The organism is Microbispora rosea (assembly GCF_900156315.1).
Lineage (GTDB): Bacteria > Actinomycetota > Actinomycetes > Streptosporangiales > Streptosporangiaceae > Microbispora > Microbispora rosea.
In genome coordinates this window covers 1-114,087 of sequence record NZ_FTNI01000011.1, presented here as the reverse complement: position 1 = coordinate 114,087, position 114,087 = coordinate 1, and the positions used below count along the sequence as shown (strand labels likewise).

At 72.1% G+C, this 114,087-nt stretch carries 106 protein-coding genes (1 of these 106 only partly in view); 58 read left to right on the top strand and 48 right to left on the bottom strand.

Translation table 11 applies throughout. The features are described 5' to 3' along the window. Positions 1-122, bottom strand: partial view of an STAS domain-containing protein gene (locus BXA11_RS17600; protein WP_159454799.1) — the 5' portion only. It extends 253 nt beyond the left edge of the window; only the first 122 of its 375 coding nucleotides appear in the window; the start codon lies at positions 120-122; its stop codon lies beyond the left edge, outside the window. Positions 123-264: 142 nt separating this feature from the next. On the opposite strand from BXA11_RS17600, the gene BXA11_RS17595 reads away from it, so the two are divergent. The 3 genes from BXA11_RS17595 to BXA11_RS17585 all read left to right on the top strand — a co-directional run bounded on the left by BXA11_RS17595 (position 265) and on the right by BXA11_RS17585 (position 2,742). Next, entirely contained in the window at positions 265-663 is a 399-nt protein-coding gene (locus BXA11_RS17595; protein ID WP_076435775.1) for a hypothetical protein, read from the top strand. Positions 664-757: 94 nt separating this feature from the next. Further along, positions 758-1,432, top strand: a complete 675-nt coding sequence (locus BXA11_RS17590) for a DUF6766 family protein (protein WP_076435773.1) — start codon at positions 758-760, stop codon at positions 1,430-1,432. Between the two features lie 110 nt (positions 1,433-1,542). Next, positions 1,543-2,742 (top strand): hypothetical protein, encoded by a 1,200-nt coding sequence (locus BXA11_RS17585; RefSeq protein ID WP_076435771.1) that lies wholly within the window; start codon positions 1,543-1,545, stop codon positions 2,740-2,742. 68 nt (positions 2,743-2,810) lie between these two features. Here the strand turns inward: BXA11_RS17585 and BXA11_RS17580 are convergent, their stop codons facing one another. Both BXA11_RS17580 and BXA11_RS17575 read right to left on the bottom strand, forming a co-directional pair. Further along, complete coding sequence (locus BXA11_RS17580) at positions 2,811-3,392, bottom strand: hemerythrin domain-containing protein (RefSeq protein WP_076435769.1); 582 nt, start codon at positions 3,390-3,392, stop codon at positions 2,811-2,813. Positions 3,393-3,518: 126 nt separating this feature from the next. Continuing rightward, positions 3,519-4,868, bottom strand: a complete 1,350-nt coding sequence (locus BXA11_RS17575) for a cellulose-binding domain-containing protein (RefSeq protein ID WP_083744321.1) — start codon at positions 4,866-4,868, stop codon at positions 3,519-3,521. Between the two features lie 505 nt (positions 4,869-5,373). Between BXA11_RS17575 and BXA11_RS17570 the strand changes: the two genes are divergently transcribed. Further along, positions 5,374-6,402 carry an ROK family protein gene (locus BXA11_RS17570; RefSeq protein WP_076435767.1) on the top strand — a complete coding sequence of 343 codons (1,029 nt, stop codon included), beginning with the start codon at positions 5,374-5,376 and terminating at the stop codon, positions 6,400-6,402. Positions 6,403-6,529: 127 nt separating this feature from the next. Further along, the gene (locus BXA11_RS17565; RefSeq protein ID WP_030506602.1) at positions 6,530-6,880 is read left to right on the top strand and encodes an avidin-fold protein; all 351 of its coding nucleotides are present in this window, start codon (positions 6,530-6,532) and stop codon (positions 6,878-6,880) included. A gap of 13 nt (positions 6,881-6,893) precedes the next feature. Here BXA11_RS17565 and BXA11_RS17560 read toward each other — a convergent pair whose 3' ends face one another. Next, positions 6,894-7,583 carry an Lrp/AsnC family transcriptional regulator gene (locus BXA11_RS17560; RefSeq protein ID WP_239105029.1) on the bottom strand — a complete coding sequence of 230 codons (690 nt, stop codon included), beginning with the start codon at positions 7,581-7,583 and terminating at the stop codon, positions 6,894-6,896. Positions 7,584-7,722: 139 nt separating this feature from the next. Between BXA11_RS17560 and BXA11_RS17555 the strand changes: the two genes are divergently transcribed. Genes BXA11_RS17555 through BXA11_RS17530 form a run of 6 tightly spaced genes read left to right on the top strand, consistent with a single transcriptional unit; the run spans position 7,723 to position 13,980 of the window. Continuing rightward, entirely contained in the window at positions 7,723-9,318 is a 1,596-nt protein-coding gene (locus BXA11_RS17555; protein ID WP_030506604.1) for an ABC transporter substrate-binding protein, read from the top strand. A gap of 22 nt (positions 9,319-9,340) precedes the next feature. After that, complete coding sequence (locus tag BXA11_RS17550; protein WP_239105024.1) at positions 9,341-10,366, top strand: ABC transporter permease; 1,026 nt, start codon at positions 9,341-9,343, stop codon at positions 10,364-10,366. Further along, on the top strand, positions 10,363-11,238 hold the full coding sequence (locus BXA11_RS17545) for an ABC transporter permease (protein ID WP_030506606.1): 876 nt from the start codon (positions 10,363-10,365) through the stop codon (positions 11,236-11,238). The genes BXA11_RS17550 and BXA11_RS17545 overlap by 4 nt, the downstream gene beginning before the upstream one ends. Next, positions 11,235-12,038 carry an ABC transporter ATP-binding protein gene (locus tag BXA11_RS17540; protein ID WP_030506607.1) on the top strand — a complete coding sequence of 268 codons (804 nt, stop codon included), beginning with the start codon at positions 11,235-11,237 and terminating at the stop codon, positions 12,036-12,038. Before BXA11_RS17545 ends, BXA11_RS17540 begins: the two co-directional genes overlap by 4 nt. Continuing rightward, a complete protein-coding gene (locus BXA11_RS17535; RefSeq protein WP_076435761.1) occupies positions 12,035-12,982 on the top strand; it encodes an ABC transporter ATP-binding protein in 948 nt (315 codons plus the stop codon). Before BXA11_RS17540 ends, BXA11_RS17535 begins: the two co-directional genes overlap by 4 nt. Continuing rightward, positions 12,979-13,980 carry a M24 family metallopeptidase gene (locus tag BXA11_RS17530; RefSeq protein WP_239105025.1) on the top strand — a complete coding sequence of 334 codons (1,002 nt, stop codon included), beginning with the start codon at positions 12,979-12,981 and terminating at the stop codon, positions 13,978-13,980. The genes BXA11_RS17535 and BXA11_RS17530 overlap by 4 nt, the downstream gene beginning before the upstream one ends. A gap of 95 nt (positions 13,981-14,075) precedes the next feature. Here the strand turns inward: BXA11_RS17530 and BXA11_RS17525 are convergent, their stop codons facing one another. After that, positions 14,076-14,663 carry a TetR/AcrR family transcriptional regulator gene (locus tag BXA11_RS17525; protein ID WP_076435759.1) on the bottom strand — a complete coding sequence of 196 codons (588 nt, stop codon included), beginning with the start codon at positions 14,661-14,663 and terminating at the stop codon, positions 14,076-14,078. A 194-nt stretch (positions 14,664-14,857) separates the two neighbouring features. Between BXA11_RS17525 and BXA11_RS17520 the strand changes: the two genes are divergently transcribed. Continuing rightward, on the top strand, positions 14,858-15,622 hold the full coding sequence (locus BXA11_RS17520; RefSeq protein ID WP_030506611.1) for an SDR family NAD(P)-dependent oxidoreductase: 765 nt from the start codon (positions 14,858-14,860) through the stop codon (positions 15,620-15,622). Between the two features lie 69 nt (positions 15,623-15,691). On the opposite strand, the gene BXA11_RS17515 is transcribed toward BXA11_RS17520, so the two are convergent. Then, the gene (locus tag BXA11_RS17515) at positions 15,692-16,276 is read right to left on the bottom strand and encodes a DJ-1/PfpI family protein (RefSeq protein WP_076435757.1); all 585 of its coding nucleotides are present in this window, start codon (positions 16,274-16,276) and stop codon (positions 15,692-15,694) included. A 177-nt stretch (positions 16,277-16,453) separates the two neighbouring features. Between BXA11_RS17515 and BXA11_RS17510 the strand changes: the two genes are divergently transcribed. Together BXA11_RS17510 and BXA11_RS45375 are read left to right on the top strand one after the other, a co-directional pair. Beyond that, a complete protein-coding gene (locus BXA11_RS17510; RefSeq protein WP_076435755.1) occupies positions 16,454-17,098 on the top strand; it encodes a hypothetical protein in 645 nt (214 codons plus the stop codon). A gap of 488 nt (positions 17,099-17,586) precedes the next feature. After that, complete coding sequence (locus BXA11_RS45375) at positions 17,587-17,712, top strand: hypothetical protein (protein WP_275409709.1); 126 nt, start codon at positions 17,587-17,589, stop codon at positions 17,710-17,712. Between the two features lie 414 nt (positions 17,713-18,126). Here BXA11_RS45375 and BXA11_RS17505 read toward each other — a convergent pair whose 3' ends face one another. Then, positions 18,127-18,321, bottom strand: coding sequence for a CsbD family protein (locus BXA11_RS17505; protein WP_030506614.1), 195 nt, complete (start codon positions 18,319-18,321; stop codon positions 18,127-18,129). Positions 18,322-18,510: 189 nt separating this feature from the next. Between BXA11_RS17505 and BXA11_RS17500 the strand changes: the two genes are divergently transcribed. Next, positions 18,511-18,990 carry an SPW repeat protein gene (locus BXA11_RS17500; RefSeq protein ID WP_076435753.1) on the top strand — a complete coding sequence of 160 codons (480 nt, stop codon included), beginning with the start codon at positions 18,511-18,513 and terminating at the stop codon, positions 18,988-18,990. A gap of 170 nt (positions 18,991-19,160) precedes the next feature. Continuing rightward, positions 19,161-20,123 carry a glutathione S-transferase family protein gene (locus tag BXA11_RS17495; RefSeq protein WP_083744320.1) on the top strand — a complete coding sequence of 321 codons (963 nt, stop codon included), beginning with the start codon at positions 19,161-19,163 and terminating at the stop codon, positions 20,121-20,123. 1 nt (position 20,124) lies between these two features. Here the strand turns inward: BXA11_RS17495 and BXA11_RS17490 are convergent, their stop codons facing one another. Then, the gene (locus tag BXA11_RS17490; RefSeq protein ID WP_239105026.1) at positions 20,125-21,297 is read right to left on the bottom strand and encodes an aminotransferase class V-fold PLP-dependent enzyme; all 1,173 of its coding nucleotides are present in this window, start codon (positions 21,295-21,297) and stop codon (positions 20,125-20,127) included. 182 nt (positions 21,298-21,479) lie between these two features. Between BXA11_RS17490 and BXA11_RS17485 the strand changes: the two genes are divergently transcribed. From BXA11_RS17485 to BXA11_RS17475, 3 genes are all read left to right on the top strand, one after another. Further along, on the top strand, positions 21,480-21,788 hold the full coding sequence (locus tag BXA11_RS17485; protein WP_030506618.1) for a helix-turn-helix transcriptional regulator: 309 nt from the start codon (positions 21,480-21,482) through the stop codon (positions 21,786-21,788). A gap of 166 nt (positions 21,789-21,954) precedes the next feature. After that, complete coding sequence (locus BXA11_RS17480) at positions 21,955-22,923, top strand: TerC family protein (protein WP_076435751.1); 969 nt, start codon at positions 21,955-21,957, stop codon at positions 22,921-22,923. 119 nt (positions 22,924-23,042) lie between these two features. Then, a complete protein-coding gene (locus tag BXA11_RS17475) occupies positions 23,043-23,690 on the top strand; it encodes a 4'-phosphopantetheinyl transferase family protein (protein ID WP_076435749.1) in 648 nt (215 codons plus the stop codon). Positions 23,691-23,781: 91 nt separating this feature from the next. Here BXA11_RS17475 and BXA11_RS17470 read toward each other — a convergent pair whose 3' ends face one another. Next, positions 23,782-24,708 (bottom strand): SDR family oxidoreductase, encoded by a 927-nt coding sequence (locus tag BXA11_RS17470; protein WP_076435968.1) that lies wholly within the window; start codon positions 24,706-24,708, stop codon positions 23,782-23,784. 121 nt (positions 24,709-24,829) lie between these two features. Here BXA11_RS17470 and BXA11_RS17465 point away from each other — a divergent pair, with 121 nt between their 5' ends. Continuing rightward, the gene (locus BXA11_RS17465) at positions 24,830-25,396 is read left to right on the top strand and encodes a TetR/AcrR family transcriptional regulator (RefSeq protein WP_076435747.1); all 567 of its coding nucleotides are present in this window, start codon (positions 24,830-24,832) and stop codon (positions 25,394-25,396) included. Between the two features lie 78 nt (positions 25,397-25,474). On the opposite strand, the gene BXA11_RS17460 is transcribed toward BXA11_RS17465, so the two are convergent. Further along, positions 25,475-26,653, bottom strand: a complete 1,179-nt coding sequence (locus BXA11_RS17460) for an erythromycin esterase family protein (RefSeq protein WP_076435744.1) — start codon at positions 26,651-26,653, stop codon at positions 25,475-25,477. A gap of 90 nt (positions 26,654-26,743) precedes the next feature. Here BXA11_RS17460 and BXA11_RS17455 point away from each other — a divergent pair, with 90 nt between their 5' ends. After that, positions 26,744-27,427 carry a TioE family transcriptional regulator gene (locus tag BXA11_RS17455; protein ID WP_076435741.1) on the top strand — a complete coding sequence of 228 codons (684 nt, stop codon included), beginning with the start codon at positions 26,744-26,746 and terminating at the stop codon, positions 27,425-27,427. An 18-nt stretch (positions 27,428-27,445) separates the two neighbouring features. On the opposite strand, the gene BXA11_RS17450 is transcribed toward BXA11_RS17455, so the two are convergent. Next, positions 27,446-27,778, bottom strand: coding sequence for an ester cyclase (locus BXA11_RS17450; protein ID WP_204053695.1), 333 nt, complete (start codon positions 27,776-27,778; stop codon positions 27,446-27,448). A 382-nt stretch (positions 27,779-28,160) separates the two neighbouring features. On the opposite strand from BXA11_RS17450, the gene BXA11_RS17445 reads away from it, so the two are divergent. The 4 genes from BXA11_RS17445 (at position 28,161) to BXA11_RS17430 (ending at position 33,657) form a co-directional block, all read left to right on the top strand. Continuing rightward, complete coding sequence (locus BXA11_RS17445) at positions 28,161-29,090, top strand: SMP-30/gluconolactonase/LRE family protein (RefSeq protein WP_076435739.1); 930 nt, start codon at positions 28,161-28,163, stop codon at positions 29,088-29,090. Positions 29,091-29,172: 82 nt separating this feature from the next. After that, complete coding sequence (locus tag BXA11_RS17440; protein WP_076435737.1) at positions 29,173-30,186, top strand: zinc-dependent alcohol dehydrogenase; 1,014 nt, start codon at positions 29,173-29,175, stop codon at positions 30,184-30,186. Between the two features lie 38 nt (positions 30,187-30,224). Then, a complete protein-coding gene (locus BXA11_RS17435) occupies positions 30,225-33,068 on the top strand; it encodes an FAD-binding and (Fe-S)-binding domain-containing protein (RefSeq protein ID WP_076435735.1) in 2,844 nt (947 codons plus the stop codon). Positions 33,069-33,234: 166 nt separating this feature from the next. Continuing rightward, a complete protein-coding gene (locus tag BXA11_RS17430) occupies positions 33,235-33,657 on the top strand; it encodes a DoxX family membrane protein (protein ID WP_076435733.1) in 423 nt (140 codons plus the stop codon). Between the two features lie 73 nt (positions 33,658-33,730). Here the strand turns inward: BXA11_RS17430 and BXA11_RS17425 are convergent, their stop codons facing one another. After that, the gene (locus tag BXA11_RS17425; protein WP_030506630.1) at positions 33,731-33,928 is read right to left on the bottom strand and encodes a hypothetical protein; all 198 of its coding nucleotides are present in this window, start codon (positions 33,926-33,928) and stop codon (positions 33,731-33,733) included. Between the two features lie 116 nt (positions 33,929-34,044). Then, positions 34,045-34,587 (bottom strand): MarR family winged helix-turn-helix transcriptional regulator, encoded by a 543-nt coding sequence (locus BXA11_RS17420; protein WP_197042492.1) that lies wholly within the window; start codon positions 34,585-34,587, stop codon positions 34,045-34,047. An 83-nt stretch (positions 34,588-34,670) separates the two neighbouring features. Here BXA11_RS17420 and BXA11_RS43930 point away from each other — a divergent pair, with 83 nt between their 5' ends. From BXA11_RS43930 to BXA11_RS17400, 4 genes are all read left to right on the top strand, one after another. Then, positions 34,671-35,852 carry a flavin-dependent oxidoreductase gene (locus BXA11_RS43930; RefSeq protein ID WP_076435731.1) on the top strand — a complete coding sequence of 394 codons (1,182 nt, stop codon included), beginning with the start codon at positions 34,671-34,673 and terminating at the stop codon, positions 35,850-35,852. Further along, positions 35,849-36,298: a DUF3237 domain-containing protein gene (locus tag BXA11_RS43925; protein WP_076435729.1), complete on the top strand. Its 450-nt coding sequence runs from the start codon at positions 35,849-35,851 to the stop codon at positions 36,296-36,298. Before BXA11_RS43930 ends, BXA11_RS43925 begins: the two co-directional genes overlap by 4 nt. Positions 36,299-36,307: 9 nt before the next feature. Then, a complete protein-coding gene (locus tag BXA11_RS17405; RefSeq protein ID WP_076435727.1) occupies positions 36,308-37,900 on the top strand; it encodes a CocE/NonD family hydrolase in 1,593 nt (530 codons plus the stop codon). Between the two features lie 228 nt (positions 37,901-38,128). Beyond that, positions 38,129-39,061 (top strand): HNH endonuclease, encoded by a 933-nt coding sequence (locus BXA11_RS17400; RefSeq protein WP_076435725.1) that lies wholly within the window; start codon positions 38,129-38,131, stop codon positions 39,059-39,061. Positions 39,062-39,262: 201 nt separating this feature from the next. On the opposite strand, the gene BXA11_RS17395 is transcribed toward BXA11_RS17400, so the two are convergent. From BXA11_RS17395 to BXA11_RS17385, 3 genes are all read right to left on the bottom strand, one after another. Beyond that, positions 39,263-40,144 carry a hypothetical protein gene (locus BXA11_RS17395; RefSeq protein ID WP_076435723.1) on the bottom strand — a complete coding sequence of 294 codons (882 nt, stop codon included), beginning with the start codon at positions 40,142-40,144 and terminating at the stop codon, positions 39,263-39,265. 355 nt (positions 40,145-40,499) lie between these two features. Next, complete coding sequence (locus BXA11_RS17390; RefSeq protein WP_204053697.1) at positions 40,500-42,617, bottom strand: TerD family protein; 2,118 nt, start codon at positions 42,615-42,617, stop codon at positions 40,500-40,502. 100 nt (positions 42,618-42,717) lie between these two features. Then, positions 42,718-43,254: an RNA 2'-phosphotransferase gene (locus BXA11_RS17385; protein WP_076435719.1), complete on the bottom strand. Its 537-nt coding sequence runs from the start codon at positions 43,252-43,254 to the stop codon at positions 42,718-42,720. A 271-nt stretch (positions 43,255-43,525) separates the two neighbouring features. Between BXA11_RS17385 and BXA11_RS17380 the strand changes: the two genes are divergently transcribed. Both BXA11_RS17380 and BXA11_RS17375 read left to right on the top strand, forming a co-directional pair. After that, positions 43,526-44,263 (top strand): helix-turn-helix domain containing protein, encoded by a 738-nt coding sequence (locus BXA11_RS17380; RefSeq protein ID WP_076435717.1) that lies wholly within the window; start codon positions 43,526-43,528, stop codon positions 44,261-44,263. A 99-nt stretch (positions 44,264-44,362) separates the two neighbouring features. Next, on the top strand, positions 44,363-44,740 hold the full coding sequence (locus tag BXA11_RS17375; RefSeq protein WP_083744317.1) for a helix-turn-helix domain-containing protein: 378 nt from the start codon (positions 44,363-44,365) through the stop codon (positions 44,738-44,740). A 3-nt stretch (positions 44,741-44,743) separates the two neighbouring features. On the opposite strand, the gene BXA11_RS17370 is transcribed toward BXA11_RS17375, so the two are convergent. Both BXA11_RS17370 and BXA11_RS17365 read right to left on the bottom strand, forming a co-directional pair. Further along, positions 44,744-45,340, bottom strand: a complete 597-nt coding sequence (locus tag BXA11_RS17370; RefSeq protein WP_030506642.1) for a ClpP family protease — start codon at positions 45,338-45,340, stop codon at positions 44,744-44,746. Beyond that, the gene (locus BXA11_RS17365) at positions 45,337-45,945 is read right to left on the bottom strand and encodes a ClpP family protease (RefSeq protein ID WP_076435715.1); all 609 of its coding nucleotides are present in this window, start codon (positions 45,943-45,945) and stop codon (positions 45,337-45,339) included. The genes BXA11_RS17370 and BXA11_RS17365 overlap by 4 nt, the downstream gene beginning before the upstream one ends. Positions 45,946-46,184: 239 nt before the next feature. Between BXA11_RS17365 and BXA11_RS17360 the strand changes: the two genes are divergently transcribed. The 4 genes from BXA11_RS17360 to BXA11_RS17345 all read left to right on the top strand — a co-directional run bounded on the left by BXA11_RS17360 (position 46,185) and on the right by BXA11_RS17345 (position 49,853). Then, positions 46,185-46,466: a StsA-related sactipeptide RiPP gene (locus BXA11_RS17360; RefSeq protein WP_030506644.1), complete on the top strand. Its 282-nt coding sequence runs from the start codon at positions 46,185-46,187 to the stop codon at positions 46,464-46,466. A gap of 87 nt (positions 46,467-46,553) precedes the next feature. Continuing rightward, positions 46,554-48,014: a StsB family radical SAM/SPASM domain sactipeptide maturase gene (stsB, locus tag BXA11_RS17355; RefSeq protein WP_076435963.1), complete on the top strand. Its 1,461-nt coding sequence runs from the start codon at positions 46,554-46,556 to the stop codon at positions 48,012-48,014. Positions 48,015-48,025: 11 nt separating this feature from the next. Beyond that, positions 48,026-48,337 carry a PqqD family protein gene (locus BXA11_RS43185; RefSeq protein ID WP_030506646.1) on the top strand — a complete coding sequence of 104 codons (312 nt, stop codon included), beginning with the start codon at positions 48,026-48,028 and terminating at the stop codon, positions 48,335-48,337. Positions 48,338-48,419: 82 nt separating this feature from the next. Then, positions 48,420-49,853 carry an NAD(P)/FAD-dependent oxidoreductase gene (locus BXA11_RS17345; RefSeq protein ID WP_143734362.1) on the top strand — a complete coding sequence of 478 codons (1,434 nt, stop codon included), beginning with the start codon at positions 48,420-48,422 and terminating at the stop codon, positions 49,851-49,853. A 174-nt stretch (positions 49,854-50,027) separates the two neighbouring features. Here the strand turns inward: BXA11_RS17345 and BXA11_RS17340 are convergent, their stop codons facing one another. From BXA11_RS17340 to BXA11_RS17310, 7 genes are all read right to left on the bottom strand, one after another. Further along, positions 50,028-50,534: a hypothetical protein gene (locus BXA11_RS17340; protein ID WP_143734360.1), complete on the bottom strand. Its 507-nt coding sequence runs from the start codon at positions 50,532-50,534 to the stop codon at positions 50,028-50,030. Between the two features lie 142 nt (positions 50,535-50,676). Continuing rightward, positions 50,677-51,711 (bottom strand): methyltransferase, encoded by a 1,035-nt coding sequence (locus tag BXA11_RS17335; RefSeq protein WP_076435709.1) that lies wholly within the window; start codon positions 51,709-51,711, stop codon positions 50,677-50,679. Then, positions 51,708-52,970 (bottom strand): cytochrome P450 family protein, encoded by a 1,263-nt coding sequence (locus tag BXA11_RS17330; RefSeq protein ID WP_076435707.1) that lies wholly within the window; start codon positions 52,968-52,970, stop codon positions 51,708-51,710. Before BXA11_RS17330 ends, BXA11_RS17335 begins: the two co-directional genes overlap by 4 nt. Positions 52,971-53,131: 161 nt before the next feature. Continuing rightward, on the bottom strand, positions 53,132-54,487 hold the full coding sequence (locus tag BXA11_RS17325) for a TfuA-like protein (protein ID WP_076435705.1): 1,356 nt from the start codon (positions 54,485-54,487) through the stop codon (positions 53,132-53,134). An 86-nt stretch (positions 54,488-54,573) separates the two neighbouring features. After that, a complete protein-coding gene (locus BXA11_RS17320) occupies positions 54,574-55,737 on the bottom strand; it encodes a YcaO-like family protein (protein ID WP_076435703.1) in 1,164 nt (387 codons plus the stop codon). Positions 55,738-55,841: 104 nt separating this feature from the next. After that, positions 55,842-56,654 (bottom strand): ABC transporter permease, encoded by an 813-nt coding sequence (locus BXA11_RS17315; protein ID WP_076435701.1) that lies wholly within the window; start codon positions 56,652-56,654, stop codon positions 55,842-55,844. A 2-nt stretch (positions 56,655-56,656) separates the two neighbouring features. After that, positions 56,657-57,583, bottom strand: a complete 927-nt coding sequence (locus tag BXA11_RS17310) for an ABC transporter ATP-binding protein (protein ID WP_051761407.1) — start codon at positions 57,581-57,583, stop codon at positions 56,657-56,659. A 299-nt stretch (positions 57,584-57,882) separates the two neighbouring features. Between BXA11_RS17310 and BXA11_RS17305 the strand changes: the two genes are divergently transcribed. Continuing rightward, a complete protein-coding gene (locus tag BXA11_RS17305; RefSeq protein ID WP_076435699.1) occupies positions 57,883-58,134 on the top strand; it encodes a LuxR C-terminal-related transcriptional regulator in 252 nt (83 codons plus the stop codon). Between the two features lie 162 nt (positions 58,135-58,296). Here the strand turns inward: BXA11_RS17305 and BXA11_RS42185 are convergent, their stop codons facing one another. Then, a complete protein-coding gene (locus BXA11_RS42185; protein ID WP_143734359.1) occupies positions 58,297-58,680 on the bottom strand; it encodes a hypothetical protein in 384 nt (127 codons plus the stop codon). Between the two features lie 225 nt (positions 58,681-58,905). Between BXA11_RS42185 and BXA11_RS17295 the strand changes: the two genes are divergently transcribed. Next, positions 58,906-59,895, top strand: a complete 990-nt coding sequence (locus tag BXA11_RS17295; RefSeq protein ID WP_076435695.1) for an alpha/beta hydrolase — start codon at positions 58,906-58,908, stop codon at positions 59,893-59,895. Between the two features lie 18 nt (positions 59,896-59,913). Beyond that, positions 59,914-60,918: a helix-turn-helix domain-containing protein gene (locus tag BXA11_RS17290; protein ID WP_076435693.1), complete on the top strand. Its 1,005-nt coding sequence runs from the start codon at positions 59,914-59,916 to the stop codon at positions 60,916-60,918. Between the two features lie 113 nt (positions 60,919-61,031). On the opposite strand, the gene BXA11_RS17285 is transcribed toward BXA11_RS17290, so the two are convergent. Both BXA11_RS17285 and BXA11_RS17280 read right to left on the bottom strand, forming a co-directional pair. Further along, on the bottom strand, positions 61,032-61,883 hold the full coding sequence (locus tag BXA11_RS17285) for a siderophore-interacting protein (RefSeq protein ID WP_076435691.1): 852 nt from the start codon (positions 61,881-61,883) through the stop codon (positions 61,032-61,034). A 57-nt stretch (positions 61,884-61,940) separates the two neighbouring features. Further along, positions 61,941-64,865, bottom strand: a complete 2,925-nt coding sequence (locus tag BXA11_RS17280) for a CHAT domain-containing protein (RefSeq protein WP_076435689.1) — start codon at positions 64,863-64,865, stop codon at positions 61,941-61,943. A 268-nt stretch (positions 64,866-65,133) separates the two neighbouring features. Here BXA11_RS17280 and BXA11_RS17275 point away from each other — a divergent pair, with 268 nt between their 5' ends. The 8 genes from BXA11_RS17275 (at position 65,134) to BXA11_RS17240 (ending at position 74,788) form a co-directional block, all read left to right on the top strand. After that, positions 65,134-66,390: a S8/S53 family peptidase gene (locus BXA11_RS17275; protein WP_076435687.1), complete on the top strand. Its 1,257-nt coding sequence runs from the start codon at positions 65,134-65,136 to the stop codon at positions 66,388-66,390. 6 nt (positions 66,391-66,396) lie between these two features. Then, positions 66,397-66,957: an RNA polymerase sigma factor gene (locus tag BXA11_RS17270; protein WP_076435685.1), complete on the top strand. Its 561-nt coding sequence runs from the start codon at positions 66,397-66,399 to the stop codon at positions 66,955-66,957. A 9-nt stretch (positions 66,958-66,966) separates the two neighbouring features. Beyond that, positions 66,967-67,464: a hypothetical protein gene (locus tag BXA11_RS17265; RefSeq protein ID WP_143734358.1), complete on the top strand. Its 498-nt coding sequence runs from the start codon at positions 66,967-66,969 to the stop codon at positions 67,462-67,464. A gap of 159 nt (positions 67,465-67,623) precedes the next feature. Next, positions 67,624-68,400, top strand: a complete 777-nt coding sequence (locus BXA11_RS17260) for a hypothetical protein (RefSeq protein ID WP_143734356.1) — start codon at positions 67,624-67,626, stop codon at positions 68,398-68,400. Then, positions 68,397-69,131, top strand: coding sequence for a hypothetical protein (locus BXA11_RS17255; RefSeq protein ID WP_076435680.1), 735 nt, complete (start codon positions 68,397-68,399; stop codon positions 69,129-69,131). Before BXA11_RS17260 ends, BXA11_RS17255 begins: the two co-directional genes overlap by 4 nt. Positions 69,132-69,136: 5 nt before the next feature. Next, complete coding sequence (locus BXA11_RS17250; RefSeq protein ID WP_159454798.1) at positions 69,137-70,393, top strand: hemopexin repeat-containing protein; 1,257 nt, start codon at positions 69,137-69,139, stop codon at positions 70,391-70,393. A 31-nt stretch (positions 70,394-70,424) separates the two neighbouring features. Further along, positions 70,425-72,512: a hypothetical protein gene (locus BXA11_RS17245; protein WP_143734354.1), complete on the top strand. Its 2,088-nt coding sequence runs from the start codon at positions 70,425-70,427 to the stop codon at positions 72,510-72,512. A gap of 5 nt (positions 72,513-72,517) precedes the next feature. Further along, positions 72,518-74,788 carry a hypothetical protein gene (locus tag BXA11_RS17240; protein ID WP_076435674.1) on the top strand — a complete coding sequence of 757 codons (2,271 nt, stop codon included), beginning with the start codon at positions 72,518-72,520 and terminating at the stop codon, positions 74,786-74,788. On the opposite strand, the gene BXA11_RS17235 is transcribed toward BXA11_RS17240, so the two are convergent. After that, positions 74,775-75,605 (bottom strand): helix-turn-helix transcriptional regulator, encoded by an 831-nt coding sequence (locus BXA11_RS17235; RefSeq protein WP_076435672.1) that lies wholly within the window; start codon positions 75,603-75,605, stop codon positions 74,775-74,777. The genes BXA11_RS17240 and BXA11_RS17235 overlap by 14 nt on opposite strands. A gap of 348 nt (positions 75,606-75,953) precedes the next feature. Here BXA11_RS17235 and BXA11_RS17230 point away from each other — a divergent pair, with 348 nt between their 5' ends. After that, positions 75,954-77,162: a sensor histidine kinase gene (locus BXA11_RS17230; RefSeq protein WP_076435670.1), complete on the top strand. Its 1,209-nt coding sequence runs from the start codon at positions 75,954-75,956 to the stop codon at positions 77,160-77,162. Between the two features lie 79 nt (positions 77,163-77,241). On the opposite strand, the gene ligA is transcribed toward BXA11_RS17230, so the two are convergent. The 7 genes from ligA to BXA11_RS45765 all read right to left on the bottom strand — a co-directional run bounded on the left by ligA (position 77,242) and on the right by BXA11_RS45765 (position 86,276). Beyond that, the gene (ligA, locus tag BXA11_RS17225) at positions 77,242-79,329 is read right to left on the bottom strand and encodes an NAD-dependent DNA ligase LigA (RefSeq protein ID WP_076435669.1); all 2,088 of its coding nucleotides are present in this window, start codon (positions 79,327-79,329) and stop codon (positions 77,242-77,244) included. A gap of 182 nt (positions 79,330-79,511) precedes the next feature. Further along, the gene (locus tag BXA11_RS17220; protein ID WP_204053698.1) at positions 79,512-80,534 is read right to left on the bottom strand and encodes a D-alanyl-D-alanine carboxypeptidase family protein; all 1,023 of its coding nucleotides are present in this window, start codon (positions 80,532-80,534) and stop codon (positions 79,512-79,514) included. A gap of 176 nt (positions 80,535-80,710) precedes the next feature. After that, positions 80,711-82,069 (bottom strand): sensor histidine kinase, encoded by a 1,359-nt coding sequence (locus BXA11_RS17215; RefSeq protein WP_239105027.1) that lies wholly within the window; start codon positions 82,067-82,069, stop codon positions 80,711-80,713. A 1-nt stretch (position 82,070) separates the two neighbouring features. After that, positions 82,071-82,868 (bottom strand): response regulator transcription factor, encoded by a 798-nt coding sequence (locus BXA11_RS17210; RefSeq protein WP_275409710.1) that lies wholly within the window; start codon positions 82,866-82,868, stop codon positions 82,071-82,073. Positions 82,869-82,967: 99 nt separating this feature from the next. Continuing rightward, a complete protein-coding gene (locus BXA11_RS17205; RefSeq protein WP_204053699.1) occupies positions 82,968-84,605 on the bottom strand; it encodes a M1 family metallopeptidase in 1,638 nt (545 codons plus the stop codon). Between the two features lie 209 nt (positions 84,606-84,814). Further along, a complete protein-coding gene (locus tag BXA11_RS17200; RefSeq protein ID WP_076435665.1) occupies positions 84,815-86,113 on the bottom strand; it encodes a dicarboxylate/amino acid:cation symporter in 1,299 nt (432 codons plus the stop codon). A gap of 79 nt (positions 86,114-86,192) precedes the next feature. Beyond that, positions 86,193-86,276 carry a putative leader peptide gene (locus BXA11_RS45765; RefSeq protein WP_357326566.1) on the bottom strand — a complete coding sequence of 28 codons (84 nt, stop codon included), beginning with the start codon at positions 86,274-86,276 and terminating at the stop codon, positions 86,193-86,195. Positions 86,277-86,461: 185 nt separating this feature from the next. On the opposite strand from BXA11_RS45765, the gene BXA11_RS17195 reads away from it, so the two are divergent. The 3 genes from BXA11_RS17195 (at position 86,462) to BXA11_RS17185 (ending at position 90,179) form a co-directional block, all read left to right on the top strand. Beyond that, positions 86,462-87,124, top strand: coding sequence for a GntR family transcriptional regulator (locus tag BXA11_RS17195; protein WP_030506689.1), 663 nt, complete (start codon positions 86,462-86,464; stop codon positions 87,122-87,124). 42 nt (positions 87,125-87,166) lie between these two features. Then, the gene (locus BXA11_RS17190; RefSeq protein ID WP_076435663.1) at positions 87,167-88,555 is read left to right on the top strand and encodes an MFS transporter; all 1,389 of its coding nucleotides are present in this window, start codon (positions 87,167-87,169) and stop codon (positions 88,553-88,555) included. Positions 88,556-88,853: 298 nt separating this feature from the next. After that, positions 88,854-90,179 (top strand): glycoside hydrolase family 6 protein, encoded by a 1,326-nt coding sequence (locus BXA11_RS17185; RefSeq protein ID WP_076435661.1) that lies wholly within the window; start codon positions 88,854-88,856, stop codon positions 90,177-90,179. A gap of 283 nt (positions 90,180-90,462) precedes the next feature. Here the strand turns inward: BXA11_RS17185 and BXA11_RS17180 are convergent, their stop codons facing one another. From BXA11_RS17180 to BXA11_RS17155, 6 genes are all read right to left on the bottom strand, one after another. Next, positions 90,463-91,698: an IS701 family transposase gene (locus BXA11_RS17180; RefSeq protein WP_373320587.1), complete on the bottom strand. Its 1,236-nt coding sequence runs from the start codon at positions 91,696-91,698 to the stop codon at positions 90,463-90,465. A 65-nt stretch (positions 91,699-91,763) separates the two neighbouring features. Then, positions 91,764-92,138, bottom strand: coding sequence for an MmcQ/YjbR family DNA-binding protein (locus BXA11_RS17175; protein WP_076435657.1), 375 nt, complete (start codon positions 92,136-92,138; stop codon positions 91,764-91,766). Between the two features lie 27 nt (positions 92,139-92,165). After that, positions 92,166-93,188, bottom strand: coding sequence for a cytochrome d ubiquinol oxidase subunit II (locus tag BXA11_RS17170; RefSeq protein WP_076435655.1), 1,023 nt, complete (start codon positions 93,186-93,188; stop codon positions 92,166-92,168). Continuing rightward, a complete protein-coding gene (locus tag BXA11_RS17165; RefSeq protein WP_076435653.1) occupies positions 93,188-94,555 on the bottom strand; it encodes a cytochrome ubiquinol oxidase subunit I in 1,368 nt (455 codons plus the stop codon). The genes BXA11_RS17170 and BXA11_RS17165 overlap by 1 nt, the downstream gene beginning before the upstream one ends. A 39-nt stretch (positions 94,556-94,594) precedes the next feature. Continuing rightward, positions 94,595-94,894 (bottom strand): hypothetical protein, encoded by a 300-nt coding sequence (locus tag BXA11_RS17160; protein WP_030506694.1) that lies wholly within the window; start codon positions 94,892-94,894, stop codon positions 94,595-94,597. Between the two features lie 186 nt (positions 94,895-95,080). Continuing rightward, positions 95,081-95,596: a hemerythrin domain-containing protein gene (locus BXA11_RS17155; RefSeq protein ID WP_204053700.1), complete on the bottom strand. Its 516-nt coding sequence runs from the start codon at positions 95,594-95,596 to the stop codon at positions 95,081-95,083. Between the two features lie 227 nt (positions 95,597-95,823). On the opposite strand from BXA11_RS17155, the gene BXA11_RS17150 reads away from it, so the two are divergent. Beyond that, on the top strand, positions 95,824-96,261 hold the full coding sequence (locus BXA11_RS17150) for a Fur family transcriptional regulator (protein WP_076435649.1): 438 nt from the start codon (positions 95,824-95,826) through the stop codon (positions 96,259-96,261). A gap of 33 nt (positions 96,262-96,294) precedes the next feature. Further along, positions 96,295-98,526, top strand: a complete 2,232-nt coding sequence (gene katG / locus BXA11_RS17145; RefSeq protein WP_076435647.1) for a catalase/peroxidase HPI — start codon at positions 96,295-96,297, stop codon at positions 98,524-98,526. A 109-nt stretch (positions 98,527-98,635) separates the two neighbouring features. Here katG and BXA11_RS17140 read toward each other — a convergent pair whose 3' ends face one another. The 3 genes from BXA11_RS17140 to BXA11_RS17130 form a co-directional block, all read right to left on the bottom strand. Then, entirely contained in the window at positions 98,636-99,622 is a 987-nt protein-coding gene (locus BXA11_RS17140) for an alpha/beta fold hydrolase (protein ID WP_076435645.1), read from the bottom strand. A gap of 103 nt (positions 99,623-99,725) precedes the next feature. Continuing rightward, complete coding sequence (locus tag BXA11_RS17135) at positions 99,726-101,726, bottom strand: erythromycin esterase family protein (RefSeq protein WP_076435954.1); 2,001 nt, start codon at positions 101,724-101,726, stop codon at positions 99,726-99,728. A gap of 101 nt (positions 101,727-101,827) precedes the next feature. Further along, on the bottom strand, positions 101,828-102,787 hold the full coding sequence (locus BXA11_RS17130) for a helix-turn-helix transcriptional regulator (RefSeq protein WP_076435643.1): 960 nt from the start codon (positions 102,785-102,787) through the stop codon (positions 101,828-101,830). Positions 102,788-102,940: 153 nt separating this feature from the next. On the opposite strand from BXA11_RS17130, the gene BXA11_RS17125 reads away from it, so the two are divergent. The 5 genes from BXA11_RS17125 to BXA11_RS17105 all read left to right on the top strand — a co-directional run bounded on the left by BXA11_RS17125 (position 102,941) and on the right by BXA11_RS17105 (position 106,595). Then, positions 102,941-103,783 carry an NAD(P)H-binding protein gene (locus BXA11_RS17125; protein WP_076435641.1) on the top strand — a complete coding sequence of 281 codons (843 nt, stop codon included), beginning with the start codon at positions 102,941-102,943 and terminating at the stop codon, positions 103,781-103,783. A gap of 62 nt (positions 103,784-103,845) precedes the next feature. Then, positions 103,846-104,934, top strand: coding sequence for a winged helix DNA-binding domain-containing protein (locus BXA11_RS17120; protein ID WP_076435639.1), 1,089 nt, complete (start codon positions 103,846-103,848; stop codon positions 104,932-104,934). Between the two features lie 57 nt (positions 104,935-104,991). After that, positions 104,992-105,591 (top strand): sulfite oxidase-like oxidoreductase, encoded by a 600-nt coding sequence (locus BXA11_RS17115; RefSeq protein ID WP_030506703.1) that lies wholly within the window; start codon positions 104,992-104,994, stop codon positions 105,589-105,591. After that, positions 105,584-106,279, top strand: a complete 696-nt coding sequence (locus BXA11_RS17110; protein WP_076435637.1) for a ferredoxin reductase — start codon at positions 105,584-105,586, stop codon at positions 106,277-106,279. The genes BXA11_RS17115 and BXA11_RS17110 overlap by 8 nt, the downstream gene beginning before the upstream one ends. Position 106,280: 1 nt before the next feature. Continuing rightward, positions 106,281-106,595 carry a DUF6510 family protein gene (locus tag BXA11_RS17105; protein WP_076435635.1) on the top strand — a complete coding sequence of 105 codons (315 nt, stop codon included), beginning with the start codon at positions 106,281-106,283 and terminating at the stop codon, positions 106,593-106,595. Positions 106,596-106,616: 21 nt separating this feature from the next. Here the strand turns inward: BXA11_RS17105 and BXA11_RS44590 are convergent, their stop codons facing one another. Together BXA11_RS44590 and BXA11_RS17095 are read right to left on the bottom strand one after the other, a co-directional pair. Next, on the bottom strand, positions 106,617-108,356 hold the full coding sequence (locus BXA11_RS44590) for a serine/threonine protein kinase (protein ID WP_076435633.1): 1,740 nt from the start codon (positions 108,354-108,356) through the stop codon (positions 106,617-106,619). Between the two features lie 318 nt (positions 108,357-108,674). After that, the gene (locus BXA11_RS17095; RefSeq protein WP_143734353.1) at positions 108,675-111,704 is read right to left on the bottom strand and encodes an MGH1-like glycoside hydrolase domain-containing protein; all 3,030 of its coding nucleotides are present in this window, start codon (positions 111,702-111,704) and stop codon (positions 108,675-108,677) included. A gap of 252 nt (positions 111,705-111,956) precedes the next feature. On the opposite strand from BXA11_RS17095, the gene BXA11_RS17090 reads away from it, so the two are divergent. Continuing rightward, positions 111,957-113,123, top strand: a complete 1,167-nt coding sequence (locus BXA11_RS17090) for a serine hydrolase domain-containing protein (protein WP_076435631.1) — start codon at positions 111,957-111,959, stop codon at positions 113,121-113,123. A 99-nt stretch (positions 113,124-113,222) separates the two neighbouring features. On the opposite strand, the gene BXA11_RS17085 is transcribed toward BXA11_RS17090, so the two are convergent. Beyond that, positions 113,223-114,087, bottom strand: an 865-nt coding sequence (locus BXA11_RS17085; protein ID WP_208865569.1) for an endo-1,4-beta-xylanase, incomplete at its 5' end; no start/stop codon positions are given.

The window sequence follows — 114,087 nt, the reverse complement described above, 5'->3', positions numbered from 1 at the left end:
CGCGCCAGGAGGGGTGCCACCCGCTCACGCAGCCGGGGGACCGTGATCACATCGAGTTCGCCGCTGAGCGTGACGAGGGTGAAGGGAGGTGACTGCGCCACCGACACCTGGAAATCGTGCAAGGATCCCACCTCCGCTGGTGAGATGACCCTACCGGAACAGCTTCCGGAAATACCCATTTTACGCGTAATAGGCGATAAATCCCATATCGCCGACGAGAACTCTGTTCAGGTTTCACCTCCGCCCCTCGGGTAGTCGCGGTTCATGGGCATACGAGCAACGGCGGTCGTCTGCCTCGGGCTGGTCACCGCGCAGGTCACCGCGGGCTGCGCCTCGGCGGAGGACACCTCGGTCGCCGCGACGGCCCAGCGGTTCCTGTCCGCGGCCGGAGACGGCCGGGGCGGACCGGCATGCCTTCTCCTGGCCCCCGAGGCCGCCCGTTCACTGGACGACTGCGAGAAGGACATCGTGTCCGCCGGACTGCGATCGGGCGCGATCCGCGGCGTCGACGTCTGGGGCGACGAGGCGCGCGTGCGGGTGGACGGCGACACGCTCTTCCTGCACCGCTTCCCGGACGGCTGGCGGGTGCGGGCCGCGGGCTGCCGGCCCCGCCCCGATCAGTCATACACAGGGCAGCCGTACGAATGCGAGGTGCGGACGTGAACGGTGCGCGCACGCTCTACGCGGTGCTGCTGGTCACGATCGCGCTGGTCCTCGCGTACGTCATCGTCGTCGGCCTGGCGGGGAGGTAGCGGCGTTGAAGCGTCTGGTCAGGGAAAACGCGCTCGCGCTGTGCTTCCTGCTGCTCTTCCTGGCCACCCTGGCCGGGCAGTCGGTCGCGGGCGCGGCGGCCTTCAACGAGGAGCAGGCGGCCAACGGCGGCTCCCCCGTCACCTGGGCCGGATACGTCACCTCGTCGAGCTTCGCCGTCGACGTCGCGGAGAACTGGCAGTCGGAGTATCTGCAGTTCTTCCTCTACATCCTCATCACCGTCTGGCTGATCCAGCGCGGCTCGCCCGAGTCGAAGAAGGAGGGCGAGGAGGGCCTGGAGTCCGATGCCGAGCAGAAGGTCGGCCCCTACGCCGCCCCCGGCTCCCCCGCCTGGGCCGCGGCGCCCAGCTGGCGGCGGACGGTCTTCAGCCATTCCCTGGGCATCGCGATGGGCCTGCTCTTCCTGCTGTCCTGGCTGGCCCAGTCGGTCGCCGGCCTCGCGGCGTACAACAACGAACAGCTCGCCCAGCTGGAGGACCCGGTCGGCTGGGGCGGCTATGTGACCTCTCCCGACTTCTGGAACCGCACTCTGCAGAACTGGCAGTCGGAGTTCCTGGCGGTCGCCTCCATGGTCCTGCTGGCGATCTTCCTGCGTGAGCGGGGCTCACCGCAGTCGAAGAAGGTCGGCGACCCGCACGCCGAGACGGCGTCCAGCGGCTGACGGACCTCACCCCACCGGATGACAATCTCGGTCAAAGGCTCCGAATGTCCACGTTTGTCGCATTCAACGGTTTGGGTACGCCCAGCGCCAATCGTGGGAGGAGCACCGAGATGACGTTCAATCCGCTGCAGGAGCGGGGGATCCCGCTGGATCGGCAGCTGCGCAACTGGCGCGAGCTGAATGTCGAACCGATCGATCCCGACCGCGCCGACCCCTACACCCGGTGCCGGATCATCACGATGAACGGCATCGAGATCGAAGCGATCATGTTCAGCCACCATTTCGCCAGGCGCTGCCAGGACCTGGAGGTGCGGCAGCGCCTGGCGGAGGTGCGCTACATCGAGGCCCAGCAGCAGAAGGCGGTCAACTGGCTGCTCCCGGGCACGTCCTCGGTGCTGGAGACGACCCTCGCCTACGAGCAGGTGGCGGTGGACCTGACCGCCTGGGTGGCCCGCATGGAGCCCGACCCCTATCTCAAGCAGGCCTACCAGTTCGGCGTGCTGGAGGACTTCGACCACCTGTACCGGTACGCCAACCTGTACGAGATGATCGAGCACCGCAAGGCCGAGAAGATCGTCGACCAGCTGACCGAGGTGATGCCGGGCCGGCCGACGAAGATGCACCACCGCCACCCGGTCGACAACGTCCGCGAGCACTACGACCGGGAGACGGCGCAGGCGATCTCCAAGCTGCACGCGTTGACCGTCATGTCCGCCGAGCAGCAGACGATGAACTTCTACATGAACGTCGGCCCGATGTACATGGAGCCGATCGCGCGGCAGCTCTACCAGGAGATCGGGCTCATCGAGGAGGAGCACGTCACGCACTACGAGTCGCTGCTCGATCCGGGCGAGTCGTGGTGGGAGCAGTGGCTCAACCACGAGTACAACGAGTGCTACCTCTACCACTCGTTCATGCAGACCGAGTCCAACCCGAGGATCAAGGCGATCTGGGAGCTGCATCTGAACATGGAGCTGGAGCACCTGCGGATCGCCGCGGACATGTTCCGCCGGCACGACGGACGCGACCCGGAGCAGGCGGTGGCCCGGGAGCTGCCGAAACCGGTGACGTTCGAGCCGAACAAGGAGTACCTGCGCGAGCTGATCTCCACGCAGATCGACTACACGACCCTGGGCACCGGGTATGTCCAGGAGGCCCACGAGCGGTTCCAGCGCTGGCAGGACCAGATCATGGGCGGGGAGGAACCGCCCAGCGAGCGCGTCATCGACGAGAACCGCGCCAGGTCGGGCGACGAGTACCGCCTCGAGACCGAGGGCACCCACCCCCTCTACAGCCTGCGCACCCACTGAGCACTGAGAACGGGCCCCGGCCCGGGTCCGCGGCGTACGCGTGCGGACCCGGGCCGAGCATCACGCCCTTACCTGCGCAGCGCCTGCCGGATCAGGTCACGCGCGCGATCCATGATCGCCGCCGGCGGGCCCAGCAGCAGGTTCCTCGTCATCGACTCCACCCCCGGCCGCGGACGGGTCGGAGCCATCGCCTCGGCGGCCCGCACGCCGAGCGCCATCGCCCGCCGCTCGGCCGCCGTCGTCTCGGCCCGGAGCCTGGTGAACTCGTAACGCTCCTCGGCCCGCGCGTGCGTGAGCACGGCCAGCCGCAGCCTGTCCAGCTCCGCCATGAAGCCGGGGTGCTCCGGGCCCATCTCGTCCAGCCTGCGGAGCATCTCCTTGGCCTCGCGCTCCTCCTTGAGACGGTCGGCCACCACGCACGCTCCCCCGTCCACCCGCAGCCGGGTGTAGGGGTGGACGATCTCCTCCTCCGCCGTCTCGTGGACGGCCAGCATGCGCACCAGCCGCCGGAACGGCTCGTCGCGCTGTCCTGGCGCGGCGTGCTCCACCTCGTCGAACATGTCCCTGATCAGCGCGTGCTGGTGGACGAGCAGGTCGACGACGTCGCCTTCCTTCATCAGTTCCGGCACCGGGTGCTGCACGTCGGTCATGTCCCTCTCCCCTCGGATACGGCGCCCGGCCTCCCGCGGGAGGCCGGGCGCCGGACGAAACGGGACCACGGTCGAGCCTGACCGCACATGGCGGACACCCGGCTATCTACCCCTGCCGCACGATGATCAGCAGCCGATCGGGCTCGACCCCAGCGCCACGTCGTCGTACCAGATGGTGTCGGAGTCGCTGCCGTAGCTCTCCCAGCCCAGGCGGAACGTCGTGGGCCGGGGCGCGGTGGAGCGGCGCAGCCACTGGGAGTCCACGTCGGTGGTCGGCGTGCCGTCCACCCGCAGGCCGGCGACCTCCTGGTCGTCCAGGTACGTACGCATGGCCTGCTGCGTGGTGTCGATCTGGAAGCGCAGGCAGACCCAGCGGTTGACGGGCAGCGGGGCGCTCAGCGCGACGCCGGACGGGCTCTGCTCGGGAAGCGTGGCGTCGTCGGACTCCCGGTTCCACTGCAGGGCGCCGTTCTGACCGCCGATGCGCAGGTCCTTGCCGCCGTCCCTGGAGTCCGACATCGTGATCATCGCGACGTGGCCCGAGGGGAGCGCGGTGGTGTGGCGCACCCACATGCGGCCGTACACCACGGGCGCGATCCCGCTGACGTTCTTGGTGGTCGAGGCGAAGATGTGGTTGCAGTAGTTGCCGCCGCCGTTGATCCGCAGCGACCTGCCGCCGCTGTGCGCGGTGGCGGTGTCGATCGTTGCGGTACCGGTGCCCGAGCAGTTCGGAGTGGTCACCTGCCACTCACCGGACGGCGTGCCCGACTGGTCCTCGAAGCCGGCGCAGACGACCAGGCCGGTTCCCGAGCAGCCGGACGGCGAGGGCGTCACCGAAGGACTGGGCGAGGGAGACGGCGAGGGCGAGCGGGACGGCGAAGGCGAAGGGGACGGAGACGGAGAGGGAGACGGGGACGGCGAGGGGGACCTCGTCGGCGAGGGTGAGGGGGACGGAGACGGTGACGGTGACGGTGACGGCGAGTGGTCCACCGTCGGCGACGGCGAAGGCGACGGCGAGGAGGAGCCGCCGCACGGCACGCCGTTCAACGACCAGTCGGACGGCGTCGCGAGGCCGCCCGACCAGGTGCCCTGGAACCCGAAGTCGGCGACGCCGCCCGTGGCCAGCGAGCCGTTCCAGGCGACGTTGGCCGCGGTCACGGTCGTGCCCGACTGGCTGACCTGCGCGCTCCAGGCGTTGGTGATCTGCTCGCCGGTGCCCGCCGTCCAGCGCAGCGTCCATCCGCTGACCGCCGCGCCGAGGTTGGTGAGCCGCACCGAGGCGGTGAAGCCGCCCGGCCACTGGTTGGTCGTGTAGTCCACCTTGCAGACGGGAGCCGCGGAGGCGGTGCCGGGCACCAGCACGACCACGAGGCCGGCGACCAGCGCGGCCAGGGCCGCGACCAGGCGCGCCACCGGAGATCCCGGCAGGCCGCGGGCGGCGGGGCGATGCCCTCGGACGGGACGGAACTGCTTCATGCGTACCTCGATTTCTGCGCATCTGCTCGTTCGGCACGCCGCCCCGCTCGCGCGCCGCGCCCCCTCCCCGAGACAGGCGCCGGGCGATGCGCGCGCAGACACGGGCAAGCGCGGGCATGCACGGACAGGCGAAGGTAGGCGCGCTCCCGCTCGGGGCCGCGGCCACTGGGACAGATGGGTCGCGACGCTGCGGCCCCCGGACGCAGATGTTTTCTCCGGGTCGCGGAACCGGTCAACGGACGCCGCCGCTCCCGAGCCGGGCCCGCCCCGGCGCCGGTGACGCCCGCGCAGCTCAGGGGCACGGCATGGGCCGGACACGGCCGGGCGCGGGCGACGGGGCGAACTGAATCTTTCACCGTGCGCGCCCGCGCGTCGTCACGCCCGGGCCCTCTCATGCCCGCCCTGCCGGGGTTGTGCCCCGCCTGTTGCGAGGGGGCCGGTGCCCCGCGCGCCCGACTCTCGTAGTCTTCGCACTGACACGCGCGAACGCAAAGGACAACCCCCAATGGCAGATGCAGGGTCCTGGGTCGTCGTCGGGCTCGACAACGGCGGCACAAGCAACAACGCGACCGTCCTCGACGCCTCCGGGCGGTTCCTCGTGGACCGGTTGGTCGAGACCCCCAGCCTCGTCCGGGAGGGTCCTGAGGTCGCGGTCGAGCAGCTGCTGCTCGCCCTCGACAACGTGCTGGAACTGACCGGCACGCCGCGCTCCACCGTACGCGCGGTGGGCCTGGACACCCCGGGGCCGGCCAGCGCCGACGGCGTGATCTCCTCGAAGGGCGCGACCAACTTCGTCGATCCCGGCTGGTTCGGCTTCGACTTCCGCGGGGCCCTGGAGTCCCGGCTGGGGCTGCCGGTCGTCTACAACAACGACGGCAACGCGGCAGCCCTCTACTCCCACCACGTACGCTTCGGGCCGGACGCCTGGCAGCACTCGTCGGTCTCGGCGATCGTCGGCACCGGGCTCGGCGGCGGCGTCATCCAGTCGGGACACGTGGTGAAGGGCGGGGCCGGGATGGCCGGCGAGCTCGGGCACGTCCACATCCCCCTGCAGGGCCTGCTGGAGGACGGCCAGCCGCTCCCCAAGTGCAACTGCGGCTTCGTCGGGGACGCCGAGAGCGTGGCGTCGCTGACCGGCATCGAGAAGAACCTGCTGCCCTACTGGCTGACCCGCTTCCCGGACCACGAGCTCCACGGGATCGAGCCCGTGGGGAAGGCCGCCAAGCTGCTGCGCGGCTACGCCGAGAACGGCGACCCGCTCGCGCTCAAGGTCTTCGAGCAGCAGGCCATGGCCATCGGCAGGCTGTTCACGATCGCGGCCAACTTCACCGACCCGGACGCGTACTTCCTGGGCGGCGGGGTGGTCGAGGCGGCCCCGCACTTCCGCGAGTGGTTCCTGGAGAAGGTCCGCGAGCACACCCTGCTGCGCGAGGAGCAGCGGCGGGTGGCCTCGGTGACGCTGGTCGAGGACCTCGACATGGCCGGCGCCCGGGGCGCGGCGCTCGCCGCCCTCGCCGAGATCGTCGGCCGCTGACACCTGTTCACGATCGGACCCTGCCGCGGCGGGTGGGCTGGACGGATCACCGGCCCGGCCGGGGTCCGGTGAGCGGAACGTCCAGAGCGGGTTGCGAATCTCGTTCGGTTCGGCACGATGCGGACTCGTGAACGACACAGACCTGCTCAACGGCCGCCGCTTCGTCATGATCAGCTCCACGGCCAGCGCGGTCGACGCCGACGCGCCGACCGAGTTCGCCTACGAGGAGTCGGGCGGCGTCATCTGGGGGCACTACACGGGCGACACCGTGGTCCACGGCCGGTTCGTCGGCACGCGGGACACCGACCGCATCGAGCTGTCCTACGTCCACCTGCTGAAGACCGGCGAGCGCGCGAGCGGCCGCAGCACCAGCCGCATCGAGACGGCCGAGGACGGCCGGCTGCGCCTGGTGGAGGAGTTCCAGTTCGAGGGCGACGACGCCACCCACGTCAGCGTCTGCGCCGAAGTGGTCCCCTGACCGTCCCCTCCGGCTAGGTCGCGTCACGCAGCGCGGCGCGGCCCTCGGCCGCGCCGACGAAGCGCATCTTGCCGAGCGGCAGCCCCTGCCCCTGCCCCTGCCCCTGCCCCTGCCCCTGCGCCTGTCCCTGTTCGGGCTCGGGCGAGACCGAGGGCGCGGGCCGCCGCGAGGCGCCGCGGCCCCGGTCCCGCTCCCGATCGCCCGGCAGCACGTACGGCCGCCTGAGCACCTCGTCGAGGATGAACACGGTCTCGGTGGCCTTGACGGCCGGGATGTTGGCGAGCCGTTCCGTGACCATCGCGTGCACCTCGGCCACGTCGGCCATCCGCACCTGGATCATGGCGTCGTGCTGCCCGGTCGTGATGGCGCAGTACTCCACCTCCGGCATCTGCGCGAGCTGGGCGCGGAACTGCCGCCACATCTGCTGCCGCACGGTCACGAAGATCAGCGCGACGATGCCGAGACCGGCCCGCTGGTGGTCGATCTCGGCCGTGAAGCGCTTGATCACGCCGTCGGCGCGCAGGGCCTCGAACCTCGTGTAGGCGTTGGCCCGGGAGATGCCCACCCGCTCGGCGAGGGCGGACACCGAGATCCGCCCGTTCTCCCTGAGCACCTCGAGGATCTTCAGATGGGTGGCGTCCAGCTCCAGGCCGATGCCGATCCGTCCAGTGGCGCCGCCCCCGGACCCCGAGTTGCTTGACATTTCGGTCACTGGTCGATCCTCCGTGGGAGATACGTCTCGGCTTGGCCGCACGAGCTGGACTTTCTGCCGGACAATCCTGGACGATCGGCGACCAAACGTCCATACGGCCAAGAGTTGGCCTGTTTTCGGAGGACACATAATGACGACCCGTTCGTGGCAGGTGAGGGCCGGCCTGCTGCCGGTTGCGCTCACCGGCGCCCTCGCCCTCGCGGCCTGCTCCGGCGGCGGCTCGTCCAGCAGCACCCAGAGCGGCGCCGCGGGCAAGACGCTCGTGATCGACACCTCGTTCGACCTCAAGACGGCGGACCCGGGGCGGACGTACGAGCCGACCGGCCTGATCGTCGACAAGGCGACCTACGACACGCTTCTCACGTTCGAAGGCTCCGACGTCACCAAGCCGGTGCCGTCGCTCGCCGAGTCGTACGAACTGTCGCCCGACGGCAAGGAGCTCACGCTCAAGCTGCGGCAGGGCGCGAAGTTCGCCGACGGCTCCCCGGTGACGGCCGACGACGTGGTGTTCTCGCTCACCCGCGTGCGCGACATGAAGGGCACGCCGTCGTTCCTGCTCGACGGCGTGGAGATCGCAAAGACCGATGACACGACCATCACGCTGACGTCGAAGACCTCCAACCCGGCGCTTCCGTACATCCTGCCCAACCCGGCCCTCGGCATCCTCAACTCCAAGGCGGCCAAGGAGCACGGCGCGACGAACGACCCGAGCGACAAGGCCGAGCAGTACCTCAACTCCGCTTCGGCCGGCTCGGGGCCGTACACGATCGAGTCGTTCAACGTGAGCAGCCAGGTCGTGCTGAAGGCGAACGCGCAGTACTGGGGCGCGAAGAAGCCGTACTACGACAAGGTGGTCATCCGCAACGTCGAGTCGGCCACGCAGAAGCTCAACGTGCAGCGCGGCGACAGTCAGGTGGCGCTGAACCTGTCCGGCGACCAGGTGGCCGGCATCTCCGGCGGGCTGCAGGTCAAGCGGACCACCTCGGCGTACGTGTTCTTCCTGCTCGCCAACCAGGACTCGGGCGTCAGCAAGGTCACCTCGAACCCCAAGTTCGTCGAGGCGGTGCGCAAGGGCATCGACTACCCGGGGCTGCTGGAGCTGGCCGGTGAGGGCTCGACCCAGGCGTCGGGCATCATCCCGTCGATGTTCCTCGGCGCGCTCCCTGCCGACCAGGCGGCCACGCGCGACGTCGAAGGCGCCAAGGCGGCGCTCGCGGCGAGCGGCGTGACCGACCCCACGGTCAAGCTGGAGTACCCCAGCGAGCTGACCGTGAACGGCCTGTCCTTCCAGCCGCTGGCCGAGCGCATCCAGGCCAACCTCAAGGAGGTCGGCATCACGGTCGAGCTGGCCCCCGCCCCGGTCACCACCGCGCTGGACAACTACCGCAACGGCAAGGAGGAGCTGGGCCTGTGGTACTGGGGCCCCGACTTCCCCGACCCCAGCAACTACCTGTCGTTCGCCCCGGGCAAGCTGGTCGGCCTGCGGGCCGGATGGAAGGCGGGCGCGGACAAGGACGTCGAGTCCGCGGCCGACAAGGCCGGCGCCGCGGTGACCGACGACGACCGCAAGCAGGCGTACACCGACTTCCAGCAGAAGCTCAACGCGACCGGCCCGTTCATGCCGCTGATCCAGCCCGGCCAGAACATCGTGACGGCGGCGTCCGTCACCGGTGTGGAGTACCACCCCGTGTGGACGATCAATGTCGCCGACCTCGGCGCCAAGTAGACGCCGTACGGGGAACCGGGCGGTGCGCAGTCCGCTCGCCCGGTTCCTGGTGCGGCGCATCCTCACGGCTCTGCTGCTGGCGGTCGGGATCACGCTGATCACCTTCGTGCTGACCAACCTGGTGCCGGGCGACCCGGTGGCGGCCAACCTCGGTCAGCGGGCGGTCGGCGACCCGGCGATCGTGGCCCAGTGGCGCGCCGACCACGGCCTCGACCGGCCGCTGCCGCAGCAATACCTCATGCACCTCGAAGGGCTGCTGCACGGCGACCTCGGGACGAGCCAGCAGAGCCACCGCCCGGTGCTGGACGACCTCGCCGAGTCCGTGCCGGCCACGCTGGAGCTGGCCGGGGCCGCGATCCTCGTCTCGCTGATCCTCGGCGTCGGATTCGGCGTGGTCGCGGCGCTGCGCCGCGACCGGCTCTCCGATCACGTGCTGCGGGTGCTCAGCCTGATCGGCATCTCGGTGCCGACGTTCTGGCTCGCGCTTGTGGCGTTCTACGTGTTCTTCTTCCGGTTGCAGGTCACCCCGGGCAGCGGCCGCATCGACCCAGGGATGACCCCGCCGCCGCAGGTCACGGGCCTCTACACGGTCGACGCCCTGCTGTCGGGACGCTGGGACGTGTTCTCCTCGGCCATCGGCCACCTGGCCGCGCCGGCGCTCGTGCTGGCCCTCTACACGATCGGCCTGCTGACGCGGTTCACCCGCTCGGCGGTCCTCGAAGTGCTCGGGCAGGACTACGTGCGCGCCGCCCGCGCCAAGGGCCTGCCCGGCCGCGTGGTGCTGTTCCGGTATGTCCTGCGCCCGGCGCTGGTGCCCGTCATCACCGTCGCCGGCCTGGCGTTCGGCAGCCTGCTGTCCGGCACCGTGCTGGTGGAGGCCGTCTTCGCCTGGCCCGGGGTCGGCCAGTACGCCTACAAGAGCGCCACCACCCTCGACCTGCCCGCCGTCATGGGCGTCGGCCTCGTGGTGGGCGTGGTCTACCTCGTCATCAACCTGGTCGTCGACGTGCTGTACGGCGTCATCGACCCGAGAGTGAGGGTCTCGTGAAGCGCGCCGGCCTGTTCGCGCGCCGCCGCGGGAGCCGGCTCCCGCAGGCGTGGCGGCGGCCGCTGGCGGTCGTCGGCACCGTCGTCGCGCTGGCCTGGATCGTGGTCGCGCTGGCCGCGCCGCTGCTCGCGCCGCACGACCCGCTGGCGCAGGAGCTGCCCAGGCTCGCGCCGCCCGGCCCCGGCCACTGGCTCGGCACCGACCAGCTCGGCCGCGACATCCTCAGCCGGATCATGTACGGCGCGCGGGTGTCCATCCCGCTGACGCTGCTGCTCGTGGCGCTGTCGGTGGTGATCGGCGGCCTGCTCGGCGCCTGCGCGGGCTACTTCGGCCGGTGGGTGGACGAGACGATCATGCGCCTGGCCGACCTCGTGTTCGCCTTCCCCACCGTCATCCTCGCGATGGTCGTCGCCGCCGCCCTCGGCGCGAGCCTCGGCAACGCGGTGCTCGCCGTGCTCGTCGTCGCCTGGCCGGCGTACGCGCGGGTGACCCGCGGCCTCGTGCTCGGTGTGCGGGAGCGGGAGTTCGTGCTGAGCGGCCGGCTGCTGGGCTTCTCCGCCTGGCGGTCGCTGCGCGTGGACGTGCTGCCGAACGTCACCGGGCCGGTCCTGGTGCTCGCCACCCTCGACATCGGCACCGCGCTGCTGCTGCTGTCGGGCCTGTCGTTCCTCGGGCTCGGCGCCAAGCCGCCGTCGCCCGAGTGGGGCGCGATGGTCGCCGGAGGCGTGGAGGTCTTCGACAGCTGGTGGGTCGCGACGTTCCCCGGGCTCGCGATCCTGACGGTCGTCCTCGCGTTCAACTTCCTCGGCGACACGCTGCGCGACGCGCTCGACCCGCGTACCGCCCAGGCGATCAAGGAGCGTGCGCTGTGACGGCCGCACAGAAGACGGCGGCGCTGACGATCGAAGGGCTGCGGGTGTCGATCGGCGGCCACGACGTCCTGCACGGCGTCGACCTGACCCTGGAGGCGGGCCGCGTGCACGGCCTCGCCGGCGAGAGCGGCTCGGGCAAGACCATGACCGGTCTCGCCGTGCTCGGCCTGCTCCCCCACGGCTCCCGCGCGTCGGGACGGATCGCCTTCGGCGGCCGTGACCTGCTGGAGATGCCCGCCCGCGAGCTCAACGAGGTGCGCGGCGCGAAGATCGCCATGGTCTTCCAGGACCCGGCGACCAGCCTGCACCCGATGCTGACGGTGGAGCGGCAGCTCACCGAGCACATGCGCCACCACCTGGGCATCGGCAGGAAGGACGCGCGGGAGCGGGCCGCCGCCCTGCTCGCCAAGGTGCGCATCCCGGGCCCCGAGGAGGCGCTGAAGCGCTACCCGCACCAGTTCTCCGGCGGCATGCGGCAGCGGATCGCCATCGCCGTCGCGCTGGCCTGCGAGCCCGAGGTGCTCATCGCCGACGAGCCGACGACCGCGCTCGACGTCACCGTGCAGGCCGGGATCCTCCGCCTGCTGCGCGGCCTGTGCGACGACCTCGGCCTCGCCGTCCTCCTCGTCACCCACGACCTCGGCGTGATGTCGGCGGTCGCCGACGAGGTGAGCGTGATGAAGGACGGGCTGGTCGTGGAGACCGGCCCGCGCGGCCGGGTGCTGCGCGAGCCGCGCCATCCCTATACCCGCTCGCTGCTCGACGCCCTGCCCGTGCCTCCTGGGGAGAACTCGCCATGACCGTGCCGCAGACAGGGCCCCTGTTGTCCGTGGAGGACCTGGTCGTGGAGCACCGCACGCCGGGCCGCCCGGTCGTGAGAGCGGTGGCCGGGGCCAGCCTGCACGTCGCCGCCGGCGAGGTCGTCGGCCTGGTCGGCGAGTCGGGATGCGGCAAGTCCACCTTGGCCCGGGCGGTGTGCGGGCTGCACGGCGCGGCCTCGGGACGGATCCACGTCGGCGGGCGGCCGGTGACGCCCCTCGGGCTGCGCCGCAGGGACCCCGCGCTCACCGGCGTACAGATGGTGTTCCAGGACCCGTACTCCTCGCTGAACCCGCGCCGCCGCGTGGGCGCGCAGATCGCCGACGGGCTGCGGACCGCGGGCGACACCGCGACCAGCCCCGCCGACCTGCTCGAACGGGTCGGGTTGCCGCGCGCGTTCGCCGGCCGATACCCGCACGAGTTCTCCGGCGGGCAGCGGCAGCGCGTCGCGATCGCGCGGGCGCTCGCCGCCCGGCCGTCGCTGCTGATCGGGGACGAGCCGATCTCGGCGCTGGACGCCTCCGCCCAGGCGCAGGTGGCCCGGCTGATGCGCGACCTCGCCGTGGAGTCCGGCGCGGGCCTGCTGTTCATCAGCCACGACCTGTCCGTCGTACGGCTGATCGCCGACCGGATCGCGGTCATGTACCTCGGCAAGGTGGTGGAGACCGGGCCGACCGCCGAGGTGTGGGCCGACCCCCGGCACCCGTACACGCGGGCGCTGCTCGCCGCGATCCCCTCCCCCGACGGCGCCGGCGTGCTGCCCGCCGAGTTGCCCGGGGACGTGCCCGACCCCGCCGATCCCCCGGCGGGCTGCCGGTTCCACCCCCGCTGCCCGTTCGTCATGGACGTGTGCCGGGAGAAGGAACCGGACTTCGGGCCGGTGGCCTGCTGGCTGCACGCGCCGGAGCCGTCCTCCCTGTCATGATCGACCCGCTCATGCTGGAGGACGTACGCGCGGGGATGACCGGGGCGGGGGTCGACGCCCTCGTGCTGCGGCCCTCCCCGGACTTCCGGTACCTGCGCGCGGCCTCGCCGAAGGGCGCGGGCGGCGAGAGCTATCTCGTGGTGGCGCTCGACGGGCCGCCCGCCCAGGCCGGCGACCTCGCGCAGGCGGCGGCCCTCGTGCCGCCGACGGCCCGGCGCGTGGCGGTGGACCCGCAGATGCACGCCGCCGAGCTGTTCGCGCTGCGCCTCGACGCGGAGCTCGTGCTGGCCTCGTCCGTGCTCGCGCCGCTCCGCCTGCGTAAGCGGGCCGACGAGGTGGCCGCGATGCGCCACTCCGCCGCGGCGGCCGACGCCGTGCTGCTCGCCGCCCGCGAGTTGGCCTGGTTCGGCGCCACCGAGCTGGCGATGGCCCGCAGGCTGCGGGCCATGCTCGCCGAGACGGGCTGCGAAGGGGCGTCCTCCGTGCTCGTCGCGGCGGGCGAGCACTCCGCCGACGCGCGGCACCAGCCGTGCGAGCGGGTGATCAACCCCGGCGACGCGCTGCTCGTCTCGGTCGGCGGGCGCTGGAACAGCTACTGCGCCGAGGTCGCCCGGGTCTTCGCGGTCGCCGAGCCGCCGGAGGACTTCGACGCCATGTACTCGGTCGTCCTCGCCGCGCAGCAGGCCGCCGTCGACCTCGTACGCCCCGGGGTGGCGTGCGCCGAGGCCGCGACGACCGTCCGCGAGGTCATCGACGGCAGCGGCTACGGCGCCTACGCCGCCGCCCGCGCCGGCCGGGGCATCGGACTGAGCCTGGCGGAGGGGCCCTGGCTGGCGGCCGGCGAGAGGTTCGAGGCCGGGATGACCGTCTGCCTGGAGCCCGCCATCTACCTGCCCGACCTCTTCGGCGCCCGGGTGGCCGACGTGGTCGTGTGCGGCGAGGACGGGCCGGAGCTGCTCAGCGCCGGCTCCCGCGCGCTGCACGTCCTCGACCATTAGGTCGTGCCGGACACTCCCTGGCACCGCGCGCCGAATCGGCACCGGCCAGGGCCCCGATCACGGTGGTGCCGCCGACGCCGCGGGCCAGGCGCCGTTCAGCTCGTCACGATGCCGTGCAGGAGCAGGTCGATAAGCCGTGCGGCAAGGCCGGGTTCCTGCTCGGTGCCCGCCATGTAGCTGATGCCGCCGAGCGCCATCAGGAGGTCCTGGGGCCTCACCTGTTCCCGCATGACCTCGTGCCTCCTCCCGGCAGCGAGAAGGCGATCCACTGCTTCGGCGAGGTCGGCGCGGGTCTGCAGCCGCTCGCTGTCGTCGGTCAGCACCACGCGGAGGGCGCCGGCCATGCCGTGCTTGGCGGCCATGAAGTCGATGAAGCGCTCCATCCACGTCCGTAGCGCGTCCACCGGGGGCAGCATGGCCACGAGCTCGGGCGCCGCCTCGCACAGGAGCCGCACTTCCTGCCGGTACATCGCCTCGATCAGCAGTTCCTTGGACGGGAACCGGCGGTAGAGCGTCCCGACACCCACGCCGGCCTCACGGGCGACGTCCTTGACCGAGGCGTCGGCTCCATCGCGGGCGAAGACGGCCGCCGCGGCCTTGAGCAGACGGTCCTCGTTGCGCTGCGCGTCGGCTCGCAGCGGCCTGTGCCGCCGCGCGGCGTCGCCCTTGCCGTTGTCGGCCACTCCCAGTCCCTTCCCTGGCGCTTGAAAGCGGAACCGGTTCCGGTTATGGTTCAAGCGGAACCGGTTCCGGATAAGAGGCTATCGCGGCCACGGGCCTCTCCGCGAGCGGCCGTACTCGGCCGTCGCCGGCGGACGGCATGTGCCGCTTCACACCCCCGCGAAGAAATCGACTGCGACATCTGGAGGAAGACGACATGACCGGACGACTGCGGAACACGGTGGCGCTGGTGACCGGCGCCGGCAGCGGCATCGGCGAGGCGACCGCCCGACGCCTCGCCGCGGAGGGCGCGGCCGTCGCCGTCCTCGGACGGCGACGCGGCAGACTGGAGGATCTCGCGGACAAGGTCCGGGCCGACGGCGGCACCGCCCTCGTCGTGGAGGCCGACCTCACCGACCGGCGGCAGGCCGCGGCGGCGGTGGAAAGCGTGGTGACCGAGCTCGGCCGCCTGGACACGCTCGTCAACAACGCCGGTTTCATGGGCATGGGACAGGCCGCGGAATCCCCGCTCGAGGAGTGGGATCACATGCTCGCGGTCAATGTCCAGGGCCTGCTGTACGTCACCCATGCCGCCCTGCCGCACCTCCTCCGCGCCGCAGAGGACTCCCCGCGAAAGGTGGCGGACCTGGTCAACATCAGTTCCACGGGAGGCCGGGTCGCCCGGCCCGGCATGGCCGTCTACAACCTGACGAAGTTCGGCGTCAACGGGTTCACCGAAGCCCTCCGGCAGGAGGTCCTGCTGAAGGGCCTCCGGGTGAGCGCGGTGGAGCCCGGCACGGTGGACACCGAGCTGAGCTCGCACCTCCGCGACGGCGTGCGGCAGGCCGTGGAGCGCCAGATCGCGACCATGGAGTTGCTGCGTCCGGACGACATCGCCGACGCCGTCTCCTACATCGTCACCCGGGACCGTCGAGTCGCGGTCAACGAGATCCTCGTGCGCGCCGGCGAGCAGACCTGGTGACAGGCGGGCCGCCGGCCCGCGCCTCTGGTGTCCGAGCGGCCTTCTTCAGTGGCATTCCATGCCGGCGGCTCACACGGGGGGCTCGGGGTCGTACTGCATGTGCCGGCGCACATCGCGGGCCCGCCCGGCCCCCGCGAGCCGTGCCACCAGGTGGAGCGCCATGTCGATGCCCGCCGACACCCCCGACGAGGTGACGACGTCGCCGTCGTCGACGAAGCGCTCCGCGCGCCGCACCTCGATGGTCGGGTCGAGCTCGGCGAGCAGGTCGAGGGCGCCCCAGTGCGTGGTCGCGGGGCGGCCCGCCAGAAGCCCGGCCGCTGCGAAGACGAGCGACCCGGTGCAGACGCTGGTCATCAGGGGCACGCGTCCGCGCAGGTCCCGCACCCAGGCGAGGTGGTCCGGGTCCTTCAGCTGGGGGCGGGTCCCCGCCCCACCCGGGTGCAGGAAGACGTCCAGGTGGCCGACGTCGGCCGCCGACATCTCGGCGTGCAGCGTCAGCCCCTTGGACGCCCGTACGGCTCCCGCCCGGGGCGCGAACGCGACGACCTCCGCCTCGTCCGGGCACAGTTTCGCCCACACGCCGAAGACCTCCCAGGGGCCCACCGCGTCCAGTTCCTCCACCTGGTCGAACAGCAAGATCCCGATCCGTGTCATGCCCCCATCCTCGCCCAGGGGCCTCCGGAGACGAAAGCACCGGCAAGAGTGGGCAAATAGTCGCTATCAGCACCAGCAACCACAGGAGGCTCGATAGAGGATGGAAAGGTCATTTTCCCGAAGCTCTCGCGGGTCGGGCAGAGATCCGCGTCGGGGACACGTCATCGGGGAGGATCCATGACCACGACCGAGGCGACGCCGGAAACGACCACGGCAGGCACGACTGCCGGCACGGCCACGACCGGCACGACGACCGCCCGGGGCCGGGCGACCCGCGCCCGGACGACGCCCACACCCACGCCCACCCCGGCTCCGCGCACCGGCCCGGGAATGGAGATGAAGGAGGAGCACCGGCCCCAGCTGGACCTGAACCTGCCGTTCCTGCGCGTCCAGCTGCGGGCGCCCGAAATGCACCTGCCGCACGTCGGCATGCCGCACATCAGCGGCCGCGACGTCGGGCACGCCATGGACGTCGCCCGCACGTTCCTCCCGCCGCCCGAGCGAATCATGTACTACGGCGGTCTCGGCGCGCTGGCCGCGCTCGGCATCCTGGAGTGGCCGGTGGCGGCGGCGATCGGCGCGGGAACCTTGATCGCGCAGCGCGCCAGGGGTCGCGAGCAGCGCTGGTCCCCGTTCGGCGGCCCCCAGAAGGAGACCCGCGGGACGACCACGCCCACGCCGGGGACGGCCGCCACCGGTGCCGGCATGCCGGAGCCGGCGACGCCGGCGGGGCGGGCGGCCGGGAGGAGGAGCACCACGGCCAAGGGCGAGGCGAAGACTCCCGCCACCACCGCCCGGCGCACCAGGGCCGGCGCCAAGTAACGCGGGGCGCTCGCGCGGTCCGCGCCGGCGGCACCGCGCGATCGGCGTACAGATCGGCGTACGGTTCGGCGATCGATCGGGGCGCGTTCAGAGGGCGTTCGAGGCGCGCGTTCGAGGGGTGTTCGGGGCGCGCGTTCGGGGTGCGCCGGGACATACGGGGCATCCGGCGGACGAGCGGTGCCGGCAGATGCGCGGCGTCCGGCACGGCTCGACACGGGCCCACACAGGCTGACACGGTCGAGGCCGACAGGGCCGGCGCGTGAGCCCGCGTGGTCTGGGGCACGCTCAGGGCCGCGCGGGGGCGAATCGCGCCCGGGGACTCGTGATCGAGGACTCGTGATCGGGGGCAACGGCAGGGGACGCATGATCAGGACGTGTATCCGCAACGGCCATCGGCCGTTCACCGAACGGTAACCTTAACTACGCCGTTTCGGGAGGTTCATGCGTCACTCTTCCCTAGAAGCCGATTTGTCCTACCGAGGTGTTAAGTGTCCGAGTTCCTTGCCGCCGTCCTCTCCCGGGCGGCCATCATGGTCCTGGAGGCGCTGCTCGTGCGTCTCTTTCAGGCTCTTGTGACGTCGACCTTCCGCGTCTCGCTGCCACACGCGGCCTGACCGGCGGGCGTCATCACCGTCGCGGGCCGGCGCCGCCGGCCCGGAAGCACCGGTTCTCCCCGGGACGACGACTGTCGCATCAGGCGGCACACCCGGCACACTGCCGGGCACACTGCCGACCACTGTCGCGCTCCCCGCGAACCGTCCGGCTCCGCTCACGTGGAGCCCCTCCGCTATCGCGCCTCCGCCGACCTGTCGTCCCACTGACCTGTCGTACCGGGTGAACAGCCCGGTGAATGCGGAAGCCGGCCCCCTCAGGGAGCCGGCCGCTCTCCACACCATCAAGCGGGGACGGGAGCGCCGGGAGATGGTCCCGGCTCGGCGTCCCCTCGTCCCCCGGCGACGGCCACCGGCCCCTTCGTCCGGGCTCCTGGCAGCCTGTCGCCTCCCGCGGGATCGCCGCCCTCGCGCGGGTCAGTCCTTGAAGGCGTCCTTCACCTTGCCTGCGGCGTCCTTGACCTTCTCGCCGGCCTGCTTCATGTGGCTCTTGGACTGGTCGGCCCGGCCCTCGGCCTCAAGGCTCTCGTCGTCGGTGACCTTGCCGAGCCCCTCCTTGGCCTTGCCGGCGACCTCTTCCGACTTGTTTCGGAACTTGTCCTCCGTGCTCATCCGGACGCTCCTCTCAGTTCCCAGAAGCTGACGAACACCCTCTTTCCCCAGGTGAAGGGGCTAAACGCCGCTCGGCGTGTCGCCGCTCACACCCCGCAAACACAATCCCACCAAAACGGGAAAAAGTGACGAATCGGGCGTACGCTAGGAATAAGGACTACAGCACACACCTGAAGGGTGGTGTGACGTATGACACACGGTGCCGATATCGGGACGCATCCCGACATCATGCAGATGCGGGCTCGTTACGAGGCCGCCGCGGCGAATCCGGCCGCGCAGCTCGCCGACGGTCTCACGCTCCTGAGCGGCCTGTATCTAGCGCTCTCGCCGTGGATCGTCGGGTTCAGCGGCACGCGGACTCCGCTTGCCGTGAACAACCTGATCACGGGCCTCGCCGTGGCGCTCCTGGCGATGGGTTACAGCTCGGCGTTCGGGCGCACCTACGGAATCTCCTGGGTCGCTCCGCTGCTCGGTATCTGGACCATCATCGCCCCTTGGGTGATCCGCGGCGGCATGGCGACGACCGCGACGATCATCAGCAACGTGGTCGTCGGCGCACTCATCCTGCTCTTCGGCCTGGCGACCATGCGGTTCGGCATGATGGAGCGCGGGCGGCCCGGCGGCGGCTTCCGCACGACGGGACCGGCGCACATGGGACCGGCCCACTGACCGGACCCCGGCCTCCGGCGGGCGGCGCCCCGCCCCGCGTCGGCCACTCGGCGCGCAGGCGCGGCACCGCCGTCCCGGAGTCGGCGCATCGGCGCGGCCGACGCCATTGCCGACGTGTCACCGGCTCCCGTTAGTCTCGTCTCGTCGGGAGACGAGAGGACGGTGGCGGCGTGACGACAACGGCCCCCGTCGCGAGTCCGGTGGACTTCGCGGCCTACGGCGACTACGCGATCAAGGCGGCGACCCGGCCGGACGGGTCGTTCGAGCGGCCCCTGTACCGGTTCCGCGACCGCGTGACGGCCGACGGGAGCGGTGCGTATCCCGCCGAGCCCGGGCGGTATCACCTGTACGTGTCGCTGGCCTGTCCGTGGGCCCACCGCTCGGTCATCGTCCGTGCGCTCCTCGGCCTGGAGGACGTCGTGCCGATGTCCGTGGTCGATCCCGTGCGCGACGGGCGCGGCTGGGCGTTCCGCGAGGGCCCGGGCCACGGGCCCGACGAGCTCAACGGATTCACGCTGCTGCGGGAGGCGTACGAGGCGACCGAGCCCGGCTACGACGGCCACGTGTCGGTGCCCGTGCTGTGGGACCGGCGCGCCCGCCGGATCGTCAGCAACAACTTCCCCGACATCAGCCTCGACCTCGGCCGGGCGTTCGCGCGGTGGGCCAGGCCGGGGATCGACCTCTACCCGGAGGACCTCAGGGGCGACATCGACGCGCTCAACGATCGCGTCTACGCCGACGTCAACAACGGCGTGTACAAGTGCGGCTTCGCCGAGAGCCAGGAGGCGTACGACGCGGCCGTGACGGCGCTGTTCGCGGCGCTCGACGAGCTCGACGAGCGCCTGGCCGGCGGCCGCTACCTGTTCGGCGACCGGCTCACCGAGGCCGACGTCCGTCTGTGGGTCACGCTGGCCCGGTTCGACACCGTCTACGTGACCCACTTCAAGGCGAACATCCGCCGCCTCGCCGACTACTCCAACCTCTGGCGCTATGCCCGAGACCTCTACGCGAACCCGGCCTTCGGCGGCACGACGAACTTCGACCACATCAAGCGGCACTACTACGGCACCCACCCGAAGATCAACCCGCTGCGGATCGTGCCCGCGGGGCCGGTCGTCGACTGGAGTTCGTAGCTCAGGCGGAGGGCAGCGCCTCGCACAGCCGGTCCAGCTCCTCCTCGGTGTTGTAGTAGTGCACCGAGGACCGCACGAGCGAGGGCAGCGCGCGGGCCTCGAAGTCCCACCGGGCGGAGGATGCGGCCGACACCGAGACGTTGATCTTCGCGGCCGACAGCCGGGCGGCCACGTCCCCGCTGTCGTGCCCGTCCACGGTGAACGTCACGATGCCGCACCGCCGCCCGCCCCGATCGTGCACGGTGACCCCGGGGATCGCGGCCAGCCGCCCGCGCAGCGTCTCGGCGAGGCCGGTCACCCGCTCCTCGATGGCGTCGAGACCGAGGCTCAGCGCGTAGCCGGCCGCCACGCCGAGACCGATCTTGCCGGCCACGTAGCCCTCCCAGTTCTCGAAGCGCCGAGCGTCGCCGCGCACCTCGTAGGAGCCGGCGGAGGTCCAGGTGGCGGCGTGCAGGTCGAGGAAAGGGGGCTCCAGACGGTCGAGCAGCCGCCGCGAGCAGTACAGGAACCCGGTGCCACGCGGCCCGCGCAGGAACTTGCGGCCGGTCGCCGACAACAGGTCGCAGCCGATCTCGCGCACGTCGACCCGCAACTGCCCGATCGACTGGCAGGCGTCCAGCAGGAACGTCACCCCGGCCTCCCGCGCCACGGCGCCGATCTCTGCCGCCGGGTTGACCAGGCCGCCCTGGGTCGGCACGTGGGTGACGGCGATCAGCTTGACCCGCTCGTCGAGCATGTCCCGCAGCGCCTCGACGGACAGGGCGCCGGTCTCGTCGTCGGGAACCACCTCGACCCGCACGTCGTGCCGCCGGGCGGTCTGCAGGAAGGCGATCGCGTTGCTGGCGTACTCGGCGCGCGAGGTGAGGATGCGGTCGCCCGGCTTCCACGGCAGGGAGTAGAAGGCCATGTCCCAGGCGCGGGTGGCGCTCTCGACGAGGGCGATCTCGTCGCGGTCCGCGCCGACGAGCCCGGCCAGCGCGTCGTAGGTCCGCTCCGACCGGTCGAGGGCGGCGGCGGCCGCCTCGTAGCCGCCGATGCGTTCCTCCAGCCGCAGGTGATCCACCACGGCGCCGGTCACCTGACGCGGCGGCAGGGACGAACCGGCGTTGTTGAGGTGGACGACGTGCTCACATCCCGGCGTGTCCGCCCGTACCTGTCCGACGTCGATGGTCACGTGGATCCTCCCGGAAGCTGCTGAAAGCCCTATTCTGTCGGGTACGTTGGCCCGTCCCCCGTGCGTGATGCTCCTCGACGGGCCGCCCAGCGCCCCGGTACGGCCACGCTCCCGCCCGGGCGGGTGACGCCCCGAGGGTGGCCCGACCTGTGTTTCGCGAATCCGCCATCGCATAATGAGGTATGAGCACCTCCTCCCCGGCGGGCGGCTGGACGTTCCTCACCAACCACGCGCACGTCCTGCTCGCGCTGTCGCGCGACACCGACGCGCGGCTGCGGGACGTCGCCGAGGCGGTCGGGATCACCGAGCGGGCGGCCCAGGCGATCGTCTCCGACCTGGAGGCGGCGGGCTATCTGCGCCGTGAGCGCGTGGGCCGGCGCAACCACTACACGATCAACCCGCTGGCCCCGTTCCGCCACCCGGTCGAGCGGCACCGGCACATCGGCGAGTTCCTCGACCTGTTCGGGGCCACGATTGACACACGAAGCTGATTTCGTGAATACTTGACCATAGTTCGAGGGGGAGTACCCGGCTTCCTCAGCGTCGTCATCACGGCCGCCGACATAGGGCGTCCCGGCGCGAGGGTCACCGCTGGCGGTGGCACGGGGAGACCGTCGTCCTGCCGAGCCCGCCCATGCGGCGGTGAGGAGGTTGACGATGTCTGTGCCCCTGTGGGTCTGGGCCGCGGTTCTGGCGGTCATTCTCGCCATGCTCGCCGTGGACCTGTTCGCCCATCGCCGGGCCCACGTGGTGGGCGTCCGCGAGGCGCTGGGCTGGTCGGGCGTGTGGATCGCGCTGGGCCTCGGATTCGGGGTCGTGGTCTGGCTCGTCTGGGGGCCGGAGGCGGGCGGGGAGTACCTGGCCGGTTACCTCATCGAGAAGTCGCTGGCCGTCGACAACGTCTTCGTGATCGCGCTGCTGTTCTCGTTCTTCGCGGTCCCCCGCGAACTGCAGCATCGCGTGCTGTTCTTCGGCGTGCTCGGCGCGCTGGTCTTCCGCGCAGGGTTCATCGGCGCGGGCGCCGTCCTGCTCGACCGCTTCCACTGGATCCTGTACGTCTTCGGGGCGTTCCTGCTCTACACCGGCGTGAAGATGGCCAGGCATTCGGCGATCGAGGTGCACCCCGACCGCAACCCGGTGCTGCGCGCGATGCGCCGGCTCATCCCCGTGACCGACTCCTACCACGGCCAGCGGTTCCTCGTACGGCAGGACGCCGACGGGCGGACGGGCCGCCGGTGGGCCGCGACGCCACTGCTGGCCGTCCTGGTCGCGGTGGAGACCAGCGACATCGTCTTCGCCGTCGACTCGATTCCGGCGATCTTCGCCGTGACCTCCGAGCCGTTCCTCGTCTTCACCTCCAACGCGTTCGCGATCCTGGGGCTGCGAGCGATGTACTTCCTGCTGGCCGGGGCCATGCACCGGTTCGGCTACCTGCGATACGGCCTGGCGGCGATCCTGGTGTTCGTCGGCGCGAAGATGCTCCTGGCGGACGTGTACAAGATCCCCGTATGGCTCTCGCTCGCGGTCATCTGCGCCTGCCTCGTGGTCGCCGTGGCCGCGAGCGCGTACCGGAACCGCCGCGAGGAGCGCGCGGAGACGAACCTGACCGCCCGGGATCGCCGGTAGCGGGTGCTCCTCCGTCTCGCAGGCGCCTGAATCGATCTTCCGCTGCGGCGCGGCGATCTGTACTCTCCACACATGGCCGCCTCGGTGAAAGGGATGTCCACGGCGCCGGGGACGGCCGCGTGATCGATGCGATCCTGCCCTCGTGGGTGGCGTCGGCCGAGAAGTTCGGCGACGCGCCGGAGGAGACGCTGTTCCCCGAGGAGAGGCCCTTCATCTCGCGGGCCGTCGACCGGCGGCGGCGGGAGTTCGTCACCGGACGCCACTGCGCCCGGCTCGCACTGGCCCGGATTGGCGTCACACCGGCGCCGATTCCGCGCGGCGAGCGGGGCGCGCCCGTCTGGCCCGCCGGCACGGTCGGCAGCATCACGCACTGCTCGGGCTACCGCGCGGCGGCCGTCGCCCCCGCGGACGTCGCACGCGCGGTCGGCATCGACGCGGAACCGCACGAACCCCTCCCCGACGAGGTCCTTCCCACGATCGCCTCTCCCGAGGAGATCGCCGCCCTCCGGGTGATGGGCGAGGCGGACGGCGCGGTCTGCTGGGACAGGATCCTGTTCAGCGCCAAGGAGTCGGTCTACAAGGTGTGGTTCCCGCTGGCCGGCCGCTGGCTCGACTTCTCCGAGGCGGTCGTGGACATCGAGCCCTCCGGCACGTTCCGCGCACGGCTCCTGGTCGCCGACCCCGCCATCGGAACGAACGACCTGCCGGGCCGGTGGACGGTGAGCGACCGGCTCATCGCGACCTCCATCGCCCTCCCCCGGCCTTGACGAACCCATCCTGACGAACCCGCCCTGACGATTCAGTAGCGAGCCGCACCGGCGCGGCGGCCGCTCGCCGGTTCCGGTCAGCGCTCGCCGGTCACGTCGCGCGGAAGTAGTGGCCCTTGTCGAGGTCGTCGACCAGCCCCGGCTGCACCGGCTGCCACCCCAGCAGTTCACGGGTCAGCGCGCTCGACGCCGGGGCGTCGAGCCCGATCATGCCGCCCAGCCAGGAGAAGTGCGCGCCCGCCCCCTCGCTCGGGATCGAGACCGCCGGCAGGCCGAGGTGGCGGCCGATCACCTCGGCGACGGTGCGGATCGGCACCCCCTCGTCGGTGACGGCGTGCAGCACCGATCCCGCCGGGGCCTTCTCCAGCGCGAGGCGGAACAGGTGCGCGGCGTCGAGCCGGTGCACCCCGGGCCAGCGGTTGGACCCGTCGCCGACATAGCCGGAGACGCCCCGGTCGCGGGCGATGCCGACCAGGGCCGCCATGAAGCCGTGGTCGCCCTCGCCGTACACCGTCGGGGGAAGGCGCAGCACCGACGAGCGGACGCCGTGGGAGGCGAGGTCGAGCGTCCTGTGCGCGGTGGCCTGCCGGGCGCGCGGGCCGTCGTCGTGCGACGCGTCGGCGGCCGAATCACGCCCGTCCCGTTCGGTCACCACCCGCCCGGGCGTGAGCCCGAGAATCCCGGAGGCGAGGACGAGCGGGCGGTCGGAGCCCGCCAGCACCTCGCCGAACGTCTCGACGGCGCGGCGATCCGCGTCGGCGGCGCCCTGGAAGTCACCGCTGAAGGCGATGTCGTGCTTGAACGCGAGATGGATCACGCCGTCCGACGCCGCGGCCGCGTCGCGCAGGGTGCCGACATCGTCGAGAGTGCCGCGGCGCACCTGGGCCCCGGCCCTGGCCAGTGCGGCGGCCGAGGCGTCGGACCGCGCCAGGCCGACGACCTCGTGCCCCGCGCCGATGAGTTCGGGGACCACGGCCGAGCCGATCCAGCCGGAGGCCCCGGTGACGAATACACGCATGACGTACTCCAAGCGGTTGGTCGCCCTCCACCCGGGGAACACGCTCCGGGGAGGGCATGTCAGTGACTGCCATCAAGTTAGCACCGATGTCAGTGACTGTCATCCAGGTAGGATCCGAGGCATGGGTCGATGGGAGCCGAACGCGCGCGGCCGTCTCGCGAAGGCGGCGCTGGAGCTCTACGTCGAGCGCGGCTACGAGCAGACCACGGTGGCGGAGATCGCCAAGCGGGCCGGGCTGACCGAGCGCACATTCTTCCGGCACTTCGCGGACAAGCGTGAGGTGTTGTTCTCTGGCTCGGACGAGCTGCGGGAGCACCTCGCGGACGCGGTCGCCGGCGCCCCGGACTCCATGGCGCCCATCGACGCGGTGGCCGCGGCCTTCGAGAAGGTCGGCGTCCTGTTCGAGGAGGGCCGCGAGCGTTCCCTGCAGCGGCAGTCGGTCATCGCCGCCAACGCCGAACTGCGGGAGCGCGAGCTGATCAAGCTCGCCTGGTGGTCCGCGACGCTCGCCGACACGCTCCGGCGGCGCGGCGTCGCGGATCCGGCCGCGAGCCTGGCCGCCGAGGCGGGCGTCGCCGCCTTCAAGGTCGCATTCGAACGCTGGATCAGCGGTCCCGCCGAGCCGGACCTGTCGCAGATCGTCCGGGAGTCGTTCGACGAGCTTAAGGCCGTGACGGCGGGCAGGTGACGTCTCCGCCGGCGCGCGGATCGGCCCGGGACTGACGCGCGCGCGTGTCGATCCGGCCTCAACGCGCGCGCGTTCCGGTCAACCCCGTGTGGCGACCTGCTTGAGGAAGACCACGCCGTCGATCACGCCGAGCCGAGCCGGGTCGAGCGGGAAATAGGCGAAGTCGCGGGAGACGCGGGGGGCGGGCTTCGTGACGGCCTTCGTGACGACCTCGGCCAGGCGGCGGGCGTCGATCAGGCAGTGGTCCCACGGGAGCGTCGACAGGATGCCCTCGACGGTGTCCGGTGGCGGGATGTCGTCGCCGGCGGCGCCGAAGGCCGAGGCCAGGAAGGCGTAGCGGTCGCCCAGGTGCGTCGCGGTGATCGCCCCCGCGCTCCACCACTCCAGCTGCTGGTCGCCGAACGGCATCACGCTCTTGTCGCGCTGCAGGTGGAGATTGCTGGCGAAGACCAGAGCCGGGCCGTTCTCGGCGACGGCGCGCAGGTTGGCGGCCATCATCGCGTCCCGCAAGGCCGACAGCCGGGTCCACCGCGCCGGGGACGCGTCGGCCATCCAGTAGTGGTAGCGGAGCAGGCCGACGGCGGTGCGCGCGTACAGCGCCGCCCGGTCCCCGTCCTCCGCGCTCAGCTGCGGCGCCTGCGTCTCGAGCAGCGCCACCAGGTCGTCGGCGATCAGCCGCAGCCGCCGGGCGTCGGCGGACCGGCCGATCGACTGGGACGGGTCCATGGCCGCGGCCTCGTTCGACCAGCGGTCGTCCGGGCCAAGCAGCGTGTCGAGGGTTTCCCGGCTCACCACAGTGCCGGGAAGCGGGCCGTCGAGGAGGGCGTAGAGGCCGGTAAGCGCCTGGCGCGGGCTCGCCGCCCAGTACTCCAGAGGGCCGTCGAACCCGAAGAACCGGAGTTTCTCGTCGTGCTCCTCGTTGTACGCCCGCATCCAGCGCACGAGCTCGCGGTTGGCCGTCAAGGCGCCGAAGCCGTGACTGAAGCCGCGTTCCATGACGTCGTCGAGCGTGCCCGCGCCCGTCGTGACGTAGTCGTCCACCACGAGGCCCATGAGGCAGTCGCTCTCGATGGCGAACGACCGGTAGCCCTCGTGCTCGACCAGATGCCGGAAGATCTCGTTGCGCACCTCGCCCAGCTCCTCCACGAAGTGCCTGGCCTCGCCCAGGCCGAGCAGCCGCGGGCGGGCGGGAAGCGACCGCAGGAACGCCGAGACTCCCGCGCCGTCGAGCGGCCGGGCCGTGTCCTTGATATCCATACCTTTGACGCTATCGTTGAACCCTCAATGTAAACTTTTGCCCGAAAACCCCGCTCTCATCGCACTGGACCTTCAATCGGTGATGCATCCATGAGGCCGGTGGACCTGGCGCGCGAGCACGGCCTGTCCACCCAGGCGATCCGGAACTACGAGGACGCCGGCATCCTGCCCGCCGCCGGACGCACCGCCCACGGCTACCGCACCTACACGCCGCTGCACGCGCACGCCCTGCGCGCGTTCCTCTCCCTCGTGCCCGGACACGGGCATCAGACGGCCACGTCGATCATGCAGGCGGTCAACCGGGGCGCCGCCGAGGACGCGCTGCGGCTCGTCGACGAGAGTCACGGTCAGCTCCTCGACGACCGCCGCACCCTCCAGGCCGTCGAGGCCGCGCTCCGCGATCTGGCGCCCGTGCCGCAGGAGCGCGGCGACACGTTCATCGGGCCCCTGGCCAGACGGCTCGGCCTCCGGCCCGCCACCCTGCGCAAATGGGAGAAGGCCGGGCTGGTCCGGCCGCGCCGCGATCCGCGGACGGGCTATCGGATCTACGGCGCTGCCGACGTACGCGACGTCCGGCTGGCCCACCAACTCAGGCGGGGCGGCTATCTGCTGGAGCAGATCGCCCCGCTGATCGCGCAGGTCCGCTCCGCCGGAGGCGTCGCCCCGCTGGAGTCGACCCTGCGCGACTGGCAGGCCCGCCTGTCCGCCCGGGGCCGCGCCATGCTCAGGGGCGCCGCCGACTTGGACGCGTACCTCCGCGCCCGCGAATCCTGAGGCCGGGTCCCGAGGGCGTCAGGCGACCGCCTCCGGCAGGCAGAGGCCGAGCTGGCTGAACAGCTCCAGCTGGTCGTAGTAGTCCCGGTCGCTGATGATCAGCCCGTTCTCGATGGTGCACAACCCCGCTGCGCGGACCGCGATGCGATGCCCGGTCGCCTCAAGCGCCGACCCTCCGGGCAGCAGAAGCGGCCCGAGGTGCGTGCCGGTCATGACGTACTCGGAGACGGCCGAGACGGCCGGATCGAACACAGGAACCTTGCACCACGGTGTGAGTTGGAGATCCGGAAAGGCCTGCAGCAGGTGCTCGAAGTACCAGCCGATCTGCTCGTGCCCCTCGGCCGCGCCCACCGGACCGACATTAGACGGCGTCACGCGCGAAACACCGCATGGCTGCTTCGAGATCGTGATCTTCGCTCCCCCGATGCGACCATCACCGGCTCATACGACACCACGGTGACGCGGCGCCTGATGGTGGGCCCATTCCCCCCGGCGCCCGGAAGGTGAGCGACGCGCTCACCGGTGCGGACGAGGCCGAGCCAGGCGGCCCGCGGGCGGAGGCGTGCGGGTCCTCGACGGGGTCGTCCGCCCCGAAGATCCCGAGAGGACCTTTTCTCCCGCCCGAAATCGGCTCTAGTATCCGGAACACGACCGCGCTGCCGCTCGCCCCCCCGCGGGCGGTATCCGGCGGCCTGTCGTCCATCCGTGCGATCAACGCCGGCCAGGAGGTCGTATGACCGGGCAGTTCACCGCCACTCAGGCCTCCGGCGAGGTGTACGCGCTCGGTGAGGGCCCCGTGTGGGATCCCGACAGGCAGCGCCTGCTGTGGGTGGACATCGACGCGGCAGCGGTGCACGAGGGACGGCTCGACCCCGCGACCGGCGCCGTCGCCGCCACCACGGCGCACACCTTCGGCACAGCGGGCAACACGGCGGGCAACACGGCGGGCAACACGGCGGGCAACACGGTGGGCGCGGTCGCCGTCTCCGCCGACGGACAGCTCGTCGTCGCCGAGCGCGAGGTCCTCACCCGGGTCGGCACCGCGGGCCGCCGCACCGAGCTCGCCCGGGTGCTGCCTCCCGGCGCGCCGAGCCGGCTCAACGACGGAGCGGTCGATCCGGCCGGGCGCTTCCTGATCGGCAGCATGGCGCTGGACGACCGGAAGGGCCAGGAGGTGCTTGCCCGCCTCGACGGCACGGCCTGCGTCCGCCTCGACGACGACCTGACCCTGTCGAACGGCCTGGCCTGGAGCCCCGCGGGCGACCGCCTGTACAGCATCGACAGCACGCCGCACGTGGTGTGGGAGCGTGACTACGACCCGGCCACCGGGGAGACCGGGCCGCGGCGGGAGCTGTTCACGCTCACCGACGGCATGCCCGACGGGATGTGCGCCGACATCGAGGGCAACCTGTGGATCGCGATCTTCGGCGGCGGCCGGGTCGAGTGCCGCGACCCCGGCGGTCGCCTGCTCGCCACGGTGGAGGTCGGCGCGCCCAACGTCACCTGCCCAGCCTTCGCCGGACCGGATCTCGACGTGCTCGTCATCACCACGTCCTCCAGTGGCGTCGATCTGGCCGAGCACCCGGGGTCCGGCCACCTGTTCACCGCCCGAGTGGGCGTACGCGGCCTGGCGACGCCCTACTGGGTGCCGCCTCAATGGTGATGAACCCCGATCCCCCTCAAGGAGACACGACCGTGCCCCTCGCCCGCATCGGCGCCGTCGCGCCCGTCCCCTTCTCCCGGTAGTGCGGGCACTGGTCATCACCGGCCCCGGCAGGGCCGAGGTCGTCGACCTCGAACCGCCGGTCGCCGCGCCCGGGCAGGTGGTCGTCGAGGTCGAGCGGGTCGGCGTCTGCGGCACGGACGTGGAGCTGTTCACCGGCGAGATGAGCTACCTGCACTCCGGCCACGCCTGGTATCCGCTGCGTCCCGGCCACGAGTGGTGCGGCGTGGTCACGGCGCTCGGGGACGGCGTCGGCCCCGGCTGGCTGGGCCGCCGGGTCACCGGCGACACCATGCTGGGCTGCGGGCGCTGCCGCTTCTGCGGCGACGGACTGCACCATGTCTGTCCCGACCGGGCGGAGATCGGCATTCGCCGGGGTTTCCCGGGGGCGCTGGCCGAGCGGCTCGCCGTACCGGCGCGGGCGCTGCACGCGCTGCCCGTGACGATCGACGCGACGATGGGCGCGCTGGTCGAACCCGGCGGCAGCGCCCTGCGCGCGGTGCGCGGCGCCGCCCTGCAACCCGGCGACCGGCTGCTGGTGCTGGGCACGGGCACGATCGGCCTGCTCGTCGCGCTGCTCGCACGGGCGCGGGGCGCGGAGGTGCATCTGATTGGCCGCGACGAGCCCACGCTCCGGCTGGCCCGCGGCCTCGGTTTCGCGGGCGCGTGGACGCGGGCGTCACTGCCGTCCCTGCAGTGGGACGCCGTGGTCGACGCGTCCAACGCGGCGGACCTGCCCGCGCTCGCGCTCGACCTGGTCAGGCCCGCGGGCCGGGTAGTCTATGTCGGCCTGGCCGGGTCCCCCAGCCGCATCGACACCCGCGACCTCGCGTTCAAGGACGTCACCGCCGTCGGCGTGCTCAGCGGATCGGCCGGTCTGGCCGGGACCATCGAGGCGTACGCGGACGGGTCGGTCGACGCCCGCCCGCTCGTGGCCGCCACTGTCGGCCTGGACGACGCCGCCGGTGTGCTGGCGGGGAGCCGCCCGGCCGGCGCGGGTCCGGGCCCGAAGATCCACATCGACCCTCGGCGATAAAGGGGCGCAGCGGCGCCTCCGGACGGAAGCCTTCAATCATGAGCCTCATCCACGTGGATCCCCCGCACCGCATCGCCCCGGCGGACCCCGCCGTTCTGGCGGCGGTGGAGGCCGCCGCACCGGGGATCACCCGGTCCCGGGTGAGTGACCGGCTGGGCATGGCGCACGACGCCTCGCACTACCTGCTGACGCCGCAGGCGGTCGTGGTGCCGGAGAACGCCGCACAGGTGGCGGCGCTGATGCGGACCGGGTTGCCGCTGACCTTCCGGTCCGGCGGCACCAGCCTGTCCGGGCAGGGCGTCACCAGCCACCTGCTGGTCGACACCCGCCGCCACTTCAGGGATGTCGAGGTGCTCGACGGCGGTGAGCGGGTGCGGGTGCAGCCCGGGGCCGTGCTGCGGCAGGTCAACGCCCGTCTGGCCGCCTATGGCCGCAGGCTGGGCCCCGACCCGGCCAGCGAGTCGGCGTGCACGATCGGCGGGGTGGTGGCCAACAACTCCAGCGGGATGACCTGCGGCACCCACGCCAACACCTACCGGACTCTGGAGTCGATGGTCGTGGTGCTGCCCAGCGGCACCGTGATCGACACCGGAGCGCCCGACGCCGACGCGCGGCTGCGCGCTCTCGAACCCGCCCTGGCCCAGGGGCTAGAACAGCTGCGCGACCGGATCCGCGGCAATGCCGACTCGGTGCGCCGGATCGCCGGCCAGTTCTCGATCAAGAACACCATGGGCTACGGCCTGAACAGTTTCCTCGATCACGACAGCCCCGCACAGATCCTCGCCCACCTGGTCGTCGGCAGCGAGGGCACTCTCGGTTTCGTCGCCGAGGCGGTGCTGCGCACCGTGCCCGCGCACCGTCTGGCCGCGACCGGCCTGCTGGTCTTCCCGGCCTTGCGGGAGGCGATGGCCGCCACGCCCGAACTGGTCGCGGCAGGGCCCGCCGCCGTCGAGCTGCTCGACGCGGAGTCGCTGCGGGTGGCCCGGCTCGACCCGTACGCCGATGAGGTGCTGCGGACACTGGAGGTGCGCGACCACGCGGCGCTGCTGGTGGAGTGGCAGGAGTCCGACCCGGAGCTGCTCGCGGCACGCGAGCGGGAGGCCGGGCAGGTCTTCGCCGGGATGAGTCTGGCCGCTCCGGCCCGGCTCAGCGGCGACAGCGCCGGCCGCGCGGCCCTGTGGCGCATCCGCAAGAACCTGTACGCCGCGGTCGCCGGCGCCCGGCCGTCCGGCACCACCGCGCTGCTTGAGGACGTGGCCGTCCCGGTGCCCGCGCTGGCCGGCCTGTGCGACGCGCTGACCGGGCTGTTCGACCGCTACCGCTACGAGCGCAGCGTGATCTTCGGGCACGCCAAGGACGGCAACCTGCACTTCATGCTCAACGAGCGCTTCGGCGCCGACCTGCGGCGCTACGCCGACTTCACCGAGGACCTGGTGGACGCCGTGCTGTCGCGGGGGGGCACGCTCAAGGCCGAGCACGGCACCGGCCGGGTCATGGCCCCCTTCGTCCGCCGCCAGTACGGCGAGGAGCTGTTCGAGGTGATGCGGGAGGTCAAGCGGCTGTGCGACCCCGGCGGCACGCTCAACCCCGGCGTCGTGCTCACCGAGGACCCTAAGGCGCACCTGCGCGACCTCAAGACCGTCGCCACGGTCGAGCCCGAGGTCGACCGGTGCGTGGAGTGCGGCTACTGCGAGCCGGTCTGCCCCAGCCGCGACCTGACCACCACCCCGCGCCAGCGCATCGTGCTGCGCCGCGAACTGGCCGCGGCCCAAGCGGCCGGCGACCAGGCGCTCGCCCGGCAGCTCACCGAGGAGTACGGCTACGACGCCGTCGACACCTGCGCCGTGGACGGCATGTGCGCCACCGCCTGCCCCGTCCTGATCAACACCGGCGACCTCACCAAACGGCTGCGCGCCGAACGGCACGGCCGCTCCGCACGGGCGGGCTGGAAGGCCGCCGCGAAGCACTGGGACGGGGTGACCCGGGCCATGGACCTCGCGATGGACGCGGCCGCCGCGTCCCCGGCCCGGCTCGCCGAGGGCGCCAGCCGGGCCGCCCGCGCCGTCGCCGGCCCCGACGCGGTGCCGCAGTGGACCCGCGACCTGCCGCGCGGCGGCACGCCCCGGCACGCGGCGCCGCGTCACGACGCGGACGCCGTGTACGTGCCGTCCTGCCTGAACACCATGTTCGCCCCCGCCGACGGCGGGCCCGGCGTCATGGCCGCGCTGCTGCGGCTGACCGAGCGGGCCGGCCTGCGGCTGCACGTGCCGGAGGGCGTCGCGAGCCTGTGCTGCGGCACCCCGTGGTCCTCGAAGGGCTTCGGCGAGGGCTACGAGGTGATGCGCCGCCGGGTGCGGGAGGCGCTCCTGACCGCGACCGACGGCGGCAGGCTTCCGGTCGTCAGCGACGCCGCCTCCTGCACGGAGGGGTTCGAACGGCTGACCGCGGCGGGGGCCGAACCGCCCACGGGCGCGGCCTCGCCCGTCGTCCGGGTGCTCGACGCCGTGACCTTCGTGGCCGAGCACGTCCTGCCGCGGCTGCCGCAGCCGCCGGAGGACCGCAGGCGGGCCTCGCTCGCCCTGCACCCGACCTGCTCGTCCGCCCGGCTCGGCCTCGACGCCGCCATCGCCCAGGTCGCCGAGGCGGTCGCGAAGGAGGTCGTCGTCCCGGACGGCTGGCAGTGCTGCGCCTTCGCCGGCGACCGGGGGCTGCTGCACCCGGAACTGACCGCCTCCGCCACCCGCGCCGAGGCCGCCTCGGTGGCCGAGGGCGGCTTCGCCGCACACGCGTCGGTCAACCGCACCTGCGAGATCGGCATGACCCGCGCCACCGGGAAGACCTACCACCACCTGCTCGAACTGCTCGACGAGATCACCGCCTGAGGGGCTCCGGGACCTGCTCCGGACCTGCTCCGGAACCTGCTCCGGCGCGACGCCGTCTCGCGCCGCCGCCTCCGCCTCCTCCGACGGCCCCGGACGCCGGTTCCGTCCGCCCGGCGAGTATCGTCGCAGGGCGGACGGCATAGGCCAGAACGGACAGGAGTCGCCCATGAAGTTCCTGAGGGCCCGGGAGGTGCCGGGGCGGGTGGCCACCGGTGCGTACATCCTGCACTCCGGCCTGGAGAAGTGGAACGGCGGCGACGAGCAGGCCGCCGGCCTCCACGGCACGGCCGCCGCCTTCCCGTTCCTCAAGTCCGTCCCGCCGCGCCGGTTCCTCAAGCTGCTGTCCGCGACCGAGATCGCGACGGGCGTGGCGCTCCTGACGCCGTTCGTGCCGGCAGCGGTCGCCGGAGCCGCGCTCACCGGATTCTCCGGCAGCCTGGTCGCGCTCTACCTGCGCACGCCCGCGCTGCGCAAGCCCGGCAGCGTCTGGCCGTCCCCGGCGGGCACCGGCATCAGCAAGGACGTGTGGATGCTGGGCGTCGGGCTCGGCCTGCTCGCCGACGCCGCGACCCGGCGGCGCGACGGCTGACCCTGCCGCCTGCGGGAGGCGCGTCAGCGCCATCTGGCGGGCAGCGTGTCAGCGTGCTCTTCGGGAAGGCGCGTCAGCGCCCTCCCAGCGCGCGCCGCAGACGACGTCCCAATGTGAGGGGCTCGTCCTCCTCCGGCGCGGCGTCGTCGTCCGGCAGGTCGTACCAGTGCGTGTCGCCGGGGAACGGGTCCGGCTCCGCACCGGGCTCGTCCTCGGCTGCGGCGTCGGCGTCCGGTGCCGCGAACGGCGGGAACTGCTCGGAAACGGCCACGGGTGCGGTCCTCACGGTGAAGCGGGCGCGTCCCGCCCCCCGGGGACGCCTGCGAGAACTGTACGCGTAGCTTCTGGGCAGCCACCCCGGTTTGTCCCTGCCGATGTTCGTCCCTGCTACAGAAGATCCGCCGGGCGGGCACGGAGGATGCGGGCCAGCAGGGCGGTCATCTGCTCGCGCTCGACGGGGCCGAGGCAGGCGAACCACTCCCGCTCCCTGCGGGTCTGCTCGGCGAATGCCTCACGCACGGCCGCCTCGCCCGCCTCGGTCAGCGCGACGACCACCGCGCGGCCGTCCTCGGGCACCGGTCGCCGTTCGACCAGGCCGCCGCGTTCGAGGGTGTTGACGGCGTTCGTCACCGCGGACCTCGACATGGCGGAGATCTCGGCGAGCCGTACGGGCTGGGTGGGGCCGAGCAGCCAGAGCTTGAACATCAGCCGGAAACCGGGCAGCGTCAGGCCGCGCGGGCGGTGGATGCGGGTCTCCAGGTCGGTGACCAGCACGTAGGCGAGCTGGAGCAGGTGATAGGCCAGCGCGAACGCCTCCGCGTCGGCCGGAGGCGACATCGCCGCCAGGCGCTCGCGCGCGTAGGCGGCGTACCGCAGGTCCGGTGGCGTGTCCCCGCCGGGATCCGGCCGGGTGCCGGGCTCGCTGTCCATCGGTCAAGTCTTGCGTAGCCGCAGGAGTGCCGTGAATATTGTTACGGCCATAACAACTTCTCCTCATTTCCCCGGAGGCCCTCGTGCGCATCGTCATCGCCGGAGCGGGCATCGGCGGGCTGACCGCCGCACTCAGCCTGCACGCGGCCGGGTTCGAGGACGTGACCGTGCACGAGGCCACCCCCGAGATCCGGCCGCTGGGCGTCGGGATCAACCTCCTCCCCCACGCCGTACGGGAGCTGACCGAGCTGGGGCTGGCCGACCGGCTGGCGGAGATCGGCGTGGCCACGGCCGAACTGGCCTACTTCAACCGCTACGGCGCGCCGATCTGGTCCGAACCCCGGGGAGTCGCCGCCGGCTACGCCTGGCCGCAGTACTCCGTCCATCGTGGGACGCTCCAGATGCTCCTGCTGAAGGCGGTGATCGAGCGGCTGGGCCCGGACTCCGTACGGAGCGGAAGCAGGATCACCGGCCCCGGCGACGAGGACCTGCTCATCGGCGCGGACGGGATCCACTCGGCCGTGCGCGCCCATCTCTACCCCGGCGAGGGCCCGCCGCCGTGGAACGGCCTGGTCCTGTGGCGGGGCGTCACCTACGGCGAGCCGTTCCTCACCGGCCGATCCATGATCATGGCTGGTGACGGCACGCAGAAGTTCGTCGCCTACCCGATCGAGACCGGCGAACGCACGCTGATCAACTGGATCGCGGAGCGGCCGCTGGACGGCGACGCCCCGGATCGGGGGAACTGGAACCGCTCGGCCGACCTGGCCGAGATCGGCAGGCACTTCGCCGACTGGCGCTTCGACTGGCTCGACGTGCCCGGGATCATCGCCGGGGCCGAGGCCGCGTACGAGTACCCGATGGTCGACCGCGACCCCCTGCCCCGATGGACCTTCGACGGCATCACGCTCCTCGGCGACGCGGCGCACGCCATGTATCCGATCGGCTCCAACGGCGCCTCCCAGGCGATCATCGACGCCCGCGTGCTGGCGTACGCCCTCGCCCAGGGCGACCTGGCGGCGTACGAGGAGATGCGCCGGCCGGCCACGACGGCGCTGCAGCTGTCCAATCGGGAGATGGGCCCGGAGGTCGTCATGAAGCTCGCCCACGAGCGCGCGCCCGAAGGTTTCGACGACATCGAGCGGGTCATCCCCCACGAGGAGCGGGCGGAGATCGCCGCCTCCTACAAGCGGACCGCCGGGTTCGACCCGGCCTCGCTCAGCGAACGCCCCTCGTGGAGCGTCGATCGGAGTGCCGTCTCGTGAACCTTGAACCGCTCGCCACCTTCCACGTGGATCTCGACCCCGTGCTCGACCTCGGCGACTCGCAGTGGGGCCACCGCCGTGTGGTCAACATCGTCGGCGGCACGTTCGACGGTCCTCGCCTGTCGGGCGCCGTGCTGCCCGGCGGGGCCGACTGGCAGGTCGTCCACGCCGACGGCATGATCAGCATCGACACGCGTTACACGCTGCGCACCCACGACGGCGCGCACGTCTACATCACCACCAGCGGAGTCAGGCACGGCTCCCCCGAGGTGCTCGGCCGCCTCGGGCGGGGTGAGCACGTGGACCCGTCGGAGTACTACTTCCGGCTGTTCTGCCGCTTCGAGACCGGCGACGATCGATATCTGTGGCTCAACCGCACCCTCGCCGTGGCCTCGGCCGCCCGCGTGGCCGCCGCGGTGCACTACGACGCCTATGCCCTGACCTGAGGAGCCCGCATGCCGAAGCTCGACCGCTCCCCGCTTCCGGTCGCCGTCGAGCACGACGTGCCGATGCCGATGCGGGACGGCACGCTCCTGCGCGGCTCCGTCCACCGGCCGGCCGACGGCGGCCCGTTCCCCGCGCTGCTCATGCGCACACCGTACGGCGAGGACTCGTTCCGGACGGCCCCGGTGACGCCCGCGCTGCGCGCCGGGTTCGCGGTGGTGCTGCAGCACTGCCGGGGACGCGGGAGCAGCGACGGCGAGTTCCGGCCGTGGGCGGACGAGGGCGCCGACGGCCACGACACGATCACCTGGATCACCGCGCAACCCTGGTCGAACGGCGAGGTCGTCATGAGCGGCATGTCCTACCTCGCCGGATGCGCGCTCCAGGCGGCGGCGACCCGCCCGCCGGGGCTCAAGGCCGTCGTCGCCTCGATGACGCCGCACGACTTCCACGACGGCCTCAAGTATCACGGCGGGGCCTTCGCGCTGGGCTCGGCCCTCAACTGGGGTGCCTTTCAGACGATGCTCGGCCTGCTGCACGCCGCCGAGGCGGGCGAGGACGTCGGCGCGGGCTTCGCCGCGATTCTTCCCGTCATGGGCGACCAGGACGCCGTGGCGCGCACCCTGCCGGTCGGCGACATCCCCGGCATCCCGTGGTGGCGCGACTGGACCTCGCACGCCGAACGCGACGCCTACTGGGAGGAGCTAGCGGAGACCCTGCGCCACGACCGCATCGAGGTGCCGGTCATGCACGTGGCGGGCTGGTTCGACCTGTTCCTCGCCGGGACGCTGGAGAACCACCGCCGCCTCGGCGGTCCTCTGGTCATCGGCCCCTGGTCGCACCTCGCGCCGGGCGCCTCAGGCACCGGACGGCTCTTCTTCGGGGCCGCCGCCTCGGGGCAGGCGATCGGGCTGGAGCAACAGGAGCTCGCGTTCCTGCGAGGCGAGGACACCGGCCCCGCCGTGAAGATCTTCGTCATGGGCGACGACGTCTGGCGGGACGAGGAGGCCTGGCCGCTGGACCGCGCCGTCGAGACTTCCTACTACTTGCATTCGGACGGCCTGCTGTCGCCCAGGCCGCCCACGGCGTACGAGCCGGCGACCTTCACCTTCGACCCGCGCGACCCGGTCCCGACCGTCGGCGGCCCGACCCTGCTGCCCGACCCCACCAATGTCGGCCCGCAGGACCAGCGCGACCTGGAGCGGCGGCCCGACGTGCTCTGCTACTCGACCGAGGTGCTCACCTCCGACGTCGAGGTCACCGGCCCGGTGTCGGTGACCCTGCACGCGGAGACCTCGGCCGCCTCGACAGACTGGACGGCGAAACTCGTCGACGTGTATCCCGACGGACGGGCGATGAGCGTGATCGACGGCATCGTCCGCGTCACCGAGCCGTCAGGGATCTTCACCATCGACCTGGTCGCCACCAGCCAGGTCTTCAAGGCCGGTCACCGCGTCCGGGTGCAGATCTCCAGCTCCAACTTCCCCCGTTTCGACCGCAACACGGGCACCGGCCGGAGCGGAGCGACCGAGGCGGACCTGGTCGTCCAGCACCAGAAGGTCTTCCCCGACTCGTCCATCACCCTGCCGATCGTCCCCCGCTGACCCGGTCGTCAGTCGTCCGGTAGCGATCAGCGACTCCGCCGCTTCCGTGGACGTATCCCACGGGAGGGCGCCTGTCCTTCGAACGACGCCGCCACAGGACCAGCACGAAGAGCACGACCGCGCCGATGAACCGTACGGCGCAGGGAGCCACCCTGCTGGTCATGGTTCCCGATCACGCTTCAGCTGCGCTCTGGCAAAGTTGATCACGTACGTGCACAATGACCTTTCGTGAAGGCGTACGTCGGGGTGACCGACGACAGCTGGTACCGCTTTCTGGCCGGACGTCCGGACCTGAGCGAGGTCAACTTCTGGCGGCCCTCCAGCGGTCGCGAGTTCCGCGCAATCGACCATGGCGAGCCGTTCTTCTTCAAGACCCACTACCCGCACAACCGCGTCGTCGGCGGGGGCTTCTTCAGCGGGTTCGCGCCCCTCCGCGTCTCCGAGGCCTGGGAGTTCTTCGGTGAGGGCAACGGCGCCGCGAACCTGGTCGAGCTCCATCGGCAGGTCGGGCGGTACCGCAGCCGGCCGATGGAACCGGGCGAGGACCCGGTCATCGGCTGCGTCATCATCCGCGACGTCTTCTTCTATCCCGGGGACCGCGTCGCCGGCCCGCCGCCCGAATTCGCGTCGAACATCGTCCAGGGCAAGAGCTACGACCTGGCCGCCCACCCGGCCGCCGGCTACTTCTACGACCTGCTGAAGCGGGCCGGGATCGGTGAACACGTCGACCTGTCCGAGCCGTGGCACCGCCATGGGCCCGTCTTCGGCGACCCTCGGCTGACGCCCCGCAGGCTGGGCCAGCGAGCGTTCCAGGCCGTGGTGCTGCACGCGTACGAGCGGAGGTGCGCGATCACCGGCGATCGGATCAGGCCGGTCCTGCAGGCGGCGCACATCCGTCCGGTCACCGCGGGAGGCGAGCACCGGCTGGACAACGGGCTCCTGCTCCGCTCGGACGTGCACACGCTCTTCGACCGCGGCTATCTGGCGGTCGACCCCAGGCACCGATTACTGGTCAGCCCGCGCCTGCGCGAGGAGTTCGGCAACGGCGAGGAGTTCTACCGGCGGGCCGGACAGGAGATAACCGTCCCCGACCGCCCTCGCGACCGGCCGAACCGCGAGGCCCTCGAATGGCATCTCGACGAAGTCTTCCTCCGCGCGTAGGCCAGGAAGTCACGGCGCACAGGTGAAGGCGGTGGATGCGAACCGCCGTGGAACGACGTGAAGGCAGGCTCACGCGAGGGCCGTGGGTGCGAACCGCCAGGGGACGACATCCATAGCGGAGCCTTTCGCCTGCGGACTCGACGAGCAGCCCGGCGGCATTCCGTGACGCCCCCGCGGTGGGGGCCACGTCACGGGACGGTGTCAGGAGATGTCATCGAGCAACGCGTCAGAAGAGTCGACTGTGGCGGCGGCCCGGAGCCAGGCGTCCAGCCGGTCGAGGTCGTGACATTTCCGGATCTTTTCGGAGAGGTCCTCGGACACCTCGATGCCCCGGGCCGACAGAACCGTAAGGATCGCCTCGGACTGTCCCTCCGCCTTGCCCTTGGCAAGGTTCTCGCGGGCCCAGTCGCTGAGGTACTCGTAGGTCTCGCTCTTCAAGTGCTCCTCCAAGTGATCCCAGACCTCTCGAGGCAGCGCCGCACGAACCATGTCAGCGTACATACCCCCCAGGTCTCGGTCGAGATTGTGCAGCGCGGCGAACAGGGCGTTGAGGATCTCGGGGCCCTCCGGCGTGGCGGCGTGGTGAATCGCCGAGAGCACCGCGAGCTCGATGTCCTCGGCCGCCTGCCCGGGGTCGGTGATGACGGGTACCTCGTTCGGGCCGGCGACCAGTGGTTTCAGCACCAGGCCAGGATGACCCAGTTCGATCGGACGGGCGCACCAGCGGGCGACCGACGCCTCGGGACACACGACCAGCAGAATGACCGGGCATTCGAGCCGGGTGCGCAGGCTGACGAGGTACATCGGCCAGGACCACATCTTGCCGGGGTCCTGGCGACGCTGGACCTCGACGATTACAGCGAGAACGGGCTGGGGGTCGGCTTCCGGCCGTTTACGGCGGAACACGATGACCGAGTCGGCACGACGTTCGGTGGGTGTGACCTCGGTGAGATCGGCCGACTCGAGGCCCGCGTAGTCGTAGTCGGGCAGCTGGACTCTGAGAGATCGAGTCAGCAGGTCGGCGGCGAGGTCGGGTCGTTCGCAGAACAGGCGGACGAGGGCTTCGTGTTCGGCTAGTGCCACTGCGTGACCGTATCCACGCCGAGATCGACGATGAGGTCACTATAACAATCTGTTATTGTCTCGTTACTCTTCGTAATTTGCCGACTGCGAGACGGGAGCGGGTCTGTCGCTTGTCTACTGCAGGGACCATTCGCCGGCCGGACGGGTGAGGAGGGCTCGGAAGCTAATATCGCCAGTAGGCCGTTAAGGGCCTACCTGGAATCGAACCAGGATGGAGAAGGAAGCCTCCGAATGGCCTCACCCGCCGGGGTGCAAGGAAGGCGGGAGAGCTAGAACCAGCCCGGCGCCCGTACGGGCAGACCGGGTCCAAAGGGTGAGAAGGAAGCCCTCCCATGGCCTTGCGATCAGGACGATATCAGGCCGGGATCAGCTCGTGCAGCGTGGCCGACGTGTAGATTCGCGCCCCTTCGGGGAGATCGGCGGGCGCCTCAAGCCCGATGTACGTGACCTGCCCGCCCGTTGAGGACGCGGAGGACCTGGCGCGAAGCAGGCCGACCAGGTAACCGACGCTGAGGTAGTGCCGCTCCACGATCGAGCGTACGAGCAGCGACGCGGTGATCCGGTTGCCCTCCACCTGGTTGAACGACGGATGGCCCGACAGGTAGAGGTGCAGCCACTTCACCCGCCAGGCATCGTCGTCCCCCCGCAGGAAGACGAGCGGCAGCGCGATGCGGCCGGATCCACGCAGGTCGGACTTCATCCGCACGGTGCGCGGTTCGAACGGCCTGCCCTCCTGGGCGGCGTCCCTGGTCATGTAGCCGAAAAACGCCTCGGCGGCCTCGTCGAACGGCTCCCCCGCGTAGATGTGGACCTGCGGAATGATGATCGGCTTGGTCGCCCCGGCGAGACGTACGTCGACGAACTCCGACGCCCCGTCGGGGGCCTCGGTGAGGTCGCCCGAGTAGGCCGCGAAGTCGTTGGCGTAGGACGTCCACGAGATGTGGGTCGGGTTGTCATAGGTGGAGTCGAGCATCAGCGCGGACAGGTCGTAGTCGGTGCGCCGCTCGCGCTGCCGCCAGTGGACGAAGAATCGCAGCAGCTCACCCTCCACGAGCGACAGCGAGCCGCGGGGCAGCATCCCGAGCCCGGGCACGACGGCCTTGCCTGACAGGGGCAGCGCCACGTCGAGTACGGCGGGATCGACGATCAACTCGCCCGGGTCGGGCAGGCGGCGGCCGATTTCCTCGTCCAGGATGGCGAGCGTCCGGTGGAGGGCCTCCTCGTCGAGCGGGGCCCGGGTGTCGGATGTCGTCCACGCTCTGCCGTGCCGGTTGGTGAAGACCCGGTCCACGGGAGCGAGCCGGTTCTGCAGGTGCTCGCGCAGGGACAGCAGCACGCGGCCGGAGGCCTGGGCGGCGGCCCGCTCCGCCGCCTCCAGCACGGCGGAGCCGCCACCCGCACGCAACAGGTGGTCGAGGCGGCGCAGCAGTGCGCCGGGCGTGTGCTCCAGCAGCGACACGGCCTCTCCGGTACGGCCCGCGGCCAGCGCGGCCTCGACCCGGCTGCCGAAGCTCGCCGCCTTGCGCACTCCCCTGGCCACGTCGAAGACCTGGGCCACCCGGGGGAACTGCGGGTGCTCGTGGGGGTGCAGCCGCTCGCCGAGCCGCTTCCACTGCTCCCGGTGGCGGAGCACGTCCCCGTGCTTGGCGGCCGGAACGGCGTCCAGGGCGGCCAGCAGGATGCGGCGTTCGGCACGGCGGAAGGAGCGCAGGCGGGTGGGGGTGGCCAGGGTGACGTCGCCGTCGGAGCAGAGCGCGGCCAGCCGAAGCACGTCCGTCACGGTGTCGACGAGCAGCGGCCGCCCGGCGGCCAGCCGTGCTTCGTTGATGACGGCCCGGTTCTCGCGCACCGGAACGCGCTCGGGCTGGTCGTCGGCGTGCAGGTCGGCGCAGAAGGCGGCCAGCGCGCGCAGAGCGGCCAGGTCTTCGGCGGCGAGCGGGACCTCGGACCCGGCCAGCGAGAGGTAGAGGTCTCGTGCTTCGTCCCGCAGGCTTCCGCCCAGCTCCAGCACCGTCACCCGGTCCTCGGCCAGGGGGACCAGCTCGGCGTGCGCCGCCAGCAGGTCGGCGTAGGTGTGCTGGTAACTGCCGTATCGCGGCAGGTCCAGCAGGTTGAGGATGCCCGGCCGGAGCCGGGCGGCGGCGACCGGGTCGAGCATGGCCTCGCGCAGCAGCCCCGCCCAGAACTCCAGGGTGTCCGGGACGTTTCTCGGGAAGTCGACGAAGTAGGCGTTGTGTTCGACGTGGTCGCCGACCAGGCGGCGGACCGCGGCCAGGACGCGCACGCCGAGGTCGATCACCTGCTCACCGGGCAGCCTGGCCAGGCGGTCGAGCAGCGCCGGCGAGCAGGTGAACCCGACGCTGAGCAGCGCCGCGTCGAGCTGGCGGGCGGCCACCTGACCCCAGCCGGAGGTCTCGTCCCCCGCGCCCTCGACGGGAACGCGGAGACGCCGGGCAATGATCAGATCTTCCACGCACGCACGATATAGGGCGGATATGTGCTGTTCGCCACTGAAATAAGCAGCGCATGCCGATGACTTCCCGACGGCAGCGCGACCTCCGTCTGCTGCTCCGTCACCATTCGATGAAGCCGGGCGGGACGTGGTCCACCAGCCAGACGCCGTTGGCGCTCACCCGGAAACGATGCCCCGCCGCATGCATCGCGCCCGCGTCGACCACGAGCACGACCGGCTTCCCTCTGCGTGCGCCGACCCGGGTGGCGGTCTCCCGGTCCGGCGACAGGTGGACGTGATGGCGTGCCATCGGCCGCAACCCCTCCGCGCGGATCGCCTCCGTGTTAAGGGCGACCGTACCGTGGTAGAGGATCGGGGGCGGCTCGACCACCGGCAGGTCGAGGTCGACGGGCACCGAGTGTCCCTGGCTGGCCCGGATGCGATCGCCCTCGATCACGTATCGCCGCTTGTCGTTGCCGGCGACCACCTGGTCCAGCTCGGCGCGCGAGACCGGGAACCCGTGCGAGGCCGCCGCCGTCAGCAGCGCGTCGATATCCACCCAGCCGTGCGCGTCGAGTTCGATGCCGATGCGCTCGGGCTGGTGCCGCAGGTGCTTGGCGAGGTACTTCGAGACCCGCACCAGCCGCTGTTCGTCCACACCTTCCTCCAGTCCCCGGCGCCTCGCCGTCGAGATCACCCTATGGTGCCGGTCATGGACTGGGTCGAGCTCGATCCGAACGAGCAGATCGCTCCCGCCGAGCCGGTCGTGCCGTCCGGTGGCCGAGCGGATGGTCCTCGCCCTGGCAGGCACGCCCGTACGCGATCCCCAGACCGGTCTCGACCCCGTCGGCACGAGCCACATCGAATGGCACCGCAGCCAGGTCTTCCGGACCCGGCGCGTCAGGAATAGCCGATAGGCTTCGGACCTTATGGACAGCTCGATCCTGGAGAAGGTCCGCGAGCTCCGCGGACAGGGCAACTCCCCCAAGCAGATCGCCCGGGCTCTGGGCATGGCGCCGGCCGCGGTCGCGCCGTACATCAGGGCGGTGGCCGAGCAGACGGGCGGGCAGGCCGCCGAACCCGAAGTCGCGGGGTGCTGGATCAACGCGGGCTGGAGCGAGGGACTGGCCGTCCCGGACACGACCGGCTGGGCGGACGACGCCCCGGATGGCCAGGAGACCGCGGGCACGGTGAGCGTCGTGGTGGCGCGCAAGCACGGCTGGGACAAGCTGTCGGTCTGCGCCTATCTCGTCGACGTCTACTGCCTCGGCATCAAGCACGCCCTCGGCCCCGACGTGATGAGCGAGGTGGAGCTGCACCGCTTCCTGCCCAGGTATTTCAGGATCTACCCGCGCGGCTGGCGGGAGGCTCCGCTCGACCTGGCGCGGCACCTCGTCTTCGGCGCGGTCGACTACGCCCGCGATCTCGGCTTCGAGCCGGCGGCGGACTTCGCCGCGACGGCCGGGCATCTCGGCGCGTGGGAGGAGAAGTCGGCCATCACGTTCGGCAGGGACGGCAAGCCCCTCTACCTCGCGGGCCCGAACGACGACGTCAGGCACGTGGTGAAGACGCTGGAGCGGAGGGTCGGCCCGCCGCCCAACTTCGACTTCTTCGCCCCGATGCCGGAGTCGCAGATCTCCCTGGGCGGCCACCGGCTCACCCCTTGACGCCGGAGTGCATGAGGGGCCGGCCATGCCGGTCCGGTTCGCTCATCTGTGCGCGAACAGACGGTCCGCCGCAGGGCCGGGCGTGCCAGACTTCCAGGCATGGCAGTCTCGGGCCGACCAGTGGTCATCGACATCCGGACGCGCCGGGCCGCCGAGGAGCGCGGCCCGGCGATCCCCGACGGCTCGGACCCGTTGCTGCGCACGGTGTACGGAGAGATCCTCCGCGACGAGCGGCTGGACCAGGACCGCACACTCGATGACGTGGCGCGTGCGGTGGGCATGTCGAAGCAGTATCTGTCGGAGGTCGAGCGCGGCCGGAAAGAGCCGTCCTCGGAGATGCTGCATTCGGTGTGCGACGCGCTCGGGTTGCCGATCGAGCACCTGCTCACCCGTGCCGTCCGGCGGATCACGGCGTCGCGGCGGATCGCGACCGGCCGGCCGTCGGGTACGCCACAGGCGCAGCTGCTGGCGGCGTGAGCGCTACGACGGCTCGCGGGTGTTGATCAGCTCGTCGGCCAGGCCGTACTCGACGGCCTCGCGAGCGCTGAACACGCGGTCCCGGTCGGTGTCCTCGCGCAGCCGGGCGACGTCCACCCCGGTGTGGCGGCTGAGGATCTCCTCGGTCTGCGCGCGCACACGCATCACCTCGGCCGCCTGCAGCGTCAGGTCGGAGATGGTGCCCTGCCCCTGCGTGGACGGCTGGTGCAGCAACACGCGGGAGTGGCCGAGCATGAACCGCCGTCCGGGGGCGCCGGCGGCGAACAGCACCGCGGCGGCGGAGGCCGCCTGGCCCATGCAGTACGTCGCGACCTTCGCCCGGATGAACTGCATGGTGTCGTAGATCGCGAGCATCGCGGTCGACGAGCCGCCCGGGGAGTTGATGTACAGGTTGATCTCCTGGTCCGGGCTCTCCGCCTCCAGGTGCAGCAGCTGTGCCATCACGACGTTGGCGACACCGTCGTCGATCTCCGTGCCGAGGAAGATGATCCGCTCGTTGAGCAGCCGGCTGAAGATGTCGAACGACCGCTCCCCCACCGGAGTCTTCTCGACCACGTACGGGATCGTGTACTGGCTCATGACGAGAACCCCATCCGGTTGGGAACGGCGTACGGCGCGATGGTGTGGAAGGAGTCGACGATCGTGTCGATGATCCCGTAGTCGCGGGCCTGCTCCGGGGTGAACCAGCGGTCCCGGTCGCTGTCGGCGGCGATCTCCTCGATCGTGCGTCCCGTCTCCGCGGCGAGGATCTCCTCGGACTGCCGCTTCATGTACTTGAGGTTCTCGGCCTGGATGGAGATGTCGATCGCCGTACCGCCGATGCCGGCCGACGGCTGGTGCATCATGATCCGGCTGTGCGCGAGACTGACCCGCTTGCCGTGCGTGCCGGAGGCCAGCAGCACCTGGCCCATGCTCGCCGCCATCCCCAGGGCGACGGTGACCACGTCGTTGGGCACCAGCTTCATCGTGTCGTAGATCGCCAGCCCGGCCAGCACCGACCCTCCCGGCGAATTGATGTACAGGACGATGTCGCGTTCGGGGTCCGCCGAGGCGAGCAACACCATCTCGGCGCATGCCCGCTCGGCCATCTCGTCGTCGACCTCTCCGGTCAGCAGCAGGGTCCGTTGCTGGAACAGCTTCTCGTTCAGCCGATCCCGGTAACTCGTGCTCGGTGAAACACTCATGGCGCAGTTGTATCCGCCGCACCCCCGCGACCAGTCGATATGTCTGCTGAGGGCAGACCGGTTCGCCCGGCTCCGCCCGGCCGCCAGCGCGGGCGCCCTCCCGGCGCCGGACGCCGCGCCAGGCCGCCCGACGACCGAGCCGATCGCCGCTAGCCCACGTTTGTGGGGTTGTCTCACCCACTTCTCACCAGCACATACTCGACATACACCGCATTCCCGTCAGACAGAGAGGTGAAGGCATGGCCTTCGATCCGAGGGAAGCTCTGCGTGAAGCCGGCATCCTGAACAGCCCGCTGGCCGCCGAAGTCGAGGAGGCGTTCGCCACCTTGACTCGCGAGGAAGTCGCCCTGCTCATCTCGCTCAAGGACAAGCTCCCCACCGCGCTCCCCGGTGTGCTGGCGCACGCCGGCGCCGGTGGCGAGTGGTCGCGGCCCGAGGTGGAGGCCCACACCTATGTGGCGCCGGTCGAGGGCAAGTGCCTGTGCGGAGCCTGGTCGGGCTCCGGGTCCGGAGCGGAGTAGTCAGAACGGTTCGCGGGTGCGGCTCCGGCCGCGCGTCGCCCACAGAGTCTGGGGCCGCACCTGCGGCTGAGAGCGTAAAGGGGAATGATGCCTGGGAAACTGGCCCGGAACCGCTCGTTGATCGACGTACCGGCAGACCTGACCTACTTCGTGCACGACGGGAAGTACCTGGTCCTCAACCCGCAGGTGGGCGGCCGGTACGTCCTCGACGCGCGCGAGTTCGCCGTCCTGGCGGCCCTGGCCCGTCCCTGGGCGGACGGGGAGCCGGCCCCCCTCGACGAGACCGACGAGACCGATCGGATCCTCGCCAGGCTCATCCTGAACTGCATCGTCTACTACAACGGGAACCGTCCGAAGCTCAGCATCAGGGAGCCGGCGCTCCGCCAGGTGTATTACGCGATCACCGACGGATGCAACCTCCGCTGCCCGTACTGCTACGCCTCCTCCGAGAAGTGCCTTCCCGGGGAGCTCACCACCGCCGAGTCGCTCGACCTGGTCTCTCAGGTCGCCGCCATCGGGGCGAAGACGATGATCTTCACCGGCGGCGAGCCCATGCTCCGTAAGGACCTGTTCCGGATCGTGGAGCACGCCAACGACAGCGGGCTCACGTCGAACATCGTCACCAACGCCACGATGATCAGGAAGCCCGAGCAGGCCAAGCGGTTCGCCGAGCTGTTCGGCATGGTCACGGTGAGCGTCGACGGCGGCACGGCCGAGACCCACGACCGCACCCGCGGCGCCGGCTCCTTCGCCCGGACCTACCGCGCCCTGCGGCTGCTCAACGACGCCGGTGTGGTGCCGCGGATCAACCACATCGTCACCTCGGACAACGTGGACGAGCTGGAGGACTTCGCGAAGTTCGCCGAGGGCCTCGAGGTCCACAGCATCCGGCTGATGTACCACAACGACCTGGGCCGGGGCGAGACGGACGAGTACGACTTCGGCTGGGAAGACCACATGCGGATCCAGCGGATCACCTGGACGTCTCCGGCCGCGGGCAAGCTGCTGCCGGACGGCCCGAGGCCGATCACGCCGTGCTCGGTGAAGGCGAACTGCGGGATGGGCGGCAACGAGATCTACGTCAACTCGCTGGGCGACGTGTATCCCTGCAAGCTCGTCACCGGGCGGGCGCACCACGCGGGCAACATACGGCGGCAGCCGCTGTCGGAGATCTTCGCCGGGCCGCTCCTGCGCCAGATGCGCACCAGCACCGTGCTCGGCGGCGACTACCACGCCGACTGCGCGAAGTGCTACATCAAGGCGTCCTGCGGCGGCGGATGCCGGGCCGCGCACATGGCCGAGTCGAGGGACCTGCGGCGCAACAGCCGTCACCAGTGCCGCATCCTGCGGCACGGCATCGCCACGCAGCTGTGGCTGGAGGCCGGTGTCACCCCGTCGGAGCTCGCCGCCGACGACCGCGAGATGACGACACCCCGACTGGTCGTCAGCGGCGACGTCCATCCCGTCTTCGACGACTGGATGACCTACGTTCCCCCCTCGCGCGGCACCGTCAGGGTCGGCGAGTTGCTTCCCATCACGCCGGTATAGAGGAGGTCAGTGTGTCACTGCGGATCAGCGAGGCCGTGATCTGGCAGGAGACCGGGGAGGGTGTCTCGCTCTACCACACCGAGACGGGCGACTTCCACAGCCTGAACGACACCGGCTCCCGGATATGGAAGCTGGTGGCGAGCGACGGCGAGCGGGAGCCGGTCATGTTCAAACTGTCCCGCGAGTTCGCCGGCAGCAACTCCGCGATGAGCAGGCGCATCGTCGCCGACGTCGAGGAGTTCATCGGCACCATGATCGAGCAGGGCTTCATCGAGGAGGTCCCGGCCGAGCAGCCCGCGGTCAAGGAGGAATCGCTGTCGTGACGCGCCCGCCGGCCCCGTGTCCGCCGATGCCGTGTCCGCCCCTGCCGTGTGCACCGGGCGCGCGCCCGCCTGGCCTCGTCCGATGACCAGGGCGGTCGTCCTCGGCGGTGGCCTCGCGGGCGTGCTCGCCGCCACCGTGCTCGCCGGGCACGCGGACGAGGTGGTCCTGGTCGAAGGCGACCGCTATCCGTCCGGTCCGCGCCCCCGGCGGGGGCTGCCGCAGTCGCACCACAGTCACGTGCTCGTGGCCGGCGGCGCGCGAGCGCTGGACGCGTTGCTGCCCGGAACGGTCGACGCCCTCCTCGCGGACGGCGCCCATCTGCGGGATCTTCCCGGCGACGCCCTCATCTACTCCGCCGACGGCTGGTTCCGCCGCCTCCACACCGGCGCCCACCTGATCTCCTGCACCCGCGGACTGCTGGACCAGGTGGTGCGGCGGCGTGCGCTCGGCGGCGGCGACGTCGAGGTCTGGGAGGACACTCGGGCGCTCGGGCTCACCGGAGACGAGGTCCGGGTCACCGGCGTCTCGGTAAGCAGGCAGGGCTCCCCGCCCGAGACCGTACGCGCGGACCTCGTCATCGACGCGACGGGACGCCGGTCGCAGTCGCCTCGATGGCTCGCCGAGATCGGTGCCGCGGACATCGAGGAGGTGTCGGTCGCCACGGGGCTGGCCTACGCGACGCGCCTCTACCGGGCGCCCGTCGACCTGGCCGCCACGATCCCGGCGATCATGCTGCATCCGGGCACGGAGAAGGGACGGCCGGCTCGGGGGGCGACGCTGTTCCCCGTCGAGGACGGCCGGTGGATCGTCACACTGACCGGCACCCGTGGCGGCGAGCCGCCGACGGACGAGCAGGGCTACGCGGCCTTCGCGCGCTCGCTGCGCCACCCGATCGTGGCGGACCTCATGGCGGAGGCCACCCCCCTCGGCGTCGTCCGGCCGTATCGCGACACCGTCAACAGGAGGCGGTTCTTCGAGCGGGCACGCCTGCCCGCCGGTTTCGCGGTCGTCGGCGACGCCGCCGTCGCGGTGAACCCGATCCACTCGCACGGGATGTCGGTCGCCGCGCTCGGCGCGCTCAGGCTGCGCGAGGAGCTGGCGCGGCACGGAATGGGGCCGTCGCTGTTCGCGGGGCTCCAGTCCGCCCTCGCGGAGGAGGCGGAGCGGTCCTGGCGCATGGCAGTCGAGCAGGACACCCAGCGGGCCGGGCAGCAGGCCGGGGACCGCGTCGTGGAGCGAGCCGGCCGCGACGGCGCGCCACGGCGGGAGCCCAACGCGTTCGAACGGGAAATCCGCACCCGCCTGGCCCAGGCGAAGCTGAGCAGCCCGCGGCTCGCCGCCGAGTTCTTCGGTGTCCAGACGTTGATCTCCGCCGGCACCGTGAAGGACAGGTCGGAGATCGCCCGGGTGCTGACCGGGCGGCCGGAGCCCTTGCTCACCGACGAGGAGGCGATCGGGCAGTACCCGGCCCTGGCCGCATGGCGGCGCACCCGCCTCGCCGCCGCCACCGGGTGAACCCCCGCACCCAACTGTGATCGCCACTCCGCCGCAGAAGCCGTATGCCGTTTGGTGGCGATCTCCCGGAATGGCGCGGCGTCTCACTCGCGGACACGCCGGCGACCACGCCCCTGAATCGCCCGATCAACGTTTTCCAATTCGCTCCAGAGGAATCATGGCGGCGTGCCACTGTTACCGAGGGCAGGCGTTCTGCGGGGGGACCGTGTACTTCGGGGGGTCGTCCATATTCCTGCCGTAACCCTGACCCGTCCAGTAGACGCCCAGTACAGCCTTGGGCACACCCGCCGCTAGGACGATCGGAAAATCCGAAACGTACTTCTGGCCATCGAGTGTTCTACCCTGAACCACCAACTGCCACGTCTCTTCGTACGTGTCCGTGGCCGGGAGATGCACCGATTGCTTCACGATGGGTTTGTCTCCAGGCAGCAGGCACTGCCCCAAGGCATTCTTCAGAAGAGTCTCACATGTCCCTGTGCTGCGCGCGAATTTGGAGCAGAAATCGGCGACGCCGTTCTTGCCGATTCCAGCGACGACTTCCGCGAGGACCGACTCCGCCATCTCCCGCGTGAACGCGGCCGCAGAAGGTGGTTTGGATTGCTCCGGCGCAAATGTGCAGCCGGCTGCCGTCAGTGCGGCCACTGCCGTTACCGCGATTCGACTCACGATGATTCGACGCACGATCGGGAGCATATTCCTCTTTCGGGGGATCCCGCACGGCATGCGGCGGCGATAGCCCGCGGGAAACCCGGTTCTCCGAGACCAGGCGCCCGCCGAAAATCACACGCCCGCTGCAGCCACCTGCGCGGTCTCGGGGCAGCGCTCAGGCAGGTTTCGCGACGAGGGCCCTGATCTCCGATCCCCCCAGCGGCGGTGTGACCTCGGTCAGGTCGAAGCCCGCCGCGGCGAGCAGGTCCCGGAACTCGGTCACGCCGCGTTCCCTTCCGCCGGTGTAGACGAGCATGGCGATGTCGCTCATGACGGCTCCCGCCGCCTCCGGCGTGCCGAGGCCGGACGGCATCACCGGCTCCAGCACGAGCAGCCTGCCGTCCGCCGCGATCGACCTGCGGCAACTGCGCAGGATGGCGATGCAGCGCCGGTCGTCCCAGTCGTGCAGGACGCCCTTGACCAGCATCACGTCGCCCTCGGGCACGGCCTCGAAGAAGTCGCCGGCCTCGATGGAGCACCGGTCGGACAGCCCCGCCCGCCGGAGCTCCTCGGCGGCGCCCGCGACCCCGTCAGCGGTGTCGAACAGGACTCCCTTGAGGCCCGGGGTCGCGGCCAGCACCGCGGCGAGCAGCGCGCCGTTCCCGCCGCCGATGTCCACCACGGTGTGGGCGCGGCCGAAGTCGTACGCCCTGGGGAGCGCGGGCGCGATCCGCTCGGTGCCCTCGTGCATCGCCCTGTTGAACACCGCCGACAGCTCCGGGTGGCGGGCGAGGTGGTCGAACAGCGGCCTGCCGTGCGCGTGGTCCCACGCCGCCTCACCGGTCCGCACGCTGTCGGTCAGCGCCCCCCATGCCCGCCAGGTGTCCGGGTCGCCGAGCAGCAGGAGGCTGGAGCGCATCGACCACGGATGGTCCGCGCGCAGCGGCTGCCCCTGCTCGGTCAGCCCGAACCACCCGGGCTCCCCCTCCTCCACCACGCCCAGCACCGCCAGTGCGCGCAGCAACCGGCCCAGCGCGTGCGGGTCGGACCCGGTCGACTCCGCGAGCCGCGTCACCGGCGCGGGCCCCTCGGCCAGCAGGTCCGGCACGCCGAGCCGTACGGCGGCGTAGAGGATCTGCGAGGACTGGTAGCCGAACGCCATCCGGGACAGGGTGGCGTACCCCGCGAGGCCTCGCGGTCGGTCGCTCATGGGCCGGCTCCTTTCGGCGTCCGACAGGTGGTCTCGCGAGCGCGCAGCCGCAGGGGCAGGCGGCGTACGCCGTGCAGGAACAGGTCGGGCGTCCACTCCAGGCCGGCGGGATCGACCGCCAGGTCGATCCCGGGAAAGCGGCGCAGCAGCGCGCCGATGGCCGCCGCGGCCTGCAGCCGCGCCAGCGCCGCGCCGAGGCAGAAGTGGGCGCCGTGACCGAAGCCCAGGTGACGGTTCGGGCTGCGGCCGATGTCGAAGAGGTCCGGCCGGGGAAAGACCGCGGGATCGCGGTTGGCCGCCAGCAGCACCGGCACCACGATGTCCCCGCGCGGGATCACGACGCCGCCGATCTCGACGTCGGCGAGCGCGTACAGCGGCCGGGAGTGCCCGACGGGGCCGTTGTACCGCAGCGCCTCCTCGACCATCGAGCCGATCAGCTCCGGGCACGCGCGCAGCCGTTCCAGCTGGCGAGGGTGCCGCAGCAGCTCCAGCACGCCGTTCCCGATCAGGTTGACCGTCGTCTCGTCCCCGGCGAGCAGCAGCTGGAACACGCTGGAGACCAGTTCGATGCGGCTGATCCCGCCCGCCCGCTCCGCCTCGGCGAGCCGGGACAGCAGGTCGTCCCCCGGGTGCGCCCGCCGCTCTTCGATCCTCTCGTTGGCGTACGCCATGAACTCCATGCCGGCGCGGCGCACCCGTAACGGGTCCCCGCTGCCCACGATCTCGTCGCTCCACCCCCGCAGCCGGGCGCGGTCCTCGAAGGGCAGGCCGAGCAGCTCGGCGACGACCAGGATCGGCAGCGGCAGCGCCAGGTCCCGGATCAGGTCGGCCTCGCCTCCGGCTGCCGCCATGCCGTCCACCAGCTCGCCCGCGACCCGGTTGACGTGCCGCTCCAGCACCGCCACCGTACGGACGCCGAAGGCGGGCGCCATCAGCCGGCGGATGCGCGTGTGGTCGGGCGGGTCGAGATGGAACACGTTGCGCCGCAGCATGGCCAGCGGGTCGCGGCTCTCCGCCCGGCGGTGCGGCGCGGCGAGGTCGGGGGCCAGCCGGTCGAGCTGACGCCCGACGTCCGGGTCGAGCAAGACGCGCTGCACGTCGGCGTACCGCGTCAGATACCACAGCACCCGACCGCTCGCCGGACTCACGTACCCATAGACCGGCGCGTGCCTGCGCATGCGATGGAACAGCGGGTGGGGGTTCGGACGATGCCGCGCGGCCGCCGGGTCGAACGGCTGCTCAAGCGTGATCGCGGTCATGCCCCTCCCCTCACGGAGCGCGCCGGCGGTTCTGGGCACGCCGTCCGCCGGTCGTCCCCCCGGTCCTCGTCAGCGGCTCCCGTGCGCACGGTCGCGCCCCCTCCTCAGTCGTCACGCGGGGGGCCTCGTCCCTCGGCCCACCGCTCCGCTCACTCGCCGGCTCACCGTTCGGGGGCACGCGCGCGTTGGACGTCGAGGGCGAAGAACCTCCTGACGGTGTGTCCCAGGTCCGGCATGCCGGTGAAGCCCCGCCGGGCCAGCTCCACCTCGGCCGAGGTTCCCTTGCGGTGCCAGTGGCGCAGGAAGATCTTCGCGCAGATCTCCGGCGGTGGGACGGCGAGCCTGCCCCGGGTCCGCTCCGCGGCCTCGTCGGCGCGCTCGACGATCTCGGACCACTCGTGCCAGTGCCCCGACTCCCTGACCCGTTCAAGGACGACCGGCCTCCAGTCTTCGGACTGCCAGACCGGCCAGACCCGCACCATGACCAGCCGGAGCTGCTCGGCGACGGGGAGGGCGGCGAGCTCCGTTTCCGTGAGCCACGACGCGAGGACGGGCGGCAGGGCCGCGGGCTCGGCGACCCCGAGCCGGGCGCGGGCGTACGCCTCCAGGTCGAGGCCCTGAGCTGTGGCGAAGTCCGACAGCAGACCGGTCAGCGCCTCCTCGTGCAGGCGGGGGTAGTCGTCGCCGAACAGCCGCCCCGCGTTCACGACGTCCAGGTCGGTCATCCACCTGCCGGGCGCGTACTCGCGCCTCGACCGCCATCGCAGCGCCTCGTAGTGGGTGATCCCCGTCAGCGCCGTGCCGGCCGCCCAGGCCGTTGACCCCTCGCCCGGCCCCTCTCCGAACATTTCGCCGGGCCTCCCGGCGAGGCGCTCGCCGACCGCACGCAGCGCCGCCATCGCGTCCCGCCGCTTGACGTCCCACTCTCCCGTGCCGATCAGCCGTTCCAGCGTCGCGAGATGGTCGCGGTCGCCGGAGTCCACCGCCGCCTCCAGCTCTCGCCAGGTCCGCCGCATGAAGGGCAGCGCCTTCGCGGCCCGCACGATCCGCTCCCCGGCCGCCGCCGGGACCAGCCCCGTGCGCGCCCCCTCGCGGCAGCCGTACCGGATGTTGACCAGCGCCACCGTCCCGGCCGGGTATCCCCGGTCGGCCGGTCCGTGCACCACGGCGACCTCGTCGTCCCCGTCGACCTCCCCGGTCGCGTACATGTCGAACACGGTGCCGGCGCCGCTCATGCCGTACGGGCTCAGCTCCGCCGCGCGCAAGGCGCCCATGCTGGCCGCCCCGATGACGTGCACGCCCTCGTCGAGCAGCCAGAGGATCTCCTTGTGGCCCACCGACAGCCGTTCGCGGTAGTAGCCGTCGATGATGACGGCGGTGTCGTCGGGGCTCCAGGCCTCGGCGAGGAGGTCGCCGCGGGCCACGGGCGGCCGCACCCGCGCGTGCGGCACGACGCCCAGGACCTCGTCGCGGGAGATCGTCGGGCCGGCGTAGACGACCACGTCCGGCGCGCTCATCAGGACACCCCGCTCATCGGAAGACCCCGCCTCATCACGACACCCCGCTCATCAGAAGACCCCGGCTCATCAGAAGACCTCGCTCATCAGAAGACCTCCGCGCAGACGCGGCTCCCCGGCGCCAGCACCCTGACGACCGGGACGCCGACGTCCTCCCTCGTCAGGTCCACGACGAGGGGCGCGTGGGAGAAGGCGACCGTGGCCCGTTTCACCACGTCCTCCAGGTCGTCGACCAGGCTCTCGTGCGCGTGGACGGGCGATATCGGCGCTCCTGCCTCCTCGGCCGGCTCCGGCCGGCGCTTGGCGCCCAGGTCGTCCTGGATGTCGGGCCGCAGGTCGTCACGCGCGCCCGAGACGTAGCCCAGCCTGGCCTGCGCGGCCTCGGTGAGGGCGCGGCTGAGCGCGATCTCCGAGCTCAGGTGGCAGCCGAAGCCCAGGAACGGCGGAGGGTAGTCGTCACAGGTGATCCGGGCGACGAAGCACGGCAGCCCGGTCGGCGAGGTCAGGGACCTCGCTTCCAGGCGGACGCCTGCCCGTTCCATCGTCACGCACAGGTCGTCGACCACCGGCGACCCGAGCGAGCGCGGGTCGATCCGGACGCCCCGGTCGCCGCCGGTGACGAAGGCCGTCACCGCGTCCCGCTCGATCACCTCGTACAAGGCGTGCAGTACGGCCTCCGCCTGGGTGTTCCCGCTGGCCAGGCCGTTGGTCGACGAGAAGAACACCGGCGCGTTCCAGCCCGTCCTGCGGACGAGGGTGAACTCCACCACGTCCCTCGGCACGAGGATCCGCGACCCGTCGACCAGCGACCTGGCGGCGACCCACTCCACCGGCAGGCCGTCGTGCAGCAGGGTCGGCGTGCACAGCGGGAGGGCGCGGACGTCGTAGCCCAGCTCTCGGGCCACGTCGCGGGGGGAGGCCGTCGCGACCGGACGCATCGGCTGCTCCGCGTGCCACAACTCGATGGCCTCCATCATCGCGGACAGCTTCGCCAGGTCGGGTGTGACGCCCTTTCCCTGGGAGACGGCGAGGGTCCGGGCCGTGGGCCTTATCGCCTGGAAGGTAGGGATGCCGAGGGTGTCGAGCATCGTGATGTCCGCGACCCTGGTGACCCCCGCCCTGCGCGCGGCACGGCCGGCCATCTCCAGCGACGCGGCCGGGTCCCGGGCCCGGTCCGTCCCCGGCAACCGGACCTTCGACTCGTCGGAAAGGGAGAGGATCCACGAGTGGGAGGAGGTGTCTGTCCGCATCGTCCCCTTGCCCTGGTCGAGGTGAGGTGCCGAGGTGAGGTGCCGGGTCGGGCCGGCCGGGCCGGCGAGTGCGGGTGCTGGTGCGGGTGCTGGTGCTGGTGCGATCAGATGTTGCCGGCGCGGTTGAGCAGGGCCCGGCCGCCCACGGCGTAGCCGACGACCGCCATGACGGCCAGCACGAGCAGGTCGGCCCATGCCTCGCCGAAACCGAAGACGGCGCCGTCCCGCATGCCGTTGATCGCGTACGTCAGCGGGTTGACCACGGAGACCCACTGCAGCACGGTGGGCATGCTCTCGGTGGTGTACATCGAGGGGGCGCTGAAGACGAGAACGGGCATCGACACGTTCGACAGCACCATGAACGCCTGGTAGTCCGTGATCGTGATCGCGGCCGCCAGGTAGAGCCCGTTGAGCGCCAGGGCCGACAGCGTGAGCGCCGTCAGCAGCGCGAGCCAGTTCTCCGGGCCGAACGGAAGATCGAACATGATCGCGGCGACGACGAGGCCGAGCAGGGTCTGCCCCAGCACGAGCGACACTCCGGCGATCATCTTGCCGAGCAGGAAACGCGACCTGCGCATGGGGTACGACCACAACTGGGTGGCCACCCCGCTCATCTCCTCCTGGAACACCGCCATGGCGGACGTGCCGGCCGCGCTGACGACCGACATCGCCAGCGTCATGGGGAGCAGGAAGACCGCGAACCCCACGCTGACGCCCTTGTAGTCGACGACCCTGACGAGGTTGCTCAGCGAGGTGTTCACCAGCAGCAGGTACACCAGCATCGGCGTCAGGCCGAGGATGAGGTAGACCCGGTTGCGGGCGAGCAGCGCGTACTCCCGGTAGAGCACCGCGGACAGGTCCGCCGCCCTCGCGGTCCTGGCGGGGGGCGCGGTGTGGAAGTGCAGCCCGGCGGCCATCGTCACCCCTCGTTCCCGGTCATCCGGAGGAAGACCTCCTCAAGCGAGTCCACGGCGGTCGACACCCCGGTGATCGCGATCGCGTGGTCCTGGCAGTATCGGGACAGTTCCGGCAGCACGTCGCGCGCGTTCGCGTCGTCGATGCGCACCTCGTCGTCCTCGGCCTTGGCCCGCAACCCGGCGGACTCCGCCCACGCGGCCACGAGGACCCCAGAGGCGGGATCCTCGACGGTCACCAGCAGGTGCGTGGTGCCGAACTCCTCCACGAGCTCGCGCGGCTTGGCGAAGCGCAGCACCTTCCCGCGGTCGACGACCAGGACGCGCTGGCTGTTGCGCTCCAGCTCGTCGATGTGGTGGCTGGTCCACAGCACGGTCACGCCGTGCTCCTCGCGCAGCCAGGTCACGAAGCGCTCGACCTGCCGCCGCCCCGCGACGTCCAGGCCGGCGGAAGGCTCGTCGAGGATGAGCAGCTGCGGAATGGTGAGCAGCGCACGCACCAGTTGCAGCCGCTGCCGCTGACCGCCCGACATCTGGAAGACCAGGCGCTGCATCGCACCGGCGAGGCCGAGGAAGTCCGACACCTCCAACGCCCACGGCCGCACGTCGCGCCACCGCAGCCCGCGGAACCGGGCGGCGATCCGCAGGTTGTCGAGCGCCGGCAGCATCATGTCGAAAGGACCGGTCTGGTGCATCGCCCCGATGCCGCTCTTCGCGAGGACGGGCTGGCGCACCGGATCGGCGTCGAAGACCCGGATCTCACCGGAGGTCGGGGTGGTGACCCCGCAGATCATCTTGATCAGTGTCGTCTTGCCGGCGCCGTTGGGGCCCAGGAGTCCGACGGTCTCCCCCTCGGCGATCCCGAAGGAGACGTCGTCCACGGCCGGTCTCTCGCTGCCCCGATAGCGTTTGGTGACCCCCACGGCCGTCACGACATCTCTCAACTCAGCCTGCCCTTCACTTCGCCCTCCCGCTGTCGGAGTGCTCCTGAGCGATGTGAGCGGCTCTCCGCTCGTCCCCGGCCTGACCGGAACGCGTCGCAGGTCGAGTATGAGCCGGGGACGAGCAGGTAACACAACCCCACAAACGTGGGCTACCGGCGCGGCCGGAAGGGCCATAACCGCGGCCATGGTCGGGCCATACCGATCGTTAAGCGCCCCTTTCTAGGGTCGCCGCAAAGGGAGCCCCACCAGGCTTCCCAGTCGAACGGCGATCCGACCCGGGACTGCACATGGACCTTGCTTCCGACGGCCTGATTAATGATCGCGACAGGTGGCTGATCGTCATGCTGGCGAGGGGCTACACGACGACGAGGATCGCCCGCGAGATGCACCTCAGCCGCTACACGGTGGCGGAGCGCATCAGCAAGCTGCTCGTCCAGTTCGCCTGCAGCAACCGCAGTCAGCTCGTGGCCTACTTCTACGCGCACCGGCTCCTGAACGTCGGCATCTGGCCACCCAGCGTCTCCGGCGTCGTCGGGTAGGCCGGGCCGCCCGTCCGCGTACGGACAGGAGAGGCCGGGCGCGTGCATCCCTGCCGCGCCGCCCGTCCGCGTACGGACAGGAGGAGCCGGGCACGCGCATCCGGGCCCGGCCCCGGCGACTCCCTGCCGGGCCGCCCGGTCACCGTGCCGGGCCGGGCCGCGTCAGGAGCCGGACGCCGTCGCCTTGGGTGAGGCGCCGGCGGACGGCGACACGGCTGCCGGCGGCTTGGCCGATTTCGCCTCCGGCCCCGTGGCCTTTTCAGCGGCCGATCCCTTGGCCGGTCCCTTGCCCGATCCCGTGGCTGTTCCCGCTGCTGTTTCCGTGGCAGAGGATGTCGGATGCGGCGAGGCGTTCGCGACAGGCGTCGCCGTGTCCGGCGCTCCGGCGGAGATGAAGACCAGCACTCCCGTCGCGACCGCCACCACCGCCACGACCGCGGCGGCGGCATACGTGATCCTGCGCTTCAGCCGCCTGCGCTCCTCGCGCCGCCGGGCCTCCTCGCGCCGCATGGCGGCGCGCACGCGCTTCACCTTTCGCTGTGACATGGGCACTCCCGAGACCGCTCCCCGAGACGTCGTCGGGCGTCACCATAACCGCGAGCGCGTAATGGGGATCTAAAACCCGCTCGCGCCGCTCGGCCGTTTCGCGGCACCCGCCGTCCGGCGGGTAGTCTCCGCCGCGTGGCGCTGGATCGTCGCCGCCGTGTTTCCAACGATGGTGAGCACGGACCAGTTGGTCGCAGGCAACCTCCTACGATACGGGAGCCTCCATTGAGCAACACCCTCCCCTCGGCCGCCACCCCACCGCCCTTCGACCCGGAGCTGGCCGCGGCCCTCGCCGTGCTGGGCGAGACCCTGCCGTCGTCGCTGACCCCGGACATGATCCCGCTCCTGCGGGCGGGAATGGCGAACGGCCCCAGCCTGCCCGACGAGGCGCTCAGCCGTGGCGGCGCCTTCGAGGTGGAGGAGCGGGCGGTGCCCGGCCCGGCCGGCGCGCCCGACGTCTCGCTGCTCATCTGCCGTCCGGCCGCCGCCACCGCCCCGCTCGCCGCCGTCTACCACACGCACGGCGGCGGGATGATCATCGGCGACAACCGCGTGGGCGTCGACGTCGTGCTCGACTGGGCTCAGGAGCTCCAGTTCGTCGTCGTGTCGGTGGAGTACCGGCTGGCGCCGGAGCACCCCCACCCGGCGCCGGTCGAGGACTGCTACGCGGGTCTGGTGTGGACCGCCGCCCACGCCGGTGAGCTGGGCATCGATCCGGAGCGGATCATCATCGCCGGAGCGAGCGCCGGAGGCGGGCTGGCCGCGGCGCTGGCGCTCATGGCCCGCGACCGCGGCGGCCCCGCGCTGGCGGGCCAGATGCTCATGTGCCCCATGCTCGACGACCGCAACGACACCCCGTCGTCCCACCAGATGGCCGGGCTCGGCGTCTGGGACCGCACCGCGAACGAGACGGGCTGGACCGCTCTGCTCGGCGCCGCCCGCGGCGGCCCCGGCGTCTCCCCCTACGCGGCCCCGGCCCGCGCCACCGACCTGTCCGGGCTGCCGCCCGCCTTCATCGACGTCGGCTCGGCCGAGACCTTCCGCGACGAGGACGTCGCGTACGCCGGCGCCATCTGGCGGTCGGGGGGCAGCGCCGAACTGCACGTGTGGCCGGGCGGGTTCCACGGCTTCGACCTCATGGCCCCGCAGGCGGCCGTCTCGCAGGACGCCCGAGCCGCCCGCCTGCGCTGGCTGCGCCGCGTTCTCGGCAGCTGACCCGGCCGGGAGCACGGGATGCGCGACCTCGTCGGACGGCTGTCGGCGCTCGACCCGGACGCCGGTGCGGCGGTGCAGGTCATCGCCTACTTCGACCGCCTGGTGGAGACACGGGCGGGGCTGGAGGCGATCGTCCGCGGCGCCGCCGTCCTGGCGGGCTGCCCGGCCTGCCTGACCGACTCCGAGCGCGGCGTCCACGTGCGCGTCCTCCCCGACGGCGGCCGTACGGACGCCGGTCCGCCGCCGGATCCGGTCTGGCCCCGCATCACCGTGCCCGGCGGGGCGGCCGCCCTCTGGCTGGAGCGCCCATCGCCGCCGGGGCCGGTCGGGGCGATGGTGCTGGAGCGGGCCGCGGCGGCGGCGCGGGGTGTGCTGGACCGGACCCGGGGCCGCGCCCCGGCCCGCCGCGACGGGGACGACCCCGCCCTTGTCGAGGTGCTGCTGGACGCCGCCGCTCCCTCGGCCGTGCGATCGCTCGCCGCTCGCGCGCTGGGCCTGCCCGGTGACATCCCCGTACGGGCCGTCGCCCTGGAGGGCGGCGTGCCCCGCGTCGGGCCCGCCCATCACCCACCTCCCGAAGGGGTCCGGGCCGGCATCGGCCCGGCGGTGACCGTGCCCGACCTGCCGCGCTCGTGGGCGCTCGCCCGGACGGCGCTGCGGCTGGCCGCCGAGGGGACCCCGCAGGATCCGGGGCCGCGGGTGGTGCACTCCGACGAACTGGGCGGGCTGGCGGTTCTCGCGGCGGCCGTCCCGCCCGGCACCGCGCCCCACCCCGACGTCCGCGCGCTCGAACGCGCCGGGTCCGAGGCGCCCTGGATGCTCGCGACCCTGTACGCGGCCGCCTACGCACCGAGCCTGCGCGCCGCCGCGGCACAGTTGACCGTGCATCACTCGACGCTGCAGGACCGGCTCGCGCACGCCGAGCCGCTCCTCGGGTGGACGGTGCGCGACCCCCGGGGGCGGCTGCGCCTTCAGCTCGCCTTCGCGCTGCGCCGCCTCCACCGCGACGCCGGCTCCCCATGAGAGAGCCGATCTTCCGGGCATCGGTCTCCCGCTGACGCCTGGTGCCCTCCGTCGCCTTTGGGCACCTGCACGACGACGGGCGGTTGCGCGACGGCCGGGACGCGTGGCCGTCGTCAGCCGCCGAGGGCGGCGGACTCCTCTTCCTCGATGCTGCGGTTCCACTCCGGCTTGGAGGACCGCCAGCCGTCCTCGTCACGGCCCCGCCGCCAGTAGCCGGAGATCGACAACCACTCCAGCGGCAGCCCGCGCTCCACCCGCAGATACCGGCGCAGTTCCTTGACGAAGTTCGCCTCGCCGTGGACGAAGGCGTGCACGACGCCCTCGGGGAACTCCAGCTCCCGCACCGCCCGCACCAGCGCCTCGCCCACCTGCGCGCCGCGGCGGTGCAGCCACACGATCTCCGCGTCGCCCTCCGTCTGCAGCTTCTGCTCCTCCTCCGGGCCCTCCACCTCGACGAACACCCGGGCGGACGCCCCTGCGGGGAGCCGCTTCAGCGCGGCGCCGATCGCCGGGAGCGCGCTCTCGTCCCCGGCCAGCAGGTGCCAGTCCGCCTCCGCCCTCGGCGCGTACGCCCCGCCGGGGCCCAGGAAGTGGATCACGTCGCCCGGCCGTGCCCGCAGCGCCCAGGGGCCGGCCAGTCCCTCGTCCCCGTGGTAGACGAAGTCGACCGTCAGCTCCCGCGCCTCCGGGTCCCAGGCCCGGACCGTGTACGTCCGGGTCTTCGGCCATTGGTCGCGCGGCAGCTCGGCACGGATCACCGCCATGTCGAACGGCTCCGGATAGGCCACTCCCGGCAGCGGGAACAGCAGCTTCACGTAGTGGTCGGTGAACTCACCCGCCTCGAAACCGGCGAGCCCCTCACCGCCGAGCACCACCCGGATCATGTGCGGGGTCAGCCGCTCGGTGCGCTCCACCACGCCGGTGGTCGCGCGGGGTGCGCGCCGCGCCGGTTCGGTCGTCGCCATAGGTGGTTCCCTTCATCAGACTTCTTAGGTAACCCTAACCTCGTCCCGGGGACATCGTCACCGTGCCGGGCCCCGATCAACGGCGGCAGCGGCCCGATCGCGGACCGGATCACGGCTCGCATCACGGCTCGGATCACGCTCGGGATCGCGGCTGCGGACCGGGACGGCGCCGGCGCCGATGCACACGAAGCCGGCCGCCGCCGCGGCCGTCCGCGGGTCGTCGCCCCGTACGGCCCGCTGGGCCTCGGCGAGGGCGGCGGCGGGCGGGCGCCCGGCGGCCAGCCGTTCGTGGAAGGCCACCATGACGGGGGTCGTGGCCGCGTCGGGGATCGGCAGCACCGAGGCGACGAGCTGGGACGTGCCGCGGGCGAGGAACGCCACGGCGAGGCCCATCAGCTCGTCACCGGTGCGCACCACGGAACGGCCGCTGTCGCAGGCCGCGAGCACCAGCGTGTGCGGCACCCGCGGCAGCCGTTCCACGTCGTAGGCCATCAGCGGCCCGTCGGCGAGGGCGATGCCGGAGAACAACGGATTCTCCGCCGACAGGTGGCCGTGTGCGGCGAGATGCGCGAGCCCGGCCTGCGACAGGGCGGCGGAGACCGCCTCCACCGACGCCGCGGCTCCGGCGAGCACGGCGCCGTCGTGGATCGCGCCGACCGCCGCCGCCTCGGGCCCCGCGGCCGGCAGCCGCGGGCCCGCCACCGCGACCACCCGTCCCCCGGCCGCGACACCATCGCGCCCCAGGCCCACGCCACCATCGCGCCCCGGGCCCGCGCCGCCACTGCGGTCACCGTCCGTTCCCTCCGCCGGCGCGGGGCGGGTCCGGGCGAGGTGCCACAGCGTCGCGGACGGCGCGACGGTCACAGGCCGTCCCGCGCAGGACGGCAGGAGGGACCACGGCATGCTGTGCAGCGGTCCGGTGGGCACCACGACGAGCGGCCGGTCACCGATCTCCGCCAGCGGCCCGAGCAACAGGGCGTCGAGCCGGGCGGCCGCGGCGTCCCGCAGCGCGGCGGACGCGGCCAGCGCTTCGGGCCGGGCGTCCGGGCGCGCGTCGCGCCGCACGGCGAACGTCAGCCGCTCGATCAGGTCGGCCGCCTCGGCCGTCGCCCCGAGACGCCGGACGGCCACGCGGCCGTCCACCACGGTGAGCGCGTGCAGGTCCGCGCCCCGGCGGACGTACTCGACCAGCGCCCACGGACCGAGCGAGGCGGCGAGGTCCCGGGGCGTGACCGGCGCGGCCGGCGCGTCGCCGGGAGTGCCGGCGATCCGGCGGCTGTGGTCGCGGATGCGCCGTTCCAGGTCCGCCTGCCGGGCCCGCAACGGGGCGGGCGCCGCCGCCTGACCCGCCAGGTCCCTCGTGACGGAGCGCAGCCGGGCCAGCAGCGCGGTCAGCACCGCGTCGTCGGGCGGACGGACCGGCGCGGCCAGCAGACGGCTGGCCCTGGCGCGCTCCGACCACTCGAGGAGGCCGTCGGGGCGGCCGGCCTCGAAGGCCACCTCCAGCCCCAGCGCCACCAGGTCGGCCCGGTGCGCCGCCGCATGGACCCGCAGGTCGGTGGCCCCCATCGCCGAGGCGTGCTCGTCCAGGACCCGCAGACCCGTCCGTACGGCGGCGAGCACGCCGCGCGCGTCCCCCTCGGCCCGCCGTTGCAGCGCCCGCGCGTACCAGCCGCGGGCCCGGACGAGCGCCGGTCCCCGGGACCGGGACGCCGCCGCGGCCCGGTTCAGGTAGCCGGCGGCCACGTCCGCCGTCCGGGAGCGCCGCCCGGCGGCCGGCTCCACTCCCGCCCGCGCGTCACCGGCGTCTCCGGTGAGGTCAGGCTCTGCTTCATCCCGGCGGACGCGGCGCTCGGCGGTCACCTGAGCGGCCACGATCGCGGCGTCCAGCGCCGCCGCGGGCCATCCCGCCGCGTCCAGGGTCGCGACCATGACGTCGATGACCTCACCCGGGAGGCGCGGCCGGTGGCCGGCGGCGCGCTGGGCGGACAGAACGGACAGCCGGGCCAGTTCCGTCCATTCCCGCCGCCCCTGGGCGCGGAAGCGGCGCAGCGCCGCACGCGCGTGGCCCAGCGCGGCGACCGGATCGCCGGACAGGATTTCGGCCTGCGCGAGCAGCACCTGCACCTCGGGCACCTTGAGTGAGCGGCGTTCGCGGCGGTAGGCGTCCACCGCGCGGGCGGCGGCCGCCTTCGCCTCGGCCGTGAGCCCCACCGACAGCAGCAGCTCGGCCCGGTCCTGGTGGAGCGTGCCGAGCTGGGCGCCGTGCGCGCCGATGATGCGCTCGGCCCGGTCGAGGTGGCGCAGCGCGGCCGGTACGTCGCCCCGCAGTGTCTCCATGAGACCCAGGTTGTTGGCGATCAGGCCGATCGTCAGCGGGCGGCCGAGCTCGCGCGCCAGCGTCTCCGCCTCCAGCAGGTCGCGTTCGGCCGCGGCGAAGGCGTGCCGGTCGGAGTGGACGAGGGCCCGGTTGATCAGCATCCGCTGCACGCCGAGCAGGTCGGCGTGCCGGCGCAGCACCTGCAGCGCCACCTCGAACTCGGCGAGCGACTCGTCGAGGCGGCCGATCACGTGCAGCACGATGGCCCGCTGCGCGCGGGCGCGGGCGGCGGCCATGCCGGTCAGATCCGGCAGGGCGGCGTCGATCTCGCGCAGCGCGGCCTGCGGCCTGCCCCGTTGGAGGATCGCGAAGGCGAGCTTGTATCGCGCCTCGGCGGCCAGGTCGGCGCGGCCGGCCCGCACACCCCAGGCGGCGGCGCGGCTGAGGTGCCTGACGGCGTTGTCGAGCTCGCCCACGTGCAGGAGCGCGTGCCCCCAGGCGCGTTCGGCCGTGGACGCCGCCACGGCGTGGCCCGCGCGGGCCGCGCGCCGGGCGGCCCTCTCGGCCGCCGGGAGGCCCGAGACGGGGTCGCGGTCGACTGCGGCCAGCGCCGCCTCGGCCTCGGCCAGCGGCGCATCCGCCGGCTCCGGCGACCCGTCCACGCGCGCGCCCGCCGTCCCTGCCGGCGTCCGGGCCCCTGCCGGCGTCTGGACCCCGGTCGGCGTCCCGGCCCTGACCACTGATCCGTCCGGCCGACCCTCGCCGTCGCCGTCGCCGGGAACGGCGGGGGCGCGACCTGGAGCGTTCCCACGAGCCCTTGCGCCCGGCGGCGTTTCCTGCGTTGGATGTATCACGGCCAGGCCCTCGTGGTTCCGTCTGAGGAAGTTCGCGTTCCGGAAAAGTCATGACCCCGGGAAGGACACTATCCAGATGCCAGTCGACGCGGGCACCACATCGCACCAACCGGACCAACTCATCGTCGACCTCCTGCACCTGGAGGTCGTCGAACGCATGCTGGACGACTTCGGCGTCGTGCACGCCGCCCTCACCCCCGACGACCGGGACGAACTACTCGGACTGGCCCGCCTGCGCGACCTCAAGGACGCCGACGACGATCCCGTCGAGGTCGGCGAGCTCCTCGCCCTGCTGCGGGAAAGAGCGGCCGCCGACCGCGGCGGCTGGATGCCGACGATCGGCAAGAACCGGGTCGTGGACGCGGTCATCGGGGACGGCCACAAACCCATGTCCCTGCCGGACGGCGCGGTCCTGGCGAGCGGCCACAAGCCCATGCACCTGGTGGGCGGCGGGTTCCCCGCCCTCGGGCACAAGCCCATGTCCGCGGGCGCGTTCGACGTGCTGGGGCACAAGCCGATGGACGGCGGGCAGCCGGAGCCCGCCGGCCCCGCCGACGTGCCGCCGTCGCTCGCCGGGCACGAGGACGCCGGACGCGGCGTTCGGGTCGGCGTCGTCGACACCCCGCTCGGGTCCACACGGCCGGGTACGGCCGAGCACCCGCTTCCTTACCGCTCGGGGCACTCCGCGTTCGTGCGCAGCCTCATCCAGCGGGAGGCGCCGGCCGCGGACCTGTCCGTCGAGGGGGTCCTCGACCCCGGCACGGGACGGGCCGACTCCTGGGACACGGCCCGGGCCATGCTGCGGCTGGCGGCCGCCTTCCAGCCGGACATCCTCAACCTCTCCCTCGGCTGCTTCACGCTGTCCGGGGGGCCGCCGCTGGTCATCGCCCGCGCGATCGAGCGGCTCGCCCCGCGGATGCTGGTAGTGGCCGCCGCGGGCAACCACGGAGCGCTCCCCCACCTCAGCTCCGGACGCAGCCGGCGCTCGGCCTGCTGGCCCGCCGCCGTCCCGCCCGTCGTCGCGGTCGGCGCGTACGGCACGGTGGACGGCCGCCCGGTCATGCCCGGCTGGAGCCCTGGCCTCCCGTGGGTGGCCTGCCTGGCGCCCGGGGAGGGGATCGTGGGCTCGTACCTGACGGGAGAGGTCGACATCGACGGCCGTCTCCAGACGTTCGAGGGCCATGCCCGGTGGAGCGGCACCTCCTTCTCGGCCGCGCTCGTCAGCGGCGCGGTCGCCGCCCGCACGGTCCCGGGCTCGGTGACGCCCCGGCAGGCGCTGGACAAGCTTCTCGCCGAGGCCGGCGAGGTCCGGCCGTATCCGCTTGAGGGCTGACGGGGCATGCGCGACGATCCGGTCGTCGTCGACCTCGTGCTCCGGGCGCGCGAGGGCGACGCCGCGGCGTGGAACGCAATCGTCGAGCGGTACGCGCCGCTTGTCTGGGGGGTGTGCGGCCGGTACGGCGTGTCCGGCAGCGACGCGGACGACGTCGCCGGCGGCGTCTGGCTGCGGCTGGTGGAGCGCCTCGGCACACTGCACGAGCCGGCCGCCCTTCCCGGCTGGCTCGTCCGCACCACCCAGCGCCAGTGCCTGCAGCTGCTGCGCGCCCGCAAACGGCAGGTTCCGGTGGACGTCCCCGAGCCTGGCCCACGCGGGGAGGAGCACGGGGTGGACGGCGAGATACTGGTGGCGGAGCGGCGGCACGCCCTGCGCACGGCCTTCGCCGAGCTGCCGGCCCGGTGCCGGGAGATGCTGAGCATGCTGTTCGCCGAGCCGCCGGCCTCCTACGCCGAGATCAGCGCCGCGCTCGGCGTCCCGGTGGGGGCGATCGGCCCCAACCGGGGGCGCTGCCTGGACAGGCTGCGCAGGAGCCGGGCGCTGGCCGCCCTCGAGCTGGCCTAGGTGGTCGACGTGGACGGAGGCGACGGCGTGAGGGACGGACCGAGCTGGTGGGACGACGACCGGCTGCTCGACGAGCTGGGGCACGCGGTGCGCGAGGCCCGGGTGCCCGAGTCCTTCGTGCGTGCGGGGAAGGCGGCCTTCGCCTGGCGGACTGCCGACGCCGAGCTGGCCGAGCTGCGGCTCGACTCCCTGCTTCCGCCGCGGGAACCGGCGGGCCTGCGCGACGAGCCGCGGCCGGACGGCTCGGGGCCGCGCGTGCTGACCTTCGCCGCCGGTGAGCTGTCCATCGAGGCCGAGATCCATCCCGACGCGCTGCGCGGGCAGCTGGTGCCCCCGCAGCCAGGCGCGGTCCTCGTGCGGGACGACGACGGCCCCGTCACGGAGGTCCCGGTCGACGAGGTCGGCTGGTTCGTGATCGAGCCGGTCCCGGCCCGGCGCTTCCGGCTGCACGTCCGCACGTCCGCCGGTGCGGCCGTCATCACCGGCTGGATCGACGCCCGGCCGTAGACGACCGCGCCTTCGGCCGGGCCGGGCCCCGATGTGGGCCGATCGCGGCCCGCCGGAAAATTCGTGGAGATTCGCTGTATCACCGGTCCCCCTGCGCCATCCGTCGTGCGACAGACCACCGCGTCAGCGGTGACGTACCGCATCGGAAGGACCAGGATCGTGAGCGATCCCGCACGCGCGATGAGCAAGGAAGACGCCTACGCCGAGCTGCTCGACCTGCAGTCGGGCGACGTGATCCGGCTGGAGGGACAGGGCGGCCCCGACGGGGTGAGCCTGGACGGCTGGGACGGCGAGCAGCCCCAGGACGGCAATGTCGCCGGAGTCGTCGTCCGTTACCTGGCGTCGGGCACGGTGACGTTCGGGCAGCCCAGCCACCCGGCGGCGCCCGACCGGCTTGACCCCCGCAACGCGCTCGCCCTGGTGCGGCTGTGCCAGTGGCTGAAGGACACCTACAACGTCGTCGAGCTCTACCACCTCGGCATCTCCGGCGGCGGCGTCGACAGCCAGGGCCGCCCGCGCACCGACTGCCACGGCCAGGGCCGCGCGGTCGACTTCGTCGGCGTCAAGGCGGTCGCCGAGGACGGCGAGGAGTGGACGCTCACCGTCAGCGACGATTGGGGGACCGTGTCGACCGCCGCGACCCCCGGCGGAAACTGGCCGCCCGGGACCGGGTCGGACACGTTCTACCGGCTCGACGACGAGGACGCCGACCCGTTCACGCGCGACTTCTGGCGCGCGGTGTACGAGTTCGCCGCCTCGGAGTGGCAGGACCGCACCGACGGCCCCGACGGGCTGGACACGCCCACGTCCATCGGCGAGCGAAGCTTCGTCATGCACCCCGACCACCCGGCCACCGCCCCCGGGACGCCGCACGGCCGAGAGGCCCACAAGAACCACATCCACCTGCAGATCGGCGTCACCGGAACGGCGGCATGACCATGCGCAACCTCACCTTCTGCGACATCCGGCTGCACCCCTCGACGGTGGACTCCGCCTTCGAGGAGGCCATGACCGGCGACGTCATGCCGGGCGCGGACGCCCCGCCGCACCCGCCCGGCACCCTGTTCGTCCGCAGCCTCTACCGAGAGGCCGGCTACGGGTTCCCGCCGGCGTACCGCTGCGTCGTGCACTCGGTCCTGGTGAGCGACACCCGGTTCTTCGGCATGCGCCCCCGGATCGCCCGGCTCGGCGCCGACACCAAGGAGCCGCGCTTCCGGCTCGTCGCGGGCGCGGCGCCCGACGACGAGACGGCGCTGGACATGCTGCGGGCACAGGACGGCCACTCCCTGGTGATGGCCGCCGTCCACCTCCCCCTGCGGATGATCCAGGAGAGCTTCGAGAAGGAGCTCGCGGCCGCGATCGAGGAGGAGGTCGCCGAGCCGTCCCGGTTCAGCGCGGTGTCCGGCGCGATCTGGACGCGCGACGACGAGGCCGTCCACGGCCGGATCGAATACCTCGTCGCCGCGACGGGCGACTTCGCCGAGCTGCGGCTGCGGTCCCGGACGGTCGAGCGGATCGAGGCGGCCGGCGGCACGCTGGTCGAGTCGCGCGGGTTCCACCACGTCGGCACGGTGTTCGCCGGCCCGGGGTCCGCCGACCCGGGGTCCGTCGGCCCGGCGTTCGGTGGCGCGGTGCCGGGTGAGCCCGCGCCCGGGGCCGGGGGGTGACCGCCGTGGACAAGCTCTGCGGGTTCGTCGCCCCCTCCGGGGCCAAGGCGTATTTCTTCACCGGCGAGCGCTACCTCCGCTACGACGTCGAGGCCGACCGCGCCGACGAGGGCTACCCGCTGGCGATCGCCGACCAGTGGCCCGGCCTGTTCGAGGCGGACATCGACGCCGCCCTGCCGTGGAGCGACGGCTCGGTCTTCTTCTTCCGCGGCGACCAGTGCCTGTCGTACGACATCGAGAACGGGGTCGTGCTGGACGGCCCGCGGCCGATCGCCGAGATGTGGCCCGGGCTGTTCGAGTCCGGAATCGACGCCGCGATCCTGTGGGGCAGCGGCAACGCCTACTTCTTCTCCGGGGAGGAGTACCAGGAGTTCGACGGCGCGACCGGCATGATCGATCCCGAGGTCAAGCCGATCGCCGACGACTGGCCTGGAGCGTTCCCACGGATCGAGACGGCGCTGTGGTGGCCCAGCGGAAACCCGTACATCTTCTCCGGGAACGAGTACGCGAGGCTCGACCCCGACGACGGCTCCGTGGCCGCGGACTTTCCCCGGCCCATCGAGGACTGGCCGGGGCTGCCGATCGGGCCGCTTGCCGAGGACGTGCCCGAGCCTGTCGCACCGGACGGGCCGACCGGCTCGGCGCGCTCGGTCAGGGACTTCTTCCCCGAGTTCAGCGCCCCGTTGGAGGGCCGGCTCCCCTACCTGTACCAGGACGTCAAGGGCCTGGTCACCACCGGCGTCGGCAACCTCGTCGACTCCCCGGAGGAGGCGGCCGCCCTGCCGTTCGTGCACAAGGACACCGGAACGCCCGCCACCCGCGCGGAGATCGTGGCCGAGTGGCACCGGATCAAGGACGCGCCCGGCCTCGCGCAGAAGGGCCACCTGGCGGCCAAGGCCATCCACACCCTGGAGCTGCCCGACGCCGCGATCGACGAGCTCGTCCGCAAGCGGTTCGACGTCAACGAGGCCCGGCTGTCGGCCTTCTTCCCCGGGTGGGCGGACTGGCCCGCCGACGCCCGGCTCGGGGCGCACAGCATCGCCTGGACCGGCTCGTTCTTCCCCACCCGCTGGCCGGGCTTCAACGCCGCCGCGAACGCGGGCCGGTGGGAGGAGGCGGCGGCCCAGTCCCACCTGCGGGAGGACGGCAACCCCGGCCTCGCCCCACGGAACCGGGCGAACCTCCGGCTGTTCCGGAACGCGGCCGCCGTGGTCGGACGCGGCCTCGACCGGTCCCTCATCTACTACCCCGCCGCCCTGTGAGCGGCCTCCCCGTACAGTTCAGGAGCCAGCGATGGTGAACCCAGCAGGACCGATCATGGCCGGCGGCTTCGAGACCGTCACCCTCAACGACGCCGGCGTCGAATACTCCCTCGTCTTCCTTCCCGACAAGCACAACGACGAGCTCCAGGCCCAGGGGTCCAACCCCGTCTTCTACTGGCTGCCGGAGCGGATGCGCCTGGCGCGCAAGCCGAACGGCGACCTGAGGCTCAGCTTCCTGCACTTCCTCGGCGTGCAGGACGGCCAGACGAACCTCGGCGTGGCCCCCGGGCAGACCCGGGAGACCTCGGGCGGGGTGCTCAGCTTCGCGATGACCGGCGCACCACCCGAGGGCGTCCTGCGGGACGCGCACAAGCAGATCCTGGAACGGATGCAGCAGGGCAGCCGGGACCGGTTCTGGCAGGTCAAGCCCGGCGTGGCCGACCGGTCCACGATCGCCGACATCCGGCCGATCCCGATCAGGAGCTCCACGCTGCGCCTGATGATCACCGACCAGGACGGCACGCAGGGCGGCAACGCCGGCGACCCGTTCTTCGTCACCGCCCAGGGCGCCGGGCCCGGCAGCCTCATCCCCACCGCGGAGCACCCGTTCGTCGTCAACCTCGGCACGTTCGCGGCGGCGCAGGTGGAGCAGGGGCTGCTGGGCACCGAGGTGCCCATCGGAGTGACGGCCGACCTCACACTGCCGCTGTGGGCGCCGATCACGCGGCTGCACATGACCGCCAACTGGGAGCGGGTGTTCAGCCACTTCACGGCCCAGGCCAACGCCAGCTGGTGGTGGAGCTCGGGCGACCTCAAGGCCACCTGGAACACCCTGCGGATGAACGGCGACATCAAGGTCGAGCTGGAGATGGACCGCACCATCCCCGGCGCGGACAACAAGGAGGCGATGGTCACCAAGTACATCGACATGCTCGTGGCGATGTGGCTGGACCAGGCGAAGCAAGTGATCTTCCAGCCGATGCCGGAGGTCCAGGACCCGGGCCCGCCCAAGCCCGGCGGGCTGCTCAACCTCTTCGGCTGGGGCTTCGGCGCGGGGTTCAGCCTCAACTTCCGCCACGATCGGGTGGAGATCGCCAACTCCTTCACCTTCGAGGTCGACGAGATGTACGCGCAGCCGAGCACCATGGGCGGCAACGTGGACGGCGTGGCCGACCTGCTGGCCGCCCACCCGGAGCTCAAGAGCCGCTACATGCGCACGCTGTACCTGGACAACTGGGAACGCAAGATCACCACGGTCTGCCGGCCCGTCATCAAGTGGCCCGACCCGGCCAACGGTGTGAGCGGCGACCCGGTGAAGTTCGCCAGCGTCCAGATCGGCTACCCCAGCGTGAACGGCGAGATCGCGTGGTCCGCCCACGACTTCCTGCCGCCGCCGCGCCCGCAGGAGGTCGACGCGACGACCGACGTGCACGGCGAGGGCGCCCCTGTCGGGGAGACCACCCCGCTCGCCCCCGCCTCCTCACCGACCCTCGTGTACGCCAGCGGCGCGACCAGCGAGGTCTTCTTCGCCCGGCAGACCCAGAAGAAGGCGGCGGAGGTCGCGGGCGCGCCGGAGGGATGGCGTCCGGACAAGGTGTTCGTCCGGCGCACCATCCAGTTCGACGAGTCGCCGTCCGCCCTCGACGACCGGTTCTCCCGGATCATCGTCGAGGCCAACGAGGTGGACCTCGACCCGGGCCCGTTCGGCACCCTCACCGACAGCCTGAACGTGGCCGTGCGCGCCGACAACGCCGGCGCGCTCGTGCTCGCCCCGATCTCCATCAACCGGGACCTGACGGCGAGCAACCAGATCGTCGAGGTGCAGGTGCAGCCCAAGGGCGAGGGCCCCGACGGCGGCGAGCGCCCGATCGTGACGTTCACCTTCACCATGGCCGACACCGGAGAGCACTACAAGGAACGCCGGTTCGCCCTCTACACGGGACAGCCGGGACGGCCGCCGGCATACCGATACCGCGTCCGCGTGATCATCAAGGGCACGCTGTTCGAGGACGGGGACGAGTGGATCGGGCCTTGGACGGACGGCGAGGGCAGCGGCGACCTGCCCGTGCGGGTGCCGAAGAAGACCGCGCCCGGCGTCACCGTCGTGAGCCAGGACTGATCGCGATGAACACGCCAGGACTCCAGGCCGACGAGCCGGGCCCCCGTGTCGGGGCGGCCGACCGGAACGAGCCCCTGCTGCCGGACTGGCAGCTGGGCCCGCCCTGGTGGGCTCCCGCGCCGGAGCTCGTCCCCGCCGCCGAGGGCACGTTCCGGTTCCTGTTCCGCGTCACCGGTCACGACGACGAGGGATCGCCCGTCCTCAGCGCGACGGTCACCGCCGTGCTGCGCTTTCCCCCGCCGCCCGCCGGGGCCCAGTCCGTCCCGTGGACGGACGTGAGCGTACGGCTGCGCATCCCGTTCGTGGACGCCGACACCGGCCGGCCGACCTCCACCGAGCTTCCGGTCGACGTGGATCGGCGCGACGACGTCGTGCACTGCCGGGCCGAGATCAGCGGAGCCGTGGCCAGGGCCGCGTACGGCGCGCTGAGCACGCCGGGCTTCCAGCCGGGCGACGGGGCGGGGGTGATCGTCAGCACGAGCTTCGTCGGCGTGCAGGAGACGCTCGCCGCGTGGGCCACCTCCGTGGTGGAGCAGGACACGCCGCACCGTCTGGAGGTCGTGCCGGTGCGCGGATGGCCGTTCGAGGAGCCGCCCCGCGAGGAGCACCCGATCCCCGACGAGCATCCGAACTGGTCGGACGTGGTGACCACCGAGGTCCGCGTCCCCGGCGAGCTCACGACCGCCGGGCGGGGCGCGGTCCGGCTGACCCAGGTCCCGCAGCCGTTCACGGAGTCACCGTTCGAAGAGTCACCGCTCACGGAGTCGGCGGTGGCGGGGCCCGCCTTCCTGGCGGCGTCATCGGGCGAGGCCCGAGCGGAGTTCCCGGTGGAGGCCCTGATGGAGGCGACAGCGGAAGATCCGGCGGCCCCGCTGACCCTCGCCCGGGTGCCGCTCCCCCTGCCGTCCGCCGTCCGGCGCCTGGTGCTCCGGGACGACCTCGGCGGACGGCGCGACGGGATCCGCACCGGGTTCACGGGCTCGGGCGGGCTCGCCACGGACCCCCCGTCGTTCACGATCGACATGGGCGTGTCCGTGACCCGCTCGCACCGCCTGCCGCTGCTGGTGCCGTGCCGGGACAACCCCGGCCTCTACCGGCAGGACGCCGGGGGCGCAGAGCCCGTGATCGTCGGATGCCAGGACGCCTTCCAGCTCGGCCGCGCCCCGGCCCGGCGGTTCGCGCCGGCTCCGCGCCTGGACCGCGACCACCGATACTCGGTGTGGGAGTCGCTCCAGCAGCCGGCCACCTACCTCGTCGTGCCCGCCCACTACCGGGTGGCCCGCGACGTGGCCGGCCGCCCTCAGCTGGAGTGGCTGCAGGTGTTCGACGCCACCGTGGACGCGGGCCTGCCGTGCCGCCTGCAGGCCCGGTGCGTGCCCGATCTTTCGGCGGCCGAGCTCACCGAGCTGGAGTCGCTGCTGCGCGCGGACGCCGGCGGGCGCGAGGTCCGCGTGCTGCTTCCGACGTCCCCCTCGGTGGGGTCGACCGGGGTGTCGGTGCGGTCGAGCACCCTGGAGGGCGGCCTGCGCGCCGTGCTGGACGACGACGCGATCCGGCTGGCGCTGCACGTGGACTACGACGACGCCGTCGTGGCGGTCACCCAGTTGCGCGGCGGCGAGGCGGTCTCGCAGGTCGTCTTCGACACCGGCGACTCCTCCACCTCGATCGCGACCACCGTGCACCTGGACGTGGACGAGCTGGCCGGCCCGTACCCCGGCGGGCCGGTGCGGGTCACCGCGACCGGGCTGCGCAACGACGCCGACACGGCGGCCACGGTGACGGCCCTCTGGGTGCGGCCGGCGGTCGGGGGGTGGGAGCGCGTCCCGCTCGACCCGCCGGCGCGCGTGCCCGCCCACGGGGACCTCGCGCTGCCCGCCGCCGTCCGGGACGGGGCCGTCGTGCCGCAGGCGCTGCTCGACCCCGCCGACCCCGCCCAGCTGGTCGTCCGCAACGTCTACCTGGAGAACCTGCACACGGCCGTCCTGATCCGGCGCGACGTGGATCTGCGGGCCGCGGGCATCTCCGGCGTGGGGCTGGTCTTCGCGGTGTCCGGGATCGAGGTGGCGCGGGCCGTCCTCCCCGCGGACGCGCCCACGCTCGAGGTCACCCTGGTGCAGCCGCTGGTCGCCGACCGTTCGACGTTCGACCGGAAGGTCTCCGTGTCCGTCACGCTCACGAGGGACGACGGCACCGTACGGCCGGCGGCGGCCGGCCCCGTGGTCGTGGACCTCGCGGCCGGCGCGATCGTCCGGCTGTCCCGGCTCATGGAGGTGTGACGGCGGACTGGAGGCGCGCGAGAAGGGCGAGCGCCGCCTCCGACGGGCTTCCCGGTTCGGCCTGGCAGACGACGAGCTGCTGGCCTGGGGCGCTGTTGACCGTGAAGGTCTCGTAGGAGAACGTCAGCTCGCCCACCAGGGGGTGGTGGAAGCGCTTACGCTCCACGCACCGAGGCAGGATGTCGTGGCGAGCCCACATCCGTACGAAATCCGCGCTCTGGTCGGACAGCTCGTCCACGAGCAGGGGCAGGAAGGGATCTTCGGGGTCGGTGCCGGCGACGGCGCGCAGTTGCGCCACCTTCGTCGCCGCCGCATCCTCCCATTCAGGGAAGAAGGTGTGTGCCTGCGGGTCGAGGAAGCACAGGCGCAGGAGGTTGTCCTTGTGGTCGAGACCCTCGCAGAGGGCGGCGGCCAGGCGGTTGGTCGCGAGCACGTCCATCCAGCGGCCGAGGATGAACGCCGGGGTGGCGTCACACACCCGGAGCAGGCGGAGCAGGCGCAGGCTGACCTGCTCCTCCCGGCGGACCGGCCGGGGCCGGGGACGCGGGTAGGCGAGCTCGTACAGGTGCTCGGTGGCGGCGTCGTCGAGGCGTAGCACCCGGGCGAGCGCGTTGAGGACCTGCTCGGACGGACGGCGTTCCCTGCCCTGCTCCAGCCGCACGTAATAGTCGTTGCTGACGCCGGCGAGCATGGCCACCTCTTCCCTGCGCAGGCCAGGGGTACGGCGGCGCCCCATTCGCGTCAGCCCGGCGTCCTCCAGGCTCACGGCCTCGCGGCGAGCCCGGAGGAAGTTTCCCAGGAGTCGCCGACGATCCACTTTTTCACCTTATGTCACTTATGGATGATTTTTATATAATTTGTCCTGAATTGGGGTAGTATTGGGCGAGTTGCCGATCGTTCACGAGGGCGGCGCCGACGACGTCGGAGAAGCCGAAGTGCTCGCCCCGGGCCGCCAGGACGACCAGCTCTGGGTGGCCGTGTCACACCCAGGATGGGCGCTCACAGGAAGACCACGGCCTTAACCACGTGGTCTCCCTCGACAGACGATGGCCACGTACATGGAAAGACGGCTCCCCGCCTCAGCATGCGACCTCCTCGAAGAGGAGCGACCGTGGTGCCCTTCCGAGGGCGCGGAGCCGGGCGGCCTCCCAGAAAGAGCCCTCTCGTGCGAAACACGCTCAATCTTGCCTGCGTCCCCTCGTCGCTGGCCGAATTCACCACGGCGCACCGCCGGCGGATCGTCGACACGCTGCTGGCGATCGCGATCCTCTGTTTCACCGTCCCGCAGACGCTCCTGGGCCTGTCCTTCTCCCTGTGGGGCCCGGTGCCGGAATGGATCGAGATCACCATCGAGGTGATCACCGCGGGCGCCTTGCTCGTGCGCCGGCGCACCGGGCTACCCATGGTCATCGCTTCGATGCTCTGCGCCGTGATCACCGGGCAGATCGTGCCCATGGCCTTCGCCGCGTACTCGATGACGGCGGACAGCAAGGTGCGCCACTGGCAGCTGGTGACCGTCCCTCTGATCATCACTGCCACAGCCGTCGACTACGTGGACCCCAAGACGGACGACGTCCTCTACCTCTGCCTGGCGCGCGCGCTGATGCTCATCTTCATGCCCGCGCTGGTCGGCACGTGGGTGCGCGGCTATCGCGGAATGATCTCCGAGTTGCGGGCGGGGGCGCGGGAATGCGAGCAACGGGCCGCCGTCCGGGAGCGACGCAGGATCGCGCGAGAACTCCACGACACCGTGACGCACGCGGTCACCGTGATGGTCCTCAACGCGGGGATCATCCGCGACGACGCGGACCCCGAGATCGGCAGGCTCGCCACGACTATCGAGGACAAGGGCGTGGAGGCCCTCGCCGAGCTGCGTGAGCTGCTCGCGGTGCTGCGGCGCGAGGACGGGTCCCGGATGACGGCGGGGGCCAAGGCGATACCTTCCCTCGTGGAAGAGGCGGCCGCCACCGGCACCCAGGTCAGTCTCGACTACGACCTGCCGGACATCGGCCTCCCGATTCAGGTCGGGCACGCCTGCTACCGGGTCGTGCAGGAGGGGCTGAGCAATGTCAGGAAGCACGCTCCCGGGTCCCGCGTGCGAGTGGGCTGCGAGGCGCGCGACGGTGTCGTGACCGTCTCGGTGGTGAACGGCAGGGATGAGGGCCGAGCGCGGATGTCCCTCCAGCACCTGCTTCCCCACTCCGGTTTCGGCCTGGCGGGGCTCGAGGAGCGCATCGCGATTCTGGACGGCCGGCTGGAGCGAAAGGGGACGCCTGACGGCGGCTTCATGCTGGTGGCGCGGATCCCCTTCCACCCCGCCGACGACCGCGCCGAAGATCAGGCCGACGAGATGGCGGACGGCGAGAGCGCGTGAAGCGGCCACATCTGCCGGACACTCCCTGAGTTGCTCGTCTCGCCCGCCGCGTGTGGCCGTGCGCGGCGGACAGGGGCGCCTACAACAGCTGGGCGACCGTCTCGGCGAACTCCTCGGGGGAGACGACCCGCACGCCCAGGGATTCGGCCTTGGCCCGCTTGGATCCCGCGTTGTCGCCCGCGACGACCAGTGAGGTCTTCGCGGAGACGCTGGACGAGGCCCGGCCTCCGGCCCGTTCGACGAGCTCGTTCATCTGGGTGCGGGACAGCGCCGCCAGCCGCCCACTCATCGCGCCCGTGACCACGACCGTCATCCCGGTCAGCGGCAGAGCGGCCGGCTCGTCGCCGCCCGGCGTCGGGATGGTCGTGCCGCCCTCGTCACCGGCCACCGCCGCCACGCCGGGCTCGACCATGTTCACTCCGGCGCGGACGAGCTTGTCGATGAGGTCGCTCAGCTCGGCCAGCTCGGCGACGATCACGGGCGCCTTCTCCGGACCGATGCCGTCCACCTTCTGGAACGCCTCGGCGTCGGCCGCGCGGATGGCCTCCATGGTGCCGAAGTGCCGGGCGATGCGGCGGCTCATCGAGCGGCCCGTCCCCCTGACCCCCAGCGCGCAGAACACCCGGCTCAGCGGTCTGGTCGTGGCCCTGCCGATGGCCGCGAGGAGGTTGTCGGTGGACACCTCCCCCATCCGCTCCAGGTCCAGCAGCCGCTCGCGGGTGAGGGAGAACAGGTCGCCGAAGTCGGCGATCAACCCGGCGTCCAGCATCTGCTGGACGCGGTTGTCGGCCAGCCCTTCCACGTCCAATTGGTCGCGGCCCACCGCGTACCGGATCGAGGCGATCGCGCGGCAGCTCCGGCCTCGCACGCACCTCCACCGCTCCTGGGAGGTGTCGATCTCACCGCCGCAGGCCGGGCACACCTCCGGGAACACGATGGGCTGCTCGTCGCCGGTCCGCAGGTGCACCACCGGGGACTCCACCCGCGGGATCACGTCGCCGGCCTTGTAGACGACGACGCTGTCGCGCAGCATCAGCCCGCGGCGCGTGATGTCGGAGGGATTGTGCAGCGTCGCGTACGTCACGACCGAACCGTCCAGCTCCACCGGCTCCAGAACCGCCCGCGGGGCGATCACGCCGGTCCGCCCGGTGTTCCACTCCACGCCGAGCAGCTTTGTGATCTTCTGCACGGCGGGCAGCTTGTAGGCGATCGCCCACCGCGGCGCCCGCGAGCCGAACCCGGCCTGCGCCTGATCCGCCGCGTCGTCCGCCTTGATCACGATGCCGTCGATCCCGAAGGGCAGCTCCGGCCGCACGGCCGCGATCTCCCCGACCCGCTGCTGCACCTGCTCCACACTCGTCGCGACGATCCCGGCGACCGCGGTCCCGGCCGTGGTCTGCACCCCCTGCGCGGCGACCCAGTCCATCACCTGGCTGTGCGGCGACTCCCGCAGCCGCCGCGCGAGGCCGGAGGTGTCATCGGGCAGCGGCAGTGCGCCGTACCCGAAGAACGTCAGCTCGCACACGTACGGCCGGTCCTGCGCCCGCAGCGTGCCCGCGGCGGCGCTGCGCGGGTTCGCGAAGGTGGTCCCGTCGTGGGCCTGCCGTTTCGCGCACGCCTCCTCGAACTGCCGCGCGGTCATCATCACCTCGCCACGCAGCTCCACCGTCACCGGGCCGGCCAGCCGTCCGGGGAGACCGGCGATCGTGCCGATCGCGTGGGAGACGTCCTCGCCCGCGCTCCCGTCGCCGCGGGTGACCAGCTGGACGAGACGGCCGTCGCGATAGCGGGCGGCGATCGCCAGCCCGTCCAGCTTCGGCTCCACCGACCATGCGCTCACGGGACGGCCCAGCCGGCGTTCCAGCGAGGCGGCCCAGCCGGACAGTTCCTCGGGCCCGAACACGTTGTCCAGGCTGAGCATGGGCACGGTGTGCGGGACATCGCCCACGACTCCGGCGACCCTGCCCGTCGGCGAGGCCTGCAGCACCTGATCGGGGTGCGCCTTCTCGTAGGCGGCGATGCCGCGGACGAGCCTGTCGTAGGCGTCGTCGTCCAATGGGGAGGTGCCGTCACCGTAGTAGGCCGCGGCCGCGTCGGCCGCCAGCCGGACCGCTTCGGCGTAGGCGATCTCGTCGGGAATCGCGTCGATGGGGGGCGCTTCGGTCATGCGGCAATCGTGCCGGGCGGGTCCGACAAATTCCGTCCGGCGAATTCGGGTACGGCGAACTGGGTCCGCCGCAACGGCCTCGCACCCCACGGCCGATCCGCGCGCTCCGCCTGCCACTCCTCCCCCTCGATCCACCGGTTTCCGGGACGCGGACCCCGCACATGCACCCCGCCACACCTGTGTCAGGTGTCCTGCTCGCTCGGGCCCTGTGCCGCGACCAGGGAATCGAGCGACTCACGGACCGCGTCGATCAGTGTCCGGCTGCGGTCCAGGGCGGTCCGCAGGCCGGTCGCGGGGGGCGAGCCGGCGTCCTGGTGCAGGACGACGCCGAGGATCAGCCACGTGCGGCCGGCGGCAACGGCCTCGGCCGCCCACATCAGGGCGCCGCCGGCCGGCGTGGTGGAGCCGGTCTTGAGGCCGATGACGCCTGACCTGCCGAGCAGCGTGTTGGTGTTGACGATCACGCCGGGGACCCCGGGGATCGTGACCTCGGGCTTGGCGACGATCGAGCGGAACACCGGGTCCTTCATCACCCGCCGGGCCAGCCTCAGCTGGTCCACGGCGGTGCTCACGGTTGTCGGCTCGATGCCGCTGGCACCGGTGTAGGTGGTGTGGGTCATGCCGAGGCGGGCCGCGGCCCGGTTCATCTTCACCACGAACGCCTCCTGGGATCCGGCGTCCCAGCGGGCGAGCAGGCGGGCGATGTTGTTGCCCGAGGGGATCAGCATCAGTTCGAGCATCTGACGCTCGGTGAACCTCTGGCCCTCCCTGACCGGCGCGCTCGACTCCTCGCGGGACGACGACTCCTCCGCGGCCTGCCTGTCGACCTCGATGACCGGCCCGGCGGCGGCTCCCTTCAGCGGATGCTCGCTGAGGATCACGTACGCGGTCATCACCTTGGTGACGCTCGCGATCGGCACCGGCTCCCGCTCCCCCTTGCTGCCGAGATCGCCGAGGCCCTCGACCATGACGCTCGTCTGGCCGTCCTGCGGCCACGGCAGTGCCATTCCGGCCGCGAGGCCCTCGTCCGTCGTGTTCTCGTCGCCTACGGGAGATCCGAAGCAGCCGCCGGCCGCGGCGACGATGAGGACGACGGCCCACATCGAGGCCGCGAGGCGGAGGGAGCGACGGTGGCGGAGCGACAGGGCCGGACGGTCGACCGGCCGCTCTCCGGCGGGAACGACGGACAGGCGGGCTGGGAGCATGGAAGGCACCTCCGGGTGATCGGTGCGCGTTTGCGCACGTCACCCACCCTGTGCGGGACGAATGTCCGTGCCGCCGCGGCGGGAAGTCGGCAACCGCTCGAATCTCGCGCGGCTGCGTATCCGCCGTGTATCGGCTCCTCGGCCTGCGCCGGCGCCCGCCGGTGGCCTTCCGGGGGCTATACGCCCGTGTGCCGGTCGCGGGCGCCGGCGTCGAGGCGGACGGTGGCGACCGCGCCGCCGTCGGGAGCGTTGGCGAAGTCGAGCGACGCGCCGATCACCTGCGCCTGGCCGAGGGCGATCGTCAGCCCCAGGCCGTGTCCCCTGCCGCGTTCCTCCGCACCCGTACGGAAGCGCCGGGGCCCTTCCGCCAGCAGCGTGCCGGGGAACCCGGGTCCGTGGTCGCGCACGACGATCGTCGTGCCGCACACGCCGACCTCGACCGGAGGCCGCCCGTGGCGGTGCGCGTTGGCGACCAGGTTGGCGATGATCCGGTCAAGACGACGCGGGTCGGTGTCGGCCACGGGATGACCGGTCACCTCCACCCTGGCCGGGAGCCCGGTCCGGCGCACCGACTCCTCGACGACCTCGCCCAGCGGCACCGGCACCTGTTCGGCCCGCTCTGCGCCCGCGTCCAGGCGGGAGATCTCCAACAGATCCTCGACCAGCGCGCGCAGCACACCGACCCGGTCACGTACCAGCTCGGTGATCTCTCCCTCCGGGAGCAGCTCCGCCGAGGTGATCAAGCCCATGAGCGGGGTACGCAGCTCGTGGGCCACATCCGCGGTGAAGCGCTGCTCGGTGAGCAGCCGTTCCTGCAGCGCGCCCGCCATCGAGTCGACGGCCGCCGAGATCTCGCCGATCTCGTCACGGGTCCGGCCCCCCGCCCCGATCCTGGCGTCGAGGTCTCCGCCCGCGATGCGCCGGGCCGTTCCCGCCACGCGCCGCAGGCGCCGGTTCGGCAGTTCGGCGACCAGCGCCGCGAGGGGCACCACGATCGCGAGCGCGGCCAGCGTGGCCATGACGATATGCCGGTCGAGGGCCTGGAGGCTGCGCCGCTCGGCACCCATGTCCACCTTGACGGCCAGCACGCGGCCGCCGTCGCGGACGGCCGCCCACATCCAGGGCTCGTCGGGTTTCGTGTCGTCGTACCAGGTGACCGGTTCCCCTGCCGCCGCCTGCCGCAGCAGTTCCGGCGGCAGCACGGCCGGGTCCTGGAGAACCGTGCCGGTCTGGTCCCCGCCGCCGGTCGCCGCGCTTATGGCGGCCTGGAGCGCGGCGGTCCTGCCCACGTTGAGCGACCAGTCGTACGTCGTCGTGTGCACCAGCACCCCGACCGCCACGGCGACCGCGCAGGACGCCGCCGCCACCAGCGCGGCGATCTTCCATCGGAGCGACCGGGGGTCCAGCAGCGACAGGGAATTCACGAGTGACAGGGCGTTCAGCGGCACCCGGGTGCGCGGCGGGTGCCGGGGGTCCGGCGGCGTCCGCCGCCGGTTCCACGTCGTACGGCGGGTCTCGGCGGGCTCGGCGCTCACGTCAGCGCCGCAGCTTGTAGCCGAAACCGCGGACGGTCTCGATCCGGTCGGCGCCGATCTTCTTGCGCAACCGCTGCACGCACAGGTCCACGACGCGGCTGTCGCCGTCCCAGCCGTAGTCCCAGACGTTGCGCAGCAGCGTCTGCCGGTCGAGCACGATCCCCGGATTGGCCGCGAACTCCAGCAGCAGCCGAAGCTCGGTGGGGGCGAGCGCGACCGGCTCGCCGGCCAGGCGCACCTCCAGGCCGTGGGTGTCGATGGCCAGGTCGCCGAAGACGAGGTCGCCCGTCCCGCCGGACGCGGGTTCGGGGGGATCGTCCGGCCCGTGCTGCAAAGCGGGCCCCTGGGCGGGAGCGGGCCCGTACGCGGGAGCGGGCCCGTGTCCGGGGGCGGGCTCGCGAGCGGGGGTGAACGTCGCCCGGCGCAGCAGTGAGCGGATCCTGGCCACCAGCACACCGGTGTCGACCGGCTTGACGACGTAGTCGTCCGCCCCCGCCTCCAGGCCCGACACCACGTCCAGCGAGTCACCGCGCGCGGACATCATCAGGATCGGGATCAGGCTGGTCTCCCTGACCCTGCGGCACAGGCCGATGCCGTCCAGGCCCGGCAGCATCACGTCCAGCAGCAGCAGGTCGTGCCGCCCCTCCCGGAAGAGCTCCAGGCCGGTCAGGCCGTCGCCGGCGGTCGACACCGCGTAGCCGTAGCGTTCCAGGGCCATCCCGACCGTCTTGCGGATCACCTCGTCGTCCTCGACGAGCAGCACGGTGACAGGGGCCTGCGGCCCGCTCTTGACATCCAAACCCGAAATATCTCCCCAAAAGCGGCGAATAGTGCGCTTGCGAGCTTATAAGGACGCACCCGGTGCTCCCCTCTTCGGTGGCGTGACGGCGGGGAAACGTCAGGAGGCCGGGGCCGCCGCTCGCTTCCAGTCCGGGTGGCCCGGCATCGGAGGCACCTGGGCCCCGTAGAGCCAGCCTTCGATGTAGGAGGTGAGGTCGCGCCCGCTGACGCGGTTGGCCACGTCGATGTAGTCCTTCGTGGTCGCGGACCTGCCCAGGTATCGGTCGTAGAACGTCTGCTCGATCTTCTTGAAGACGGAGTCGCCGACCTGCTGACGCAGGCCCGCGAGCATCAGCAGGCCCCCGTTGTTCCCGCCGGTCAGCACGTCCTGCGCCGTCTTGAGCCGCGCGGGAGGCCCGGACTCGACCCGCTTGTCGAACTCGAACTCGTAGCGCTGCTTCAGGACCTCGTCGAGCTTCCGATACCCCTTCGCCACGGAATAGAGCAGCTGGTAGTACTCGGCGTGGCCCTCGCTGATCCACATGTCGTTCCAGGTGCGCACGGAGACGGCGTCACCGAAATACTGGTGGACCAACTCGTGGATCATGGTCGGCACGATCTCCTCGGCCGGACGCGTCAGTCCTTCGACGCTGAACGTGGAAAGCGTCGCGGACTCCAGGGCGACGCCGTCGTAGTCTCCCGGCACCCCCAGCACCCCGTAGGTCTCGAACGGATACCTGCGGCCGATCTCCTTCTCCACCCAGGCGACCTGGTCCGGGATGTCGTCCACCTGGGCCTTCGCCGCCTTGTACCGGGCCGTCGCGAGGTGGCTGCGGATCGGCAGGCCGTGGGGCCCGCGCGCCGTCACCTTCGTGAAGCGGCCGACGGCGACCTGAGCCACGTGGGTCGGGATGGGATCGCGGGTGGTGTAGGTGTAGGTCGTACGGTCCCCGGTGGTCTTGCGCGACCGCAGCGTTCCGCTCGCCACCGCCTGGAGGTTCTTGGGCGTGGTGACGCGGAAGGTGAAGCGGGCCTTGTCGCTGGGGTGGTCGTTGCCGGGGAAGAACATGTGGGCGCGGTCGGGCTGACCCATGACCGCGAAACCGTCGTCCTTTTCGAGCCAGGCCTGCAGGTAGTGCGCCGTGGGCGGGTAGGAGGGCGACCGCGTGTCGTCCGCGCGGTCGACGCGGTAGGAGACGTCGACACGGAAGGACTCGCCTTCGCGCAGGGCATGCCGCGGCGTGATCACGAGCTTCTCGCCGGACACCGTGAACGCGGCCCGCTCGCCCTGTACGGACACCGAGTCGACGCGGTCCACCTTCGAATCCAGGCTGAAGCTGGACAGAGCCTGTTTCGCCGTGGCCGTGATGCGCACGGAGGAGTTCATCTTCGTGGTGCCGGCACGGTAGTCGTACCGGATGTCGTAGGAGGCGACGTCGTAGCCGCCGTTCCCGAGGTAGGTGAAGAGCGGGTCACCGGCGCTGTGGGCGCCGGGCCGGGGCGTCCGGCCGTCCGTCGTGGACGCGCCGGCGCGGACGTCACCTTTGGCGGTCGCGGCGGTGTCACCGGTCTGGGCCGCCGCGGCGCACGCGGAGACCGCCAACGCCAGCGCGCCCGTCGCCGCCAGCGCGCTGAGCGATCCCCGCCTGCGGCGCCGAGGCGGCCGGGGCGACCGGCCCGACGGCTGGGGCGCGCGTGAGCGGGTGCTGTCGGCGCCGGGCCGCGGTCGCAGGCCGGGCATGCGGGCAGAGAACATCGATCGACCACCTCCGGTGAGAAGGCGCGCTGGGTTCGCGCGCTCCGCCCATCGTGGGTGGGGCATGTGTCCGCGCCGCCTGCACCGTGTATCGGCGGCCGCTCAGGCACGTATCACCGTGCACGGCTGCTCGCACAGAAACGGCCTCGCCCACGACGCGACGTCGTGGGCGAGGCCGTCCCCGCCGGCAGACCGGAGGGGCAGGAGACTCAGGTGAGAGCAGGCTCAGGACCCGACGCGGGACGAACCGCGACCGGGGCTTCGTCCAGAGACTGCGCCGGAGCGTTGAACACTTCCTCGTCGAGACGGCCCTCGGAACGGGCGACCAGGACGGGCACCACCATCTGCCCCGTGACGTTGGTCGCGGTACGGATCATGTCGAGGATCGGGTCGATCGCCAGGAGCAGCCCGACGCCCTCCAGGGGCAGGCCCAGCGTGCTCAGGGTCAGGGTGAGCATCACGATCGCGCCGGTCAGACCGGCGGTCGCGGCCGAGCCGACCACGGAGACGAACGCGATCAGCAGGTAGTGGCCCACGCCCAGATGGACGCCGAACACCTGGGCCACGAAGATCGCCGCGAGCGCGGGGTAGATGGCGGCGCAGCCGTCCATCTTGGTCGTCGCCCCGAAGGGCACGGCGAAGGAGGCGTAGTCGCGGTCCACGCCCAGACGCTCGGTGGTGACCCGCTGGGTGAGCGGCATGGTCCCGACCGAGGAACGGGAGACGAAGGCCAATTCGATCGCGGGCCAGGCCTTGCGGTAGAAGGTGAGCGGGCTGACCTTGCCGACGAAGGCGAGCAGCAGCGGGTAGCTCACCAGGAGCACCAGCAGGCAGCCGATGTACACGCCCGCGCTGAGCTTCGCGAGCGGGGCGAGCAGATCCCAGCCGTAGCTGGCCACGGACTTGCCGATCAGGCCGGCGGTGCCGATCGGGGCGAGCCTGATGACCCACCACAGGGCCTTCTGGACCAGTTCGAGGACGGACCGGCTGAAGCCGAGGAACGGCTCGGCCTTGTCGCCGACCGCCAGGGCGGCGGCGCCGAGGACGACCCCCAGGAAGACGATCTGGAGGACGTTGAGCTCGGTGAAGGCGGTGACGATGTTGGTCGGGATGATGCCGGTCAGGAAGTCCAGCCAGGTTCCCGCGCCCTCCAGGTCGACGGCCTTCGCCCCGGCGGTGGAGATGGTGACGCCCTGGCCGGGATTGAGGATCAGGCCGAGGCCGATGCCGAAGACCACCGCGATCAGCGAGGTGATCAGGAACCAGAGCAGCGTCTTGCCGGCGAGCCTGGCGGCGCCGCTGACGTTGCGCAGGTTGGCCACGCTGACGACGACCGCGGTGAAGACCAGCGGCGCGACCGCGAGCTTGAGGAGCTGGACGAAGATCTTGCCGACTTCGGTGAGGGTGGTGGTGAGCCAGGTGACGTCACCGGCGCGGGCGACGAACCCGAGGGCCGCGCCTATCACCAGGCCGAGCAGCAACTGCAGGGAAAAGGAGAGTTTCTTCACGAACGAGACTCCGGCAGAAAGGCATGCTGACGCCGAGGCGGCATGCGAGGTGAAGGGGGGGAAGGAGTGGTGACTGCGTTCAGTGACAGAGACGACTACTCAACCGGCACAGGTCGACGTGCAGCCGCTTGACGAGCAGCACGTGCACCGGGAAGAACCTCATAGCGCGTCAGAACCTCCTCAACCGGCAGTAAATTCCGGTCCTTTATGTGATCCGTATCACGTTCCGCTGCGCCGGTGAAGCCTCAATCGCACCAGAAATCCCATATAAGTCCTCCTGGCCGCGATGTTTCGGTCGCGACGCATCCCATAGATACAACTTGTATCTATGGCTGCTACGCTCCCGGCATGGCCGATCCCGCGAAACGCCCGTCCGCCGCCCACACCGCGTACGCCGTGACCAAGGAGCTGATCCTCTCCGGCGAGCTGCCGGGCGGGAGCCTCATCAGCGAGGGCGAGATCGCCGAACGGGTACGCGTGAGCAGGACGCCAGTCCGGGAGGCGTTCCTGCGACTGGAGTCGGAGGAACTGCTGGCGCTGCACCCCAAGCGCGGCGCGGTGGTGGTGCCGGTGCCGCCGGGAGAGGCCGCGGACGTCCTTGAGCTGCGGCTGGCCCTCGAACGGTCGGCGGCCGAGCGCATCGCCAGGACCGGCCTGCCGCACGAGCACCACGAGAGGATGCGGGAGCTGCTGCGGCGTCAGCGGGCCCTCGCCGAGGCCGCGGACGTCGGCCGGTTCGCCGAGGCGGACGAGGCGTTCCACCGGTGCATCGTCGAGGCGTCGGGAAACCGGCTGGCCGGCCGGTTCTACGCCACGCTCGGCGACCGGCAGCGGCGGATGAGCATCGCCGCGCTGCGCCCGCGGCCGGAGCGGCTGCCCCTGCTGGCCGACGAGCACGAGGCCCTCCTCGGCCACCTCGTCGGCGCGGACAGCGCGGCCTTCGCCTCGGCCCTGCTCGGTCACCTCACCGCGACGCACGGCTCACCGCACCCCGGCCTCGACGACCGCTGACCGCGTCCCCCTCACGCACTCCTCTCGAAGGTCCGACTTTCCATGCCCGAAACCCAGCGGATGCCGGAATCCCGGCAGGCCGCCCTCCCGCCTGCCGTCCCGCTCAGGCCCGGCGCCTGGCGGACCGTCGCCGCGGCGATGTTCGCCTGCGGCTGGGGCGGCAACCAGTTCACCCCGCTGCTGCTGATGTACCGCCGGTTGGGCGGCTACTCCACGCTCAGCGTCGACGCCTTCCTCGGCGCGTACGTCGTCGGACTCGTGCCGGGGCTCCTGCTCGCCGGGCCCGTGTCCGACCGGCGCGGGCGACGTCCCGTGCTGGTGGCCGGCTCCGTCGCCTCGGCCGTCGCGAGCCTGGTGCTCTGCTTCGGCGGTCAGAGCGCCTGGCCCATCTACGTGGGACGGCTGATCACCGGCTTCGCCGTCGGCATCGCCATGTCCGTGGGCAGCAGCTGGGTGAAGGAGCTGTCGGGCGGGACGGACGGCGGGCTCGCCGCACGCCGGGCGGCGCTGTGCCAGACGGCGGGATTCGGCCTCGGCGCCGGGGTCGCGGGCGTGCTGGCCCAGTGGGGACCGTGGCCCATGGTGAGTCCGTACGCCGTCCATCTCCTCCTCACCGCGGCGATACCCGTCCTGCTCCTGCGGGTGCCGGAGACGCGGCCGCCGCTCGCGCACGCGGCGGGTCGTCCGGCCCGGCGGCTCCTCACGGCGCTGGTGGAGGACCTGCGCGTCCCCGCGCCGGCCCGCAGGCGGTTCCGCCTCGTGGTCCTGCCCATGGCGCCGTGGGTGTTCGGCGCGGCCGGACTGGCGTACGCGGTCATGCCTCAGCTGGTCGGCTTCCGCGTCGGGGACTGGGGGCTCGCGTACGCGACCGGACTGACCGTGCTGACCCTGGGCGCGGGCGCGGCGGTGCAGCCCGTGGCCAGGTGGCTGCACGGTGAAGTGAAAACCGGTGAGATGAAAACCGGTGAAGTGAGAACCGGCGAGATGAAACCCCGTGAGGTGAAACCCGGCGAGACGAACACCGGCGAGAGGGGAAACGGCGGGACGGGAACCCGGACGGGACGGGCTCCGGTGGCGGCGATGGCGGTGATGCTCCTCGGCGCGGCACTGTGCGCGGCGAACGCGGTGCTGCTGTCGCCGTGGCTCGCGGCCGTCACCGCGGCCACCCTGGGCGCCGGTTACGGCCTCGCGGTGGTCTCCGGACTGCTGGAGATCCAGCGCATGGCCGGCCCCGACGACCTCGCCGGCCTGACCGGCGTCTACTACATGCTCGCCTACGCGGGCTTCCTGCTCCCCACCGTGCTGGCCGGCTTGTCGTCGTGGCTCTCCTACCCCCTCATGCTGGCGGCGGTGGCGGCCGCGGCCCTGGTCTGCCTGGGCCTGGTCGTGACCGGCGCCCGCGTCACCGAGCCGGCGGCCCCGGCGCGATGACGGTCGCTTCCGTGCGTCTCGCCCGACGCCTCCGCGCCGCCGGCATCCGGGTGGCCGTACGTCCGGGTGGCCGGCATTCTCGCCCCCCGGCGCCCGGGTGGCTGAAGCATTCATCCGACGCGGCGCGCGGCGGCGTCGAACGGCGACGGGCGGCGGGGTGTTCGCCGAGCTGAGGGCGGGCGCGCCCCCCCGGGCCGGGCGCGCGTACGGCGACAGGCGCCGTCGGGCGCTGTACGCGCCCGCCACGCCGGTGAATCGTGCGGGGTGACGACGATCTCGCGCGGTGGGGAGGCACGGCATGGCGGTGCGGCTCGGAGCGCGTCTCATGGCGGTGGTCGCGGCGGTGATCCTCCTGCCGGTCACGGCGGTCCTCACGGGCACCCCCGCCGCCGCGGACACCCGCGTCGACAACCCCTACGTGGCCGCCCAGCGCTACGTCGATCCCTGGTGGTCGGCGTCGGCCGCGGCCGAGCCCGGCGGTGCGGCGGTGGCCGACCAGCCGACCGGCGTCTGGCTCGACCGCGTCTCCCTGATCGAGGGCACCGCCTCCTCCCCCGGGCTGCTCGCGCATCTGAACGAGGCCGTCGTGCAGGACGCCTTCGGCTCGGCCCCGCTCACGATCCAGATCGTGCTCGACGACCTGCCGGACCGGAACTGCACCCACCCGGTCTCCAACGGGGACTTCAGCGTGGCGGCCGACGGCCTGAACCGCTACCGGAGCGAGTATGTCGATCCGATCGCCGAGATCCTGGCCGACCCGGCCTACCAGCGGTTGCGCATCGTGGCGATCGTCGAGCCCGACTTCCTGCCCGGGCTGCTCCTGCCCGCCGCCACCTCCCGCTGCGCCGCCGTACAGGCGAGCGGCGCCTATCCCGCGGCGCTGCGGTACGCGGTGACCCGGCTGCACGCCGTCCCCAACGTGTACGTCTACCTCGACGCCTCCCACCACGGCGTCGCCGGTCATCCGGACAACTTCGGCCGGGCCGCCGACCTGCTCGCGAGCATCGCGGGCGCGACCGGAGGGCAGCCTTCACCCGTGCACGGCTTCACGGTGAACGTCGCCGGCTACGGCGCCCTGGTCGAGCCGTACTACAACACCCAGATGGGCCGGCCGGTGAAGAGCTCGCAGTGGGTGGCCGGAAACGACTACGTGGACGAGCTCTCGTTCGCCCAGGCGTTCCGGCAGCGGCTCATCGCGGCGGGCTTCGGATCCGGCATCGGCATGGTGATCGACACCTCGCGCAGCGGCTGGGGCGGCCCGTATCGCCCGGCTCGCACGAGCACCTCCACCGATGTGAACCGGTTCGTCGACGAGTCCCGGACGGACCGCCGGCACAGCGTCGGCAACTGGTGCAACCAGGCCGGCGCCGGGCTCGGCGCACGGCCCGCGGCCATCCCCGCCGCCGGCGTCGACGCGTACGCGTGGATCAAGCCGCCGGGCGTCTCCGACGGCGCGAGCGTGAACGTCACAAGTCCCGACGGCCTCCTCCCCGACCCGATGTGCGATCCCACCTATGTCCAGGGGACCGTGCCCAGCGGGGCGCTGCCGTACGCCCCGGCGGCGGGGCAGTGGTTCGGGCCGCAGTTCCAGCAGCTCCTCGCCAACGCCTACCCGCCGCTGTGAGGCACCGGCCGCGCTAGGGAGTGTCTGACAAATGCTGCCCGTCGCGAGCGTGGATCCAGGTGGATGCATCGCAAGGCGGAGGAGGAGGTCGGAGCGGAGCTCCGGGCGACGACGACAACGCGGCGAGGCGCCGCCTGGGCCGCGCGCAGCAGGGCCATGATTTGTCAGACACGACCTAGTAGTGCTTTGTTAGGTGATCAGGGTGGTCGCTGTGAGCATGTCGGGCAGCGGCCGGTCCAGGTGGCCAGGAGCACCTGGAGTTCTCTGAGGATCGTGTAGAGGGTCAGGCTGCGGCTTTTGGGTCGTGTAAGCGCAGTTCGGTGCAGAACAGGTGGGCGGCGGTGACCAGGGTGACGTGGCGGTGCCAGCCGATCCAGGAACGGCCTTCGAAGTGGTCCAGGCCCAGGCCGGTTTTCAGCTCGCGGTAGTCGTGTTCGATCCGCCAGCGGATCTTTGCCAGGGCGATCAGCGTGGCCGACGGGGTGTCGGCGGGCAGGTCGGTCAGCCAGTACTTGATCGGCTCGGCCTCACCGGCGGGCCATTGCGCGATCAGGACATTGACGGGCAGTGTGCCGTCACCTGCGGGGTGGGGCCGGCGTCCGGCGACGCGAACCAGGATGACGAACTGGGCGGTCATGGCTCCTTTGGAGCCGGTGCGCCAGGTCACGGTGATCGCCGCCTGCCGTCCGACGGCCAGGACGTGCTCGCGCAGGCTGATCGGCCTATTCGGGTAGCGGTGCGGCCGGGGCGGGCGACCTCTGCCTGAGTAGGTGACCGGGTCGGGTTCATCGGTGGCGTGGTGGGCGGTGACCGCGCCTTTGACCTGCACCACGTAATGGCAGCCGCGCTCGGCAAGGGCGGCGCGCAGGCGGGCGTTGTCGCCGTAGGCGGCATCGGCCACCACCAGCGGCGGCACGAGCCCCCAGGCGGCCAGCTCATCGAGCATCTCCACCGCGAGTTGCCACTTGGGCCGGTGGTGTTCGCCGTCGGGGATGGCGCAGCGGGCACGGCGCGCGGTGACCTGTGCGGCGGTGGCCTCGTCGTCGCCGGCGTGTGCAGGGTCCCACGAGGCGGGCAGGAACAGGCGCCAGTTCAGCGGGCAGGAGGCGGCGTCGGTGACGGCGTGCACGCTGACGCCGATCTGGCAGTTGCCGACCTTGCCCAGGGTGCCCGAGTACTGCCGGGCCACCCCGGGTGAGGCGATCCCGTCCTTCGGGAAGCCGGTGTCGTCGATCACCCACGCCGCCGGGGTGATGGTGTCGATCGCCCGGGTGGCCAAGCGGCGGCGCACTTCGGTGGGGTCCCAGGTGGAGGAGGTGAGGAACTGCTGCAGCCCTTGGTGGTCCACTCCCAGGCGTTCGGCCATCGGCTGCATCGACTTGCGGCGGCCGTCCAGCAGCAGGCCCCGCAGGTAGGTCAGCCCTTTGGCCCGCTGATCCCGGCGGGCCAAAGGAGCGAACATCTCAGCGGCGAACAACTCCAGTTGCCGGCGGACATGCGCGAGGTGCTCGGGGGGCACACCCGCATCGCACCACTACACACCGGCACCAACCAGTCACAACAGGCTGACCTAACAAAGCACTACTAGGCGGTCTGGGCGGCCGGCGGTTCGTCGAGGAGCCGGACCAGTCGTTTCGGCGCGATCAGCCGGTAGCTGTCCTCGATCAGCCCGGCGATCTCGTCCCAGTCCTGATCGGCGTCCAGGCGTGCGCCCACCCAGCCGTTGCGGCCGACGTACGGCGGGACGAAGAAGCGCTCCGGATCCGAGGCCACGAGGGCGTCCTGCACCCCCGGCCCGGCCTTGAACGTCAGCGAACGCCCATCCTCGCTGGTCATCGCGAACATCTTGTCGCCGACCCGGTAGGTGGGCGCCGTGTGGCCCCCGAACGGCCTCTCCACGGCCTCCGGCAGGTTCAGGCAGATCTCCCGGAGCCGGGCCGGCACATCCTGGTCGCTCACGCGGCTCACCCCTTCGCACGGTCGTCGTCAGCGACCAGGGTAGGGGCCGCCCCGCTCGAACGGCAGGCGGTGCTGCACGGCGAGCAGCAACGCGATCGACGGCAGCACCAGCAGTGCGCCCGCCGCCGCGACGGCGAGAACCGCGGTGATCACCGCCGGCTCCGCCGCCGCCTGCCGGAAGGACACGGCCGGCGGCAGCATGAGCGGATACTGCGCCACCGGCCATCCGCACATCACGGCGGCCACGGCCAGGGCCGCGGTGCCGCGTACGAGCAGGTAGCGGCGCAGCCACAGCAACGCGATGGACGCGACGCCGAGCACGGCGCTCGCCACGACGAGCGGCAGCGCCCTGTGGGTGAGGCCGGTGAAGAGCCGGGGGGCGTCGGCGTGCAGCACTCCGATGCCGCCGAGGGCGACCACACCGGTGACGGCGGCCGCGGCCAGCGCCCTGCGCCGGAAGACCTCGGCCATCCCGGGCAGGCGGGACCGCACGGCGTCGTCGCACAGGTAGACCGCGGCCAGGTAGGCGCAGACGGCCACCGCGAGGACGCCGCCCAGCATCGAGGTCGGGTTGACCCACGCGCCCACGAGGCTTCCCCTGGCCAGGCCGGGCGGCACCCGGCCGGACGCGACGGCCCCGGCCACCGTGCCGAGGAAGAACGGCGTGAGCACCGACGACAGCGCGAAGGCCGCGCCGAACAGGCGCTGCTGCCACAGCTCGGTGCTGCTCTTGCGGAACGCGAACGCGGCCCCCCTGCCGATGATCCCGAACGCGGCCAGCGTGAGGGGGATGTAGAGCGTGGACATCACCGCCGCGAAGACCGTCGGGAAGCCGGTCCACAGCACCACGAGCACGAAGATCAACCAGACATGGTTGGCCTCCCATACAGGGCCGAGCGAGTGTTCGATGAGCCGCCGCTGCGGCATGCCCGCCCGGCTGCCCCCGGCCAGCAGGTCCCACAGGCCGCCGCCGAAGTCGGCACCGCCGAGCAGCGCGTACAGGGTCAGGCCGAGCCACATGACCCCGAGCAGGACCTGCGCCGCCTCCATCAGGCCGTCTCCCGTTCCTGTGGCGCGGCCACCGGCCGGGCGCGGACCATGAGCCGCAGCACGTACACGGTCGACACCGTGAGAACCGTGTAGACGACGACCAGCAGCAGGAGTCCCGCCCACAGGTTGGGCGCGGGGTTGACCGCGTCGGCGGTGCGCAGCCTGCCGTACACGACCCACGGCTGACGGCCGACCTCGGTCACCACCCAGCCCGCCTCGACGGCGACGACGGCGAGCACGCCGGAGGCGGCCGCCGGCCACAGGAACAGGCGGGAGCGCGGGATCTCGCGCCGCCGCCACCAGGTGAAGGCGAGCCAGGCCGCCAGCAGCAGGAGCAGGACGCCGATGCCGACCATCGTGTCGAAGCACAGGTGGACCGGCGTGACGGGCGGCCGGTCGGCGGACGGCGTGCGGTCCAGTCCCTGGACGACGGCGTCCGGGCTGTAGCCCACCAGCAGCGACAGTCCGTTGGGGATCTCGAACGCGTAGCGCAGACGGTCGCCCACGAAGATCCCGCCGACGCTCAGCGGCGCGTGCGGCCCTGTCCTGGGCAGTCCTTCCATCGCGGCGAGCTTCGTGGGCTGGTAGCGGGCGAGGAAACGCGCGGTGTAGTCGCCCACCACGATCTGGACGGGCGTCAACGCCCCCGCGACGGTGAAGGGCACGAGGAAGCCGAGGCGGTGGTAGCGGTCCCGCCGCCCGCGCAGCAGGGCCACGGCGTAGACGGACGCGGTGGCGAAGCCCGACACCATGAAGGCCGCGACGATCATGTGGATGGTCTGCGGCGGAGTGGCGGGGTTGAACATGGCCGCCCAGGGCGAGACGTGCGTGACGCGGCCGCCCTCCAGGAGGAAGCCGCGCGGCTGGTTCATCCACGCGTTGGCGGAGACGACGAAGAACGCCGAGGCCACACCGGCGACCATCACCGGCACCCCGGTCAGCAGGTGGGCTCTGGGCGAGAGCCGGTCCCACGCGTAGAGGTAGATCCCGATGAAGATCGCCTCAAGGAAGAACGCGATGCCCTCCAGCGCGAACGGAAGCCCGATCACCTGGCCGTACGCACCCATCAGACCCGGCCACAACAGGCCCATCTCGAAGCTGAGGATCGTGCCCGACACGGCTCCGACGGCGAACAGGACGGCCACCGCCTTCGCCCAGCGCCGGGCGAGGCGCAGGTAGTCGTCGTCGCCGCGGCGCAGCCCCCGCCATTCGGTGAACAGCAGCAGGGCGGGCATGCCCACCCCCAGGCACGCGACGATGATGTGCCACCCGAGGGACAGGGCCATCTGGGTCCGCGCCGAGACAAGATCGGCCCCGCCCGCCGGGCCGGCCGCGGCGATCAGCGGCGCCGCGAGCGCCGGCCGCATCGTCCGTTCCCCGCCGGGGAGCTCGGGCCGGTTCTGAGGTCAGTGATCATCCCAGTGACCGTCGTGGCGGACGTGGCGGTGCCCGTCGTGGATGTAGTCGACGTGGTCGCCGTGCGGCACGGCCACGTGCCCGCACCCCGGCTTGTGCTCGTGGTCGTGCGTGTCGTGTACGGCGTGCCCGCTCACCTCGCACTCGTCGACATGGTTCTCGTGAACCCGGTGCAGGTGGCCGTCGTGGACGTAGTCGACGTGGTCGCCGTGCGGCACGGCGACATGGCCGCATCCGGCGCCGTGCCGGTGATCGTGCTCCGCGTGCGGCTGATGCTCAGTCATTGTCATGGGGGAATTCCCCTCTCCGAGAACCGCGGACTGGTGCGTAGGTACCCCCGCACGCCCGCCGGAGGCAGCGCCCCGACCGGCTTTTGCGCAAGCCGATGAGAGGCTCTACCCCCCTTTGGGGCATTTTGCGCCGTTCCCGGCCGCCGCGTGCCGGTCGTCACGGACCGCGACCGGGTGGGCGTCGGTTCACTGGCCGCCGGCGGCCCGCAGCAGCGTGCCGGCCCGCCCCCTGACCGCCTCGACGGCCTCCCAGTCCTCGGTGCTCAGACCGGCCAACGCCGCCGGAAACACTCCGTCCTGCTCTTTGAGGATGTGGGTGCGCAGCAGGTTCAGCGCGTCGAGCAGCCTCAGCGGCCAGCCGAGATCGGCAGGCGTGGTGTCCGCGGCCTCGCCGAGGACGGCCTCGACGCGCCGATGCTCCGCTTCCAGTCCGGCGATCTGCTCGGGGAACTCGTCCGCCAGGGCGGGGAACAGGCCGTGCTCCTCGACCTCGGTGTGCGGGCCGAGCACCTCGGCGATCCGCCTGGCGATCACGGCCATGGTCTCCGCGTCGCCGGCGGCGTGCGCCGTGCGCGCGTCCGCGATCAGATCGACCACCAGGTCGTGCTCGCGCGTCAGTTCGTCGATCGCTGTCACGGCCTGGCAGCCGCAGTACTCGCACATGTGCCTTCGATCCTCCACGAGCGCTTCGAACGCGGTCACACCGCCGGACTCACCCAACGGTGCCCGGCCGCCGGACCCGCCGGGCAGGGACCTTTGACCTCTCCGTACGGGTCCCGCGTCACCCGTTCCGCACGAACGGCGAGGCGATCCCCGGCGCCGCGCGCAAGGTGCGCATGCCGCAGCGAGACGGACATCACCTGAGAGACCTAGACATTTGTGTCATTCGCTCTCTTGAACTCTTCGTGTTTAGGCGATAGGTTGGCGCCATGATCGCGCCCAGGACTCCGACGACCGCCGAGGAACTGCGCGGGGCCGGCCTGCGGGTGACGGCCGCCCGCGTCGCGCTGCTGGAGACCGTGCGCAGCGGCGACCACCTCGACGTCGAGGCGATCGCCTCCGGGGTCCGCGATCGCGTGGGCCACGTCTCTCTGCAGGCCGTGTACGAGGCCCTTCATGCCCTGACCGCAGCGGGACTCGTACGCCGCATCGAACCGGCCGGCAGTCCGGCCCGGTTCGAGGGCCGCGTCGGCGACAACCACCACCACGTCGTGTGCCGGTCGTGCGGTGTGGTCGCCGACGTCGACTGCGCGACCGGCGAGGCACCGTGCCTGACCGCGTCCGACAACCACGGCTTCGCGATCGACGAGGCCGACGTCATCTACTGGGGCCTGTGCCCCGGCTGTTCCAGCGCCCGCGCTTCCTGAGCCCCATGATCGACTAGTTCCAGAAGGATTCCCTTGACCGAGAACCACGACGCAATCGTTGTCGACCCGAAGACGGAGGGCGAGGGCGGCTGCCCGGTCGCGCACACGCGCGCCCCGCACCCGACCCAGGGCAACGCCAACCACCAGTGGTGGCCGGAGCGCCTCAACCTGAAGATCCTCGCCAAGAACCCCGCCGTGGCCAACCCCCTCGGTGAGGACTTCGACTACGCCGAGGCGTTCAAGTCCCTCGACCTCGCGGAGGTCAAGCGGGACATCGCCGAGGTGCTGACGACCTCGCAGGACTGGTGGCCGGCCGACTTCGGCCACTACGGCCCGCTCATGATCCGGATGGCCTGGCACAGCGCGGGCACCTACCGGATCAGCGACGGCCGCGGCGGCGCCGGCTCGGGCCAGCAGCGCTTCGCCCCGCTGAACAGCTGGCCGGACAACGGGAACCTCGACAAGGCCCGCCGGCTGCTGTGGCCGGTCAAGAAGAAGTACGGCAAGAAGATCTCCTGGGCCGACCTCCTGATCCTCACCGGCAACGTCGCCCTGGAGTCGATGGGCTTCAAGACCTTCGGCTACGCCGGCGGCCGGGTGGACGCCTGGGAGCCCGACGACGACGTCTACTGGGGCCCGGAGACCACCTGGCTCGGCGACGAGCGCTACAGCGGCGACCGTGAGCTGGAGAACCCGCTCGCCGCGGTCCAGATGGGCCTCATCTACGTCAACCCGGAGGGCCCGAACGGCCAGCCGGACCCGCTCGCCGCGGCCCGCGACATCCGTGAGACGTTCGGCCGGATGGCGATGAACGACGAGGAGACGGTCGCCCTCATCGCCGGTGGTCACACCTTCGGCAAGACCCACGGCGCCGGCCCGGCCGACAACGTCGGCCCCGACCCCGAGGCCGCCCCGATCGAGCAGCAGGGCCTCGGCTGGAAGAACAGCTACGGCACCGGCAAGGGCGGCGACACGATCACCAGCGGTCTCGAGGTCACCTGGACCTCGACACCGACCAAGTGGTCCACCAACTTCTTCTGGAACCTGTTCGGCTACGACTGGGAGCTGACCAAGAGCCCGGCGGGCGCGTGGCAGTGGACGCCGAAGAACGGCGCGGGAGCGGGCTCCGTTCCCGACGCCCACGACCCGTCGAAGCGTCACGCGCCGGGCATGCTGACGACCGACATCGCGCTCAAGGCCGACCCGATCTACGAGCAGATCTCGCGGCGCTTCTACGAGAACCCCGACGAGTTCGCGGACGCCTTCGCCCGTGCGTGGTTCAAGCTGACCCACCGCGACCTGGGCCCGGTCTCCCGCTACCTCGGCCCGGAGGTCCCGGGCGAGGTGCTGCTGTGGCAGGACCCGCTGCCGGAGCGGACGTACGAGCTCGTCGACGCCGGGGACATCGCCGCCCTCAAGGAGCAGATCCTCGGCTCGGGCCTGTCGGTCTCCCAGCTCGTGTCCAGCGCGTGGGCGTCGGCCGCGTCCTTCCGCGGCAGCGACAAGCGCGGCGGCGCCAACGGCGGGCGCATCCGCCTGCAGCCGCAGAGCGGCTGGGAGGCCAACGACCCCGACCAGCTGGCGACCGTGCTGCGCACCCTGGAGGGCATCCAGCAGTCGTTCAACTCGGCGCAGACCGGCGGCAAGCAGGTCTCCCTCGCCGACCTGATCGTGCTCGCCGGGTGCGCCGCCGTCGAGAAGGCCGCCAAGGACGCCGGTTTCGACGTCGAGGTCCCCTTCACGCCGGGCCGCGTGGACGCGTCGCAGGAGCAGACGGACGTCGAGTCGTTCGCCGCGCTCGAGCCGGCCTCCGACGGGTTCCGCAACTACTACGGCAAGGGCAACCGGCTCCCGGCCGAGTACCTGCTCATCGACCGGGCGAACCTGCTGAACCTCAGCGCCCCCGAGATGACGGTCCTCGTCGGCGGCCTGCGGGTCCTGGGCGCCACCCACCAGCAGTCGAAGGTCGGCGTCCTCACCGAGACCCCCGAGGTTCTGACCAACGACTTCTTCGTCAACCTGCTCGACCTGGGCACGGAGTGGAAGTCGACGTCGGAGGACCAGACCACGTTCGAGGGACGCGACCTCGCCACCGGCGAGGTCAAGTGGACCGGCACCCGGGCCGACCTCGTCTTCGGGGCGAACTCCGAGCTGCGCGCGGTCGCGGAGGTCTACGCGAGCGACGACGCCAAGGAGAAGTTCGTGACGGACTTCGTCCGGGCGTGGGACAAGGTGATGAACCTCGACCGGTTCGACCTGGTCTGAGGGTGACATGACGTCCGGGCCGGCCCACACGGGGGCCGGCCCGGACGTTCTGCTTCGTACGGGCGGTCCGGACAGGCGGTTCAGGCCCGGCGGGTTCAGGCCCGGCGGTTCAGGCGGGCAGGGCGGCGAGCCAGCCGGTGAGGATCTCGTTGACCACGTCCGGGCGTTCCTGCTGGATCCAGTGGCCGCAGCCGTCGAGCACGTGTGAGGACATCAGGCCCGGCAGGGTGGCCGGGTAGGCCGCGATGGCGTCGGCCATCCATGTCGTGGAGGCGTCCAGCGCGCCGCCGACGAACAGCGACGGCTGGGTGACGGGAGCACCGTCGAAGCCGGCGAGGTCCTCCCAGTCCCGGTCCATGTTGCGGTAGCGGTTCAGCGCCCCGGTCAGGCCGGTCCTCTCGAACTCGGCCGCGTAGACGTCGAGGTCGTCCCCATCGAGCCAGGCGGGCAGCCGACCGGCCGGGAAGCGGTCGCGCAACCTCCCGCCCCGGGACACGAAGTGCGGGTCCGGGGCACCGGCGGGCGGCATTGTGCCGCCGGACAGGGCGGCGTAGAAGCCGGCGAGCCAGCCGCGGACGTCCGGCTCGATCTCGGCCTCCGCCCGGCCGGGCTCCTGGAAGTAGCTCACGTAGAACTCCTCCTCCCCGCCCATCCGCGCGAACACCTCGCCGGGCCGCGGCCCGCCGCGCGGGGCGTACGGCACGCTCAGCAACCCGACCGCGCGGAACACCTCGGGCCGCACGAGGGCGGAGTTCGCGGCGATGGTCGCGCCCCAGTCGTGGCCGACGATCACCGCCGTCCGCTCGCCCAGGGCGTGCACGACGGCGACGTTGTCCTCGACCAGCTCCAGCATCCGGTACGCGGCCACGTCGGTGGGCTTGGAGGAGCGGCCGTAGCCCCGGACGTCCAGGGCGACGGCCCGGTAACCGGCCGCGGCCAGCACCGGGAGCTGGCGCCGCCAGGAGTACCAGGACTCGGGGAACCCGTGCACCAGCAGCACCAGCGGCCCGGAGCCCTGCTCCACCACGTGGATGCGACCGGCGGGAGACGGGACCAGGCGATGTGTGATCGCCGCGGCGGGGGCGGGCTGCGCCATCGATTCCTCCAAAGCTCCTGGTGGGTCCTGCGGGGATCATCCATCGGGCCGTGACGCCGCCGTGAATCGAGTTGCCGGTTCGGCAAACCGCTCCCGGCTCCGTTCAGACCGCCACCGGGTAGGTCTCCGGGACCTCTCCGCGCTCCCAGCGGGCCGTACACTCCAGGGGCTCCAGCGCGCCGGTCTCGTCGATGTGGATCACCGCGTCGAACTGGTCGGACAGGCGGGTCTGGAAGTAGTGGCTCTGCCGTTCCGTGCCCGGCCGGTAGACGACGCCGATGGCGCGTTCGAGCCGCGCCCCGCGCAGCAGGTCCGCCGCACCGGCCGAACGCGTGAGGACGACCAGGAACTCCTTGTGCCCGGCCTCGTGGAACAGCTCCTCGACCGAGCCGGGCAGCGCCGGGCGGACGATCTTCCGCTCGGCCGGGCGGCCCCAGTCGTCGGCCGCCGTGACGGTGCCGGCGAAGGTGGTGAAGCCGATGAGCCGGCAGTCCCCGCGGTTGTGCTCGCGCACCAGCCGGCCGAGGTTGAGCTCGCCGCGCGCGCCCATCTCCGTCGCCCGCGAGTCGCCGAGGTGGGAGTTGTGCGCCCACACCACGATCCTCGCCGGCTCGCCGCGCTGCCAGCCGAGGTGCTCGGAGAGCGCGAACAGGGTGTCGGCCATGTGCCGGTCGCGCAGGTTCCACGACGACACCCGGCCGCCGAACATCGTGCGGTAGTACCGCTCCGCGGCCGCCACCACCGCGGCGTTCCGCTCGGCGTGGAAGAACTCGTCCTCACCGAGCAGTCCCTGTGCCCGCTGGTAGCGCAGCGCGTTGCGCTGGAGGTCCACGAGCTGGTCGATCACCCGCCGCTCGCACGACTCCCCCGCGCCGAAGGCGGCGGCGAAGCCGTACGCCTGCCCGTCGTCGCCGTCGCTGTGGTCGAAGCAGGAGTAGCGGTCGCGGGCCCGTGCCGCCGCGCCCGGGTCCACCTTCTCCAAATAGGCGACGACCTCGTCGGCGGACCGGTGCAGGCTGTAGAGGTCGAGCCCGTAGAACCCGGCCCGCGCCCGCTCGTCGAGCCGCTCGTTGTGCTCGCGCAGCCACCCGGCGAACTCCAGCACGTCCGCGTTCCGCCACATCCACGCCGGGAAGCGCCGGAAGCCGGCCAGCGCCTCCTCTGCGGTCGCGTCGTCGCCGCGCCCCCGGACGTACCGGTTCACCCGGTACGCGTCGGGCCAGTCGGCCTCCACCGCCACGGCGACGAAGCCCTTCTCCTCGATCAGCCGCCGCGTCATCCGGGCGCGCGCGGCGTAGAACTCGTGGGTGCCGTGCGACGCCTCGCCGATCAGCACGAACCGCGCGTCGCCGACGGTGTCGAACAACACCTCGTCCGAGGGGACCCCGTCCCGCACGGGCACGAGCTCCGAGCGCAGGATCGCGAGGTCGGTCCGGACGGGCGGGGCCCCGGCCCGCGCCGACGCCGCCGCGCGAAGCAGCCTGCGCACCTCCTCGTCGGCGGTCTGGGCGAAGTTCCAGTACGACTCCCCCACCGAGAAGAACGGCGTGGGCGTGGTCGCGCAGACCACCTCGCCCACCAGGGTGGACAGCTCCTGGCAGGTGGACTCGGGCGCGGCGGGCACGGCGACCACGATCTTGGCCGGCTCCCGCTGCCGGACCGCGCGGACGGCGGCGCGCATGGTCGCCCCGGTCGCCAGCCCGTCGTCGACCACGATGACGGTCTTGCCGCGCAGGTCCGCGGCGGGCGTGTCGCCCCGGTAGGCCCGCTCCCGCCTCGCCAGCTCGCGGGACTCCCGCTCGGCGACCTGCCGGACGGTGTCGGACCGGAGGCCGAGCCCGCGGACGACGTCCTCGTCGAGCACGATCACCCCGCCTCCGGCGATCGCCCCCATGGCGAGCTCCTCGCGGCCGGGCGTGCCGAGCTTGCGCACCGGGAACACGTCGAGCGGGTGGCCGAGGCCGATCGCCACCTCGTACGCCACCGGGACCCCGCCACGCGCCAGGCCGAGGACGACGACGCCGGGCAGCCCACGGTAGTGGCCGAGGAGTCCCGCGAGCACGCGGCCCGCGTCCCGGCGATCCGAAAACAGGCGATCAGTCATGAGCCTCGCCTCCCGGTCGCGCAGCCGCATACCCCTCTCCCGCCGGCGCAAACACGGTCGGCGGCCCGTATACCAGGTCGTTGTTCTCCCCCTGGGGGCGATCAGCGCATGACGGCACGGTGGTAGCGGCCGGCGAGGGCACGTACGAGTTCGACCAGTTCCGGCGGCTCCGTCACGGTGAAGTCCATACCGAGCAGGCCGAGGTGGACGGCGAGCGCCTCGACGCTGTCGGCGCCGGTGTCCAGCAGGCACCGGGTGTCGTCGACCGGCGTGACGGTGCCGATGGCAGCGTTGATCCGTTCGGCGACCAGCTCGGCCGGGGCGTGCACGGTGACCTGGGCCCGGCACCGCCAGGCGGCCGACGACACTCCCCGGCGCACCTGGTCGACGGGGTCCTCCGGCAGCTCGCGCGGGGTGAACCGGGGACCTGTCGGAGTACGCGGACTGATGCGGTCGACCCGGTACGTCCGCCAGCCGGCCCGCGCGACGTCGAAGCCGACGAGGTACCACCGTCGCCCCCAGTTGACCAGCCGGTAGGGCTCGACGTCCCGCCGGCTGTCCGAGCCGTCGTGACCGCGGTAGTCGAACCGCAGCCGCTCATGGTCCCGGCAGGCGGTGGCGATCGTGGTCAGCGTGTCCGCGTCGACCCGGGGGCCGGGCTCGCCCCTGGGCACCGCGACGGCGTACTGCTGGAGGGTGCCGACCCGGCGCCGGAGCCGGGACGGCAACACCTGCTCCAGCTTGGCGAGCGCGCGCAGGGAGGTCTCCTCGACCCCCGTGATGGTGCCGCCGGCGGCGGTCCGCAGCCCGATCGCGACAGCGACCGCCTCCTCGTCGTCGAGAAGCAGCGGCGGCAGCGTGGCCCCGGCGCCGAGCCGGTAGCCGCCCGCGGCGCCCCGGCCGGCGTGCACCGGATAGCCGAGGTTCCGCAGGCGGTCCACGTCGTTGCGGACGGTCCGGATGCTGACCGACAGCCGCTCGGCCAACTCGGCGCCGGTCCACTCGCGGGGTGTCTGGAGCAAGGAGAGCAGGCGCAGCAGCCGCGCCGACGTTTCCAACATTCCCCGAAGTCTGCCAGCCAATTAGGAACGGATCTTACCTAATTGGGATCTAGCGTGACTGCCATGACGAACGGCGGGGGCGAGGCTCTGCGGCGAGCAGAGCAGTCCACGCCGCCATATCAGGACTGTCATCGAATTGAAGGGAAACCCCTCATGTATCTGGTCGTTGGCGCCACGGCTCACTTCGGACGTCAGGCGGTTGAGGAGCTCGTCTCCACCGGGGCCGCGGTGCGTGCGCTGACCCGGACTCCGGAGAAGGCGGGGCTGCCCGAGGGCGTCGAGGTCGTCCAGGGTGATCTGACCAAGCCCGAGACGCTGCCGGCGGTCGTGCAGGGTGTCGAGGCCGCCTTCCTGGTCCTGCAGTATGGAGCCGACATCGCTCCGCTCCTGGAGGCCGCGCGCGAGGCCGGAGTGCGGCGGGTGGTGTTCCTGTCGTCGGGGGCCGTCGACGACGGGGCCGAGCGGCAGCCCGACGTGATCGCCCGCTATCACCGTGACGTCGAGCGGGCCATCGAGGCGTCCGGGATCGAGTGGACGTTCCTCCGGTTGCTGTTCCCCGCCATCAACTCCCTGACGTTCGCGATGCAACTGCAGGGCAGCGATGTGATCCGCGCGCCGTACACCGAGGCCGCCTTCAGCGCCGTGCACGAGCGGGACGTCGCCGAAGTGGCCGTACGGATCCTGACCGGCGGCGGGCACGCGGGCCGAATCCACGACCTGACCGGCCCCGAGTCGCTGACCCAGGCACAGCAGGTACGCATCCTGGGCGAAACGCTGGGACGCGCGCTGACCGTCGAGGACCTCGACCCCGAGCCCGTGCGCGCGCAGATGAGCCAGTTCATGGACGCCGATTTCCTGGCGGCGCTGTTCGGTCTCATGGCGAGGGCGGTCGGGAAGCCGGCGCCGGTCAACGGAGTCATCGAGGAGATCACCGGGCATCCCGCGCGCACCTACGCCCAGTGGACCAGGGATCACAAGGCCGACTTCGGCGGCTGACCGACCGGGGCAGGGGACGGAGAACCGCCGCCCCCTGCCCCGACAACCGAAAGGAGGCCACGATGCCGCCGGTGCTGGAGCGGCGCGAGCTGGGGCGAGCGCTGCTGGCCCGCCAGATGCTGCTGGAGCGGGCCGACACGACAGCCGAGAAGGCGATCACCCGGCTGGCCGGAATGCAGGCGCAGGCTCCGTACGCGCCCTACTTCGGGCTCTGGACCAGGTTGCAGAGGTTCGGCGCCGACGACCTGGCGGACGCGCTGACAGGGCGCCGGCTGGTGCGGGTCGCGCTGATGCGCAGCACCGTCCACCTGGTCACGGCGGCGGACTACCGCTCGCTGCGGACATGGGTCCAGCCTGCGCTCGACCGGGAGTTGGACACCGCGTTCAAGAAAGCCCTGGCCGGTCTGGACCGCGCGGCCGTGGCGGAGGCGGGGCGCGTCCTGCTCGACGAGCGACACCTCACTCCCAAGGAACTCGGGCAGGCGCTGCACGAGCGGTGGCCCGGCCGCGAGCCCCGCGCGCTCGCCACAGTGGTGCGGAACCTGGTGCCGCTGGTCCAAGTGCCCCCGCGCGCTGTCTGGGGCGTCGGCGGTGCCACACGGTACGCCACAGCGGCGACCTGGACGGGAACCCTGCCCGCACCGTCGGACCCCGAACGGATCGTGCTGCGCTACCTCGCCGCGTTCGGCCCGGCCTCGGTCAAGGACGTGCAGACGTGGGCGGGTCTGACCCGGCTGCATGCCGTTTTGGAGCGGCTGCGGCCACGGCTGGCCGTCTTCCGCGACGAGCATGGAGTGGAGCTGTTCGACCTGCCGGACGCGCCGCGCCCCGGTGCCGATGCCCCCGCGCCGGTTCGCTTCCTGCCCGAGTACGACAACCTGCTGTCCTCCCATGCTGACCGCACCCGCGTGATCTCGGACGACGCTCGCCGACGCGTGACGACCCGCAACGGCATGCGCGCGACCTTCCTCGTGGACGGCCAAGTGAGGGGTGCGTGGAAACTCCACACGGACAGGACGTCGGCGACTCTGGAGATCGGCTCTTTCCTGCCGCTGTCCGCCGCCGAACGCGCCGAGGTCGAGGCGGAAGGCGCCCGGCTTCTGGAGTTCGCCGCGCCCGGAGCCGCACACGACCTCCGTCTGACCACCTGACGGGTCTCCCCCGCCCCCGGGCGGAGCGGGAGAACCCGCGGACTCTACGATCCTCCGATGAGCACCTTCACCCGCGGGTTCCGCGGAAGACGCAGAGGCGAGGACGACCGGCTCCCGCCCGGCCAGTACCTCGCCGAGGACTTCCCTGTGCTGTCGGCCGGGCCCACGCCGCACGTGCCGCTCGACCGGTGGGAGTTCACGATCGACACCGAGGCCGGGCAGACGCACCGGTGGACGTGGCGGGAGCTGACGGCGCTGCCGTACGAGGAGCCGGCCGTCGACATCCACTGCGTGACGAGCTGGTCCAAGCTCGGCACCACCTGGCGGGGCGTCTCCCTCGACGTGCTCTTCGAGGACGTCGAGACGACGGCGGACTACGCGCTGGTCCACTCGTACGGCGGCTACACGACGAACCTGCCGCTCGACGACCTGCTGGACGGCAAGGCGTGGATCGCCTACCGCTACGAGGGCGAGGATCTGACGCCGAGCCACGGCGGACCGGCCAGGCTGCTCGTGCCGCACCTGTACTTCTGGAAGTCGGCCAAGTGGGTGCGCGGCATCCGGCTGCTGACCGAGGACTGGCCGGGTTTCTGGGAGACCGCGGGCTACCACAACTACGGCGACCCGTGGCGCGAGCAGCGCTACGCCGATGACTAGGTGGCGCGTCGCGCGCCTGGTCAAGGTGCGCGACGAGAATCCGTCCGCCCGCACGCTGGTCTTCGACGTGCCCGGCTGGCCGGGCCACCTGGCCGGCCAGCACGTCGACGTCAAGCTCACCGCCGAGGACGGCTACTCGGCCCGCCGCAGCTACTCCCTCGCCGGACCCGAGGGCGTGGAGCTGACCGTGCAGCGGGTGCCCGACGGCGAGGTCTCGCCGTACCTCACCCTGGACATGGAGCCGGGCGACGAGCTGGAGCTGCGCGGCCCGGTGGGCGGCTGGTTCGTCTGGCGCCCGGACGGCCCCGCGCCGGTGCTGCTGGTCGCGGGCGGCGCGGGCATCGTGCCGCTGATGGCCATGGTCAGAGCCCGCCGCGCCGCCGGTGCGGACACGCCGTTCCGGCTGGTCTACGCCGTGCGCTCGCCCGAGCGGCTCTACTACGCCGACGAGCTGGCGCGGCCGGATCCCGGCGTGTCGGTCTCACTCGCCTACACGCGCCGTGCCCCGGAGGGGCACCCGCGGCCGCCCGGCCGCCTCACCGCCGCCGATCTCGGCCCGTACGGCGAGGCCGACTGCTACGTGTGCGGGCCGACCGGCTTCGTGGAGGCCGCGGCGGCGCTCCTGGTGGAGCTCGGCCACGACCCCGCCCGCATCAAGACCGAACGCTTCGGCCCCACGGGAGACTGACATGCAGACCGACCACCTCGACGGGAACGCCCTGGCCGGTCCGCTGGCCGAGATCTTCACGGCCGACGTCTCGGCCGCCGTCAGCCGCTGCGCCACCTGCGGCCTGACCGGTCCGGTGGCTGCCCTGCGCGTGTACGACCGGGCCCCCGGCCTCGTGGCTCGCTGCCCGGGATGCGAAGAGGTCGTGCTGCGCCTGGTCCGCGGCCCTGACGCGGCCTGGCTCGACCTGCGCGGCGCCGTCTCCCTGCGCATCCCGCTGGGCGGCGCGAACCCGGGCGCTGTCGCTACGGACGGGGGCGCCGCGGGCGGGGGCTGAGGACCCGGCGCGGCGAGGTCGTCAGCGGTAGATGTAGCAGTAGTTCGACTTGCCCTTGAACCGGTGGAAGGCCTTCGGGTCGTGATAGCGCCAGCGGCAGCCCGCGTCGAGCCGGCTCTGGTCGAGGTACATGGTGTCGCCCTTCCGCTTGATGCAGTACTCACCAGGCGTGGGCGTCTCCCGGTACTCGACCCACTCCCAGCCGAGGCTCACGCAGTAGTCGGTGAAGTGTCCGGGTCCCAGCTCCACGACCCGTTTGGCTGGCGTGGGCGAGGGCTTTGCGGCCGGTGAATCGGCGGGGACCGGCGCGGTCGTCTTCGAGTGACGGACGGTCGGCCGTGCGGTGACCGTCCTCGTCGGGGCCGGCCGGGTGGTGTCGGGCCTGGCCGTGGACCGGCGCACCCGCGGCCGGTGTGAGGAGGCGGGCGAGGCGGATGGCGAGGGGACGGCGGGCGTCGAGGCCACGGACGGGGACGGGCCGCCGACGGTGTCCGCCGAGGCGGCCGGGGCCGTGCCGACCGCCGCCGCTCGCTGCGTCGCGGGGGCGCCGGTCCCCGTGAACGGCAGGTGCAGGGACGGCAGCAGCGCGATCGCGGCGGCGACCGTGGCCGCCACGGCCACGACCACGGCGGCGACGGCGGCCCGCACCCGCCTGCGCCGGCCGCCTCCCGGCACAGTGTCCGGCCCAAGGACCGGCGCAGGAACCGGCCCCGGGACCGGCGCAGGAACCGGCCCGGACGCCTGGGACGGCACGCCGGCCGAGGCGGCTGCCGCCGATGCGGACGGCTCAGCGGGGGCGGCAGGTGACACCGGCGTGCCCGGCACATTGAGCACAGCGGGCGCGGCGGGCGCGGCGGGCGCGGCAGGCGAGACCGGCCCCGGCTCGGCCGACGCCGCAGGCGCGAGCGGCCCACCCGGCACACCCGGCGTACCCGGCGCGACCGCCGCCTCCGGCGCGGCGTGGCGCGGGCGCACGAGGCGGTCGACGATCTCCCGCGCGGCCGGCCGCCGTCCCGGGTCCTTGGCGAGACAGGCCGTGAGCAGGTCGCGCAGCGGCGCCTCGATCCCCTCCAGGTCGGGCTCCTGGTTGAGGATCCTGTTGATGATGGCGGGGATGGCGTCGGCGCCGAACGGCGGGCGGCCCGTGGCGGCGAACGCGATCGTGGACGCCCAGGCGAACGCGTCGAGGGCGAAGCCGAGCTCGCCGGCCGCGAGCTGCTCGGGCGCCATGTAGGCGGGCGTGCCGACGATCTGGCTGGTCATCGTGCTTGTATGAGCGAGGGCGCGGGCGATCCCGAAGTCGATGACACGCGGCCCGTCTGGTCCGATCAGCACGTTCTGCGGTTTGAAGTCCCGGTGGACGACCCCGGCATCGTGCAGGGCGACCAGGGCGGTGGCCGTGCCGATGGCGAGGCGTTCGAGCGCGCCGCCCGAGAACGGCCCCCGCGCGGCCACCACCTGGTTCAGCGGAGGCCCCGCGACGTACTCGCTCACGATGTACGGCCGGCTGCCGTCCATGCCGGACTCCAGCACCTGAGCGGTGCAGAACCGGGCGACCCTGCGGGCGAGCTCCGCCTCGCGGGTGAAGTCGGCGCGAGCCGCGTCCTGGCCGAGCCGCGCGTGGAAGAGCTTGACCGCGACGAGGTCGCCTGACTCGGCCTCCCCGAGGTAGACGACGCCCTGCCCTCCCTCGCCGATCCTGCCGGTGATGCGGTAGGAGCCCAGTCGTGCGGGATCGCTCGGCTCCAGGGGCTGCGGCATGACTCTCCGGGGGGTCGGGGGCATGGACGGCACTTCCAGTATCCCGCCGGAAGATCGGCGACATGGCCGGTCTGCCAAACCGCGACCGCACGGATGCCCGGCGGCCCGCCGCGACGAGGACCGGCGCCCTCCACGCCACCGCCCTGCCCAGCTGTCTGGCATCCCCCGGCTCGCCCGGTCCGGATGGCGCCCGAGCGGTGCTGACGCCCAGGTGATCGGACCCCGTCACGCGGGGCCCGATCACCTCGGGGGCGCTCAGCCGGTGCCGGCGCCGCGCCCTCCACGGGCGGGCCATTCAGGACGGGCTACGAGGACGGGCTACGAGGAACCGCGGCCCTCCAGGCCGGCGACCGCGATCGTGCCGGAGGTGCCACGCAGGCCGAAGCCGTAGCGGAAGCCCTCGCGGGCCTGCGGGGTGGCGAGCGTGCCGCCGATGTCCGCCGTACGCAGCGGACGCCACTGGCCGCCCGTGTAGGCGAAGGAGGTGATGGTGTCACCGGACAGCGCCAGCGCGAACCGGTCGCCCGGCTTCAGGGTCAGCGGGGCGTCGCCGGGCGTGTCGAGGAACCGGCCGCCGACCCGCACGTTGATCCCCGACTGCTTGCGGGTGTTGTTGTACCAGGCGGTCACGTAGGTGCCCGCGTCCTTCACCCAGCCGACGAACACGCTGTCCTCCGGGCTGCCGGTGCCGGCGAACTCCCCCGCCGTCACCACGCTGATCGCGTCGGCCGACGACAGCGCCGCAGGTCCGGCGGCCAGGCCGAAGAACGGCTGGGTGCCGCCGCCCGCGAACCGGCCGCCGCCGGCCGTGACCGTGGGAAGGGCCTCGCCGCCCTCGGGCTTGTAGAGCGTGTAGCCCGCCGAGGTGTCGGCGGCGAAGTCGTCCTCGACGTCCACCTTCCCGTAGGAGTCCGGGTCGAGCCCCACGGTCACCTGGCCGTAGGGGCTCACGGCCCGCGCCGACCCGTCGTACTCGGTGATGGCGCGCACCGGGTGGGCGCCGGGGCTCGGCGCGGTCCCGGCGGGCGGCGCGACCCGCCAGCGTACGGTGAACTCGCCGCCCGGCCGCACCACCGGGGCACGCGGGCTGCCGACCGGCTCGGCCGACCACCCCGGCGGCACGGCCAGCGACGACGTGACCCGGGTGGCGGGCGTGCGTCCCCGGTTGGCGAAGGTGGTGGTCACCTCGGCGGGCACGCCGGCAAGCGCCTGCCCGGCGACGGCCACGTCCACCGAGGTGTCGCCCGCCGCGGGCGACCACGCCTGCAGTTCGGTGACGCCGACGTACGCGCCCGGCGGGTTGCCGAACACCAGCCTGATCCTGGTCGTCGTCAGGGCCGGGAACGTGACGCGGTTCAGCGCGGCGCCCACGGGCCGCTCCGGCGTGCGGGTCTGGTCCGGCACCTCGCGCCACGCCGCGCCGTCCCAGAACTCCAGCCGGTACGACGCGGGGGCCTTCACTCCGCCGCCGTCGTCGTAGGCGTAGAACCGCACGTCGCTCACCCGGGTCGGCACGCCGAAGTCCACGCCGAGATGGTCTTCGGCGTTCGGCGAGCGGTAGTTGGTCCACCGGTTGTGCGGGACGTCGTCGTAGAAGATCCGCCCGTCCACGGCCTCCCACACGTTGTCGATGCCGTTGGTGTACGACGCGAACGGCTTGGGGTAGCCGGTGCCGTACGGGTTGGCGGCGTCGTCGTCCGGCCGCGAGGACCGACCGGGGGCCACGGCGCCCGGCACGCGGGCGGTCAGCTCGCCGACCGTGGCCCGCTTGGCGGCCTGCCTGCCGTCCACGTAGACGCGCATGCCCGCGCCCTGGCCATACCTGCTGCCGTCGCGGTCCCACAGGACCGTCACGTTGTGCCCGTGGTAGGGCACGTTCTCCAGCGCGAAGTAGTCCCACCCGGCCGGCGCGAGCGGCTTCAGCACGACCGTGCCGTCCTGCTGCGGGCGCAGCCCGATCAGGCCGCTGATCACCAGGTCGTTGAAGGTCGAGTGGTTGTAGTGCTCGCTGTGGCCCGGGGAGTCGTAGATCCAGCGCGGCTCGTCCGGGTGGTGCGCCTCGGCGACGTACGGATGCCCGTCCTTGTACTGGGTGAGCGCGTAGCCCCGCAGCACCGTGTAGTAGTCGGCGGCGGTGACCACATCCTGGTCGTAGTCGTCGAGCAGGTTGGCCATCGCGGTGAGCGTCGTCGAGGTGGAGTAGGGCCAGCTCGGCCCGTCCCAGCGGCAGCAGCCGTTCAGCGCGTCACGCATGAACAGCGGGCTGCGCCGCTCGGCGGTGGTCGGCCCGTACGGCGCGGCGAACCCCTGCGGGTCGAGCAGCTGCGCCCACGCCCGCTCCGTGCCGGGCTCGGCCATGTCGAACGCCCACGGCACGAACCCGATCTGCTCCCGGGTGGACACCAGCCGCTGCTGGGGGTCGAGGTCGGCACGGGCCTTGTGGTAGAAGAAGGACCGCTCCGGGTCCCACAGGTAGCGGTGCAGCGCGTCCTGCAGCGACGCCGCCCGCTTCTCGAACTTCTCGGCCAGCGCCTTGTCGCCGCCCATGGTGGCGATGGCGGCGATCGCCTTTGCGTCGCCGTACTGGTAGGCGTTCAGCGTCGGCCGATAGCCCGCGCCGCCGTGGTAGGGATCGGCCGGGTCGGTCTCGTAGGCGGAGGCGGTGTACTCCATCGCGTCCCACACCGGCACCGACCAGTAGAGACCCAGTTTCTTGTCGTACTGGCCGCCCCACTTGTCGTACTGCCGCACCAGGTCGGGCAGCAGCCCCTCGACGAAGGACGCGTCGCCGGTGACCAGATAGCGCTGGTAGGCGGCGTCGGCCGCCCACCAGGAGTACTGGTGCGCCCAGTCGTCGGTGTCCTTGTTGAGGTACTCCTCCTTCGGCTTGGGGCCGGCGCCCGGTCCCTGCAGCCAGTAGGTGAGGTAGTCGTCGATCGGGCGGGTGTCGCGCAGCCAGCGCCCCTCGTACACGTGGTGACCGGCGGCGGCGACGATGCCGCCGAGCGGGGCGGAGTATCCGGGCGGGTTGTGGAACTCGGTGATGACGTCGCCGGTCGCGGAGTCGGTGTAGCGGATGTGCCGCTTGTACGTGCTCCAGCGGTAGTAGTAGACGTCCTGGATCTCCCGGTCGGGCACCTCCAGGAACGGGATGTTGGCCTTGTACCACTCCGGCTCGGCGTAGCCCGACACGAGCGCGTCGTGGTCCAGGAAGGCGGTGCCCCTGCCGACCTCCGGGTACGCCGCAGGCGGCGCCTGGGCGTGGGCGGCCTCGGCCGGGGCGGGGATCAGGGTGGTCGGCGCGGCCAGCGCCGCGAGCGTCGCGAGCACCGCGACGGCGTGTCTCATGGTCACCTCGGGCGTTCTCACCGTTCTCAGCGTTCTCAGGGGGTCACGGCGACCGGGCGGTGCCCGGCTCTCTCACATGCGATCGGGTACGACCGAATATGTTCGATGCTGCACAGTGTTGAGCAGTTTTGACAGAAATACAAGACAGCGTCTGCTCGCTTTCGACCGAACTTCGGCGGCGCCATCCGGTTCCTGCCGCCTCCCGTGGGTACCACCCCCCTGACACACATGCCTGCGCTTGCGAGGTGGGTCATGCGGTGTTCCACGTCGCGTTTCAGATGCGCGCGCTCTCGTTCACGCCGGTGGACCGGCGCGTGCGCCGCCGTACTCGCCGTCCTCGGCGTCCAGGCGCCATCGGCCGCGCCCCTGATGCGGCCGGACGCCGACGTCGTCCAGAAGCTGCTGGACGACCTGGTGCACAGGGACGGATTCCCCGCCGCCCTCGCCGCCGTACGGAGCAGGGACGGGCGCGTCCGCGACTACACCGCGGGAGTGGGCGACCCGCGGACCAGGGCCAGGACGCCGGTCGACGGGGAGGTCCGGATCGGCAGCAACACCAAGACCTTCGTCTCCGTGGTCGTCCTGCAGCTGGCGGGCGAGGGGAAGGTCCGCCTGGACGAGCCGGTCGAGACCTATCTGCCCGGCCTCATCCGCGGGAACGGGAACGACGGTCGCCGCGTCACCGTGCGGCAACTGCTGCAGCACACCAGCGGCCTCCCCGAGTACACGGGGTTCCTGGACCTGGCCGTCGCGCCGTATCGGTACGACTATTACGAACCCCGGCGGCTGCTGGACATGGCCCTGCAACAGAAGCCGGCCTTCGCGCCCGGCACCCGGTGGAAGTACACCAACACCAACTACATCGTCGCCGGGCTGCTCATCGAGCGGGTCACGGGCCGCCCGGTGGCCGAAGAGATCACCAACCGGGTGATCAGGCGGCTCGGCCTGCGCCACACCTACTTTCCCGCGGTCGGCGAGCGAGGCATCAGGGGGCCCCATGCGGACGGCTACCAGCAGGACCCGGGCAAACCGCTCGTCGACATGACCGACCTGGATCCCTCGTGGGCATGGGCCGCCGGGCAGATGGTCTCCACCCCGGCCGAGATCAACCGTTTCTTCGGCGCCGTCGTCGATGGCAAGCTGCTCAGGCCCGAGCAGTTGAAGGAGATGCGCCGCACTGTCGCAGTCTCCCCACGCGCACCCGGCATGGGCTACGGACTCGGGCTGTTCCGCCGGCCGCTGAAATGCGGCGGCCAGAGCTGGGGGCACGGAGGCGAGATCCCCGGCTATTCGACCTGGAACTCGGTCACCGACGACGGCCGCGCCGCCGCGATCGCCGTCACCCGGACCCCCCTCCCCTCCGACGCCGCGGAGAAGCACCTCGACGCGGCCATCCAGACGGCCCTTTGCGGCGGCTGAGTGGACGGACGGACACATACAGCGGGGCACCCCCGCGGGTGGCGGGGGTGCCCCTGCACGCTCCTCCTGGTCAGGAGCGCGTCATCACGGTGTCACCGGTCAGGAGGCGCTGCACGTCAGCGTCGGCGTCTCCGCACTTCCGTTGGCGGTGAACCCGAAGGTGGTGGTGCCGTTGGCGGGCAGCGTGCCGTTCCACGACTCGTTGCGCACGGAGACCGAAGCACCGGAGCCGGACTTGAGGCCGCCCCACAGCTGCGTGATGGACGGAGAGCCGGACCAGCTCCAGTTCACGGTCCAGCCGCTGACCGACGAGCTGCCGGCGTTGACCGTGACCTCGGACTGGAAGCCGCCGGGCCAGCTGTTGATCGTACGCATGGTCGCGCTGCACCCGCCCGGCTGGGGGGAGGTGCCGGGCGACGGGCTGACCGGCGGCGTCGGGCTCGGGCTCACCGGCGGGGTCGGGCTGGGGCTCGGGCTGACCGGCGGGGTGGGACTCGGCGAGGTGTCCGGCACCGCGGCGTTGAGGGCGTTGAGGACCGAGGTGTAGGCGGCCTTCTTGTTGCCGTTGCCGTCGAACAGCAGCGGAGTCTGGCTGGAGCGCCAGGAGTCGCTGTCGCGTACGCCCCACACGGTGATGCCGACGCAGCGGGAGACCGCCAGGCAGTCGTTGACGATGTTGGCGTAGGTGGTGGCCGAGGCGCCCTCGACGTCCAGCTCGGTGATGGCCACGTCGACACCGAGGGCGGCGAAGCTGGAGATGGTCGTGCGGTAGTTGCTGTTGTAGGCGCTGCCGCTGTTGAAGTGGCCCTGCAGCCCCACGCAGTCGATCGGCACGCCGCGCTGCTTGAAGTCCTTGACCATGTTGTAGACGCCCTGCGTCTTGGCCCAGGTCCAGTTGTCGATGTTGTAGTCGTTGTAGCACAGCTTGGCCGCCGGATCGGCGGCCCGCGCGGTGCGGAAGGCG

Bases quoted from the DNA above. Each gene is read 5' to 3' on its own strand.
- BXA11_RS17110 (WP_076435637.1), top strand. From the start codon at position 105,584: ATGACTAGGTGGCGCGTCGCGCGCCTGGTCAAGGTGCGCGACGAGAAT.
- BXA11_RS17465 (WP_076435747.1), top strand. From the start codon at position 24,830: ATGGGTCGATGGGAGCCGAACGCGCGCGGCCGTCTCGCGAAGGCGGCG.
- BXA11_RS17135 (WP_076435954.1), bottom strand. From the start codon at position 101,726: ATGACTGATCGCCTGTTTTCGGATCGCCGGGACGCGGGCCGCGTGCTC.
- BXA11_RS17125 (WP_076435641.1), top strand. From the start codon at position 102,941: ATGTATCTGGTCGTTGGCGCCACGGCTCACTTCGGACGTCAGGCGGTT.
- BXA11_RS17315 (WP_076435701.1), bottom strand. From the start codon at position 56,654: ATGGCCGCCGGGCTGCACTTCCACACCGCGCCCCCCGCCAGGACCGCG.
- BXA11_RS17330 (WP_076435707.1), bottom strand. From the start codon at position 52,970: ATGACCGCGATCACGCTTGAGCAGCCGTTCGACCCGGCGGCCGCGCGG.
- BXA11_RS17290 (WP_076435693.1), top strand. From the start codon at position 59,914: ATGCGCGACCTCGTCGGACGGCTGTCGGCGCTCGACCCGGACGCCGGT.
- BXA11_RS17115 (WP_030506703.1), top strand. From the start codon at position 104,992: ATGAGCACCTTCACCCGCGGGTTCCGCGGAAGACGCAGAGGCGAGGAC.
- BXA11_RS17405 (WP_076435727.1), top strand. From the start codon at position 36,308: ATGCCGAAGCTCGACCGCTCCCCGCTTCCGGTCGCCGTCGAGCACGAC.
- BXA11_RS17275 (WP_076435687.1), top strand. From the start codon at position 65,134: ATGCCAGTCGACGCGGGCACCACATCGCACCAACCGGACCAACTCATC.
- BXA11_RS17380 (WP_076435717.1), top strand. From the start codon at position 43,526: ATGGACAGCTCGATCCTGGAGAAGGTCCGCGAGCTCCGCGGACAGGGC.
- BXA11_RS17335 (WP_076435709.1), bottom strand. From the start codon at position 51,711: ATGAGCGACCGACCGCGAGGCCTCGCGGGGTACGCCACCCTGTCCCGG.
- BXA11_RS17480 (WP_076435751.1), top strand. From the start codon at position 21,955: ATGTCTGTGCCCCTGTGGGTCTGGGCCGCGGTTCTGGCGGTCATTCTC.
- BXA11_RS17195 (WP_030506689.1), top strand. From the start codon at position 86,462: ATGGCCGATCCCGCGAAACGCCCGTCCGCCGCCCACACCGCGTACGCC.
- BXA11_RS17325 (WP_076435705.1), bottom strand. From the start codon at position 54,487: ATGAGCGCGCCGGACGTGGTCGTCTACGCCGGCCCGACGATCTCCCGC.
- BXA11_RS17345 (WP_143734362.1), top strand. From the start codon at position 48,420: ATGACCAGGGCGGTCGTCCTCGGCGGTGGCCTCGCGGGCGTGCTCGCC.
- BXA11_RS17205 (WP_204053699.1), bottom strand. From the start codon at position 84,605: ATGTTCTCTGCCCGCATGCCCGGCCTGCGACCGCGGCCCGGCGCCGAC.
- BXA11_RS44590 (WP_076435633.1), bottom strand. From the start codon at position 108,356: ATGCCGCAGCCCCTGGAGCCGAGCGATCCCGCACGACTGGGCTCCTAC.
- BXA11_RS17575 (WP_083744321.1), bottom strand. From the start codon at position 4,868: ATGAAGCAGTTCCGTCCCGTCCGAGGGCATCGCCCCGCCGCCCGCGGC.
- BXA11_RS17220 (WP_204053698.1), bottom strand. From the start codon at position 80,534: ATGCTCCCAGCCCGCCTGTCCGTCGTTCCCGCCGGAGAGCGGCCGGTC.
- BXA11_RS17130 (WP_076435643.1), bottom strand. From the start codon at position 102,787: ATGTTGGAAACGTCGGCGCGGCTGCTGCGCCTGCTCTCCTTGCTCCAG.
- BXA11_RS17185 (WP_076435661.1), top strand. From the start codon at position 88,854: ATGGCGGTGCGGCTCGGAGCGCGTCTCATGGCGGTGGTCGCGGCGGTG.
- BXA11_RS17120 (WP_076435639.1), top strand. From the start codon at position 103,846: ATGCCGCCGGTGCTGGAGCGGCGCGAGCTGGGGCGAGCGCTGCTGGCC.
- BXA11_RS17500 (WP_076435753.1), top strand. From the start codon at position 18,511: ATGACACACGGTGCCGATATCGGGACGCATCCCGACATCATGCAGATG.
- BXA11_RS17370 (WP_030506642.1), bottom strand. From the start codon at position 45,340: ATGAGCCAGTACACGATCCCGTACGTGGTCGAGAAGACTCCGGTGGGG.
- BXA11_RS17320 (WP_076435703.1), bottom strand. From the start codon at position 55,737: ATGCGGACAGACACCTCCTCCCACTCGTGGATCCTCTCCCTTTCCGAC.
- BXA11_RS17285 (WP_076435691.1), bottom strand. From the start codon at position 61,883: ATGGCGACGACCGAACCGGCGCGGCGCGCACCCCGCGCGACCACCGGC.
- BXA11_RS17485 (WP_030506618.1), top strand. From the start codon at position 21,480: ATGAGCACCTCCTCCCCGGCGGGCGGCTGGACGTTCCTCACCAACCAC.
- BXA11_RS17505 (WP_030506614.1), bottom strand. From the start codon at position 18,321: ATGAGCACGGAGGACAAGTTCCGAAACAAGTCGGAAGAGGTCGCCGGC.
- BXA11_RS17150 (WP_076435649.1), top strand. From the start codon at position 95,824: ATGATCGCGCCCAGGACTCCGACGACCGCCGAGGAACTGCGCGGGGCC.
- BXA11_RS17105 (WP_076435635.1), top strand. From the start codon at position 106,281: ATGCAGACCGACCACCTCGACGGGAACGCCCTGGCCGGTCCGCTGGCC.
- BXA11_RS17595 (WP_076435775.1), top strand. From the start codon at position 265: ATGGGCATACGAGCAACGGCGGTCGTCTGCCTCGGGCTGGTCACCGCG.
- BXA11_RS17510 (WP_076435755.1), top strand. From the start codon at position 16,454: ATGACCACGACCGAGGCGACGCCGGAAACGACCACGGCAGGCACGACT.
- BXA11_RS17095 (WP_143734353.1), bottom strand. From the start codon at position 111,704: ATGAGACACGCCGTCGCGGTGCTCGCGACGCTCGCGGCGCTGGCCGCG.
- BXA11_RS17240 (WP_076435674.1), top strand. From the start codon at position 72,518: ATGAACACGCCAGGACTCCAGGCCGACGAGCCGGGCCCCCGTGTCGGG.
- BXA11_RS17190 (WP_076435663.1), top strand. From the start codon at position 87,167: ATGCCCGAAACCCAGCGGATGCCGGAATCCCGGCAGGCCGCCCTCCCG.
- BXA11_RS17375 (WP_083744317.1), top strand. From the start codon at position 44,363: ATGGCAGTCTCGGGCCGACCAGTGGTCATCGACATCCGGACGCGCCGG.
- BXA11_RS17365 (WP_076435715.1), bottom strand. From the start codon at position 45,945: ATGAGTGTTTCACCGAGCACGAGTTACCGGGATCGGCTGAACGAGAAG.
- BXA11_RS17245 (WP_143734354.1), top strand. From the start codon at position 70,425: ATGGTGAACCCAGCAGGACCGATCATGGCCGGCGGCTTCGAGACCGTC.
- stsB (WP_076435963.1), top strand. From the start codon at position 46,554: ATGCCTGGGAAACTGGCCCGGAACCGCTCGTTGATCGACGTACCGGCA.
- BXA11_RS17305 (WP_076435699.1), top strand. From the start codon at position 57,883: ATGGACCTTGCTTCCGACGGCCTGATTAATGATCGCGACAGGTGGCTG.
- BXA11_RS45765 (WP_357326566.1), bottom strand. From the start codon at position 86,276: ATGAGGTTCTTCCCGGTGCACGTGCTGCTCGTCAAGCGGCTGCACGTC.
- BXA11_RS17170 (WP_076435655.1), bottom strand. From the start codon at position 93,188: ATGGAGGCGGCGCAGGTCCTGCTCGGGGTCATGTGGCTCGGCCTGACC.
- BXA11_RS42185 (WP_143734359.1), bottom strand. From the start codon at position 58,680: ATGTCACAGCGAAAGGTGAAGCGCGTGCGCGCCGCCATGCGGCGCGAG.
- BXA11_RS17580 (WP_076435769.1), bottom strand. From the start codon at position 3,392: ATGACCGACGTGCAGCACCCGGTGCCGGAACTGATGAAGGAAGGCGAC.
- BXA11_RS17420 (WP_197042492.1), bottom strand. From the start codon at position 34,587: ATGGACAGCGAGCCCGGCACCCGGCCGGATCCCGGCGGGGACACGCCA.
- BXA11_RS17555 (WP_030506604.1), top strand. From the start codon at position 7,723: ATGACGACCCGTTCGTGGCAGGTGAGGGCCGGCCTGCTGCCGGTTGCG.
- BXA11_RS17560 (WP_239105029.1), bottom strand. From the start codon at position 7,583: ATGTCAAGCAACTCGGGGTCCGGGGGCGGCGCCACTGGACGGATCGGC.
- BXA11_RS17165 (WP_076435653.1), bottom strand. From the start codon at position 94,555: ATGCGGCCGGCGCTCGCGGCGCCGCTGATCGCCGCGGCCGGCCCGGCG.
- BXA11_RS17430 (WP_076435733.1), top strand. From the start codon at position 33,235: ATGAAGTTCCTGAGGGCCCGGGAGGTGCCGGGGCGGGTGGCCACCGGT.
- BXA11_RS17455 (WP_076435741.1), top strand. From the start codon at position 26,744: ATGAGGCCGGTGGACCTGGCGCGCGAGCACGGCCTGTCCACCCAGGCG.
- BXA11_RS17140 (WP_076435645.1), bottom strand. From the start codon at position 99,622: ATGGCGCAGCCCGCCCCCGCCGCGGCGATCACACATCGCCTGGTCCCG.
- BXA11_RS17585 (WP_076435771.1), top strand. From the start codon at position 1,543: ATGACGTTCAATCCGCTGCAGGAGCGGGGGATCCCGCTGGATCGGCAG.
- BXA11_RS17570 (WP_076435767.1), top strand. From the start codon at position 5,374: ATGGCAGATGCAGGGTCCTGGGTCGTCGTCGGGCTCGACAACGGCGGC.
- BXA11_RS17530 (WP_239105025.1), top strand. From the start codon at position 12,979: ATGATCGACCCGCTCATGCTGGAGGACGTACGCGCGGGGATGACCGGG.
- BXA11_RS17470 (WP_076435968.1), bottom strand. From the start codon at position 24,708: ATGCGTGTATTCGTCACCGGGGCCTCCGGCTGGATCGGCTCGGCCGTG.
- BXA11_RS17460 (WP_076435744.1), bottom strand. From the start codon at position 26,653: ATGGATATCAAGGACACGGCCCGGCCGCTCGACGGCGCGGGAGTCTCG.
- BXA11_RS17255 (WP_076435680.1), top strand. From the start codon at position 68,397: ATGACCATGCGCAACCTCACCTTCTGCGACATCCGGCTGCACCCCTCG.
- BXA11_RS17360 (WP_030506644.1), top strand. From the start codon at position 46,185: ATGGCCTTCGATCCGAGGGAAGCTCTGCGTGAAGCCGGCATCCTGAAC.
- BXA11_RS17435 (WP_076435735.1), top strand. From the start codon at position 30,225: ATGAGCCTCATCCACGTGGATCCCCCGCACCGCATCGCCCCGGCGGAC.
- BXA11_RS17270 (WP_076435685.1), top strand. From the start codon at position 66,397: ATGCGCGACGATCCGGTCGTCGTCGACCTCGTGCTCCGGGCGCGCGAG.
- BXA11_RS17535 (WP_076435761.1), top strand. From the start codon at position 12,035: ATGACCGTGCCGCAGACAGGGCCCCTGTTGTCCGTGGAGGACCTGGTC.
- BXA11_RS17090 (WP_076435631.1), top strand. From the start codon at position 111,957: ATGCGGTGTTCCACGTCGCGTTTCAGATGCGCGCGCTCTCGTTCACGC.
- BXA11_RS17515 (WP_076435757.1), bottom strand. From the start codon at position 16,276: ATGACACGGATCGGGATCTTGCTGTTCGACCAGGTGGAGGAACTGGAC.
- ligA (WP_076435669.1), bottom strand. From the start codon at position 79,329: ATGACCGAAGCGCCCCCCATCGACGCGATTCCCGACGAGATCGCCTAC.
- BXA11_RS17520 (WP_030506611.1), top strand. From the start codon at position 14,858: ATGACCGGACGACTGCGGAACACGGTGGCGCTGGTGACCGGCGCCGGC.
- BXA11_RS17160 (WP_030506694.1), bottom strand. From the start codon at position 94,894: ATGACAATGACTGAGCATCAGCCGCACGCGGAGCACGATCACCGGCAC.
- BXA11_RS17445 (WP_076435739.1), top strand. From the start codon at position 28,161: ATGACCGGGCAGTTCACCGCCACTCAGGCCTCCGGCGAGGTGTACGCG.